We start from the raw sequence: 101,754 nt of genomic DNA on the forward strand, positions 1-101,754 counted from the left end.
CCCAGATCGCGCGCAGCAGGATGATGACCGTCAGCACCGACCGCAATTGCGGCAGGGTCACGTCCCAGAACCGCGCAATCGGGCCAGCGCCATCAATGCGGGCGGCTTCGTACAGGTTTTCGGGAATGGTTTGCAGGCGGGCCAGAACGGCAATCACCACAAAGGGGAAGTATTTCCACGCGCCGACCAAAATCACGCCGATCATTGCATTGGGCATCGAGCCAAGCCAATCCAGCGGCATGTCGATAATGCCCACCTGCATCAGGCCGTGATTCAGCGCGCCGTACAGGTCGTTGAACAGCCAACGCCAAACCAGCACCGCCACCACCGTGGACAGGAAATAGGGAAACAGCACCAGCGAACGCGCCAGCGAGCGGAACCAGATATTCTGATGCAGCAACAGCGCCAGTCCGACACCGAACACGATTTGCAGGCTTAACGTGCCTACGGTCCAGATCAGGGTTGTCAGCAGCGATGACCAGAACACGCCTCCGGTCAGCATCTCTATATAATTGTCTGCTCCGACGAACTCCCCCTCCAATGTCGGGGTGTAGATGGAAAAGACGCTGAGATATATCGCAGCCAGCAGCGGATAGACGATCACGGCGGAGAAGACGACGATGGTCGGCGCGATCAGCAACATGCCGAGCCGTGAATACGAACGCTCCAATGGCGATGGCCCGTTGCGGGGCGGATCGGTGGCGATGGTGGTCATGAAGATTCCTTGGTTCGCGTAAGGTCCGGCGGCGCACCGCCGGACCATCAGGGCAACGGGATCAGCTTTGCGCGATCTCTTCGATCCGGCGGGCCGTATCGCTGAGCACTTCATCGACGTTTTCGTCGTTGAGGATGACACGCTGGACCATTTCCGCGATCACGCCGGAATTCACGACCTCACCCGCGCGGGTGTTCGGCTTGTGCTCCGGGCTTTCCCAGCCAAGGTTGAAACCATCCGCAGCAGCAGCGGACATGATATCGACCTCTGCCTTGTATTTCTGGATGATCGGATCGGCCAGATAGGCGGGATCTTCGGCAATTGTGGACAGCACAGGCAGAACGTGGCCCGGTGCGGCGTGCAATTGCTGGATGTAGCCCTCTGGATCATAGAGGAACGCGGCGAACTGCTTGGTCGCCTCCATGTTGCTGGCTGCCTTGGGGATAAAGACCGACGGGAAGTCGTTAAACGTCCACGGTGCGATATCCGTCGATTTTGTCGGGAACACGTCGCAGGTGATGTGATCGGCGATGGACGGGTTCTGATCCATCACATTGGTCAGCACGCGGCCCGTATAGATGCCGGTTGCCGTCGCACCGGCGACAAAGGCGGTCAGGCTGTCGCCCCAGCTATAGTTGGTCGCACCGGGTGGGCAGTACTGACGCATCGCACCGTAGAATTCCAGCGCGTCACGGGTTTCCTGACTGTCGATTGCGACCTCCAGCTCAGGGCTGAACACCATGCCACCGGCCTGATGGATCGTGCCGATGAAGATCAGCGAGGTCATGGAATTGCGACCATAGGGCAGAGGCGCGCCGTAAATGCCGCCGCCCTGCATCTTGTCCACAGCGGACAGAAGTTCGTCCCACGTACGCGGATTGCGGTCGATGCCCGCCTGCTCCATCAGGTCCGTGCGCAGCCACATGGTGTTCGCAGCGGAGTTACCGATGGATGTACCGGCATACTGTCCGGGGTCGATTTCGTAGATGCGGTTCACGCCATCATAGAACTTCTCCGGCCCGATCATCTCGATCACATCGTTGAACGGCTCAACCAGACCGTTGCTCCAATAGTTGGAGACGGCGAAGCTGGGCAGGTGCGTCACGATGTTCGGCACGTCGCCACTGGCAAAAGCGGCTGCCATTTGGGGGGCGTAACCCTCATCCGACGTACGCTCGAACGCGACGGTGACGTTGGTGTGCAGTGCCTCGAAGTTCGCGATCTGGGTGCGATATGCGGCCAGCTGCTCGGGTGAGGATTGGGGCGACCACCAGCGCAAGGTGATCTGCTCCTGTGCATATAGCCGCCGTGGCATCACTGCCGCTGCGCCTGCTGCTGCCATTCCGGTCAAAACGCTGCGTCTGTTTAGGCCGGTCTTCATTCCAGTAGTTTTGGTCATTTTCGACTCTCCCTGTTTTGTATGTTCGTATAATGAACATATGTTCGCAAGTTTGCGAAGCGGAATTTCAAATCGCAAGCATTTTTTGCAGATCGCACTGTGCGCAATGCACTTTCGTTTGCGCCTTCACGGTGTTAGTTCGGTATGCGCACATCAGATGAAGGCAGAAAATGGCCAAGCCCGTACCCACGACACCCGTTCAGGAAAACAGCGAGACCCGCCTCGGCACCGTGAAGCCGGGTGCCACGGACGATCAGGAGAAGCTGTCAAACCGTGATTTCGTCAGTTCCCTGTCGCGCGGGCTGGAAATTCTAAGCAGTTTCAGCCGCACGTCGCGCAAAATGACCCTGTCCGAGGTGGCCACGGAAACCGGGATGAGCCGCGCAACGGCCCGCCGTTTCCTGCTGACCTTGGTCAAGGAAGGCTATGTCGTCACTGATGGAAAGCTGTTCGATCTGACGCCAAAGGTGCTGGATCTGGGCTTCACCGTCTTGTCGAAGATCGGCATCTGGGATCGCGCCCGCCCCTTTATGGAGCGGCTCTCCGAACAAACGGGCGAATCGTGCACAGCCGCGATCCTCGACGGGTTGGACGTGGTCTATGTTGCCGGTGTTCAGGCGCATAATATTATCAGCGTCGGCATCACCGTGGGCAGCCGTCAGTCCGCCTTTTACACCGCCAATGGTCGCGTTTTGCTGGCCGCCCAGCCCGAGGAAAACTGGGATGGCATCATCGCCAATGCCCGTCTGGTGCCACGAACCCGTCACAGCGTCACCAATCGCGCCGACCTGCGCAAGACGTTAGAGGACGTGCGCAAATCCGGCTGGTCGCTGGTCGATCAGGAACTGGAGGAGGGTCTGTTGTCCATCGCGATTCCGCTGCACTATCGCTCCGGCATTCTGGCAGGCTCCATCAATATTGCCGTGCCATCGGTGCGCGCAACGCCGGAACTGATGGTTGAGGCGTTCCTGCCGAAACTGCAAGAAACGGCAGAGCAAATCCAGCAATCACTGGCGCATTAAGCGCGCCAGCGGGCGGGGGAATAGGGTTCTGGATCAACCGCTTGCGGTAGGCTCAGAACCGCATTCGCGGCCATCCGCCCAACCACAGGGCCCAGCGTATAGCCCGCATCGCCGGGCAAACCTACAAACACACGACCCCCGTCCCTGACGGCCCCGACGGTGGTTTTGCCGTCAACCGGCGTGTTATATCCGGCCCAGGTGCGCAGCACCCGCAACCCCCCGATCCCCGGCGCGATGCGCGCAGCCAGCGCGACATTACCGAGCAGGCTGTCAGGCTTGATCGCGGGCGCGGCACTGTCATCACGGGCAAGATTTGCCTGCCATCCGCCCCCGATCACCACCTGACCGGATCGAAATTGTTTCAGCGTGATGGGCCGTTCGGCATGTTGCACAAGGTGCTGGATCTCATAGGCCCCTGCCTCGGTTATGTTCATATGCAGGGGTTCTGGCGGGGTTTGTATCCGCAGGCCCAAGGGCTGCGCCAACTGTCCTCCCCCCCATGAGGAGGCGATCAGAACGGCCCCTGCGGGATAGTTCTGCGCGCCATGGGCGATGGGGCGCGGGCCGTCGGTGATATGGGTGATCTGGTCCTGAACGAACCGCACACCCCGCGCGGTCAGCGCCTCGCGCATTTTGCGATTGGCGATCAGGGGGTTCAGCTTACCCTCGTTCCGGCACAGCTCCGCACCGACAACATGGGGCGACAGCCACGGGGCCAGACGGTGCAAGGTATCCCGATAGAGGATTTCGACATCCAGACCCTTCTTCTGCTCACGCGCGGCCTTTTGGTGCAGGAAATCGAGCTGCGCAGGCGTATCGGCCAGCATCAGGCCACCCTGCTGCGTCAACTCCACCCCGCCTAGCGCCGCATCCAGCGCCTGCCATTCGGCAACGGCGGACATATAGAGCGGCAGCGAGCTTTCCAGATTATCCGCCAGATGCGGGTTCAGGCGCAGGAACCTGCTTTGCATTTGCACATGTAAGCTGCCCGCATTGGCGTGCGAACCCGCATTGCGCTGCATATCCACAATCGTGACCATCGCACCGGCGTCCGCAGCGACCAGCGCGGCGCATTGGCCGGTAATGCCACCGCCGATGATAAGCAGATCCGGCTCAAGCATCGGGGGTTTGCTCCGCATCCAGCAGGGTTTCGGCGGCGGTAATGGCTGCAATCTCCACCGGCTTGATAGGAATGCGGGGGGCGAAATAGGACAGATCCTCCAGCGGGCGACCCTGACGGCGGGCCATGATACCGGCCACAACGGGGGCGCAATAGCGGCCCTGACAGCGGCCCATGCCGATGCGGGTGGCACGTTTCAAGGCGCCAATATCCAGTGGATCATCGGCCAGTGCAGCGTCCAGCGTCGCCTTGCTGACCTCCTCGCACCGACAGATCAGGGTTTCGGGCGGGGCATCCTCGGGCAGGGGGCGGTCGGCGGCGTAGACCCGCCACAGCGCGTCCTGAAATTTGCCGTGGCGTGCGCGTAGCGATAGATCGGCGGGAGTGGGCTGTGCCTCATCACTGGCGGCGGCGCGGCCTGCGATGCGGCCCTCAACCGCGGCGGCGGGCGCACCGCCCAGACCGCAACAATCCCCGATAGCATAGACCTGCGGGACCGAGGTTTCGCAATCGGGGCTGCGATCCACCCGCAATTGATCGAATTGCGCGTCATAGGACATGCGCGCGCCCAGCAAGCGCAGGATCTCGTTCTGCGGCTGGAACCCGAAATTCAGGCAGACAGCATCCGCCTTCACGGTTTTCAGGGTGCCATTCTGACGATAGGTCACGCGCAGGACATCGCCCGCCTGCTCAATCTGTTCGGGCAGGGTGTCATGGCTGACGCGCACCCCGTTACGGGCGAGTTTTGACAGCAGACCCAAACCCTTAACCGCCAAGGCAGGATCGCGGCGCACCATGTCCAGCGCGGCAACAGGGCGGGACCACGGGGCGGGCGCAGCCTCGGCGAGACACACAACCTCGGCCCCGCCGGAGACCAGCTCCGCCGCGACCTGCGCCACCAGCGGGCCATTGCCGAACAGTGCCACGCGCCGCCCGGGCAAGGTGCGATAGCTGCGCCACAGGGTTTGCGCCGCGCCCACGGTCATCACACCGGGCAGGGTCCAGCCGGGGATTGTGGCGGGGCGCTCATAGGCACCTGTGGCGACGATCAGACGTTCGGGCCGGATTGCATAAACGGCCTCGGGGCTGGTTGCCATAATTTCCGGCCCGTCAAAGGCACCCCAAACCTCCGCCGACTGGATCAGCGTTACACCGGCGGCATAGGCTGCGGTGACCAGATCGCGGCCAGCGCGCTGTTGCGCATCCAGCGGATCACGGGTGGGGTCTGCGTCCTGCTTGAAATACTGCCCGCCTGAAACCTTCCGCTCATCCAGCAGTACGGTTTCGGCACCGCTCTCGGCCGCAGCAATGGCGGCGTTCAGGCCACCGGCACCGCCACCGATCACCAAGACGCGCGGCGTCAGGCGGTGGGGCGTTAGCGTACGATCCTGCGGTTTGGTCAGTGCAGGACGGGCGGATTGGGTTTGCACCTGTAATCCACCAGCGGCGGGCGTCATGCAGGCGCGCTGGTTCGGGCGGCCATCAATGGTAACGAGGCAATCCTGACAGACCCCCATGCCGCAGAAAATGCCACGCGGGGCGTCGCCCTCCGTCTTGCGAAAGGCACGGTGCCCCGCCTGTGTCAGCGCCGCCGCGACGGACGAGGTTTGATCGCAGGTGATGTCCTGCCCGTCAAAGGTGAAGGTGATCTGGCTCATAGCGTATCATCCCGCATGATCGCACGGCGCGCGTCAAGCAACCGTGCAAGGGCCTGTTCGCGCCATGCACGCCGTTTGGGCAATGCGGGTTCGGGCAGGATGGCACGGCGTTCGGCCTCAACCTGTGTCACCAGCTCTGGCGACCAATCGGGACTATGCTCGCCCCGATCACGGCCAATGGCTGCATAGGCCGGACCGAGCCGTTCGGCATGGCCACGCACACCGCCCGCCGTGTTCAGGTCTGCCGTCTCGAACGGGCCAGATAGCGCCCATCGCGGGCCAAGTCCGTCACGCACCAACCGGTCCACGCCGTCCACGTCGATCACGCCCTCGTCCACCAGGCGATATGCCTCACGCAGCAGGGCGGATTGCAGGCGGTTAAAGACAAAGGCAGGCACCTCATGCCCCAATCGCACAGGGTCAAATCCGCCTGCGCGAAACAGCGCCTCGGCCTGATCCATGCTGGCTGGTTCTGTGGCGGGGGCGGGGACCAGCTCCAACACGCGCAGCAGGCTGGGCGGATTGGCGGGATGCGCCACCATGCAGCGGCGTTGATCCTGTGGGTCCGGCACAATCTGCGATATCGGCAGGGCCGAAGACGCCGTGGCGATCACGGTGCCATCGCCGCTGCGCGACAGCAGATCACGGAACAGGGCGCGCTTTGCCTCGACCCGCTCGGGTCCGGCCTCAATGATCAGAGGGGCGTCGATCCGGTCGGGCAGCGCATCGATAGCAGTGATCCCGCCGCGAGGTTCCGCCAATCCTGCCAAGCGCATGGCCTGTCCCTGTCGCGCAATCATATCGGGAATTCCCGCCCGTGCGGCCTGTGCGGGGTCGCAGATCGTCACGGTATAGCCCGATGCGGAAAAGGCCGCCGCGAAACCGCACCCAATGGGGCCCGCGCCCAGGATCAGGACCGTTTGTGCATGGTTCATAGTGCTTGACCCCCTCATGTTCGTTATGTGAACATTTGTACGCAAACATATTGCACGTCAATACCAGTGGGAGAGAAAGCCGATGCTCGACGGCAAAACGATACTTGTGACCGGTGCCTCAAAGGGGATCGGACAGGCCATCGCGCGTGAGGTGGCAGCACAGGGCGCCCGTGTTGTTGCCCATTACGGCAGCGACCGCGCCGGCGCGGAGCAGGCGATGCAGGGCATCCCCGCCGAGCGCGCGATTTTGCTACAGGGCGATCTGGGGCAGGCCGGTGGCGCTGATGCGATGTTCGCACAGGCGGTGGAGCTGACCGGCGGGCTGGACGGATTCGTCAACAATGCCGCGATGATGGAATTTGCCGGTGGCATTGATGACCCCGACGATGAATGGAACGATGTCTGGCAACGCACCTTTCAGGTCAATGTCTTTGCCGCCGCTGAATTGCTGCGCGCGGCCGTGCGCCACATGCGCGAACGCGGTGGTGGAGAGATTGTGGGCATTTCCAGCTGGGCCGCGCAAAAGGGCGTCGGCAATCCGCGCACCATTGCCTATGCCGCGTCCAAGGCGGCGTTCAAGGCCGCCCTGCAAACCGTCGCCACCGGCTATGCCCGCGATAATATCCGCACCTATATCGTCGCACCGGGCGTCGTGGATACCAAGATGAGCCGCGATTTCGCCGAAAGCCAAGGGGGCCGCGCCGTGGTCGAGGATCGTCTGGTGATGGGGGAGTTTGTTCCGCCCTCGGATATCGGGGCGCTTGTCTCGTTCTGCCTGAGCGGTCGGTGCCGTCATTTGAGCGGCGCAACGCTGGACGTGAACGGCGCCAGCTACATTCGCTAAAGCGTGCCCCCCGACCCGCAACAGGTCGGGGGGGTCTTATCAGTAATCGTTTCTGAGGTAGAAGGCGTAATGCTCCGGCAGGATCGAGGCCGGTGCCGGATGCCCCAGCGCCTGCGCCGCAGTAACCGGCCAAACCGGATCACGTAACAGGCCACGGGCCAGCGCGATCAGATCAGCCTTACCCTCGGCCACGGTGTCATTTGCCAGCTTGGGATCGGTAATCATTCCCACGGCCACAGTTGGCAGGCCGGTATCCTGACGAATCCGTGCAGCAAACGGGATCTGGAATCCCGGCTCGACCTTTGCCTCGGTAATGCGCACACCGGCGGGAATACCGCCACCGGACGCATCGAACAGATCGACGCCTTCTTCCTTGAGCCGCGCGGCAAGAACAACCGTATCGTCAAGGGTCAGGCCGCCGCCCTCACCATCCACGCACGAGGCGCGGTAGATCAGCGGCATATCATCGGGCAGAACGGCGCGGATGGCGCGGGCAACCTCGATCGGCAGGCGCATCCGCCCCTCCAGATCACCGCCATATTCATCATCACGCCGGTTCGACCATGGCGACATGAACTGGTGCAACAGATAGCCATGCGCCCCGTGAATCTGGATGCCGTCAAAACCGGCCTCGATTGATCGAGTGGCGGCCGCTGCGAAATCCGCAACGATTTGCGCGATTTCAGGCTGCGTCAGGGCCGATGGCACATGCCAGCCCTCCCGCGCCGCAACGGCGGAGGGGGCAACAGTGGGCCATGGCGGCTCGTCACTGCCCTCAACCAGCGGTCCTGCACCTTCCCAAGGGCGTGCGGTGGATGCCTTCGCGCCTGCATGGTTCAGCTGCACGAATACCGGAATATCCTGCGAGCGGTATAGCGATGTAATCGCGCTCCATGCAGCGACCTGTTCGTCATTATACAGGCCGGGGCAGCCAATGCTGATCCGCCCCTGCGCGCTGATGCCTGTCGCCTCAACCACCGCGGACCCGATGCCGGAGGTCGCATAGCGCCCGTGATGCATCATGTGCCATTCGGTGGGGACACCATCAATGGCCTGATACTGACACATCGGGGCCATCATGATGCGGTTGCGCATCGTCACGCCGCGCAGGGTGAAGGGGGTGAATAGGGGAATATCGCTCATGCGGCTGCACTTTCCAGTTCATCCATCAGGCGGTCAAGGTCGGCCAGAACCTTCTTGAGCTTGGCCGCGCGTTCCTGCCCCTCGGCGCCCAGGGATGCGAAGGTGGTCAGTGGCTGACGCACATCGCCAACGGGATAGCCCTGTTCGGCGGCCAATGCCTTGGAATAGCACTGATGACCATAGGTCGGGTGCCCCTCGGCGATCACATGCTCGATCACGGTGATGTGGCGCTGAATCCGCTTGGCATCCTCGATCCGGCCTGCCTCCAGCAGATCCCAGATGCGGGTAGACGCGCGCGGGATGTAGTTGCCGAACGGGTTCACATAGCCGACAGCGCCCAGAAGGAAGCTTTCCACAATCCGCTCACCGGCAAAGACGTTCATCACGCCCTCGGTTTCCTCGACGATGTCATATACGCGGGCGACGTCCATCGACGCCTCCTTGATATAACGCACGGTATCGAATTCGCGGGTCAGGCGGCCCACCAGCTTTGCCGACATATCGACATTCGAGGTGCACGGGTTGTTATACAACATGATCGGCAGATCGCAGGCGGCGGTGATGGTGTCGTAATAGCCGACAATCTCGTCCTCTGTCGGGGTGTAGTAATAGGGCGGAATAATCATCAGACCCTGCGCGCCGGCGTCCTGTGCCTCACGCGCGTAGCGTGCTGCGGTGGGCGAATAGGCGTTCGAGGCGCCGACCATCACGTCGATGCGACCGTTCACATGGGCGACTGTATCCTCGACAAAGGCCTGACGTTCCGCGTCGGACACGGCCAGAAACTCACCTGTGGTGCCAAGGATGATGATCCCCGGAACGCCTTGGTCGATCTGCCAGTCGATGAATTTGCGATTGGCGGCCAGATCAATGGCGCTGCCATCCGCCGTAAACGGAGTGATGTTGACGGAATGGCTGCCGCGAAATTGCTTCATAGTAGTCTCCTGTGCGCTCACAATTTGGCCCAGCCGTTTTCAGCGAGGATTGCGTGGCTCTTACGAATGTCGCCATCGGGATCGGCGGTTGGATCATTGGCATCGGTGATGATTTCCAGCACCGTCATCTTGTCATAGCCGATATCCTTTAGTGCCTGCATGGCAGGGGCCGGATCGACAATACCGGTGCCGAGCGCGTCATGCTTGAACACATCCGCAGGGCTGTCCGAAATGTGGACGTTCTCGATCAGATCGCCCAGCAGGCGGATCGCATCACCGATATCCTCTTTGATATAGGCGGAGTTGCAGATGTCGAAATTGACGCCGACATTGCCGATCATCTCGCACAGATCCTTGGCGTCCTGCGCGCTGGGGCGGTGGGTGAAGGGGACGTTTTCCAGCAGGATACGCACGCCCGCCTTGGTCGCATGTTCGACCACTTCCTTGGCGGATTCGACAAACCAGTCGTCCAGCCACGGCTTTGGCGGATCAATCAGGCCGCCATAAACGCCGGGGATCATCACGACATAGGGGCAGGACAGTTCGGCGGACAGGTCAATCGTCTCGCGGTAACGGTCAATGGTGTATTGCCGCATCAGGCGGTCGGGGGCGTTGGGGTTGTTGTCGATCAGCGGGTAACAGAACGAGGTGATCTGCGCGCCCTCACCATCCAGCCACGTGCGGTATTCACGGCGCTGATCCGCGCTCAATTCCGCGGGCCAACAATGTGGGGGGAAAATCATCTGCTCGAACTTGGTGTAGCCCATGGCGCGCAGGTGCTGAAGGCTCTCAAGTCCCGTTTTGGAATAGAGATAGGGGAAGGTGCTGGCTGCAACCTGAAAATCGGCCATCGGAAAGCTCCTTGATGGTGAAATGATATGTTCATCATGCGGACAAAAGTTAGTATAACGAACATAAAGCATGGTTCAACGGGGATTTTCCGAATGCGTTACGATCTTGCCATCATCGGCGGCGGGCTGGCCGGTGCCGCCACGGCCTATTACGCGTGCAAGGCAGGCGCGCGCGTTGTGTTGTTGGAACGGCGCGATGTGAATCTGGGGGCGTCCGGCTCTAATGCAGGGTCGATCCACGCGCAAATCCCGTTCGATCCGTTCCGCCATCTGGGCGATGAATGGGCCAAACGGTTTTCCGAGGTGCTGCCGCTATTCTCTGCCTCCATCGAGCTTTGGGCGGGCTTGCAGCAGGAATTGAACGGTGATCTGGGATTCGCGGCCAAGGGCGGGCTGATGGTCGCGGGCTCGGATCACGATTTGCAGGCCCTGCACCGCAAGGCCGCAATCGAGCGGGCACAGGGGTTGCAGATCGACATGTGGGGCGCCGATATGCTGGCCGACCGCGCACCGTTTCTGACCGAAGGCTTTCCGGGGGGCGCCTTTTGCCCGATCGAGGGGAAAGCAGACCCGTTTCGCGTCACCCCGCTCTACTTGAAACGTGCGCGTGAACTGGGTTTGAGCCTGATGCGCAACACGCCGGTGCGCGCGATTACGCCAGACGGGCAGGGCTTCACCCTTGATATAGGTGGTCGCTGGGTTCAGGCGCATAGGGTGGTGAACGCGGCAGGGGCCGATGCGGCGTCCGTGGCACAAATGGTCGGTGCGCATGTGCCGATGGACGCCCACGCGATACAGGTTTCCGTCACTGAAAAACGGCCCGAGCTGCTGCCGTGGCTGCTCTATTTCACATCCGAAAAGCTGACATTAAAGCAGGCCGCCGAGGGGGGATTCCTGATTGGCGGCGGCTGGCCCGCACGGATGCGCGGCGGGCCGGTGGTGGATCACCGCTCCGTCCTGCGCAATCTGGCCCTCGCACAGCGGCTGGTGCCTGCATTGGACGGCGTGCAAATCGTGCGCAGCTGGGCCGCCATCGTCAACGGAACCGCTGATTGGCGGCCGATTCTGGGTGAGGTGCCACAGGTGCCGGGCTTCTTCCTCAATCTGTTTCCGTGGATGGGCTTTACCGCCGGGCCGATCATCTCACGCACGATTGCCGAGCTTGCCTTGGGGCAGCAGCCCTCCGTCGATCTGGCGCCGTTTGCGTTGTGATGTGACGGGGGACTTGCGGAAATCGTGGCTTGCTGCGTAATGTGCGTTATACGAACAATTGTCCGATAACGGAGGATACCATGGCGGATTTGTTGCAACAGGCCATTCTGATCGACGGCACATGGGTGGGGGCCGATGACGGCACCACCATTGACGTAACCGACCCGTCCAACGGTCAGGTCATCGGCACCGTGCCAAATGCCGGTCAGGCGGAAACAGATCGCGCCATCGCCGCCGCCCATGCTGCGTTCCCCGCCTATGCCGCGAAAACCGTGACCGAACGCGCCCAGTTGATGCGCAACCTCGCGGCGCTGATCACAGAAAATGCAGACGAGCTGGCCCGCATCCTGACGCTGGAGCAGGGCAAGCCGCTGGCCGAATCCAAGGGCGAGGTCCTGTCCTCCGCCGCCTATGTCCAATGGTTCGGTGAGGAAATCCGCCGCGCACGGGGCGAGGTGATCCCGTCCCCATGGCCGGGGCGCAAGCTGATGACGACCAAGCATCCGGTGGGTGTCGTTGCCGCGATCACGCCGTGGAACTTCCCGTCCTCGATGCTGGCGCGAAAGCTGGGACCGGCACTGGCCGCGGGCTGTCCGGTTGTGGTCAAACCCGCCACCGCAACGCCGTTTAGCGGCCTCGCATGGGGTGTGCTGTGCGAACGCGCGGGCTTCCCCCCCGGTGTCGTCAACATCCTGACCGGATCGGCCCGCGCCATCGGCGGCGCCATCATGGCCAGCCCAGAGGTGCGCAAAGTGACCTTCACCGGCTCGACCGAGGTCGGGCAGGAGCTGCTGCGCGGTGCGGCGGATACGGTCAAAAAGGTCTCGATGGAACTGGGCGGGAATGCCCCCTTCATCGTGTTTGACGATGCCGATCTGGACCGTGCTGTTGACGGTGCGATGATCGCGAAATTCCGCAATGCGGGTCAGACCTGCATCTGCTCGAACCGGATCTACGTGCAGGCGGGCATCTATGATGCCTTTGTCGAGCGTCTGGCCGAACGCGCCCGCGCGCTGAAGGTCGCACCGGGGATCGAGGACGGGGCGGAGCAAGGCCCGATGGTGGACGCCGCCGCCTTGGCCAAAATCTCGGAGCTGGTGCAGGACGCCGTGGATAAGGGCGGCAATGTGCTGACCGGCGGCGCGCCCCATGAACGCGGCGGCCTGTTCTATGCCCCCACGGTCATCGCCAATGCCACGCCGGAAATGCGCGTCACGCAGGAGGAAATCTTCGGCCCTGTTGCCCCGATCTACAAATTCGAGACCGAGGAAGAAGGTCTGCGTCTGGCCAATGACACGATCTACGGGCTTGCCGCCTATGCCTATACCGGCGATCTGGGGCGGGCCTTCCGCCTGCAAGACGGGTTGGAATATGGCCTGATCGGGATCAACGAGGTGCTGATCGTGACCCCTGAAATCCCGTTCGGCGGGTTGAAGGCATCGGGCATGGGCAAGGAAGGCGGCTGGCAGGGTCTGGATGATTATCTGGAGACAAAATACACCTGCATTGGCGGTTTGTGATGATTGATCTGGGTGGCAAAACTGCCCTGATCACCGGCGGTGCGCGGGGACTGGGCCGCGCCATCGCCGGTACGATGGAACGGGCGGGCGCGCGGATTTGCGTGCTCGACCAACCATCGGTTCTGGCGCAGGCTACGCTGCCCGAAACGTGGCGCACCATCGCGCTGGACCTGACCGCGCCCGATGCGCAGCAGGTCTTGAACGATGCGCTGGTTCAGATCGGCACGCTGGATATCCTGATCGCCAATGCGGGCCGAGTGCCTGATTGGCGGCGAATCGGCGATCTGGACATGGCGGAGTGGGATGCGGTCTTTGCGCTGAACGTGCGCGGCGTCGCGATGATGCTGTCCGCTGCTGCACGATATCTGGCCGCAACCCGTGGCGCGGTTGTGGTTATGGCGTCGATCAACGGCTATCGCGCCCATCCCGATCAGGCGCTGTACACGGCATCAAAACATGCGGTTCTGGGACTGACGCGCGCCGCCGCGCTGGATATGGGGCGCGACGGGGTGCGGGTAAATGCGCTGGCTCCCGGCCCGATCCTGACCGACGCATTGCGCGGCCGCGTGGAGCAGCGCGCCACGGCTGGTGGCCCCAGCGTCGACGCGGCAATCGGGGCAATGCAGGCGGAAACCGCGCTGGGACGATTGGCCAGCGAGGCGGATATCGCCAATGCAGCCTGCTTTCTGGCCAGCCCGCTGGCCGCTGCGATTACCGGCGTGTGCTTACCGGTCGAGGCAGGGCTGACCGGATAATTCCTGCGCGCCCCGAATAGCGCAGATCAGACAACAGACGCATTTTTGCGAATACAATCCTATGCGTAAATGACGGTGTGCCGGTCATGATCCGTAAAAGCGCGACGCTGGAAATACGCCGACTAACTTAGTGTTTCGGCGAGATTTGCAATATTGTTAAAATTTTACGCATGTCGGCATAACTTGACCTTTCGAAGGAGCTAGGTAATCATCTGTTAAATATAAAAATTTGGAGGGTAGACGTGTCTGTTAACCGCATATTGCTGAGTACAGCAGTTGGGTTCGCGTCTATCACCGCGTTCACATCTATTGTCTCCGCCGAAGAAATCACCATCGCAACTGTCAACAATGCTGACATGATTACCATGCAACAGCTTGCTCCGCAGTGGGAGGACGCGACCGGAAACAGCATCAACTGGGTGTTTCTGAGCGAGAACGACCTGCGTGATCGCACAACACAGGACATCGCCGTCAGGGGCGGCGCATTCGACGTGATGTTTATCGGCGCTTACGAGGCTTCGACCTGGGGTGCCTATGGCTGGCTGACGCCGCTAAACGATTTTGCGGATGATGCAGATTACAATCTGGACGACATCTTTCCGCTGGTTCGCAACGGTCTGTCCGCTGATGGCAACCTGTTCGCGGTTCCGCTTTATTCCGAAACCTCGTTCACCTTTTACCGCACCGATCTGTTCGAGGCCGCAGGTATCGAGCCACCGACCGAGCAGATTACATATACCCGTTTCGCCCAGATAGCCGCCGCGCTGCACGACCCGGAAAACGGCGTTTACGGCACGTGCCTGCGCGGCAAAGCAGGCTGGGGCGAGAATATGGCCTTTGTCGGCACCCTCGCAAATGCCTTTGGCGGGCGCTGGCTTGATGAGGACTGGAACCCGCAGCTGGACAGCCCGGAATGGCACAATGCGATCACCTATTATGTGGACCTGTTGAACGCATCCGGCCCTCCCGACTCCTTCACAAATGGTCACCTTGAAAACCGTGCGCTGTTTGCGGATGGCCGCTGCGCAACATGGATCGATGCAACCTCGGCGGCCGGTGCGATCCGCAATCCTGAATTCTCAAGCGTTGCGGATGTAACCGACTTCTTTCAGGCGCCGATGCAGGAAACCTCTAACGGCACAGGCTGGTTCTGGTCATGGGCGCTGGCCATTCCGGAGACCTCGCAGAACAAGGACGTTGCCAAGGATTTCCTGAAATGGGCCACCTCGGTCGAGTATTTCGAGCTGGTCGGTGAAACAGAGGGCTGGGTCGCCGTGCCCAGCGGTGCGCGCCAATCCATCGAGGAAGACCCCCGTCGCCTACAGGCCGCACCCTATGCACCGGCGATTGTGGAGGCGATCCTATCGGTCGACACAACCAACCCGACCCGCGATCCAGTTCCCTATAATGGTATACAGATCGTCCCTATCCCTGAATTCCAGTGTATCGGCAATTATGTTGGCCAACAAATCGCATTGGCACTGGCAGGTCTGCAATCTGTTGAGCAATCGCTGGCAAACAGTCAGAGTTTTGCCGTTCCGATGATGAGGAATGCAGGGTATATTCAGTAGGTATCTGTTAGTCGCGTGACTAGTGCCCTTTGACGGCTCTGAGGGGCAACAACACGTCGTAACGGGGAGACGACTGTTGCACTCGGAACCTTCTTTGCCACTGGTGTTGCGGCGCAAACACTGTCCTCTGCATTTGTGTGCGGTCTGGGCAATGTAGCGGGTGAGGACTGGCTAAAGGCACTGGAAGCTGCAAGGCTGTTTGATGAAGCTAGAAACGGCGTCACGCCGACTTATGCACCCGATCTTTAAAGCTGAAATCAGGCGATAGCAGTCGTTGGGATCGCGTGACGTTGTGTGCCCTGCAGAGGGGGCATGCTTCGTCCGTTTGTCATCCCTGTTTCACTCAATAAAAGCTGGGGAAACCAAGAATTTCTTGCGAGCTTGGGCTTTGCAGCTTCGCGTAGCGTGACCGCTAAATGCGAAGGAAATTCCAAATGGTCAAAAAAAATCTCATCGGCGGCGCGTGGATTGATGCCGCAGACCCTATCGAAAACCGTAACCCAGCGAACCCGCAGGATTTAATTGGTCTTTTTACACGTGGAAATGCGGAAACAGTTGATCTGGCGGTCAGTGCTGCTCGCGATGCATTTCCCGCGTGGTCTGTCGCTTCGCCGCAATTGCGCGCGGATATTTTGGACAAAGCGGGCAATCTGATCCTGGCGCGGAAGGACGAGATCGGGCGGGTTCTGGCGCGTGAGGAAGGCAAAACGCTGGCTGAGGCGGTCGGTGAAACGGTGCGCGCCGGACATGTGTTCAAGTTCTTTGCGGGCGAAGCGTTGCGGATGACGGGCGATGCGATTGCGTCGATCCGGCAGGACGTGGATGTTGATGTCACCCGCGAGCCCTTGGGCGTGGTGGGGTTGATCACTCCGTGGAATTTTCCGATCGCTATTCCGGCATGGAAGACGGCGCCTGCCTTGGCCTTTGGCAATACGGTGGTGTTGAAATGCGCTGAACAGACACCGGCCTCGGCGCATTTGATGGCCGAGATTTTAGACGAGGCAGGGTGCCCGCCGGGCGTGTTCAATCTGGTCATGGGGCCGGGATCGGTGATCGGGTCTGCCTTGGTCGATCATCCCGATGTCGCCGCGATTTCCTTTACCGGATCCGAGGCCGTCGGTCAGCGTATCGCGGAGGGCTGTGCGCGTCGGCGCAAAAAGCTGCAACTGGAGATGGGCGGCAAAAACCCGATGGTGGTGATGGAAGATGCCGATCTGGACATCGCCGTTTCCGCCTGCATTAACGGCGCGTTTTATTCCACAGGGCAGCGGTGCACAGCGTCATCGCGCCTGATTGTGCATCGCGCCATTCATGACGCCTTTGTCGATCGGATGGAGGCCGCGATGTCTGCGCTGATTCTGGGTGATCCGCTGGACCCAAGCACGCAAATCGGGCCGGTTGTGTCCGAGGGGCAGCTGCGCGGGAATTTGGGCTATGTGGACCTGGCGCGCAAAGAGGGGGCGCAGGTGATCGGCGGTGCGCAATTGCAGCGCGCAGGGTTTTTCCAGGCTCCCGCGCTGTTTATCGGCGCCACAAATGACATGCGTAGTAGTCGCGAGGAGATTTTCGGCCCCTGCGCCAGTGTCATCATGGCCGATGATTTCGAGCATGCGGTGCAGCTGTCCAATGATACCCAATTCGGGCTGTCCTCGGGGATCTGCACAGGCTCTCTGAAATATGCCCGCGATTTCAAGCGCCGCTCGGCGGCGGGAATGGTCATGATTAACCTGCCCACTGCGGGCGTCGATTATCACGTGCCATTTGGCGGGCGCAAAGCGTCCTCGATGGGATCGCGTGAGCAAGGGCGATATGCAGTCGATTTCTACACCTCGGTCAAAACGGCCTATTGTTTTGCGGGGTGATCCAATGCGGTTAGAAGATGAGCTGGCGGCGCTGCTGGGCCCCATTGGATGGCAAACCGATGATATGGCGGGCTATCAGTGTGACTGGCTGAAAATGCAGGCGCACGACCCGCTCGGCGTTGCGCGGCCCAAAACCACGCAGCAGGTGGCGCAGGTTGTGACGCTGGCAAACCGTTACGGCGTTTCCATCACGCCGCAGGGGGGCAATACCAGTTTATGTGCCGCAGCCGTGCCCGAAACCGGCGGCCAGATCATTTTGTCGCTGTCGCGGATGAACACGATTGGCGATATCGCGGGGGATGTTGATTGCGTCACGGTGGATGCCGGCGTGGTTCTGGCGTCGCTGCATGATGCGGCTGCGGATCAGGGCCTGATTTTCCCGATACATCTAGGGGCCGAGGGGACTGCGCAGATTGGCGGGTTGATCGCGACCAATGCGGGGGGCAGCCATGCCCTGCGATACGGGATGATGCAGGACCTTGTGCTGGGGTTAGAGGTCGTGCTGCCGGACGGGCAAATCTGGAACGGTTTGCGAAGCGTGCTCAAGGATAATGCAGGCTATCAACTGCGTAAGCTGTTTTGCGGGGCCGAGGGGACATTGGGCATTGTCACCCGTGCGTCGCTGCGGCTGTTTCCTATGCCAAAATCGCGCGCGACTGCGTTACTGGTCGTTGATGACATGGATGCTCTGGTCAATGCGGGGCAATTCCTGCGGCGTGATCTGGGCGAATTCATATCGGCGTTGGAATTCCTGACCGAGGCGGGTCTGGATCTGGCGCTGCATCATTTGCCGGACCTGAAATTCCCGTTAGAGAGCCGCGGCGCGGCCTATGTGTTGATCGAGGTCGAGACGACATCCGGGCATGTCGATCTGCCGGACCTATTGGAAAAGGCGCTGGGGGTGGCCTTTGAGGAAGGGCTGCTGGTGGATGGCGCGATTGCGGCGAATGACGCGCAGCGCGCAACGTTTTGGCGATTGCGTGAGGAGATGCCAGAGGGGCAGCGCCTTGAGGGACCACAAATCAAACATGATATTTCGGTCCCTGTTGCCTGCATTGGCAGCTTTATCACCCGAATGGCCCCGCGGTTGGATGCGATCCTGCCGGGGGTGCGGATAAATCCGTTCGGGCATCTGGGGGATGGCAACATCCACTACAACCTGAGCCCGCCGATTGGGGCGGCTGGTTTTGGCGATCGTAAAGGTGAGCTTTCGCAAACCATCTACCGTGCGGTCGAGGAAATCGGGGGCAGCCTAGCGGCCGAACATGGGCTGGGAAGAAGTAAGGTAAATCATGCGGATACGCTGCGCTGCCCTGTCGAACGCATGGTCATGCGGCAGCTAAAACACGCGCTGGATCCGGCCGTCATTATGAATCCCGGCGTGATCGTGCACGGGTAAGGACCGCAAGTAATACTTTCCTAACTGATGAAATTCTTGCTTTGTTTCGGCGCCTCCCTGCGCCCAAGATTTACCCAGTCAAGAAAAATAAAATCCTCCAAAAATCGAAACCTGACAGGGAAATTTAGATGACAATTTTGCAAAGCTTCAAAACACTTGTGGCTGCAACAGCCGTTGCAACGGCTGCGTTTGCCGGTGTTGCCAACGCGCAAGAGCGAGAGGCCCTGTGGCAGGATGTACAGGAACGCGGAACGCTGCGCGTTGGTGTTGCCGAAGCCCCGCCACTGATGGTCCGTAATCCTGCAACGGGCGAATGGTCCGGCTATTTCATCGACGTCATGGACGGCTTTGCCGCATCTATCGACGTTGAGGTTGATCTGGTCGAGACCACGTGGGGCAACATGGTTGCCGGTCTACAGGCGGGCCGTTGGGACATTTCATCGGCTCTGAACCGCAACCCGCAGCGCGCATTGGCGCTGAACTATTCCATCCCGATCTGGAGCTACGAGATTGGCCTGCTGTACGATGTGAACAACCCGCTAATCACCTCGGACATGACGGCGCTGGAGGATTTCGATGTTGAGGGTATGACGATTGCAGTCATGCAGGGTGCATCTGGCGATCTGGCCATTTCGCCGCAAATCGAGCATGCCCGCCTGCTGCGTCTGGATGGTGCAAACGAGGGTCGTCTGGCGGTTATTTCCAGACGTGCCGATGTGTTTGCAACCGATAGCGATATTCACCGCATCACGGTTGCGCAGAACCCTGACTGGGCAGCGCAAGTCCTGCCAAGCCCCGCGATCTCAAAGCAGGGCATCGCGTTCGGTCTTCGCAACTCGGTTCCGCTTGAGGATATCCAGGTTCTGGACATCTACCTTGAGGAGCAGTTGGCGACCGGTGCTGTGCAGCGCCTATACGAGGCCGCAGCCGCCGCGATGGTCGAGTAATCCAGCTTTTTGTGTCGCCCCGATCGGGGCGGCATTCACAAGCTGGATAAGGACGTTGGCAATGGCATTTGTGGAAATCAATAACCTTATCAAACGATATGGCTCGCTTACGATATTTGACGGGTTTGACCTGACGATGAGTAGCACGGATCGGTTGGTACTTATCGGGCCGTCCGGTTGCGGCAAGTCAACGCTGTTGCGGTGCATGATGGGGTTAGAGGACATCGCAGGCGGCACAATTTCGCTGGGCGGTGACCCCTATATTACCGGGGCAGAGCGCGGGAAAATGACGCTCGACAAGACCGTGCAAAAAGAAGTCGGCATGGTGTTCCAGCATTACACGCTGTTTCCGCACCTTTCGGTTCTGGGCAACCTGTGTCTGGCCCCTATGCGGTCGCGCGGTATGGGAAAGTCGGATGCGCAGGATAAGGCCATGGAGCTTTTGAAACGGTTTGGCCTGGGCGATCGCGCGAAATTCTATCCATCGCAACTATCGGGCGGGCAAAAGCAGCGGGTCGCAATCGCGCGCGCCTTGATGCTGGACCCGAAACTGATGCTGTTTGACGAGGTCACATCCGCGCTGGATCCCGAGCTGGTCAAAGAGGTCGAGCAGACCATGATGGAGCTTGCCGAGGCAGGCATGCCCATGATGATCGTAACCCATGACATGCATTTCGCCCGCAACATCGCGACGCAAGTGGTGTTTCAGGAACGCGGCAAGGTGATCGAGGCCGCAGCGCCCAACGATCTGTTCGGCAACCCCAAACAAGACCGAACCCGCGATTTCCTGAAAAACGTTTTGAACATCGAAGGGTAGGGTCATGAACTACGACTTCAGTTGGTTTCACGTTGAACGCGCATTCCCGACCCTGTTGGAGGGGTTATGGGTCACATTAGAACTGACATTGTGGGCGAATATTATCGGCCTTGTGCTGGGGTTCATTGTGGCCATCGGGATGATGTCCAAGATCAAGGTGATCACATGGCCATTGACCCTGTACATCGAGTTTTTCCGCTGTACGCCGGCATTGATCCAGTTGGTCTGGTTCTTCTTTTGCGTCCCCATCCTGTTTAACGTCTGGTGGAGCGCGCAATTTATGGGGCTGCTGGCGCTGGGGCTAAACCTGGCTGCCTTTAACTCGGAGGCATATCGCGCGGCGATTCAGGCCATTCCCGAATCCCACACAGATGCCAGTACCGCGCTGGGTCTGAATGGTTTGCAGCGTATTTTCTTTGTGATCCTGCCGCAGGCATTGCTGCTGGCCATGCCGGTGCTGATCACCAATGGCATCGGGATTTTCCAGCAATCGGCACTAGTTGCGCTGATTTCGGTCGAGGATCTGATGTATCAGGGGCGCTATCTGTCCTCGCAAACCTTCAGGCCGATTGAAACGTTGACGTTGGTTGCGCTGATGTATTTCGCGGTGTCCTTCCCTGTGTCCCTGACGGTGACCTATCTAGAGCGGCGTACCAAGCGCCTGCTTGCAACATAAGGGCGCGCAGATGGCACTCGATTTTGCATTCCTCCTCGATTTCCGCTGGGTCCTTTTGAAAGGTCTGTGGACGACACTGCAATTCGTCACCTTGGCGTTGGTGATCGGTTTGGTCTGGGGCTTTGTTCTGAGCCTGTTCCGGACCTCGTCCAACTGGGTGATTTACAGTCTAAGCACTATTTACGTCGAGTTTTTCCGTGGCACCCCGGTTCTAATTCAGTTGTTCTGGATTTTCTTCTGCTTGCCGCTGTTTCTAGACGTCAACCTTAGTGATTTTACATCCGTCGTTATTGCGCTGTCGCTATATTCGGGGGCCATCACATCCGAGAGTTTTCGCGCTGCGTTGAAGTCCATCGAGAGCTCGCAGCATGATGCCTGCATCGCATTGGGGCTGCCGCCTACCGTTCGGACGCTGTTTGTGATCCTGCCGCAGGCTGTTTTGCGGGCAATCCCGAACCTGCTGTCTAACGTGGTGTCTTTGTTCAAGGAAAGCGCTCTGGTTTCGGCCGTTGGCATGGCTGACCTGATGTATGTGGGCCAAAATATTGCAAATAACGTGGCCCGCCCGGTCGAGATTTTGACCGCTGTGGCGCTGATTTATTTCGCCATCGGGTTCCCTCTGACCCGCGCTGTTAGCTTCGTCGAGGCGAGGCTTTTGAAAGTAGTAAAGGCATAAAATGAGCATGAAATCCAAACCTCTTGCCATGGTTACTGGTGCAACCAGTGGTATCGGCAAAGCGATCAGCCTGAAGCTGTGCGAAGATGGTTATGACGTTATCGCATTGGGCCGCAGCACGACGATCCTGGCGGAAATGACATCGCATAGCGGTGTGCGCCCGTTGGCGTTGGACCTGACAGACCGTGAGGCGCTGGCCGCCGCGCTGGAAGGTGAAGAAATCGATGTATTGGTCAACAATGCGGGCATTATGCCGCCCATCGGGTCGTTTGATAAAATGGCCCAGTCGGACATCGACACGACATTGGAAGTAAACCTGAGCGCGGCATTGAGCACCACGCGCCTCGTTCTGCCCGGGATGATGGCGCGCGGCCGTGGCCATGTGTTTTTCACGGGCTCAACGGCGGGTCATGCGCCATTCCCCAATATGGCGGTTTACGGCGCGTCCAAGGCCGCAATTGCCAGCTTTGCCGCGGCGCTGCGCTGTGACCTGTCGGGCAGTGGTGTGCGTGTGACCGAAATCGTCGCAGGGCGGGTTGAAACCGCATTGTACCGCGATGCGCTAACCGCGGATGCGCGTGCGGATATGTATTCGGTATTTCAGGCTGTGCAGCCCGAAGATGTAGCCGCGATGCTGGGCACTGTTTTGGCCATGCCTGCAAATGTGGATGTCACAAGATTTGATATTTTACCGACCGCACAATTTGTCGGCGGCGGTGGTTTCGCGAAAGGGAACCGGACATGAAGGATTTATCTGTCGTCATTATTGGTGGGGGGGCCGGACTTGGGCTTCTGATGGCTGATATGGCTGTGGAATATGGTGCCGCTGCTATCGGGATTATCGATATCAATGGCGATGCTGCTGATGGGGCGCTTGCCTCGGCCAAGGCGGCGGGATTGCGCACGGCCTTTGCTGCCTGTGACATTCGCAATGGCGCGGAGGCGCATGCTGCATTTGCCGCTGTCGCGTCGACGCTTGGCCGTGTTGATACGGTGATTAACTCGGCTGCGATCTATCCGCGCAAACCGTTGCTGGAAATTACGGATGCGGATTGGGATGCGTCTAACGCGGTGAACATCAAGGGGACCTATCACATGATGGTCGCCGCCGTGGCGCAGTTCAAGGCGCAAGAAACCGATCATGTTGTTAAGGGCCGGATCGTCAATATCACCTCGGTTGATGCCTTTAAGGCGCACCCGCAAAACGCACATTATGCGGCAACGAAGGCGGCTGTTGTCAGCCTGACGAAAAGCTTTGCGCATGAAGTCGCGCCAAACGGCATTTTAGTGAACTCTGTCGCGCCAGCAGGCATGGCCACGGAACAGGCGCGGGTGTCCGGATTCCTGAACGAACTGGCCGCCGCCAGCCCACTGGGCCGTGGTGGAGAGCCGCGCGAAATGGCCGAATGGGTCATGATGGCTGGCGGTCCGAAGAACACCTATATGACAGGTGAAAACATAATAGTTTCAGGCGGATACATCTATGCGTAAGGGCCTGAAATGATTTATCGGTCACGTTTGAAATCACAATCATGGGCGGGTGAGACGATCGGGATTATCGTCCTTGATTGTCATTATCCCTACATTCCGGGGAATGTGGCAAATGCCACGACCTATGATTTTCCTGTGCGATATGCGGCGGTAAGCGGAGCAACCAGTGACCGGCTGATTTTTGACCGCGATCCCGCCATGCTGGCCCCGTTTATCGAGGCCGCCCAACAGTTGGAGGCCGATGGCGTCAAGGCGATCACCAGCGGTTGCGGATTCATGGCGCTGTTTCAAAAGGAAATCGCGGCGGCTGTCAGTATTCCGGTGTTTTTGTCCAGCCTGCTTCAGGTGCCATTCATCCATCAGATCACTGGCAAAAAGGTCGGCATCATTTCGGCCAGCGGCAAGGATCTGTCGCCTGCTCATTTGGAAAATACAGGCATCAGTGACGCAATCCCGTTGGTCGTTGTGGGGATGGAGGGCAACCGCGCCTTTACCCAAGCGATTTTCGAGGCTGACGGCACGCTGGATGATGACGCGATCCGCGAAGGCGTGGTCGAGGTCGCGCTGAAACTGCAATCAGATCACCCTGATATTGGGGCAATCCTGTTTGAATGCAGTGACTTACCCCCCTATGCCCATGCCGTTCAGGCGGCGACCGGGCTGCCCGTCTTTGATTTCATCACGATGATCAAGCACGTCCACACCACGCTGGCCTGTCGGCCCTATGTCGGGCTGATTTAAGGCGCGAAAAGGGGATCAATTCTTTAGCTTAGAAAGAAATTCTAGGCAGAGACGGGGCGCTAACTCCGCGTAGTTTTAAAGGAACGAACCCCATAATCGGTAGGAAAACATGACACACTCAAACGGTGGAAAACTTCTTGTTCGAAGTCTTATCGGACTGGGCGCCAGCAAGAGCTTTGGAGTTCCGGGGGAAAGCTATCTCGCCGTGCTGGATGCATTGCATGACACCCGGGACGCATTGGATTTTGTCTTGTGCCGGAATGAGGGTGGAGCGGCCTTTATGGCCAGCGCCTATGGCAAGCTGACAGGTAAGCCGGGTTTGTGTTTTGTTACACGCGGCCCCGGTGCCACAAATGCCTCTATCGGCGTGCATACGGCGATGCAGGACAGCTCTCCTATGATCCTGTTTGTGGGTCAGATCGGGACAGGCATTCGGGGCCGCGAGGCGTTTCAGGAAATCGATTACCGTGCCTATTTCGGGTCCGTTGCGAAATGGGTCACGGAAATCGATGATATCGACCGGATCCCCGAAATTCTGGCCCGCGCATGGTCCACGGCCATTAGTGGCCGCCCGGGGCCGGTTGTTATTGCGCTGCCAGAGGACATGTTGACCTCGCTCAGCGATGTTCCCGCATTGACCAAAGCAAGCCCTGTGCACGAGGCCGCCCCGTCGGATGAGGCAATGGCGGGCGCGATTGAGCTGCTGAAAACGGCGCAACGCCCACTGATCCTGATGGGTGGCGGCGGCTGGAACAAGGCGGGGAAAACCGCGATCCAACGCTTTGCCGATGCGTCGGACGTGCCTGTTCTGGCGGCGTTCCGGTATCAGGACCTGTATGACAATTACGCTGAGACATATGTTGGCGATGCAGGCGTCGGGATGACCCCCGCGACAAAGGATTTGATCACGCAGGCCGATGTTATTCTGGCGTTGAATATTCGTTTTGGCGAAATGACGACGGATGAATACCGCCTGTTCGACGCGCCAATTCCCCAGCAGAAGATCATCCATGTGCATGTGTCGGATCGCGAAATCGGCAAGATTTACGTGCCCGAGATCGGCATTCATGCAGGCCCGAACGCATTTTCCGCAAAGCTGGCGCAAAGCCCGATCAGTGGTCCGTGGGCGCAATGGCGTAGCAAGGCGCGTGCCGATTATCTGGCAAGCTTTGACGCGCCAGAGCAGCCCAGCCCGGTGGATATGGTTGCCGTGACCGCGTGGTTGCGGGACCGTTTGCCACAGGATGCGATCCTGACTAACGGGGCCGGAAACTTTACCGTTTGGCCCAACAAGTTTTTCAAGTTCGGCCCCGATCAACACCTGCTTGCGCCACAGTCAGGTGCAATGGGATACGGAGTTCCGGCAGCGATTGCGGCCAAGTCCACTTACCCTGAACGCACGGTTGTCTGCTTTGCCGGGGATGGTGATTTCCAAATGAATTGTCAGGAGTTGGGCACCGCCATGCAGGCAGGCGCGCAGCCGATCATCCTGATCCTGAATAACGGCATTTACGGCACAATCCGCATGCACCAGGAGCGCAATTACCCCGCCCGGGTTTCAGGTACGACACTGGAAAATCCCGACTTTGTCGGTCTGGCCAAATCCTATGGTTTCCATGCGGAACATGTTGCAACAACAGCAGATTTTGCAGCGGCATTTGAACGCGCCTGCGCCTCGACCAGTGGCGCAGTGCTGGAACTGGATATCGCACCCGAGGCGCTGACACCGCGCCAAACCCTGAGCCAGATGCGCACGATTGCCCAAGGGGAACAAAAATGAGCACCACACAGCAAATCCGAGTTGGTGCAGATATCGGTGGGACGTTTACAGACGTCGCCCTTGACCTGCATGGAACCCTTTATTCGACCAAGGTTCTGACCAATTACACCGCGCCCGAACAAGCCATTCTGGACGGTATGCAGGTGGTCACCGAACAGGCGGGCATTGGGTTCGCGGATATTGATATCCTGATCCATGGCACGACGCTGGCCACCAATGCGTTGATTGAGCGGCGCGGCGCGAAAACCGCACTTGTCACGACCGAGGGGTTTCGGGACGTCATCGAAATGCGCACCGAAAACCGGTTCGAGCAATATGACCTGAATCTGGTTCTGCCGACACCGCTGATCCCGCGCAAACACCGGTTCGCGGTTGCCGGTCGTCTGGATGCCAGCGGCGCAGAGCTGTTGCCATTGGACGAGGCGCGGTTGCAGGCATTGGCCGGCCAGATCGCCGCCGAGGGGTTTGAGGCGGTCGCAATCGGCTTCATCCATTCCTATCAAAATGCCGTCCACGAGGAACGCGCCCGCGAAATTCTGACGGCAAAGCTGCCCGGGGTGCCTATCTCGATCAGCGCCGAAGTGTCGCCGCAAATGCGGGAATTCGAGCGGTTCAACACAGTCTGCGCAAACGCCTATGTGCGCCCGCAGATGCAGGATTATCTGACCCGTTTGCAAAGCCGGTTAAAGGAACAGGACGCGCAGTGCCCTGTCTTCATGATCCATTCGGGCGGCGGGTTGATTTCGGTCGAGACCGCGATCGAATTCCCCGTGCGTCTGGTTGAATCCGGTCCCGCAGGCGGCGCGATTTTCGCGGCGGATGTCGCGGCGCGCTTTGGTCTGGACAAGGTTGTTTCCTACGATATGGGCGGGACCACGGCCAAGATTTGCTTGATCGAGGATTTCACGCCGCAAACCGCGCGGACATTCGAGGTCGCGCGGACAACGCGGTTCTGTAAAGGGTCGGGGATGCCGATCTCGATCCCGGTGATTGAGATGATCGAAATCGGGGCAGGCGGCGGGTCAATCGCATGGGTTGACGCAATGGGCCGTATCCAGACAGGCCCTGAATCGGCGGCCTCTGAACCGGGGCCTGCATGCTATCAACGGGGGGGGGACCGCCCTGCGATTACCGATGCCGACGTGGTTCTGGGCAAGATTGATCCAGATAATTTTGCAGGTGGCGCGATTGCCCTGTCAAAACCCGCAGCCGAGCAGGCAATCGCAAAGGATGTCGGCGATAAATTGTCCCTTACACCGCTAGAGGCCGCCTATGGCATCTGCGAAGTGGTCGATGAAAACATGGCCAATGCGGCCCGCGTACATGCCGTTGAACATGGTAAGAACGTTTCGGAAAACGTGATGATTGCCTTTGGCGGTGCTGCCCCGCTGCATGCTGCGCGCCTATGTGAAAAGCTGGGCGTTGATCAGTGCCTCGTGCCGCAGGGGGCTGGCGTGGGGTCCGCAATCGGGTTCCTGAAGGCGCCGTTCGGTTATGAATCGCTGGCGTCACGCCTGGTCGGATTGTCCGATTTTGACGTGGATGGTGTGAACGCCATGCTGGCCGACCTGCGCGAAACGGCTGAGAAGTTCGTGCGCGCCGGAACCGATGCACCGATTAAGCGCGATATCACCGCGTTTATGCGCTACAGGGGGCAGGGTTGGGAAATTCCGGTTTCATTGCCTGACCGCGTTCTGACCCAGGCTGATATTGCATTGATCCGCGATGGGTTTACCGCCAATTACGCGCGCTTTTTCGGTCGTTCGATTGATGGGCTGGACGGGTTGGAGATCGAGATTGTTACCTGGTCGATCAAAGCCTCTGACGAGGTAGCCAAGCAAACGCCGATTTCGGTGCAAACCGCAGGGACGACGATTTGCGCACCCCATATGCGCGACGTGTTTGACCCCGCCAAGGGCGCGCTGGTGCCCAGCGGTATCGTATCGCGGGCCAACCTAAAGCCGGGCGATATGGTTCCGGGGCCTGCGATCATCGTCGAGGATGAAACTTCAACCATTGTGACGTCACCATTTGACGCGGTGATCCAATCCGAGGGCAGCATTTTGCTGACCCGCAAAGGAGTCTGAGCCATGGCAGGACTTGACGAAATTCGCATGCAGGTGATGTGGAATCGATTGATTTCCGTTGTTGAGGAACAGGCGCTGACCCTGTTGCGCACCGCCTTTTCCACCTCGGTCCGCGAGGCAGGTGATCTGTCCGCAGGTGTGTTCAGCCCGGATGGCTTGATGCTGGCACAGGCCGTAACCGGCACGCCGGGCCATGTGAATACGATGGCCGAGGCAGTGCTGCATTTTCTGGCGGAAATCCCCCGTGAGGAAATGTACGAGGGCGATTGCTACGTCACCAATGATCCGTGGAAGGGCACCGGACACCTGCACGACATCACTATGGTTGCGCCGTCGTTCAAGGATGGTCAGCTGGTCGCTTTCTTTGCCTGTACGGCGCATGTCGTTGATATTGGCGGGCGCGGTTTCGGGGCTGACGGGAAATCGGTGTACGAAGAAGGTATCCTGATCCCGATCATGAAATTCGCCGAGCGGGGCGTGGTTAACCGTGATCTGATCAACATCCTGCGCAATAACGTGCGTGAATCCAATCAGGTCGTTGGCGATTTCTATTCTTTGGCAGCCTGTAACGAGGTGGGCCACCGCCGTTTGATCGACATGATGGTCGAGACGGAAATGGCGGATCTGGATGCTTTGGGCACGTTCATTTTCGACCGCTCGCGCGCGGCCACATTGGAGCGTATTGCCGCGCTGCCAGTTGGCGCATGGGACAATGACATGACCGTCGACGGGTATGATACGCCCATCAAACTGGTCGCGAAACTGACCGTGCGTGATGATGAGGTGAACGCGGATTTCACCGGAACAGACGGTGCCAGTAAGTGGGGCATCAACTGCCCGCTGATCTATTCAAAGGCCTATGCCTGCTACGCGATTAAATGCGTCGTGGCACCAGACATCCCCAATAACTCGGCATCCTTGGCGCCGTTCACGGTGACCTCGCCTGAGAATATTCTCAACGCGAAACGGCCTGCTCCGGTGTCGTTGCGGCATGTGATGGGGCATATGGTGCCCGATCTTGTGCTGGGGGCGTTGGCCAAGGCGCTGCCGGGACAGATTATCGCCGAGGGGGCGGCGGCGCTGTGGAATATCCACATCTCGGTCCGGCCACAGGATGGTGTCCAGGGCCGCAGGGCCGAAGTGTTGATGTTTAACTCCGGCGGAACAGGGGCGCGGCCTGCGCTGGACGGGTTGGCGGCAACGGCGTTCCCCTCGGGCGTGCACACCATGCCGATCGAGGCGACAGAGCAGACCGGACCGATCATCGTTTGGCGCAAGGAGCTTCGCCCGGATAGTGGCGGTGCCGGACGCCTGCGCGGTGGACTGGGGCAGGTGATCGAGATTGCCGCCGCACAGGGCCATGAGTTTGATTTCTCCGCGATGTTTGACCGCGTAAACCACCCTGCCCGCGGGCGCGACGGGGGTCAGCAAGGCGCGGCCGGTGTGGTTGAGCTGGATGACGGCACAAAACTGCGCCCCAAAGGATGGCAGCACATTCCAGCGGGTCGCAAACTGGTCCTAAAGGCCCCCGGGGGCGGCGGCTTTGGCCCCGCATCAGAACGCAGCGAAGACGCAATTCAGGCGGATCGCGCCGCAGGATATGTGACAGGAAAACCGACATGAATATTCTCGCGAACCGCATGAAGCTGGTAAAGCCGTCGCCCTCGATGGTGGTATCACAGGCGGCCAAGGCTCTGATTGCGAAGGGCGTTGATGTTGCAGATCTAGGCTTGGGTGAGCCTGATTTCGACACGCCCCGCCACATCATCGATGCGGCCCATCAGGCGGCATTGGCGGGCAATACCCGCTATACCGCCACGGGCGGCGCGGCGGCCACAAAGGACGCGGTGGCCCATAAGTTTCAAACCGAAAACGGGCTGACCTATGCCCATGATGAAATCATCGTCAGCAATGGTGCCAAACAGGTTATTTTCAACGCGCTGATGGCGACATTAGAGGCGGGGGACGAGGTACTGACGGTTGCGCCGTATTTCGTATCCTATCCCGATATGGTGCTGATGCTAGGCGGGTCGCCCATCACGGTGATGACCACGCAGGAGGGCGGTTTCAAGCTGACGCCCGAGGCATTAGAGGCCGCAATCACGCCCAGGACCAAGTGGATAATCCTGAACATGCCCGGCAATCCGGGCGGTGCGGTTTATTCGCAGGCAGAACTGGTCGCGCTTGGCGCAGTTCTGGCGCGGCATCCGCAGGTTCATATTCTGTCGGACGAGATTTACGAGCACATCATTTTCGACGGGCGCGACTTTGTTTCCTTTGGCAAGGCCTGTCCAGATTTGCGCGACCGCACGCTGATCGTGAATGGCGTCAGCAAGGCCTATGCCATGACAGGCTGGCGCATTGGCTATGGCGCCGGTCCAGCCGCCCTGATCAAGGCGATGACAACGGTGCAAAGCCAGTCAACGACCAATGTCTGTTCCATCGCGCAAGCGGCCACCGTTGCCGCATTGACGGGACCACAGGACCACATCAAGACGTTTTGCGAGGCGTTCGAGCGCCGCCGCAATCTGGTGGTCGAGGGGATCGCAGGCATTGCGGGGCTGGTCCTGTCGCCGCCGGATGGGGCCTTTTATGCGTATATCAATTGCGCCGCCATTATCGGCAAAACCACCCCTGATGGCGATGTCATCACGGACGATGCCGCCTTCACAAAGTTCCTTTTAGACCACGCACAGGTCGCGGCTGTTCCGGGTCAGGCCTATGGCCTTTCGCCGTATTTCCGCCTGTCTACTGCCACCTCTGATGAGGTTTTGAGCATCGCAATTTCGCGCATTTCCAACGCTGTTCAACAGCTGAGCTGAGGCCCACATGAAACCCTATAGCCGTATTTTGATCACCGGTGCCGCAGGTCGTCTGGGCACTGAATTGCGCAAAGGCCTAGGCCATCTGGCCGAACATATCCGCCTGTCTGACCGTGTTGCGGTTGAGGATCTGCAACCGAACGAAGAAATGGTTGTCTGCGAATTGGGCGATTACAAGGCCGTCATGGACTTGACCAAGGATGTGGATGCGATTGTCCATTTCGGCGGGGCGCCGCTGGAAACAGATTTCGAAACGATCCTCGATAGCAATATTCGCGGCAGCTATCACATCTATGAGGGGGCGCGCCAGAACGGGGCGCGCCGCGTGATCTATTCCTCGTCGGTTCATGCGATCGGCTATCACGAAATGACCGCCCAGATCGACGCTGATGCGCCTGTGCGCCCTGACAGTTTATATGGCGTGTCCAAAAACTTCGTCGAGAGTTTGGGCCGCCTGTATTGGGACAAGTTCGGGATCGAGAGCCTGTGCCTGCGGATTTTCTCCTCGTTTCCGGAACCGGCTGACCGGCGGATGTTGTGGAGCTGGCTGTCCTTTGCCGATTGCGTTCAATATGTAGAGCGCGGTCTGAGCGCGCCGCGCGTCGGCTATACGATCGGGCACGGATTGTCCGATAACCGCCTGAAACCCGTCGATGATAGCAAGGCGGGCCATATCGGGTTTGTTCCGCGCGACACTGCCGAAGGTTTCCGTGACGCCGTTGAGGCACGCACCGCCCCCGCGGACCCCAAATCGCCCAGCGTTCAATTTATCGGTGGCTGGTTCTGCGAACTGGGTCATCCCGATGATGAGGCAAAGAAATGAACAAGAGCTACGATGTTGTCATCATTGGCGGCGCGGTCATCGGCAGTGCGGTGGCGTATTTCCTGAAAAATAATCCGGATTTTGACGGTAGCGTGCTGATTATCGAAAAGGATCCAACTTTTGCGACGGCGTCTACCTCGCTGAGTTCCAGCGCGATCCGCAATCAGTTTTCCAATCCGGTCAATGTCAAGATCGGCCAGTTCGGTACGCAATTCATCCGTGAATTCGGCGATATCATGGAGGTGGACGGCGAAAAGCCTGAGCTGAACTTCCACGAAGGCGGCTATCTGTTCCTCGCCTCAACCGATGAGCAGGCGCAAATCCTGCGGGAAAACCATGTGGTTCAAAGGGAGCAGGGCGCGGATGTCGTGCTTTGGAATCCTGACCAGATCAAGGAGGCCTTCCCCCATATTAACGTTGAGGACCTGCAACTGGCCAGTTACGGCCAGTCGGGCGAGGGGTGGTTTTCGAATACAGGTCTGATGAACGGATATCGCAAAAAGGCCCGTGCAATGGGCGCTGACTATCTGATCGACACGGTCACCGGCATGACCCGAGAGGGCAATCGCGTCACCAGCGTGACATTGCAAAGCGGTGAGGAAATCGGCTGCGGCACCGTCATCAATGCCAGCGGGCCGCGCGCGGCGGTTACTGCGCGCATGGCCGGGCTGGATATCCCCGTTGAGCCGCGAAAAAGATCGCTGTTCGTCTTTGACTGCGCCCAAACGCCCGAGGGCAGCGCAACGGTAAATGGCGGCAAGCTGCCCTTAATGATCGACCCGTCCGGATCGTTTTGCCGCCCCGAGGGCAGCCTGTTCTTGGCCGGTACAGTGCCAGAGGAAGATCCCGCCGTGGACTGGGATGATTTTGAACCGCGACATGATGAGTTTGAGCGTATCTGGATGGACCTCGCCACGCGGTCATCCAGTTTCGAAGCGATCAAGCTGAAAAACTTCTGGGCGGGCCATTATGCGTTCAACACATTGGACCATAACGTCATTGTCGGTCCGCATACCGAGGTGCGCAACTTCATCTTTGCCAACGGGTTTTCGGGCCATGGATTGCAGCAATCGCCCGCCATCGGTCGTGGTGTGGCGGAGTTGATTACATATGGCGGCTTTCGGACCTTGGATTTATCCCAGTTAGGGTATGAAAGGGTTTTGGCTGGTGAACCCTTCACTGAAAAAGCAGTAATCTGACCCGCTAGAAAGAACCCGATGACCAATAATCGCCTGCGTCTTCCGCCACTTAATGCGCTGAAGGCATTCCATGCTGCGGTGCGCCACGATTCAATCCGTGCCGCCGCTGATGAGCTGTTGGTGACGCCGCAGGCGGTTAGCCAGCAGTTAAAGCTGCTAGAGGATACGTTGCAGGTCGAACTGTTCACGCGCAAGGGGCGGGCGATTGAAAAAACCGAGGCGGCAATCGTTCTGGCCCGCTTTGTCGATGCAGGATTCGAGGAGCTAGCCGAGGGCGTGCGGCGCGTTACAAAGCGTAAGTATAAAAACCGTATCACGCTAAATGTATCGCCCTATTTTGCGACCCGATATTTGCTGCCTCGTATCAATCATTTCCGCGAAAACATGCCGGATAGCGATCTGCGCATGACAACAATGGTTGATACACCGGATTTTGCGCGGGATGACATCGATCTGGCCGTGCAATGGGGATATAACGAATGGAAATCGCTAGATGCGGTTCTATTGCTAAAGGATCACAAGGTTATCACCTGCACCCCCGAAATCGGGGCCAAGATTAAGACACCGCGTGATCTGTTGAATTTCACCCTTTTGCATCCCTTGCTTCAAAACTCGATGTGGAGTGATGCGCTCGCCTTTCTGGGGTTGGGCGATCAGGCTATTTCTAGCGAGATTGCATTTCATGATGCGGCCACGATGCGGCGGGCAACCCTGTCCAGCATGGGTATCGGGTTGGTGTCCCGAATGGACGCGCTGAATGATATTCGGGCCGGTGATCTGGTGGCACCCCTTGGGCTGGATGTATTGAACGATCTGCCCCCCGATAACGTGCCGGGATTTTATCTGGTCCTGCCACGCGGGCATCGGCGTGTAGGCAGTATCTCGAAACTATGTGACTGGATAACCTCTGAAAATTGGGCGGAAGTACCGACATGACAGATCAGACAGCAACCATCATCACGGGTGCGGCCTCGGGTATCGGGGCGGCGCTGGTGCGGCGTTTGGCGAATGGGTCGGCGCAGTTGACCCTGCATACGCGGCATTCGGTTGAGCGGCTTGAGGCTGTGGCCCAAGCCGCCCGTCAGGCAGGCGCGCAGGTGGAAACCGTCACCGGCGATTTGGCCGAGGCAGGAACCGGCGCGGCCATTGTGGCGGCGCACCACGCGCGATTTGGCAGCCTGGATAATCTGGTCGCGAATGCCGGATTCCCGTTGCTGAAATCGCTCGACGAAATGACGGCAAGCGATGTCGCCTATGCATTTGCAGGCAACAGCACCAGTTTTTTCGAGCTGTCACAGCAGGCGCAACCTATGCTTGAGCGTTCAGCCTCTGGCCGGATTGTTGCGTTGGGCAGTTTTACCAGCCACGTATTTCGAACGGATATGCCGCAATTTCCGGCCTCTGCTGCGTCGAAAGGCGCGATTGAGGTCGCGGTGAAGTCGCTGTCACTGGCGCTTGGCGCTGACGGGATCACCGTGAATTGCGTTGTTCCGGGATATATCGAAAAGGATGCGGGCACTGCTGACGGGTTGGATGCGAAAACCTTGGGTGAAATGCTGTCGCGCATTCCTGTTGGTCGCCTTGGTAAGCCCGATGACGTTGCCGGCACGATCGCATTTTTACTGAGCAGGGATGCCAGCTATATCACCGGTCAGGTTCTTCATGTCAGCGGCGGTTTGTAAATAGCGGCATTTTGGTGGAGGCATGTACTCTGCCAGATTGCTGCAATAATACACATTATGTTAACCATTACTCAACTCGGTCGCCCGTATTCGCGCAGTGCCAGAACCGAGGAATAGGTTGATACCGCATAGGGTACGCAGAATGTCAGTGCGATGCGCAGGACCATCGGCAGGTCGACATCCAGAGTGATCAGCCGGTGCCCGTGATTGATGATCGCCAGAATGCTACCCACGATCAGGGCGATGCGGGCGGCGCGTTTTACCACCGGTTTGCTGCGCGCGATTTGCCAGGAATCGGATGGGGCGTGCTGTGTCATGCGGTTGGTCCGGTGATGTGGGGCGCAGGCCGCGACCTGCGCCCCTATGATTACGAGGCTTCGGACAGGAAGCGTTCTGCCTCAAGCGCAGCCATGCAGCCCATTCCGGCGGAGGTGACCGCTTGGCGGAATTTGAAATCCGTCAGGTCGCCCGCTGCGAAAATGCCCGGGATAGAGGTGGCCGTGCTGTCCGGCTTGGTCACGACATAGCCGCCCATATGGGTTTCCAGAACATCCTTGACCAGCTCGTTACTGGGCGCGTGACCGATGGCGATGAAGACGCCCTTGCACGGGATTTCGGTGATGGCACCGGTGGTGACGTGTTTGACGCGGATCCCCTCTACCCCCAGCGGCATGTCGGTGCCGAACACCTCGTCCAAGGCGTGATCCCACACGGTTTCGACCTTGGGGTTTTCCATCAGGCGCTTGGCCAGGATCGCCTCGCAGCGCAATTCGTCGCGGCGGTGAACCAGCGTGACCTTGGACGCAAAATTTGTCAGAAACAGCGCCTCCTCAACGGCAGTATTGCCGCCGCCGACCACGACAACCTCTTGGCCGCGATAGAAAAACCCGTCGCAGGTGGCGCAGGCGGACACGCCGAAGCCCTTGAACTTTTCCTCGGTCGGCAGGCCCAGCCATTTGGCACGCGCGCCGGTGGCCAGAATGACGGCATCGGCGCTGTAGACCGTGCCGCTATCGCTTTGCGCGATAAAGGGGCGTTTGGTCGTGTCGATGCTGGTGATGATATCGCCGATGATCTCCGCGCCCATGGCCCGTGCGTGGGTTTCCATGCGGATCATCAGGTCGGGGCCTTGTACCTCACTATCACCGGGCCAGTTTTCGACCTCGGTTGTGGTGGTTAGCTGGCCGCCCGGTTCAATCCCCTGCACCAGAACAGGTTCCAGCAAGGCGCGGCTGGCATAGACGGCGGCGGTATATCCTGCGGGGCCGGAGCCGATAATCAGAACTTTGGTATGCTTCACTTCGGCCATTGATCTCTCCGATATGGCAACGGGCCCCGCGCGGTGGTGCAGCGGGGCCGGTTCTGGATTATTCGGCGGCTTTTGCGGCGCGCTCTGCTGCGCCCACTGCGGCGAATTTACCGGCGAAGGCCTCGATATCCTCGATCGTGTGGCCCTTGACCGCGTTCCATTGCAGCTTGTTATGCTCCAGCGATTCAAGGTCGGTCCAGAAGCTGTCATTCAGCCGGTTGATCATGTTGAACATCGCGCAAGTCATCGAGATTTCGACGATTTCGGTCTCGGTGAAATTATCGCTCATCGCTTTCCATGCATGGGGATCGCGCTGCGCCTTGTTCAGGGTCATCGCCTCGGTCCAATCAAGGACTGCGCGGTCGCGGGCGCTGAATTTGTCGTTGGTCTTGTAGGAGCCATCGGCGATTGCCTCGATCTCCTCGTCGCTCATGCCCAAACCACGGCCATACATCGAGGTATGGGACATGCAGTAATCGCAGGCATTCAACATCGAGGTCTTGATGCTGGCCAAACCGCGCAGGCGCGCCTCGGTCGTGGCACCCAGACCCGGTTGGCGGACCGACGCGACCAGACCGCCAAACCAGCGGGCGATATAGGGGCTGTGCTTGGCCAGAATGCGTTGCAGATTGGCGGTGCGGCCCAGAAACTGGTCCGATCCCTCGAACACCATTTTGGCGGTTCCTGTGGCGTCCTCGTGGCTTAGTCCGATCAAACGTTGTGACATTATCTTCTCCCTAGGGTTATGCGCCGGTTTGTCCGGCTGTGATTGTGCCGCCCCTGTTTGCGGGGTCGGTCGGTGATTTTGGGTGTTAAACGGCGGGCCAGACGCGGCGTCCGGCATGGGGCCCGCCATAGCTGTGGGTCACGTATTCCAACACGTGACGGCCAGTCCAATTCTCGTCGCGATCAGCGGCGATGAAGCGATGCTCGAAACTGCTATCGCCCTCCGGCATATCCGCGAATTCCCACAGAACGCCATGTTTGGGCCAACCCGCCATGGAGATCATCTTGCGCCCACGGATCATGCCGGGGGTGACGGAAACGCGAGAAAACCGCTCCGCGCGATACCAGCGGGCCAGCTCGATATCGTCATCGGGGCTGTCGGTGTTGTAATTGCCCAATTGCATCGCGGGCGGGGGGCCCATGCCATAGGGGCAGCTGCGTTGCTCGGGCGAGTTAATCACCTGCTCCTCGATAAACACGGCGCTGCGATAGTTCTGGAACGCGGCGGTTTTATCGGCATGTTTCGTGGCTAATGCCTCAACCGCGTTATCGTGGCCGAAAAACACCTCGGGCGAGGTGGAGGCTGTCAGCACCACGTTTTGCCAGCCGGTCGGCACGTTGGGATCCTGCGTGACCTTTTTATTCGGCGCGCCCTCGATATAGGGGCGGTCGGGCAGCTCCACGATATCGTAATGCCCAACCCAGCTAACGCCCGATGCAGATTGCAGTGCGGGCAGATAGGTTTCGTGCATCCACCGCCATGTGTCAGCGCGGGTGGCCGGCTCCAGATCGAACCACTCCGCCTTTAGAACTTCACCCATACTCAGGCTCCTCTACTCAACTACACGGGTCAGATATCGGCGAGGTTCACCGATTGGCCGGTTTCGGCGGACAGGGCGATTGCCTCTAGCACCTGAATATTGTGGACCATTTGCGCATCCGTGAACGGATAGGGCGCGCGGCCCTGCGCGGCGGCGGCAAATGCCTCAAGGTTATAGGTCACGGCGTCCTCCCAATCATGGGTGGCCTGATCCACAGGCTTGCCGGTTTCGCTGGTCAGCACGCGCACAACACCGTCGGGGGTGTCGGGGTGGCTGTCATTCAGGACCTCGACCCATTTCTGGGTGCCGAAAACATGCATGCGGATAAAGTGAGGCGTGTGCAGAACCGCGCTAAAGGTTGCGGTCATGCCTGCCTCGAACGCCATTTGCACCGTCACAACATCACCGGTTTCCCAGCCCAGCGACCGGTCGGCGGTAAAGGCGTGCAGCGCGCGGATCGGGCCAAAGAAGGAGATCAGCAGGTCCGACAAGTGAATGCCCATCGCCGTCATTCCGGCGGCGGGGCTGACTTCCTTGCGCGTGCGCCAGTCATTTGCGGGAACGCCGATCAGCTTATCATGGCTGAAGGCCGCCTCTGCATGCATGACGGTGCCCAGATCGCCAGCCTCTAGCGCTTGTTTCAGCGCGACCATGGCGGGCTCGAAGCGGCGCTCATGCCCGATGCCCAGTTGAACACCGGCATCCTGACAGGCCTGAACCGAGCGACGGGCGCTGTTTGCCGTCAGGCCGAGGGGCTTTTCACAGAACACATGCTTACCCGCGGCGGCGACCTGCGCGATCTGTTCTTCGTGCAAAGTGTTGGGCGTGGTCAGGATAACGGCGTCTACTTCGGCGATTTCCAGCGGCTGTGACAGGTCGCTCCATGCGGTTAGACCCATCTCGGTGATGCCCTGATGGTTATCTGTCACCGGCTCCACGATACCCGCAACGCGCAAAGTCGGGTGACCAACCAAGCGTTTGGCGATGTGTTTGCCCCACCAGCCAAACCCGGCAATTGCCACGGTAAATGTTTGGTTTTTCTCGGTCATATCGGAGGCTCCGTGGTAAAGGCTGGCATATATAGGGATGTCAGGGCCTGTTTTTAGCCCCGTTGCAGCAGCGTAACCTCACCTATTCTATCGGAACAAGCGATGTATTTTGATGTCGTCCTTCAGAAAATCGGATACCCCGCATTGGCCATGGGTATCAGATAATATGATAGAGGATACCATCATTCACCATTACCGATGAAGGCAAATGCACGCCATAGTCAGTAAACACTGATGCGAATCGGCAGCAGTGACGAACCATGCCCCGTACCATCCCAAATTTGATGGCGCCGGGGTTCCTGTAGCGACCTGGGGTAATACCCGGATTGCGTGAAGAATGTGAGGACAACGATCGGTGCACGTAATCGGATGCCAGCAAGGACATCCCGCACCATCGGCGAAAACCCCATACACACGCAGTCAGTGATGATGGATTGGAAGGAGCAAATCTAGCGACCGGAACACGGTCGATCTCACATCGCAGATTCACAACTTACGGCTACGGGAGGAGCTATGTTGTTGTTACAAATGACCAATATCCTTGGGCCGATTATTGCTATTACCGCGATCGGCTATATGTTCGGGCGCTCGTCCATCCGGTTGCACACAGAAACGTTGAGCGTGCTGATCGTTCTGGTTGCCACCCCTGCCCTGATTTTCAGCACGCTGACCTCGTTGGAGGTCTCGCTGGAGGTGCTGGGCATAATGGCCGGTGCGGCCGCGCTGTGCATGGCGGTTTCGGCGGGGCTGGCCGCGCTGGTTCTGACCTGCACCGGACGTTCGATCCGCAGCTTCCTGCCACCGCTGATTTTTCCCAATTCGGGCAATATGGGCCTGCCGCTGGTCATTCTGGCCTTTGGTGAGCAAGGCGCCTTGCTGGGCGTCGCCTATTTCTTTGTTGTCGCGCTGGCGCAGCACTCCATCGGGTTTTCGATCTATGCGGGGTCTGTGCGGTTGCGGGTGCTGTTGCGCCAGCCGCTGTTCTACGCGCTGATCGCGGTGCTGCTGGTGATCGGGTTTTCGATCCCCGTACCGCAGGTGGTGCTGACCACCACGCAAATGCTGGGCGGCATGATGATCCCCGCGATGCTGTTGCTGCTGGGCACGTCACTGGCCTCGCTAAAGGTGGCGGACTTGGCGCCTGCGCTGATCGTTGCCACGGGGCGGCTGCTAATCGGAGTGGTGTCGGCGGTGGTTGCGATCATGCTGCTGGACCTGCGCGGCGTGCCTGCCGGCGTGGTGTTCCTGCTGGCCACCATGCCCGCCGCCATCGTGAATTACATCTTTGCCGAGCGCTTCCAGTTTAACCCCGAGCAGGTCGCAGGCACCGTGGTTGTCTCCACCGTGTTGACGTTTGTCTGCCTGCCGACTTTGGTTTGGGCGGCGCTGGCGATCTCGAAATCCGAGGCTCCCCTCTCAGCCCTATTAACGAGGAGCGGCACATGAGCCCGATCCAGATCTCGCTCGGCGGGTATCAAGGCCCCAATTCCGTACACACCTATGGCGCGCAGGTTTTCTGCGATGCGCTGCACCGGTTGGCGGGGGATGCGGTGCAGGTCTCGTTCCTGCCCGACATCACCACCACGGGCCGCCCTGCCGCGCAATTGCTGCCCCTGACCGAGCAAGGCGAATTCGACGCCTGTTATTTTTCCTCAAGCTATATCGCGCATAAAGTCTCCGCGCTGACGCTGTTTGACCTGCTGTTCGCCGTGCCGGAAAAGGCGACGACATTCGAGTTACTCGACAGCGCACCGGGTGAATTGCTGGCGCGTGAGGTGGCGGAAAATTCCGGCTACATCGCGCTTGGCTATTGGGATAACGGTCTGCGCCACATGACGGCCGCGGATCGGGTTCTGGCCACGCCTGCGGATTGCGACGGGCTGAAGCTGCGCATCCTGCCAAATGAAAACCACCACATGTTGTTCGAGGCACTGGGGTTCCAGCCGCAAGTCATCGACGTCAAGGATGTCGAGGCCGCCGTGAATGGCGGTCAGGTGAACGCGCAGGAAAACCCGCTGACCAACACCTATAATATGGGTCTGTCCAAATCGCAGCGTTTCGTCACGCTGTCAGGGCATCTGATGGGGATCTCGCTGGTTCTGTTCAACCGCAAGACCTTCGAGAGCTGGCCCGCCGACATTCGCCAAATGGTGCAACAGGCCGTGGACGAGGCGACAACCGCCCAACGCGCCCGCGCCGCCGCTGATGAACAGCGCAGCATCGCCGCAATGCAGGCGGACGGCGTGCAGTTTTTCGAACTGACCGCCGACCAACGCGCCGCGTTCAAATCCGCCGTCGCGCCCGAGGTTGCACGGCTGGCCGCAGATCTGAATCCGGAACTGCTGACCCTATTCAATGTTCGGTTGGAGGATGCGTCATGAACGCCCAACCCCAATCCGAATTCACAGACAAAACAGCAGGCGAAAGACCTGTAAAACAACGGAGGGCCCCCATGAATTCGACACGTTTTTCCTTTACCGCCGAAACGTATTCCCTGATCGTGATACTGGTCGCAGCAGTCCTGTCGCTGATCTTTCTGGGATCGCTGGTCGCCACGCCGCGCGCGCTGTTCGGGCAATCCCTGTCCGCTATCGCGCCCAGCCTGTTTCCCGGCATTGTCCTGACGATCCTGTCGGCGCTGTGCATCGCGACGCTGATCCTGTTCAAGGCGGACCCGACCGAGCAGGTCGAGGAGCGTTTGACCGGCCAACAATGGCAGCGGGCCTTTGTCTTTTTCGGCATCATGATCCTGTACGGGCTGACCATGGTTCCGCTGGGCTTTCTGATTTCCACCGCAATTGCGACGACGCTGATCTCCTTGCAAATGGGATCGCGGTCGGTGTTGCAGATTGGCGGAATTTCGCTGGTCGGGCCGGTTCTGCTGTATCTGGCGGCCACGCGCCTATTGGCGGTGTCGCTGCCGGAATTGAACGCGATCGAGGTCGCCTATTCCAGCCTTCTGAACCTGTGATTCCAATGAAACATAATAAATTCAAGACGCTAAGAGGCAATCATGATTGAGCAATTTGCAGAAGGCTTCGGTATGGCCATGCGGCTGGATACCATGGCTATGATGTGTATTGGCCTGTTTGGCGGTATGCTGGTCGGGTCTTTGCCGGGGTTTACCACGTTGATGGCGATGGCGATCCTGCTGCCCATCTCGTTTTTTCTGGAGCCGATTGTCGGCATCCCGTTCCTGCTGGGCATCTATAAGGGCGGTATTTTCGGCGGCAGCGTTCCCGCGATCCTGCTGTCCATGCCCGGAACAGGGGCGGCGGTGGCCACGTCGAGGGACGGCTACAAGCTGACCCAAAAGGGCAAGTCGCGCAAAGCGTTGGATATGGCGCTGTTCTCCTCGGTCTTCGGGGATACGTGCAGCGACATCTTCACCATCATGATGATCTTTCCGATCGCGTTTTTGGTCATGCAATTCGGCCCGCCAGAACTGTTCGCAGTGCTGTTGATGAGCCTTATCATCATCGCGGCAACATCGGCGGCGAACCCGTTGAAAAGCCTGATCATGATGGCACTGGGCCTGTGGCTGTCCTTTATCGGGACGGACCCGCTGGGCGGGGCGGAGCGCTTTACCTTCGGGCTGTTCGACCTGAAATCGGGTATTCCGCTGCTGCCAATGCTGATCGGCCTGTTTGCCCTGCCCGAGGTTGCCTCGGTCGTGATCCGCAATGACAAGGCACGCAAGCTGTCGGCGCTGGTTGGTGAGCGGTTGAGCCTCGGTGAATTCCGCCGCTGCCTGAAAACGATCTGCCGCTCCACTGTGATCGGCACCATGATCGGTATCGTTCCGGGCTTGGGTCAGATCGTTGCCGCCATGATGGGCTACTCCGCGGCCAAGAACGCCTCGGACCACCCCGAAACCTTTGGTGAGGGCGAGATCGAGGGCGTTGCCGCAGCCGAGGCCGCAAATAACGCGGTGAACGGCCCAACCATGGTGCCACTGCTGACGCTGGGCATTCCGGGCGACAACGTAACCGCGATCCTGTTGGGTGCGTTCGTTGCGCAGGGCCTGCGCCCCGGTCCACAATTGTTCGAGGAGCAAGGCGCAACCGTCTTCGCGATCCTCGTGGCAATGGTCATCGCGAACCTGCTGTTCCTCGTCATCGGGTATCTGTCGGTTCCGTTCTTCTCGCGCCTTGTCACGATCAAAACATCGATCCTGATCCCGATGGTCATCATGTTCGCCTTTGCCGGCACCTATGTGTACCGCTCGGACCCTGTTGACCTGCTGATGCTGGTTGCATTCGGCGTGTTCGGGATCATCGCCAAGGCCGCGAAGTTCGATGTGATGCCCCTCGTCATGGGCTTCATCCTCGGCCCATCGATGGAATATGCGTTCGGTCAAACCATGGCGATGTCGAATGGCAACGCGCTGGCCTTCTTCGCAACGGAACGTATTGGCGCGCTGGCCGTGCTGATCGCAGCACCGATTATCGGTGCGCTGCTGTGGCGCCGTCTCTACGGCATTCCACGGACACACTAACGACCGTTGGCGCAGCGGGGTCCGTTGCGCCGACTAAAAAGACTATGAAAATCAACAAGGAGGAGAAAAAAATGTTTTCCAAATTAGTCAAAAAGTCTCTCTCGGTTCTGGCGCTATCCGCCGGTGCGCTGACCCTGACGCTGGCCCCTGCGGCGGCCGAGTTCCCCGAGAAGCCCGTTACGCTGGTTATCCCGCTGGGTGCTGGTGGATCGCACGATCTGAACGCGCGGATCATCACCTCGGTTATCCCGACCTATCTGGAGCAAGCGATGATTGTGCGCCTGACACCAGGTGCTGGCGGCCAGAAGGGTACGCAGGAAGTCGCGAACGCGGATGCGGATGGCTACACGCTGCTGTTCTCGCACAACTACATGGATATGTTGCAGCAATATGTTGACAACCTGCCCTATGACCCGATGGAGGATTTCATCCCGATCGCACGGGTGAACTATGCGCCTGCGTCGATCATCGTGCGCGCTGACAGCCCTTACGAGACATTCGAGGATCTGGTTGAGGATGCACGGGCGCGTCCGGGCGAGCTGAGCATCGGCCATTCCGGCAACTGGGGTGCGTTCTTTGTTCCTGCTGCGCAAATCATGCAGCAACTGGGCCTGAACATGAACCTCGTCCCTTATCAGGGTGGCGGACCCGCTATGCAGGCTCTGCTTTCGGGCGATTCCGATTTCACGATGGCGTTCCCGTCGGCAATCGGCGCGTTGCGTGACGCCGGTGATATCCGCGTTCTGGCCAGCGCTGGCGAAGAGCGTCTCTACGAGGACGTTCCAACATTGGCTGAGGTCGGCGTGACCGGCGATATCGGCTATATGCACCGCTTCATTCTGGCCCCTGCCGGCACGCCGGATGACGTTGTTGCTACATTGTCGGACGCGTTTGAATCCCTGTCCACCGATCCAACATTCGTTCGTCTGATGGGCAGCTTGGGTGAAAGCATCGACCCGATGACCGGTCCTGAATATCAGGAACTGCGTGAGCAGCAGGCCGTCGCCTATGAGGCGCTGGTTGATACGCTGACCTCGCAGTAAGTTCGATTGAAACGAAACGGCCCCGATGTATTTCGGGGCCGTTTTGCCGTTTTACAGCGGCTGCACGCCCAACTCGGCCGCCATGGCAGCCAGCTTTTCACGCAATTGCACGGGCAACGGAATACCATCGCGGGTGCGGGTTTGGGTGACGGAGTGCATACGCTCCCCCGGCAAGCGGATTTCACTGGCACCGGGCAGACGGTCACTGGTTTTCAGCTCCTGCCACACCTTGTCGATATCCGCCTTGAACACATCCGGATCGGCAAATGCCTTGATATCCAATGCGAGGATCATATGACCGGTATTCGTCGTCGAAACAGAATCCGCATTGAAATCAACCACATCACGGCCGAAGGTCGCGCCGTTCAGCACGCCCGCCAAAATACCGAAGATCAGCGACAGCCCGTATCCCTTTGGCCCGCCAATCGGCAGCAGGAACCCCTCGGCGGATTTGGTCGGATCGGTCAGCGGATCACCGTTGCGGTCGATCATCCAACCCTCGGGCATTTGCTGCCCCCGCAGGGCGGCGGTTTTCACTTTGCCATAGGCGGCAACGGTGGTGGCCATATCCAGAACGATCGGCGGATTGTTCGAGGAGGGCAGTGCAACCGCAATCGGGTTTGTGCCCAGCAACAATTCCGTTCCACCCCATGGCGGCATGTGGTTGGCATTGCCCACCGCCATGTAAATCCCGATCATATCTTGCTGCGCGGGCATCATCGCATACAGCGAGGCTGGCCCCGCATGGTTGGAATGCCGCGCCCCGACCCATGCAACACCGGTGGTGCGGGCCTTTTCCATCGCCAATTGCGTGGCATGCTCCATCACCAAATGGCCCATCCCGTTATCACCATCAATCAGCGCGGTTGCGGCGCGGTCTTGCAGAACGGAAAATTCGGGCAGCATATTCATACCGCCATCGCGTATCCGCTTGATATACATCGGCAAACGAAACACGCCGTGACCGTCCTGCCCCATCAAATCCGCGCGCGCCATCAACGCGCCCACCCGATCCGCATCGGGGGCGGGCATTCCGCAGGACGTAAGGCATCGCGCGATAAACCCGCGCAAATCCTGATGAGAAACAGTGGCTGATGGGGACATTGGTCGCTCCTATTTTTAACAAAACGAAAGGTCGAAAACATGACGAATGGAACAGTGGTCCGATACGGTGAGATCCAGCCCTTTGCGCGGGGCGATCTGGTCGAAACACGGCTGATGGTCGGCAAAAACACGGATGCGACCGCGCCCTTTACCACCGGCACGACGGTTTTTCCCGCCAACAGCGCCGCGCCGCTGCATTCGCATAATTGCGCGGAACAGGTCACGATCCTGTCCGGTCAGGCCGAGGCCCTGATCGGTGGTGAACTGATGCAACTGGGCGCGATGGACACCACCTTCGTTCCCGCCAACGTACCGCATTATTTCAAGAATACCGGCGACGGCCCGCTGACCATCCTGTGGATTTACGGCGCGCGCGAGGTCACCAGAACCTTTACTGAAACGGGGGAAACGGTCGCGCATATGTCGCCTCGGGATCAGGTGTAATCGAAAATTCTGGCCTAGGCCCTGCTGGCGCGCCCTCAGAAATTGGTTGACCATTTTTACACGGCGCGTCAGGTTCGAATCTGATCCGAGGATAGACAAAAACCAGTTAAATTAAAAGAAATCCTGTAGATTTCATTTGATTTATCGCAGGCAAAAACAGGTGCGCTATGGATGATCAGGTTTTGATTAGATTGCAAAATTGGGTCACCAATTCAGGATTGGGAGAGGGCGACCGCCTGCCCCCCGAACGCACCCTCTGCACTGAACTGGGCGTCAGCCGCGCCGATCTGCGCAAGGCCTATCTGGTGCTGGAAGCCGACGGCCAACTGACCCGATCCGTCGGGCGCGGCACGTTTTTGGCCAAACCCAAACGCCCCCAACGCGGCGACGGGATGAAACGCACCATTATGTCGTTGGCTGAAACCACCAGCCCGCTAGAGGCGATGAACGCCCGCATGGTGGTGGAGCCGCAAATCGCGCAACTGGCCGCGATGCATGCAACCCCTAAACAATTACAAGAGCTTGCTCGCCTGTCCGACCAAATGCGCGACGCCACCAGTTGGAGCAGATACGAGGAACTGGACCGCGATTTCCACGAAATGATAGCCGAGGCCGCGGGCAATTCCCTGCTGGGCGCGGTGCATAAGATCATCAACCGCGTGCGGCTGGTGGTTGTGTGGCGAAAACTGGACACGACCGACCAACGCCCGCCTGCCACCTATCATTCCTTTGCCGAACATGACGCAATTCTGGCTGCGTTGCAGGCCCGAAACGGCGAACAGGCCTATGCCGCGATGCAGGCCCATCTGGACAGCACGCTGGCCATGATGACCGCGCCGCGCACCGGCGGTTTTCAATAAATCTGTTAGCGCACATCAACTATCCTTGTTGGCGTGCCCGATCAGCAAATTGTAATTTATCTCAAAGATTTACATAAAGCGGGAGAGCATTATGAGGCAAGTTGAAGTGGCCGTTATCGGCACGGGTTGGTGTGGCGGAATGCGCGCTGTTACGCTGTCGAAATCGGCATTGGTCGATCGGCTGCATATCTGCGAAATCAACCCTGAGCGGCTTGCCGAAGTAAAGGCGGAAACCAACCCCGCCACCGCCACGCTGGACTATGACGACATCGTCAAAAACCCTGCGATTGAGGTGGTTTACATCTCGACCACGCCCGAGCCTACGCACTACCCCATCGCCCGCGCCTGCCTGTTGGCGGGCAAGCATGTGCTGCTGGAAAAACCCATCGCCATGGAATTGGGAGAGGCAGACGACCTGATCGCCATTGCCCGCGACAAGGGCGTGAAGTTCACCATCGGCTATTCGCAGCGCTTCAACCCCAAAATCGCCTATGCCAAAAAGTCGATTTCCGAGGGCAAGCTGGGCAATGTCGTTAACGTCATGGTCAGCCGCCACCTGTCGCGCAGCCTGGGCGCGCGCATCGCCAATCGGGTAAAACTGTCGCCCGCCGCGATGGAATCCACCCATGATCTGGACTTCGTTTTCTGGCTGCTGGCCCCCGCAAAACCGGTCAAGGTTTACTCGCAGGGCGCCTATGGCCACATGAAGGAGCTGAACGGCTCGTATGATTGCATGTGGAGCACGGTCACCATGTCCGACGGCACGCTGGTCGTGGTCGGCGGCGGCTGGAACCTGCCGCCCAGCTTCCCGAATTATTGCAGCACCTGGATCGAGATTACCGGCACCGACGGCGCGCTGATCCTCGACGATACGTCCCGCGACAATTGGCTGAACACGGTCAAGGACGCGACGCAGTTCCCCATGTCCACCATGCCGGGTGAGGATGTAGACCACATGTATGCGGGTCAGATGGGTCCGGAAACATTGCATTTTCTGGAATCCGTCTTGCTGGATCGTGAGCCTTTGACCTCGCCCGAGCATGCGCGGATGGTCATGGAAACCTATCTGGCGGCCGATATTTCCGCCGAATGCGGCGACCCGATCACCCTGCCTCTGTCGAACCATTCGCTGGCCATGCTGGCGGATATGAAAGAGGCGCAGTGAGCGCGGCAAAACTGCCCGTCGCCATTGTCGGCCTTGGCCAGATGGGTCAGGGCATCGCCCGCGCGTTGGATCGCGCGGGCCATTTGGTGGTGGCCAGTGACCGCGACCCCGCCCAATTCGCCGCCTGTGATTTCAGCGATGCCGTCACGGATGGCGATGTTCTGCGTACGGCAAAGGTCCTCTTTTTCGTCGTGCCCAGCACCGCCCAGATCGAGGGTTTTCTGGGCGACAGCACGGCGGATGATTGCATTATCGTCGATCTGACCACCTCGAACCCGCAGGCCAGCATCGCGCTGGCGGCAAAACTGAAACCCCGTGGATTTTCCTATGTCGATGCGGCGATGACCGGCGGCGCGGCGGGGGCGGATGCGGGTACGCTGACCCTGATGATGGGTGGCGATCCCGAGGTTATCGCGCAGATCGACGACGTGCTTGATGTAATCTCGTCCCAACGGTTCCGCATGGGCGATATCGGCGCGGGCCACGCGATGAAGCTGGTCCACAATCTGATCCTGCACAGCAGTTTCATGGCGACTTGCGAGGGGCTGTCACTGGCCCAACGCGCCGGTCTGGATGTTGCCGCCGCGACCGAAGTTCTGAACGCGGGAAATGCCCGCAGCTTCGTGACCGAGGTGCGCTTTCCCCGCGATATCCTCAGCGGCACAATGAATGCCCGATCGCGGATTTCGAACCTAGAAAAGGACATGGCACTGGCCCGCGATTTCGCCAGCGATCTGAACGGCCCGGCACCCTATACCGCGATGACGCAGGCGCTGCTGTCCACCGCCTGTGAGCAGGGGGATGCGGCCCGTGATTTCTCATGGTTGTTCGCGATGTTCAGCGACCTTGCCACGAAACAGGAGCCCGCGACATGACCCGACCCATCGGTATTTTCGGCATCGGCCTGATTGGCAACGCCATCGCCATACGCTTGATTTCAAATGGATATCAGGTCAGCGGTTGCGATCCCGACCCTGCACGCGGGGCGGCGCTGGAACAGATGGGCGGCAAAGCATGCGATGCGCAGAGCATCTGGGAAACCGGCTGCGTTTTCTCCTGCGTGTTCGATACGGATCAGTTGGAATCGCTGATCGTGGATGCGCCAGCGATCACTGCCACCCTGATTTCCGTCAGCACGTGCGATCCCGACCGCATGGCCGGTTTGGGGCAGATGGCGGCGGCCAAGGGGATCACGCTGATCGAGGCCCCGATCTCCGGCACCAGCCGCTCGCTCGCCGCGGGCGACGTGCTGCTGATGGTGGCGGGGGACAGGGACGTGGCCCACGATTTGGCCCCCGTTTTTCAGGCCCTGTCCCGCGCCCATATCCATGTTGGCGATCATGGAAACGGCAATCGGGCGAAGCTGGCGATCAACCTTGTTCTGGGCCTGAACCGCGCCGCCTTGGCCGAGGGGATGGTCTTTGCCGAAACACTGGGCATTGCGCCCGATGACTTCCTGAATCTGGCCAAAGCATCGGCTGCCTATTCCTCGGTGATGGATGGCAAGGGCACGCTGATGGCCACCCGCGATTTCACCGCGCAGGGCAGGATCGTGCAATCGCATAAGGATTTCGAGCTGATCGCGGATAAGGCGGCGCAGGCGAACCAAGGGCTGCCTTTCACGCAAACCTATCTCAACATGATGCGCGACGCGCTGGATCATGGTGAGGGCGATCTGGACAATTCCGCCGTTTTACTGCCCATCGCCCGCGCAAAACCGGACTGAGATAGCAAAACGCCCCCGATCAACGGGGGCGTTTGCGTTTATACCGACAGGCGAATGCTGTCGGGCACCGGCAGCGGCGCATTCGGCCCGTCGATGAATTCGACAGTGGCAAAGATCAGCTCCGTCTCGCCGATATTCTCCACCGAATGCACCATCTGATCGCCTGCACCATAGTCGAAATGCTTCGTTTCACCCTGATAATGCACGACATCGCGGATTTCACCGGATGAGAAATAGCCCCGCGCCGGCCCCCCGACCAGCGCGGTCCAGAAATAGCGGTTCACATGGCGATGAAACCGGCACCTCTTGCCCGGGGCGATGCGCAAATGCCAGATGCGCATCGTCTCCGTTTCCGATACCAATTGCGACCCGACGCAACCATTGTTCAGGTCGCCCAGCATCTCCGCATGCAGGCCCTCGGGCCAGTGGGCAAAGGCGGCGGGGTCGTCGTTAATCTCCACATGATCTGGTCCGTGCTGTGCCATCGGTTTTCCTATCTTTTGCGGGGGTTACAGTAGGGATTGTGCGGTCAGATCGGCGCGCAAGGCGGCAACCTGCTCGTCGGAAAGCGGGCGCAAGGGCGGGGCCATTTGCAGCCAGCTCTCATCGCCGCTGCGCAGATATTCCGCCGTTTTCATCGCCGCCATCAGCGGATATTTTCCGGCCATGGCACGCGCATCCGAAACCACCTTCATCGCCGCGTCACGATCTGCACCCTCCGCCGCATTGCGCGCGGTTTGCACCAGATTTGCCGTCACATTGGTCGAGCCGGAGATAATCCCCGCCGATCCAATCGACAGACCATCCCACAGAAACGCCTCGGAAGACGGATAAACGTCGAAATCAGCCTCAACCCCGCCTGTCACCTCGATAAAGGCACGGGATTGCGCAAAATCGCCGCTGCTATCCTTTAGGCCCGCAATGATCGGACCGAATGCTGCGCGCAACCGCAGAACCAGATCGGTGGATAGCGGCGCCTGCGACATTTGCGGGAAGTGGTACAGGTAGATCCGCAGATCATCACTGCCAATTTTCTCAACCAAATTAGCGTAATAGGCGAACAGCCCGTCATCCGGGGCGTTCTTGTAGTAATAGGGCGGCAGGACCAGCACGTTGACGAAACCGGCATCCACCGCCGCCCGTGTCAGCGCCACACAATCGCCCGCCGATGGCGCGCCGGTGCCGAAGATCACGCGATCCCGCTCCACCCCCGCCTTGGCAAAAACCTCGGGCAGGGTCAGACGATCAGCCATCGCGATCGAGGTCCCCTCGCCCGTTGTGCCGGTCGGGGCCACGCCGTCGCAGCCGCCATCTGTTAGCAAATGTTGGCAATACTCCAACAGCTTGGCATGGTCCAAGGACCCGTCCTGCTGAAAGGGTGAAACGGCTGCTGCGTAAATTCCGCGTCGTGCTTTGGTCATGTGATTATCCCCTGAAACCGTTATTTTTTCGCGCCATTTGGCGCATCTGGCCGTGTCGAGACGACAACCTTGATCGCGTCATCGATCCGCTCCTTGGCGTATTTCAGCGCCGTGGGCAGCTCCTCCAACGCGAAGGTATGGGTGTGGACAAGGCTGGCATCGAATCGCTTTTCCGCCATGAACGCCATCGCCCGATGGGTGGCCGAACGCCCCTCGCCCCGAATGCCGTAAAGGTAGATATTGTTCACCGCCAACGCGCCCAGATCGAACGAAACCGCCGATTTCGGAAAGGCCGCGAGGCAGATTCGCCCGCCGCGATTGGTCATATGCACCGATTGATTCACCGTGGTTTCGGTGCCGGCGCAGTCCACAACGTAATCCGCGCCCTTGCCGGTCAGCTCTTTTACCCGCGCAACGACGTCCTCCTCGCGCGCGTTGATGACGTAATCCGCGCCCAATTGACGGCCAATCTCGTTGCGGCTTTCGCGGGTTCCGACCAGAATAACCGGCGACGCGCCGAGCGCCTTCGCAACTGCAACAGCCAGTAAACCGATGGGTCCGGGGCCGATCACGACCACGCTTTCCCCCGCGACCAGACCGCCCAATTCCGTCAGCCCGTACATCGAGGTTCCGGCCGTAACGACCAGCGTCGCCTCCTCATCAGACATGTGGTCGGGCACGCGGATCAGGGTGTTGACGTTGTTCACCGCATATTCGGCAAAGCCGCCATTGGTGGTGAAACCGTTGGCGCGGTGGCCCTTATCCTTGTCGCCGTAGTTCAATCCGTAATTGTGGCACGACGTGTACATGCCCATGCGACAGCGTTTGCACTGCCCGCATCCGGCGTGGATTTCGACGGTCACACGGTCGCCGATCTCGAACTCGTCAACGCCCGGCCCAAGGGCCGCAACGGTGCCCATATATTCGTGGCCGGGGGTAAAATTCTTGTTAAAGGGCGGGCCGCCCTCGATCAGCGCGGGGGTGCCATAGGACAGGATCTCCAGATCCGTCGCACAGATCGCCACCGCGTCGATGCGCACCAGAACCTCTGCCTTACCCGGTACGGGAACCGGCTTTTCCTTGAGCGTTAATTCCTGCGGATCGCCCAGAACCCATGCCCGCATCGTATCGGGCGGGGTCATGTTTTTATCCGCGGTTGCCGTATCTGCCATCGTTCCACCCTGTCACTATTGGTTGACCAATTGTCTTGAATCACAGTCTGCATATTGCGTAGCGCGCTATAAATGCTGTGGCAACATAAATTATTGGCCGTATTTACAGGGCGCTTCTGGTTTCACTCGCACTTATTGGTCAACCAATACCCACCCCCTCACGCCGATTTTCCTTCCCTCATGCGCGCAAAGCCAATAGCAATGAACCAACCGAAACCAACGCAACAGGACCGACGATGATTGATCTGTATACGTGGACCACGCCGAACGGCCGCAAGGTCTCCATCCTGCTCGAAGAACTGGGCGTGCCCTACACGGCCAAGGCAATCGACATCACCAAGGACGAGCAATTCGCCCCCGACTTTCTGAAAATCGCGCCCAATAATCGCATCCCCGCCATTGTCGATCACGACACCGGTATGCACCTGATGGAAACCGGCGCGATCATGATGTATCTCGCCAAAAAATATGATCGCTTTCAGGTAGACGGCGACGAATATTGGCGCATGGTTGAATGGCTGATGTGGCAAATGGGCGGCATGGGTCCGATGCTGGGACAGGTCCACCACTTCGTTAAATATAACGCGGGCAAATCCGAATATGCCGAGCAGCGCTACTCCAAGGAGGCCCGCCGCCTGTACAAGGTTCTGAACACCCGCCTACAGGATCGCGAGTTCATCGTGGGTGAGGGGACCGGCACCTATACCATCGCGGATATGGCGATCTGGCCATGGGTGTCGCGCCATGATTGGCAACAGATCGATCTGGCCGAGTTCCCCAATGTGCGCACATGGTACAACACCATCGCCCAACGTCCCGCAGTGCAGCGTGGCTATCACGTTCCGAAATATGTGACGGATATTCCAACCGCTTGATTTAAAGTTCGCATTCCCTGCGGGGGTCTGAATTCGGGGCGCGGCGATTGCTGCGCCCCTTTGCGTTTTTGGCCGCCGGATGGCTATCAGAAAACCGGATAGAAAGCATAACAAACTATCAATTTCCACACGGGACAGACTGCTGCAATCTGCCCCGCAACCGAGGAGATTGTAATGAAGCTGTCCTTTTTCACGATGCCGATTCACCCGCTGGGAAAACCCTTTTCCAAGAGCCTAGCCGAGGATCGCGAAGCGTTCATTCTGGCGGATAAGCTGGGCTTCGCCGAGGCATATTGCGGCGAACACACGACCGACCAGGCAGAGATCATCACCTCGACCGTCGCGTTTCTGGCCAGCCTGGCATACGAGACGAAAAACATCCGTCTGGGCACCGGCACGGTCAACCTGCCCAATTCCCACCCTGCCCGCGTCGCGGCAGAGGTTGCGATGCTGGATCACATGCTGGAGGGACGCCTGAATTTCGGTATCTCCCCCGGCGGCCTGATGTCCGATGCCGAGGTATTCGGCACGATGGACAAGGACCGCAACGCCATGTTCATCGAATGCATCAACATGGTTCTGGCCATTTGGGCGGGTGAGGCCCCCTATAACCTCAAGGGTGACTTCTTCGAGGTGTCCACCGAACGCACCATGATGCGCGAAATCGGTCAGGGCGACATTATGAAGCCCTATCAGGACCCCCACCCCCCGATCATCGGCACCGTGGTTGCGCCATTCTCCAAGGGCGTCACCGCCATGGCCGCCCGTGGCTGGCAGCCGATTTCCGCGAACTTCCTGCTGCCCAAATGGGCCGCGACCCACTGGCCAAACTACGCCGAGGGCTGCGCACAGGCGGGCAATGTCGCCTCCTACGAGGATTGGCGCGTCGCGAAAAACATCTGCGTGGCCAAGGACGAAAAGACCGCCCGCGCCTATGCCCGCGATCCGGGCAGCCCCTATGTTCTGTATTACAGCCAGTTGTTGACCAAGCTGCGCGCAGGCGGGCGTCTGAACCTGTTCAAAGAGGATCAGAACATGTCCGACGATGATGTGACGCTGGATTACGTCATGGACCGTCTGGTGATCCACGGCGATCCTGAATCCGTGGCGGATCAGGTGCTGGCCCTGCGCGAACAAACCGGCCCGTTCCAGCACCTCGTCTATGCCGGTCATGACTGGGCCGATTACGATCTGGGCCGCGACGGAATGATCCTGATGGCCGAGAAGGTCATGCCGATCCTGAATGAGGCGACCAAGAACGAACCCGCCTATTCCCCGACCTGAATATCCCGCGCCACGGTGCACCGCGCATCGTGGCCCACATCCCCCCTTGCACAGATCAGGAGTCTACTATGACATCCCCAGTTCGTGACGCCGATATTGACCCAAAGGCCTTTCGCCGCGCGCTGGGTAATTTTGCCACTGGCGTAACCATCATCACCGCGCAGGGCGCGGATGGAGAGAAGGTCGGCGTCACCGCCAGCAGCTTCAATTCCCTGTCCATGGACCCGCCGCTGATCCTGTGGAGCAGCATGAAAACCGCGCGCAGCTGCGAGATTTTCGAATCCGCCACGCATTTCGCGGTAAACATTCTGGCCTCGGACCAGATGGACATGTCCAACCACTTTGCCCGTCAGCAGATGGATAAATTTGCGGGGGTCGAGTGGGAGGCCGGCATCGGCGGCGCGCCCCTGTTCCCCAACTGCGCGGGCCGGTTCCAGTGCGAGGCTTACGACAGGCTGGATGGCGGTGATCACTGGATCTATGTCGGACGGGTTGTGGCCTTTGACGATCTTGGCCGCTCGCCGCTCTGCTTCCATCAGGGGTCGTATTCCATGGTGTTCAACCATCCGGGAGCGCCCAAAAAGCCCGCCCCCGAAATGGCGAAATCCCCCCATGCGGACCGGATGGGCAACCACAAATTCTTTCTGATGATCCGCGCGATTCAGGGTTATCAGGATCGCTATCAGCCCAAGTTGCACGCGCTGGACATCAACTTGATCGAGGCACGCGCCCTGCTGGTGATGAACACCACCGTGGGACTGGATGCGGACCAGATGCTGGTGCAACTCAACGCCCCGATGGTCGAGGTGAACGAGGCGCTGCTAAATCTGGAAAACTGCGGCATGATCGCGCAAAGCGGTAACGGCTATATCCTGACCGAAACCGGCGCACAAAAGGCAGATCAGTGTTGGGAACTGGCCGAGGCCCACGCAGATGAATCCTTCAGCCAATTCAGTGACGAGCAGTTGGAAACCTTCACCACCATCCTGCGCCACCTGATCTAGAACCCGAATACGAAAAAGCCCCGCCAGATGATGGCGGGGCTTTTTTTATGCGCGTTTTATGCGCGGGTGGCCTGCCGGATGGCGGCGTCTACTTCCCGCACGCGCATGGCATTATCGGTGGCCAGACTGCCATCCTTGTTCCACAGCGAGTTTTCAAACCCGACCCGCGCCTTGCCCCCTGCCCGTGCGGCATCGGCCAGCGCGTCGGTTTCCTCGACCCCGAACGAACACAGCATCCAGTCAAATGTCGCGCCGCCCTGCGTGCTCATCTCCTCCAGATACTCGGCCAAGGCCGTCTTACCGGTGGAGCCATTGGCATAGGTTCCCTGCACCAGCTGGATCAGGTGGTGATCCCCCGGAATCCGCCCCGCATCAACGCTGTCGCAAAAGCTGCGGACCTCCTGCGGGGAATACAGGATGTGCTGCACGTCCACATCATTGCCCCGCGCCCATTCGTAAAACCCCTGCGCCTCGACCCAATCCGCCGGTTCACGCACCATTTCACGCATCGCAACGGACACATTGGCGGGCTTCAATTCCCGCATCATGGCGCGCTGTTCAGCGGCGGAATAACGGTCGGCGGATTCGGACGTGACTTGCAGGTACATATCCGGCACCGCCTCACGCAGTTGGCACAGAATGGCGCGGTAATGGCCCGCATCAATCTGGTGGCTGCCGTCCTCATCACGGATGTGAACATGGGCACCATCGGCCCCCGCGGCGGCACAGCGAACGGTGATTTCTACGATCTCATCATCGGTTATCGGCAGCATTGCATGGTCCGATTTGCTGCGCCGCGCCCCGTTGGGGGCGACCATCAGGCGGGGTAGCGGTGTCATATACAGCTCCGATCTATCTGAAAACGTTCATAGAAACGCTGCCTGTGCAGCGCATAAAACCGGAAATATTTATTTCGCAGAATGGGGTTCAAATCAATTAATATAAAAGCATACTGTCCAAAAGAAATCCTGATAGGTCGCCATGAAACTGCAACAGCTCCGCTACTTCGTCGCCGTGTACGAGGAAGGCTCGTTTTCCGCCGCCGCCACACGGGTTGGCGCCACGCAATCGGGGCTGTCCATGCATGTCAGCCAGATGGAAAAACGCTATGACGTGCAGCTTTTCATCCGCAGCTCATCCGGCGTCACCCCGACAGAAACCGGAAACTCGCTGTATAAGGAGGCGGTGAAGGTTCTGGCCGTTGTCCGCAACGCCGAGGAAAAGCTGCGCTATCTGTCCAAGGCGGTTGTCGGCCATATCAGCATCGGCCTGATGCCCACCTTTACCCGATCCGTGCTGACAAATGTGCTGCTGCGCTTCTCGCAGGAATATAGCGAGGTGCGCGTCACCATTTCCGAGGCCTATTCAGGCGAGCTGGCCGATGTTGTCTCCGCCGGAAAGCTGGATTTCGCGGTGGTGCCCAGCCTGATCCAGAACAACTTCCTGCTGGGCACGCCGATGGGCCGCGATCAGGAATGCTTTGTCTGCGCGGCGGGCACGCATCTGTCGATGACCGACACGGTCAGCCTGAAGGACTTGCCCCCCCAGCGCATCGTTGTCCCCAGTTGGACCAATACGCGCCGCGCGCGGATCGAGAGCTATCTGGCCGAAAACGGCATCGAAGTGCGCGAGATTCTGGAGATCGACACCATGTATGGCACGCTGGATCTGGTGGCGCGGTCGGACTGGGTTTCGATCCTGCCGGGCATTTTGTGCGTGACCGATCTGGACGGCACCAAACGGCGCGTGCTGCCGCTGGCCGATCCGCCGCTTTACGTGGATTATCTGCGGATCGAGCCACGCTCGAAACCGCTATCGCGCGCCGCGCAGGCCTTTGCCGATATCCTGCAAGAGGAGCTGAATTCGACACTGGAAATCCCCCTGCATTCGGCGCAATAGGGCAATCAGAAAACCTGATAGCATTCAGCGCGTATTATCATTTCTACGGACCCCCTGATCGGGCCTAAGGTCGGATCAAACAGGTTTAGATGAAAGAGACGCCCGATGACCAACCAACCGCTCCACTCCGAAATCAGCGGGCCACAGGGCGCGCCGGTTATCCTGCTTCTCAACAGCTTTGGCGCGACGGGCGAAATGTGGAAACCGCAGCTGGAATTGCTACAGGCCCATTACCGCACGATCACCTTTGATGCGCGGGGCCATGGTCGCAGCCCGACACCCCCCGCGCCCTATTCCTTTGCCGATCTGGTGGCGGATGCGATTGGCGTGCTGGACCATCACGGCGTGGAAAAGGCGCATGTGATGGGGCTGTCCATGGGCGGGATGACGGCGCTGGGAATGGGCATTCATGCCCCTGATCGGGTCGAGAAAATCATCTGCTGCGCCGCCCGCGCCGACGCCCCGCCGCCCTTTGTCCAAAACTGGGTGGACCGTCTGGCCGTGCTGGAATCCGACGGGGTTGAGGGGGTCTGGAACGGCACCGTTGATAAATGGCTCAGCGATGATACGCGCAGCACCCATCCCGACCGTGAGCAGGCCCTGCGCGACGGTTTCCTCAGCACCTCGGATGAGGGCTATCGCGGCGGCGCGGCCGCGCTCAAGGGGTTGGACTACCTCAAGGATCTGGACAAAATCACCTGCCCGACCCTGTTTATCGCGGGCGAAAACGACGTTGCCGCCGCGCCCGACACGATGCGCGCCATGGCGGCCGCCTGCCCCGGATCAGAGTTCACACAGGTCGCAGGCGCACGCCACGTCCTGAACTTCGACCGGCCCGACGGATTCTACCTGTCCATCGCGTCGTTCCTGAAACTGGACGTCGAATAAGCGTTAGTCGAGGTGGAAGACCTCCTCCATCTCGGCCCACCACTCGCCTGATTTTCGGGTCTCGAACGGGTCCTGCATCGGGCCGCACAGCGCCCACCACTCCTGCGTGGTGGGGTCCGCTGCGATGGCCGCATCATCCGCCGCGAAATCGGTGCCACGATATTCGAAATAGCCGAACATCAGATGCTCCGGCTGTTTCAGATAGATCGAGTAATTGGTGATGTTGGACGCGCGCAACCGCGCCAGCACCCCCGACCACACATCGGCATGCAGGCGTTTATATTCGTCCAGATGCTCGGGCTTCAGCCGAATGACCGATCCCATGCGCCGCACTGCAGGGGCCAAATCGATGATCGCGCCGCGCTGGCCGACCACCTGTAGTGCCAGATTATGGGCCAGTTGCAGGGCGCTTTCCTGCGGCTCGCCCCGCGCGATGGCGGCCAGATAGGCGCCGTTGAAACTGTCGCCCGCGCCGGTTGTGTCCACCACCTTTTCCGCCTGCAAATAGGGACCAGCCTGCGGGCCGCTCAACGCAATCGGCCCATCCGCGCCGCATTTCACGGCTCCACTGTGCGCGCCGCCGTCAACCAAGCGAGCGGCGATGGCCTGCGGATCGGCCTGACCAAACAGCACCTGCTCATCCTCGTGCGAGGGCAGCGCGATGTCGGTGATCTGCCAGAAACGGGCAATCTCGCGCCGCGCAACCCCAGCGCTGTCCCACAGATTGGGCCGGTAGTTGGAATCAAAGGCAACGCGCATCCCCGCCGCCCGCCGTGCCTGCAAGGCCAGCCACAAACGATCACGGGCGGGCTGGGTCAGAATGGCAATGGAAATACCCGACAGATAGGCCAGATCGCAGCCCTCAATCGCGGCTAGATGCGAGGCGTTATCCTCGGCAAACATCTGACGCGCGGCGGATTGGTCGCGCCAATAGTGAAAGCTGCGCTCACCCGCCGCATCGTTCTGAATCGCATAAATCCCGATTTGCCGCGCGGGATCGCGGGTGACGTGATCGGTACGAACTCCCTCACGCGCCAGCAAATCCACGGCCCCCTGTGACAGCGTATCCTGCCCGACGGCGCTGACATAATGCACCGCGATGTCATGCCCCTGCGCCAGGCGCGCACAATAGATCGCGGTGTTCAACGTATCGCCGCCAAAGCCAACGCCCAGGCCGGAATTGCCCTGCGAAATCTCGGCCAAGGGCTCACCAATGCACGCAATCTGAACGGTCATTGTGCAACCTCCAACCCGTAAAACCCTATCGCCGTCTGTCCGTAAATCGCCTCCCGCTGCGCCGCTGTAAGCTCCGCAAACAGGGCCTCGGATACGGCCCGCCATTCAGCATAGGACCCGACCAGATCCAGCACCGGCCAATCGCTGCCCCACATGACACGCTCCGCACCAAATGCGCCGACAACGTGGTCCACAACCCCTTGCAAGCCCGCCGCGGACCAGTTCGACCCCGCCTCGTTCGCCAGGCCCGAAACCTTGCACCACAGGTTCGGCAATCCGGCCAGTCGCGCCATGCCTGCCCGCCACGCATCGCCCGCATCAGCCCCGTCCGCGATCACCGGCTTGGCACAATGATCCACCACGATGGGCAGCTCCGGCACTTGCGCAGCAACCTGCGCGATCACGTCCAGATGACGCGGCTGGATCAGGGCATCCAACCGCAACCCGCGCGCGGCCAAGGCGTGCAAATTCTCCATCACCTGCGGCTGCAAAATCCAGTCCGTCGCCTCAGTATCCTGCAACATCGGACGCACGCCCTTGAACCACGGCGATTGCGCCAAGCGGTCCAGCGTGGCGGGCGCATCGGGGTCGGTCAGGTCAACCCAGCCGACAACACCCATGATAAAGCCGTTCTCCTCGGCCAGCCCCAGCATAAACTCCGTCTCCGCCACCGTCGCGGCCGCCTGTACCAGAACCGTGCCGCTGACATGGTGATGGGCCAGCATCGGGGCCAAATCCGCAGGCAGAATATCGTGGCGGATCGGGTCAACGCTATCATCCATCCAGTCATAATCCCCGCGCGCGATCTGCCAGAAATGCTGATGCGCGTCGATTTGCACGGGATGGGTCATGGCGCGGTCCTTTGATTGTTTGCTTGACGCATTTGGTGTTTTGTATAATTAAAAACATATCGAGTAAAGTGCTCCCGCCCGAAAGGACACGACATGACCAGCCCCATCCTGCAATTCGGAACCAGCCGCTTTTTGCAGGCCCATGCCGACCTGTTTCTATCGCAAGCCATGGCGCAGGGGCAGGATGTCGGGCCGATCACCGTGGTGCAAAGCAGCGGCGATGCCACCCGCGCCACGCGGCTGTCAGGACTGGTCGGCGCCTATCCCGTGCGGGTGGAGGGGGTGCAGAACGGCACCGAAATCCGCCAGACGATCACCGTCACCAGCATCGCGCGCACCCTGTCCACGGCGCTGAACTGGGCCGACGTGGTGCAGACCTTTACCAATGATACCAAAATCGTGCTGTCCAATACAGGCGATAGCGGCTTTACCCCGCAACCCGCTGATAGTGCGGACAGTTTCGATCAATCCATGTCCTATCCGGCCAAGCTGACCCTGCTGCTGCGCGCCCGTCTGGCGGCGGGGGGTGCGCCGATTCAGATCATGCCGATGGAGCTGATCGTGGATAATGGCGCGGTCCTGAAACGCCGCGTGCTGGAACTGGCGCAGGGCGACGCCGCGCTGATCCGCTATATCGAGCAGGACGTGATCTGGGTGAACTCACTGGTGGATCGCATCGTGTCGCAACCGCTGGAGCCCGCCGGAGCGGTGGCCGAGCCCTATGCGCTGTGGGCGATCGAGGATCAGCCCCGCCTGACCCTGCCCTGCGTGCACCCCGCGGTGCAGGTGGTGAAATCCCTCGCGCAGATCGAGGCGCTAAAGCTGTTTGTCCTGAACCTCGGCCATACCTATCTGGCGGATAACTGGCTGGCGCAGCAGGGACCAGACAGCATTCTGGTGCGCGACCTGATGGCCGATCCCGATACCGTCGCCGCCCTGCGCACCATGCTGCAAACCGAGGTCCGCCCCGCCTTTGCCGCCGCGGGTCTGGCCACGGAATTCGACGCCTATGTTCCCACCACGCTGGACCGCTTTGCTAATCCGTTTCTGGACCACCGGATTGCGGATATCGCGCAAAACCACCAACAGAAAATCACCCGCCGCATCGCGGCCATGTGCGATTGGGCGGCGGAACAGGGCGATACCAGCCCCAAGCCGACCCTGTCGGCCATCATTGCACGCAACAAGGATTTGACCTGATGAACATTCCAACCAAGCGCGTCGGCAAAACCGATCTGCACGTGACGCATCTGTCGCTGGGCGGCTCGAATATCGGGAACATGGCGCGGCAGGTCACAGATGCCGAGGTTAACGCCGTGATGGATCACGCATGGGCCGCCGGTATTCGCTATTTCGACACGGCCCCGCATTACGGGCGCGGGCTGTCGGAACAACGGATGGGCGCGTATTTTCAGGGCAAGCCCCGCGACCAATACGTCCTGTCCACCAAAGTGGGCCGCGTCCTGTCCCCCGGTACGCAAGTGGCCGAGGCGGACGGCTTCATCTACCCCCTGCCCAACGATGTGCGCTACGACTATTCCGCCGATGGCATCCGCGAGAGTTTCGAGAGCAGTTGCGAACGTCTGGGCACCTCGCATGTCGAGATCGTCTTTGCCCATGATATCGGCGTTTATACCCATGGTGAGCAGGCCAATGCGGGCCATATGGACGCTTTCCTCGGCTCCGGCATCGGCGCGCTGCACGACCTGAAACAATCGGGCCGGATCAAGGCATTCGGGCTGGGCGTGAACGAAAGTCAGGTCTGCATCGACGTGATGAAACACACCCCGCTGGACGTGATCCTGCTGGCCGGTCGCCTGACCCTGCTGGACCGTCAGGCCGAGGAAGGTCTGCTGGACCTATGCGCAGAACAGGGCACATCGCTGGTGCTGGGCGGCATCCTGAATTCGGGCATTCTGGCCACCGGCGCGGTCGAGGGCGCAACCTTTGACTACGCCCCTGCCCCGCAAGACATCATGGATCAGGTCGCCGCACTGGATGCAAAAGCGCAGGCGCTGGACATGACACTGGCACAGGCCGCGATGCAATTCGCGATGCACCATCCGGCGGCGTGCTCCGTCCTGATGGGCACGGGGCGCGTGCGGTCGCTGCAACGCAATCTGGACGCGCTGAACATTCCGCTATCCGATGCCGCGCTGGAATTCGTAACCACCTAACCGGTATGGCTGTTCACCCTCAGCGAGTTCAGCAATGTCTGCTTTGAGGTCATCAAATGGGCCCGCGCTGCATCCACGGCGCGGGTCATATCGCCACTGCGCAGGCCGTCCAGATAGGCCAGATGCTCGTGGATCGCGGCCTCGTTCCGTGTGCGCTCATCCGATTTGTTCCACTGGAAATGATAGTGGAACACCAGCGAGATGATGTTCTGGAATTCCTTGACGAAGCGGTTGGTGACAACCCCGTTGATCGCGGCGTGGAATGCCTCGTCCAATACAGAAAAGTCGTGATAATCGGTGTCGATCCGCTGCAACAACTCGCGGTGATCGGCCTCCAGCTTGTCCAGCTTGGCCCAGATCGGGTGCTGCGGCGGCAGCTCAACCAGATGCCGGACCGAATTCAGCTCCAGCACGGTGCGGAAATCCGACAGCTCCACCGCGTAATCGGGGGTAAAGCCGTTCAGCTCCCACCCGCCACGGGGCCTGCGCGCCACGATGCTGAACCGGCTGAGCGAGGAGAAAAACTCCTGCAAGGTATGGGTCGCGACGCTGAACTCCTTGGCCAGTTGCGCCACGTTCAGCACGGTGCCCGGCGGCACATCCATGCGCAAAACCCAGTCGAGGAACTTGCCCTCCAGCTCCTCGATCGTCAGCAGAACCGGCGGACCCTGCATTTGATCGGCGGGCGTCGGCAGGCGCTGGATCAGTTTCTCACGCCCAGTGCCGGAGATGATTCCCTCGTCAAACAAACGGGCCAGCACGCCGCGCACCACGGTGCGGCTGACATCGAATTGCGCGGCCAATGCGTTTTCCGACGGCATCGCACCGCCAATTCCTGTTTCTTCGCAAAGGGTTAGAATCTCGTTAAACGCTTCGACAAAGCGCGTATTTGTGCGGGCCATGATCTGCGATGCCTTTGCTAGCGCCTGATTTTCAGATGTTTTTTAGGATATGTACAAAAAAATTAAAACCATTTGACGTGCAAATTCGCACGCCGTAATGTTTATTATAATAAAAGACACACCGATCAGCAACTGATCGAACGACAAAACGATCACCCGCTGATCGCTCGGGAGAGGCCCCATGCCGGATACGACAAAAAAACAAAAACTTCGGTTTTTGCCGACAGGATCGGCCCTGCACCGGCTGTCCGCACTGCTGACATTGCTGCTGCTGATCGGCGTGTTCGCCTTTACCAGCCCTGCATTCCTGTCGGTCAATAACGGGCTGACGGTGCTGTTGCAAACCTCGGTTATCGGGCTGCTGGCGATTGGCATGACGATGGTCATCATCACCGGCGGCATTGACCTTAGTGTGGGGTCGGTGCTGGCGCTGTCCGGCGTGATTGCGGGCCTGTTGATCAAGGCGGGCCTGCCCGTCGCGCCCGCCATGGTGATGGGCGTTGTCACGGGCGGCGTTTGCGGCCTGATGAACGGGCTGATTATCACGAAAATGCGGATCACGCCCTTTGTGGCAACGCTGGGCATGATGATGATTGCACGCGGCATTGCCCTGCAACTGACCGGCGCGGCCCCGATCAGCCGTCTGGGCGAGGCATTTGGCTGGCTGGGCAATGGCGCGCTGTTTCGTCTGGTGGAAATGCAGGATAACGGCTTTCCGCGCGTGATTTTCCCCGGCATTCCCTACCCTGCGATCCTGCTGGTGATTATGGCGATCCTTGGCGCCTATCTTTTGCAGCGACGTCAAATCGGGCGGCACATCTTCTCCGTTGGCTCCAACGAGGAAGCCGCCCGCCTGTCCGGCGTGAATGTCGATCGCACCAATATCTGGGCCTATACTGCCTCCGGCGCGCTGGCCGGTCTGGCAGGCATGGTCCTGATGTCGCGCCTTGTTACGGTTCAGCCGAACGAGGGCGTGATGTACGAGCTGGACGCGATTGCGGCCTCGGTTATTGGCGGGGCATCCCTGATGGGCGGCGTCGGCAGTATCTCGGGCAGCATGATCGGCGCGTTCATCATTGGCGTGTTGCGCAACGGCCTGAACATGGCCGGAACCTCCGCCTTTATCCAACAAATAATAATCGGAATCGTCGTTATAGGCGCCGTCTATATCGATCAAATCCGGAACAGAAAATAACCAACGACCATCTTCAAACGGGAGGAAACACCATGAAGAAATCAACGATAACAGCCCTGACAACAGGCATCCTCGTCGCAACTGCTTCCATCGCTACAGCGGGTGAGATTGCGGTCATCGTGAAAACCACGAACTCCAATTTCTGGCAGAACGTAAACAAGGGCGCCTCCGCCGCGATCGAGGGCCACGCAGAGCACACGATGACCTTTAACGGCCCCGCATCGGAATCCGCCATCGCGGATCAGGTCGCACTGGTTGAAAACGCCATCAACCGCGGCGTTGCAGGCATCGTTCTGGCCCCGTCCGACCCCGAGGCACTGGCCCCCGTTGTGCGCCGCGCATTCGAGTCCGGCATCCCCGTCGCGATCATCGACAGCGGTCTGGCCGAGGGCAGCGAGCAATATTACCAGACCTTCCTGTCCACCGATAACTGCGCAGCGGGCGAACAAGCCGCCGCCCTGATGATCGAGGATGCAGGCAGCGAAGGCAAAGTCGCCGTGATGTCCTATGTCGCAGGCGTCGGGTCCGAGCTGGGCCGCGTGGGCTGCTTTGTCGATTATATCGGCGAAAACTCCGACATCGAAATCGTTGGCCCGTTCTACTCGCAATCGCAAATGGCGACGGCGCTGAACCAGACCACCGATATTCTGGCCGCAAATAGCGACCTGATCGGCATTTTCGGCGCGAATGAACCCACAGCAATCGGCATGGGCCGCGCGATCGAGCAGGCAGGCAAGGCTGGCCAGCTGACCGCCATCGGCTTCGACGGCAATGCTGATTTGCAGGACATGGTGACCAGCGGCACATTGCTGGCCACGGCTGTTCAGGGCTCGTTCCAGATGGGTGAGCTGGGCGTGAATGCGATTGCCGACATTCTGGCAGGCAACTCGGTCACAGACTTCATCGACACCGGTGTTGTGATGGTCACGCAAGAGAACATCGACACGCCGGTTGCGCAGAACGTTCTGTACTGATCCGGCCCTGGGCCAGCGCTCTCCCGCTGGCCCATCCAATCCCTGCAAAGAAAGTTTGTCATGTTGGACACCACTCACACGGGCGCGCCGCTGGTTCAGATGCGCGACATTCGCAAGCAATTCGGCGGCGTTCACGCGGTTCAGGGTGTTTCCGTTGATCTGTTCCCCGGCGAGGTGGTCGGCGTGCTGGGTCATAACGGCGCCGGTAAATCCTGCCTGATGCGGATGTTGTCCGGCGCGATGTCGCTGACCAGCGGCGATATCGTGGTCAATGGCACCAAGGTCGAGCTGAAAACCCCGCAGGACGCCCGTAAATACGGGATCGAGACGATCTACCAGACCCTCGCGCTGGCCGATCATCTGGACGCCGCCGCGAACCTGTTTCTGGGGCGCGAGCTGAAAACCCGCTTCGGCAATCTGGACGAAACCCGGATGCATAGCGAGGCCCGCGACGCGCTGGCCCAGCTCAACCCGAATTTCAAAAACCTCAAGGACCCCGTGGCCAGCCTGTCCGGCGGCCAGCGGCAGGTCATCGCCATCGCCCGCGCGATCTATTTTCAGGCCAAAGTGCTGATCATGGATGAACCGACAGCCGCCCTTGGCCCGTCGGAAACCGCGATGGTGGCGGACCTGACGGTCAAGCTAAAGCAGGAGGGCATCGGCATTTTCCTGATCAGCCACGACCTGCACGACGTGTTCGATTTATGTGACCGCGTGATGGTCATGAACAAGGGCTGCAATGTCGGCACCTTCAAGATCGAGGACGTGAACAAGGACGACATTCTAAGCCTGATTATCAAGGGCACCCTGCCCGATGATTGGGAACCACGGGGGCAGAATACATGAGTACCGCAACCATGCAGGCGGGCGTTGTCCGCGAACCGAACCAGTTCGCGATTGAGCAGCGCCCCGCCATTACCGACGTGCCGGATGGCTGGGTCCTGATCGACATTTGCTGCGTGGGCCTGTGCGGCACGGATTACCATATCCTTGAGGGCAAACACCCGTTTCTGGAATATCCACGCACCATCGGGCACGAGCTTAGCGGTCGCGTGGTCAGTGACGGCAATGGCTGGTCGGCGGGCGATCTGGTGGTGGTAAACCCCTATCTGTCCTGCGGAACCTGCCGCGCATGTCAACGGGGAAAGCCGAATTGTTGCTCGAATATCAATGTCTTGGGCGTACACCGCGATGGCGGGCTAACGGCGCAACTGGCCGTGCCTGCGGGCAATCTATACGCCGCTGACGGGTTGACCCCGCGACAGGCCGCAATGGTGGAGTTTCTGGCCATCGGCGCCCATGCGGTGCGCCGTTCGGGCGTCGCGCGCGGCGATACGGTGCTGGTGACCGGCGTTGGCCCCATCGGCATCGGCACGGCGCTGTTTGCACGGCTCTGCGGGGCAAATGTGGCGCTGCTCGACCTCAGCCCCGAACGGTTGCAGGGCGCGGCGGATAAATTCGGCTTCGACCAGTGCTTTACCAATATCGAGGACGCAATCGCCTCGACCAAGGGTGACGGGTTCGACGTGGTTTATGACGCCACCGGATACGGCGCCGCGATCGAGGCAGGCTTCGTCGCCGTCGCCCATGGCGGCACCTATACCTTGGTCAGCGTGGTCAAGGATGTGCTCAGCTTCAGCGACCCCGAATTCCACAAACGCGAAATGCGCCTGATCGGCAGCCGCAACGCGCTAAAGCAAGATTTCGACTGGGTCATGGCCGCCTTCCGCGACGGACAGATCGACGCCGACGCCCTGTGCTCGCGCGTGATTTCGCTGGAGGAGCTGGAGCAATGCTTCGGCGCGCTGGCGGCGGATCGGGCGGAGTTGATCAAGGTGATCGTACAGATTCAGGAATAGCCCATGTCCGCCAAAACCCTGCTGCTGCACCCGAATGATAATGTCGCAATCGCGCTTGGCCCGCTGACCGCCGGTCAGGACATCGCCCGCACAGACGTGCCTGCCTCGCATAAGGTCGCGGTGGCCGATATCGCACAGGGCGCGCATGTGCTGCGCTATGGCCAGATCATCGGTAAGGCAACGCAGCCCATCGAAACCGGCAGCCATGTCCACGATCACAACATGGATATGAGCGGCCACGACGTGGATTACGCCTTCTCCTCCGCCGTGCAGCCCCTGCCCGAGGTTGTGCAGGACCGCACCTTTGACGGCTATCACCGCGCCAACGGGCGGGTCGGCACGCGCAACTATATCGGGGTGCTGACCTCGGTGAACTGCTCCGGATCGGTGGCGCGGTTCATCGCCGAGGAGGCCACCAAATCCGGCCTGCTCGACGCCTATCCCAATGTCGATGGCATCGTGCCCATCGTGCACAGCACCGGCTGCGGCATGTCCAATCGCGGCGACGGCTACGACATCCTGCTGCGCACGCTGGCCGGTTACGCCGCGCATCCCAACTTTGGCGGCATCCTGCTGGTGGGTCTGGGTTGCGAGGTCTTGCAACTGGCCGATCTGGTCAAGGGCCAGCAGATCACCGCCGACGGCCCCCTGCGCTATATGACCATCCAGCAAAGCGGCGGCACGCGGCGCACCATTGATCGCGGGGTGGAACATCTGGCCTCACTGGCCGAATTCGCCAACCGCGCCAGTCGCCAACCGGCCCCGATTTCGGAGCTGGTGCTGGGCATGCAATGCGGCGGGTCCGACGGCTATTCCGGCTTTACGGCGAACCCCGCGCTTGGCGTCGCGTCGGATATGCTGGTGCAGCATGGCGCAACCTCGATCCTGTCCGAAACGTCCGAGATTTACGGGGCCGAGCACCTGCTGACCCGCCGCGCCGTCACCCCCGAAATCGGGCAAGCGCTGGTGGATAAACTGACGTGGTGGGAGGAATATTGCGCCCGCCACGGCTCGAAAATGGACAACAATCCCAGCCCGGGAAACAAGCGGGGCGGGCTGACCACTATCCTCGAAAAATCACTGGGCGCCGTATCCAAAAGCGGTCAGGCCCCCCTGTCCGGCATGTTCGAATATGGCGCACCGCTAACGGCCAAGGGCTTCGTGTTTATGGACAGCCCCGGCTATGACCCCTGCTCCGTCACGGGTCAGGTCGCGTCAGGGGCCACCCTTATCGCCTTTACCACGGGGCGCGGATCGGTGTCGGGCTATATGCCGACGCCCTGTATCAAGCTGGCCTCGAACTCCGATATGTACACACGGATGAGCGACGATATGGACGTAAATTGCGGCGATATCGTTGACGGCGTGTCACTGGCGGATAAGGGCGCGGAAATCTTCGAAACCCTGATAGCCGTGGCCAGCGGTCAGGCGTCGAAGAGCGAGGCGCAGGGCTTTGGCGGCGTTGAATTCGTACCATGGCAAATGGGCGCGGTGCTGTAACCGCGCCCCCAATTGCCGCTTAGAAAAACGCCTGTAGGCCAGTTTGCGCACGGCCCAAAATCAGCGCGTGAACATCATGGGTTCCCTCATAGGTGTTCACCGTTTCCAGATTGACCATGTGACGGATGACCTGAAACTCCTCGGAAATCCCGTTGCCACCATGCATGTCCCGCGCCATGCGGGCGATATCCAGCGCCTTGCCGCAATTGTTGCGTTTGATGAGCGAGATCATCTCCGGCGCGGCATCGCCCATATCGAACAGACGTCCCACTTGCAGCGCGGCATGCAGCCCCAGCGAGATTTCCGTCATCATATCGGCCAGCTTTTTCTGGAACAATTGCGTCTGGGCCAAGGGCTTGCCGAATTGCGTCCGGTCCAACCCGTATTGGCGCGAGGCCTGCCAGCAGAATTCAGCGGAGCCCATCACCCCCCACGCAATGCCGTAGCGGGCGCGGTTCAAACAGCCGAACGGGCCCTTCAACCCTTCGACATTGGGCAGCAGGGCGTCCTCACCCACCTCGACACCGTCCATGACAATCTCACCGGTGGTGGAGGCGCGCAGGCTCAGCTTGCCCTTGATCGCGGGGGCGGACAGACCCTGCATGCCCTTTTCCAGAACGAAGCCCTTGATCTTGCCACCATGGGCTTCGGATTTGGCCCAAACGACGAAGATATCGGCAAAGGGACTGTTCGAGATCCACATCTTCGTGCCGGTGATGCGATAGCCGCCGTCGATTTTCTCGGCGCGCGTGGCCATGGAACTGGGGTCGGAGCCGGAATTCGGCTCGGTCAAACCGAAACACCCGATCAACGAGCCATCGCACAGACCGGGCAGATATTTCTGCTTCTGCGCCTCGGTCCCGTACGCATAGATCGGGTACATCACCAGCGAGGATTGCACCGACATCATCGAGCGATAGCCGCTATCGACGCGCTCAATCTCACGCGCGACCAAGCCATAGGTGACATAGGACGCGCCCAGCCCGCCATATTCCTCGGGGATGGTCACACCTAACAGGCCCGCCTCGCCCATCAGGGGGAACAGTTCGGGGGCCGAAACCTCATCCCGATAGGCATCAATGACGCGCGGCTGCAATTCGGTCTGCGCAAACTGATGGGCCGCATCGCGCAACATACGCTCATCCTCGGACAGGCGTGTTTCCAAACGCAAGGCATCGGGCCAGTCGAATTTGGACAGTTCAGGGGCGATTGTGTCTTTGGGCATCAGGGCTTCCTTTAGCTATGTATTCTGTATCAACGGATGGGCGGCCAGCCCGCACAGCAGGTCCGCGCCATGGCTGCTCAGCGCGTGTTCGGACATGGCCAAACCGGTCAGTTGCAGCGAGACAGGACCAACCGGCGCGCAAATCGCCGCCCGCCCCGTCAGGTTCGCCAGACAGGTTTCCGCCGTCAGCGCCGACAGCACCGGCAGGTTGTCCAACCGCACCCGCCGCTGGCCGATTTTCGGCGGCAATACCGGCAAGGTCGGCGAAAGTAGCGCGTCAAATTCACCTGACAGCGCCTCGAATTGCGCGTTCAGCGCGTCAATCTGCGCGGTCGCAACCTGCCGCTGCGCATCCGTAATCTGCAACGCCGCACGCAAAGCACGGGCGGTGGCCGGGGCCAATTGGTCATGATCGGTGATCTCACGGTAAACGTCCTGCGCCTCGGTCAGGACCTGGATCGCGTGGCATTCGCCTAGCCTGGCACGCTCGGGCAGGGCCACACGGACCGCCTCAACCCCCAGATCGGGCAATGCGGCAATCGCGGCTGCAAAAACATGGCTGGTCACGCGGTCGCGCCGCCAACCGGCACCGTCCACATAGGCAATCCGCCGCGTCGGCACCCTGCGCAATGCAGGCGCGGGCAATAGCAGGCAAACCGCGCGGCTGATAATTTCGGGTTTCGCGGCGATAAAGCCAAAGGAATCCAGCCCCGCCGCCATGGGCCACATACCACTGGCGGAAACGGCCCCGTGGCGCAGCTTCATTCCCCACAGGCGCGTGCACGCCGCAGGAATCCGCACGCTGCCACCGGTATCGGTGCCCAGCCCCAGATCGACCCGTCCCGCGGCCACCATCGCGGCACTGCCGCCCGATGATCCACCAACGACCCGTTCGGGATAGCGCGGGTTCAAAACGCCCGCAGTCGTTACGCCAAACCCGCCCGCATCGGTTGCGGTCATGGCCGACAAACTGGCCCCCGCAGCCAGCAACGCGGCAACGGCCGGTGCGGTTGCGGCACCACGCCTGTCGCGAAACAGGGGATGACCGGCGCTGAACAACGCGCCGGCCACTTCGATATTATCTTTCACCGCCAGACGGATACCGTGCAACGGGCCAGAGCCACCGGCCCTGTGCAGCCGCTCCACGCAGCCATCCAAAGGTGCAAGATTTCTCAACATCAGTTATCGCGCGAACGGTCCATCAGGGTCTTTTCCTGACCACCATCAACCTCGATCATCGTGCCGTTGACGTAGTGCTGGTTGGGCGAGGCAAGGAACACGACCAGATCGGCAACTTCCGTAGGCTCGGCAATCCGGCCCAAGGGGATCGAGTCCGGTGCCAGCTTGTCTGCTTCCTCGTGGCTGATGTTCATGTCACGCGACATCGCATCAACCAGACCGGACCAACGCTCGGTCCGTACGGGGCCGGGGTTTACAGCGGCAAAGCTGATATTGTGCTTGCCGTACTGACCGGTCAGCGATTTCAGCAGGTTCTGGCCCGCAGCATTCGCCGCACCCGGTGCGATTTCCCAATAGGACGGCTTCACACCATCATTGCCGATCAGGTTCACAACACGGCCACCGCCCTGCGAAACCATGTGCGGCAGAACGTGACGCAGGCAACGGACATAGCCCATGAACTTCAACTGTAGCGCCTGTGCCCAGTCTTCCTCGGACAGGGTTTCGATCACGCCGCCCGGTGCGGAACCGGCATTGTTGACCATGATGTCGATATGGCCCAACTCGGCGATTGCCTTCTCGATAAAGGCCTTTGCATCGTCCGCGCTGGTCAGGTCAGCCGTGATGACAACAACCTTGCGGCCTGTTGCTTCGCGGATTTCCTTGGCAGTTTCCTCCAGCGGGCCGGCACGACGGGCGCAGATCGCGACATCAACGCCCTCTTTGGCCAGACCCATTGCGATTGCTTTGCCGATACCTTCGCTGCCGCCGGTAATTGCAGCAGTCTTTCCTGTCAGGTTCAGTTCCATGATTTTTCCCTCTTTCACTGTTGGATTTCGGATGGTGGTAGTTACGGATTGCGCGGTCGGCCTATTGCGACGGCACAAACAGGGCTGCGTGGGTGTCACGCAGTGTTGGTTTCATGATTTTGCTCATGGCATTGCGCGGGATGGTCTGGACCAGAATGCGCTTGGGCGTTTTGTAGGCCGCCAGCGTTTGGCGCAGCGTTTTGATGGCTGCGCGCTCATCCAATGTGGCGCCGACGACCAGCTCAACCGCCGCGACGACAGCCTCGCCAAAATCGGGATGGGGCACGCCGAACACCGCAGCCGCTGCAATTTCAGGCAAGGCCGTCAGCGCGTTTTCAACCTCCGCTGGATAGACATTCAGCCCGCCGGTGATGACCAGATCCTTGGACCGGCCAAGGATACGAACGCAGCCGGTATCGTCGATCTGCGCGATGTCACCGGTGCGAAACCAGCCATCGGCGGTCAGGGCATCCTGCGTTGCGGCCTGATTGTGCCAATACCCTGCGAAAACATGGGGACCGGTGGTTTCCAGCTCTCCGATACCCTGCGCCGCAGCGGTGCCATCCTCGGCCCGAACGCGGACGGAAACATCGGGCAATGGCCACCCGACCCAGCCCAAGCGGTCCGTGGCATCCGGCGGCACGGCAACAACAATCGCCGCCTCGGTGGAGCCATAACGCTCAAGCAACGGCACGCCCGTAACATCCAGAAACCGCTCGGCCAGCGCGATAGGCAGAGCCGAGGAACCGGAGATCGCAAACCGGAACCTATCCCCGATAGATTTCGCCAGATCCGCCTCGGCCAGCAAACGCGCGTAATGCGTTGGCACACCCATCATCAGCGTGGTCCGGGACAGCGCGGCCAGAACCGCCGGCGCCTCGAATTTCTCCAGCATCCGCAGCGCGCCGCCCGATGCCAACATCACGTTGATCGAGGTCAGCAACCCGTGGGCATGGTAAATCGGCAGCGCATGTAACAGCACATCATCGGGGCCTAGCTGCCAGATTTTCGCCAGCGATTGCGCGTTGCCGATCAGGTTGCCATGGGTGATCAACGCACCCTTGGGCTTACCCGTTGTGCCCGAAGTATAGAGCAACGCCGCGCCGTCATGCTGCGCCGGAACGCTGGCCGCTACAGGGGCCAACGCCGGATCGCATAGGTCCAGCAAACTGCCCGCACCCGCCGCAACCGTATGCACCATCGCGCCCTGCACCAGCGGGGCAAACCGGTCAGCCTCCGCCGGATCACAGATGACGAGGGCAGGCTGCGCATCGGCGAGCAAGCTGCCGATCTCCGCATCGGTATAGGCCTCGTTCAACGGATGCAGGATCGCGCCGGCATGCAGGATCGCATGGGCGATCAGAATGCCATCAACGGATTTCGCAACCTTCAGCGTCACCCGATCCCCGACCTGCACACCGCATTTGCGCAGAGCGGCGGAAAACATAGCGATGCGCACATGGGCATCCGCCGTGGTGATAATCGCGCCATCGGGCTGAATGAACAGCGCGCTTTGCGCTGTGCGGCCCTGATAAAGTGCGTCGATAACGTTTCGATATGTCACGCTATTCCCCCTTGAACTCAGGCGAGCGTTTCTCGGCAAAGGCCGCACGCCCCTCGGCGTAATCGGCACTGCGATCGGCTTGTGCGACCATCTCCACCGCCTCGGCTGACGGCTCGTATTGGCCACCGATTTCACGCAGGGCGAATTTGGCCGCGCGGATCGTCAACGGAGCATTCGCCCCGATGCGCGCCGCCATGGCCATCGCCTCATCCCGCGCCGCACCGTCCGCAGCCAGCACCGAAACCGCGCCCAGCTCATAGGCACGGGCGGCAGGCATCCGACCCGCGGAAAACAGAATTTGGCGCGTGGCCACATCGCCAAAAATCCGGCGGAACCGCGAAATACCGCGCGGGTCATATCCCAGACCCAGCTTTGCTGCGGGCACCGCGAAATAGCTGGATTCCTCGGCCACGCGCAGATCACATCCACAGGCCAGCGACGCCCCTGCCCCGATGCAATGCCCTGAAATTGCGGCGATAACCGGCATGGGCAGCGCCTCGACACAGCGCACGGCATGCTCGACCAGATCATCATAATCACCGGCACTATCCGCGCCGCGCGCCTCGGCAAAACCGGTAATATCGGCACCGGCGGAAAACACCGCGCCCGCACCACGGATCACCACACAGGCTATTCCGTCCAGCGCATCGCCCGTGGCAATCCCGACGATCTGCTGCCACATCGCGGCTGAAATCGCGTTGCGCCGCGCAGGTTGGCGCAACACGATCTCGGCTATGGCGCCGTCACACAGCAGATCGACGGAACCGCTCATGCCTCGGGTGCCTCGCGGTGGCACATCCACGAACCCTGTGCGACGGCGGCAAAAACCGCCTCCAGCTCCGCGTTTACAGCGGCAGGCTCCTCGGTTGTGATGGTGTGGCCCGCACGCGGGATCATCGCCAATGCGGCGGTGGGCACTGTGCGTTTCAACAACAGGCTGCCGTCGATACAGGGATGATCCTCGTCGCCCAGAACCACCAGCAGCGGCGGAACGAAGGATTTGAGGTCTTCCTCCATATCCAACAGCGTGGGGCGCATTTTTTGCAGACCCAGCATGGTGTTGATCGACCCCTGGGCCGAATGTTCGGCCAGCATGCCCTCGAATTCGGCAAAGCCACGGGGGTCTTTCGCCTCAAAGGTTTTGCGCATGGGGAACCGCGCATAAACCGCCGCGGCCTCGGTGATGGAGTTCTCGCGGAACAGCTCTGCAATGCTATCGCAGGACTTCGCCGCCTCCTCACGCATGCCGGGGGTCGAACCCCATCCGCAACCAAGCGCGGAAACCGACAGGCACCGATCCGGATAACGCAGACCGATATGCAGCGCAGTATAGGCGCCCATGGAATGCCCGACGATATGGGCCTTTTCGATTTTCAGCTCGTCCAGAATGGCCATGGCATCGGCCAGTGCTGCCTCCTGACTGTACCGCGAAGCCTCCTCCGGCACGTCAGAAGGCAGATAGCCGCGCGCGGCAAAGGTTATGCAGCGATGCGCGCGCGAAAAGTGCCGAACCTGTGGTTCCCACGAGCGGTGGTCGCCCGCAAATTCATGCAGAAAGAGGATCGGCTCCCCCTCCCCGGTTTCCTCGACATATAGACGGCATCCGTCTGGAGCACTGATGGTGGCCATTTTGAAATCCTATCCTCTACGATTTCAACTTGCCTCCATTAATGCTCGTACACAAGCATTTATTTTCTAAAAACCACGACTAATTACAATCGCGGCCAATGTAGCCCCGATACCGGCCCCGAACCACGCCACACGATCCAGGATCTGCAATGTCAGCGGGGCAGATGCCGCCGCAACAGGGCCCTCGACGCGGCCTGTGCGGGCGGCTGCAACGGGGGCGCCGCCCTCTAGCTCCCGCGCAAGCCCCTCAAAGAATGACTCAATATTCGAATCAATGACCCGTTTCATCATGCGCGCACCCAGACTGGCCATCTTTCCGCCCGTCTCGATATCGATGTCGTAAACAACATTTGTTGCCTCGCCATCCTCGGCCAGAGTCACGAAAGCGGACCCTTTGGCAAAGCCTGCGGCCCCGCCACTGCCCGATCCGACGATCTTGCAGCTTTCCGGTTCTTGCTTGTCTTCAAGCGATACTGACCCGCGAAAAACCGCCGAAATCGGCCCGACCTTCAGCGTCACCTCGGCTGTGAAATGGTCCGGCTCCGTTTCGACCAAGGATGTGCACCCCGGAATACACCGCGCCAGAACCGCTGGATCATTCAGCGCGACCCAAACGGCCTGACGGGACGCGCGAACGCGCTGCGTGCCATGAATTTCCATGGGAATTCCTCTCTCTTATAGGTCAGTGGCGGGCTGTGGCGCCGCACCGTGTTGCGCGCGGCGCTCCGTCACGATCAGCACTGCGGCCACTCCGGCCCCTGCTGCGTTCACCGTGATGCTCATCACAACATCCGAGAAATCGATCAGCAGCAGAACACCCGCCACCGCCGAAATCACCCGATGCAAAACGCCCATCCGCCGGATCAAGAACCCGACCGAGGCGCCCGTAATCATCACGATACCGCCCAGCCCCGTCATCACGGCCAGCGCGATTTGCGCAACATTGCCCTGCATCAGCAGGCTGGGCGAAAACACGAACAGGAACGGCACGACAAAGGCGGTCCACCCCAACGCACAGGCCGCAACGGCAGTGCGCATCGGCCCCTCACCGGTCAGCGACGCCGCCGCATATGCGGCCAGCGCGATAGGCGGCGAAATCATCGACAACATGCCGAAATAGAACACGAAGAAATGGGCCGACAGCGGCTCAACCCCACTGCGGATCAAGGCCGGAACCACCAGCGCCGCCAGCAGAACATAAACCCCCGTGGACGGCATCCCCATGCCCAGAATGATGCACAGCAACGCCGCGATCACCAGCAGGGCCAGCAGGCTGGTTGCCCCCAATTCGACCAGTTGGATCGTCAGCGCAAACCCGATGCCGGACACGTTCAGCGCGCCGATAACAACACCGGCGGCGGCACAGATCACCACGATATCCTTGCCCGCCATACCGGCGGAAACAACGGCGCGCCAGATCCCCTTGATCGGCATGCGGTGACCGTTATAGCCCAGCAAAATCCCCACCGCGATTACGACAGCACCGGCATAGGCGACGGCCCGCTCGGGTCGTTCGTTCAGGATGAAAATCGCGCAGAGCAGCACCGCAAAGGGCAATACGAAAAACCAGCCCTTGCGCAGAACAGTGGATTTTTTCAACAGCATGGATGTATCCAGCCCGTGAATACCCTCACGCGCCGCCGTCAGGTCCACACCCACAAAGATCGCGAAATAATAGAACAGCGCAGGAATAACCGCCGCCAGCATGATCGTGCCGTAGGGAACCTGTAGGAACTCCGCCATCAGAAAGGCCGCAGCCCCCATAATCGGCGGTGCCAACTGACCCCCGGTCGATGCGGCGGCCTCAACCGCGCCTGCCTTTAGCCGTGGAAAGCCCGAGCGGATCATCGTCTGGATCGTCACAACCCCCGTCGCCATGACATTCGCCACAGCCGAGCCGGAGATCGACCCGAACAGCATGGACCCCACGACCGAAACCTTGGCCGCGCCCCCGCGATGCCGCCCCATCAGGGCCGTCGCCAGATCGGTGAAAAAGATCGTCCCCCCGGCCGAGGTCAACCAGTTTCCGAACAACACAAACAACGTCACAATGGTAACGGCAATCATCAGCGGTGAACCCAGCAACGCATTCGGGTCCAGCGCCAGATAGATCGCCAACCGGTCCGGCCCGATTTGCTGCGCCGCAATTTCAGGCGGCAACACATAGCCCCAGAACGCATAGATGGTGAAAAACGCCACAACCCCCGTCAGGCCCAGACCCGCGCAACGCCGACACGCCTCCAGCAATAGCAGCAGCAGAACGGCGCATAGAACGACCAGATAGGTGGGTCGATAGGCCATGATAAAGGTGATGGTCTGATAATTATAGGCGAGGTAGCCGACAGTCCCCACACTGGCCGCCGCCGCGATCCAGTCATACCACGGCACGGGCGCGCCCTTTGCCGCCTTGACCGCGCGGGTGGTGATAAACACCAGCGCCATACTGGCGGCTAGAACCGCCGCCAGTACTTGTTCCTTATAAAGCACGAAACCGAATTGTCGCGGCAGGTCGATCGCCTGGGCTAGCGCGGCAAGCGGCACAAATGCTGCAATAATCGCAATCAGCCAATTTGGCCGGTCAACCTGTTCGTTCTCGGTTTCGTGGCTCATAATCTTCAGTCCCACAAATTGCTGGATTCGTAGTACGAGATCGCACCAGTGTGGTACGGGATTTCGTATTCCGGCTTCGCCATCAGCTCCGGTTCAAATCCGGCATACCCGCCGAACCCTTCAACCAGGGCATCCTTGTTTGTCGCCAGAATTTCCGCGATGCGCGCGACCGTCTCATCCGGCACATCCGCGCCAACGGCCAGCATCATGTCATAGGCCATGACCGGCGTGTCCGCGTCGATCCCGACAAACGAGCCTGCCTCCAGCGTGTGAACAAATGCACCGGTCAGATGCTGGTTCATCGCGGTAACCGCTTCAGGCGTGTCAGGCACAGGGATGAATTTCAGCCCGCCCACTGCGGAATCCGACTGGATCACACGGCCACCGCCAATTCCGAAATAGCCCACATCAATGCGGCCCGTATCGAAATCATCCAGACCCGCACCGATGGTTGGAACAGGCACGGCTTCCACATCATCCGTGGTCAACCCGCCGGTCGCCAACAGGGCGCGGATAATGGGGTTGATATAGGGCTGCTGGTTGAACCCGCCGGGCAGACGCAAACCGGCAACATCCTCGATCGAGGCGATGTCGGAATCCTCACGCGCGATCAGACCCACCATGAACGGGTACAGCACGCTGAGCAGACGGATATCCTCGTTTGCCTGCGGGAAGGGCGCCGCACCGGTATAGCCGGACCGCAGAACCGAGAAATTGACGATACCGATATCAATCTCGCCCGTGCCGAACAGCGGCGTATAGGCGGTTGTGCCGCCCATAGGTTGCAGACGCACGGGGATGCCGTTCGCCTCCAGCAATTGCGCCAAGGGCGCGCCCATCGAATAAACGGTGGACCCCTGCCCCGTTACACCCAATGTCAGCGGCTCCTGCGCCTGAGCAACGGATGCTGCGGCAGTCAACGATAATGTAGCGATCAAAGTAGTTGTCAGCTTCTTAAACGAGCTTCTCATTTACTTACTCTCCTTGTTGGACTTGGAATATTCCCTATTCGTGTTTTTGTTTTAGCGATCTCAGGGAATGGAAAAGAACCGCCTTGGATTTTCCTCCGCAATCTTGTGGATCAGCGCATCGTCAAAGCCCGCCTTACGCAGGGATGCCAACGGATCGGTATCACCGGGCGGAAACGGCATATCACTGCCCAGCAGCATCCGGTCCTCACCCACCAATCCGCGCAGGAATTGCAGCGCAGCCGGTTCATGCAGGATCGTGTCATAGAGCAGCCGTGGCAGGTATTCGCTGGGCTTCAACTGTGCGATATCGCCGGTTTTGTTGCGGTCCATCGCCTCATGCACGCGGTCAAAACGACCGATCAGATAGGGCAGATTACCGCCGCCATGGGACAGCAGAACCTCCAGCGTAGGATGCCGGTCCAGCACGCCGTTAAAGATCATCGAGGCGATGCCCAGCGTCGTATCCGTTGTATAGGCGCTGATCTGGTTCAAACCGTATTTACCGGTGCGCGGCTGCGCCTCCGGCACGGCGGGGTGGATAAAGACGGGCGTGGACAGCTCCTCACACGCGGACCACAGCTCACCCAAGGGCAAGTCGCCCAGATTTTCACCCTCAACCGCGCCCGGAACGATCAGACCAACCGCGCCTTCGCTTGCAGCACGGCGCATTTCCTCCGCCGCCAAGGTGCCATCGCGCAACGGAACCGACGCCATCCACGAAAACTGATCGGGGTGGTCGTTGGACAAATCGCACAGGCTGTCATTCAGCACCCGATGCCATTCCAGGTTCTTGTCCACATCCATGCCGTATCCGAAAATATCGGTCCATGTGGACAGCACCTGCCGGTCAACGCCCTGCTGCGCCATGTTGGCCAAACGGCGGTCCAGATCCAGCAGACCGGGAAAGAACGGACGAACCTTCAACCCATGCTCGAAATGGCACGAGCAGGTGGGCGGGCTATCGACAAGCTCGATCCCGAAATCCTTGCCCCGTGCGCGCAGGGCCTCGAACAATCCCGCAGGACAGAAATGTGCGTGAACATCTATAGTCATGTTATTGTTTCCCTTTCTTGGCCGCATGTAGCAGCGTCAGAATCTTTTCCGGATGAAACGGTGTCTGGCAAATTGCATCGCCAGCGGGGCCAATGGCCCGCGCGATGGCATTTCCGACAGCTGCCGCAACAGCAACAATGCCGCCCTCGCCTGCGCCCTTGAAACCGTATGGATTGTGGGGGGACGGGTAATCGCCGGTGGCAACGGCCCGAATATCTGGCACCTCGGTGCTGGTGGGCAGCAGGTAATCAGCGAAGCTGGCCGTCAGCAATTGCCCCATATCGTCATAGACCAGCTCGCCATACAGCGCGTCGCCCAGCCCCTGCACAACGCCGCCAATGGTTTGCCCCTCGACCAAGGCGGGGTTGAGCACGCGGCCTACATCCTCCACCACCCAGTAATCCAGAACCTCGATATCGCCGGTGCCCGGATCAATCGCGACATGGGCGGCATGGGCCCCGAACGAGAACCCCAGCGGCGCCTGCTCATAGCGGCTTTCCACGTCCAGCCCGCCCTGATCGGACAGCATGGCAGAAAGGTCCGATAGGCGAATGCTGCGATCGGACTGGCCCATCACCCTGAACACGCCGTCGCTGTAATCCAGCTCAGCAGGGGCTGCGTTCAAACGACGCCCCGCCTCACCCCGCGCCTGATCCAGCAGCTCGGCGGCAGCTTGGCCCACCGCCGAGCCAGCCATCACGGTCGAGCGGCTGTGGAAACTGCCAACTCCATCGGACAGCAAAGTCGTTGAGGATAGCGCAACGGTAATCCGCTCCGGCGCCATGGACAGGGCATCGGCGCAAATCTGGCGGATCGCGGTTTCAACCCCCTGCCCCATGGAACTGGACCCGGTGCTGACCGTAATCTGACCCGAGGCCGCAACGCTGATCCGCGCATTTTCATATAGGCCACCGCCGCTGCTCTCGTTGAAACAGGCAAGGCCCATGGCGTGCAAACGTCCATCCGAATGCACCTGCGCAGGCGCATCCCAATCACATTCGTCCAGCAATTTGCGAAAGGTCGCGGGGTAATCGCCGCTGTCAAAAACCACCTTCTGCGCATTGGGCAGCAGATCGCCGGTGTCAAAGGGCATCTCCGCCGCGCCCAGCAGGTTTTTCATGCGCAACGCGGCAGGGTCCATCCCCAGCTCATCCGCCAGACAATCCAGCATCCGCTCACGGAAAAAGTTCGCCTCGATCCGCCCCGGTCCCCGATAGGTGCCAACCGGCGTCTTGTTGGTGACCAGTGCCAGCACCTCGCAGGCAAAGGCAGGCACGCGGTACGGACCGGGCAAAAACTGCCCCGCCTTGGCCGGAACAACATTGCCATTGGTCCGAATATAGGCGCCCATATCCGCCCGTACCTGACCCCGCATGCCCAGAATGGTGCCGTCCTTCAGGGCCGCAATCTCCAGCTCGCAATCCACATCGCGGCTGTGATTGGTGGCGGCGAAATGCTCGCGGCGATCCTCGATCCACTTGACCGGACGACCGGTGCGGCGGCTTGCCTCGGCGGCCAGATAATATTCGGGGTACAACTCACCGCGCACGCCGAACCCGCCACCAATATCGGAGGTGATCAGATCGACCTGATCGTTGCGCAGGTTAAACGCCTTGGCCAACTCGGCGCGGTTGAAAAACGTCACCTTGGACGCGCCATGAATGGTCAGCTTGCCCGCCGCAATATCGAACACCGCAATCGTGCCGCGCGTTTCCAGCGGAACCGCCGTGTGACGATGGGACTGGAAGGTCTTTTTCAACGTCACATCAGCACGGGCAAAGGCATCCTCGATATCGCCGCGCCCGATCTGGTACTGCGCGGAGATATTCGTCCCCACCTCAGGCACCATCAGCGCATCACCGGTTGCCGCCAAAGCCTGATCGCGGGTGACAACGGGCGGCAGGGCCTCGATCTCCAGCTCCAGAAATTCCAGCGCATCCTCCGCCGTGCGGCGATCGCGCGCGACGACGACAGCCACCGGCTCACCCACATAACGCACCTTGCCCTGCGCCAAGGGACGCTGCAAAAACGGAACGGAACTTTCCAACGGGATCAATCGCATAGGAATGACCGGCATGTCCTGCGGCCAATCCTCGGCGGTGAAAACATCGATCACACCGGGCACCAGACGTGCGGCGGAACAATCCAGCGCGGTGATGCGGCCATGGGCATCACTGCTGCGCAAAATCGCCATATGCATCATGCCGGGCAGGGCCACATCGTCGATATAACATCCCGCGCCGTCCAGCAGGCGATCATCCTCAACACGGGGCAGCGATTGCCCGATCAGCGAGCCTTGGGCCATCACACCGCCCCCCGCAACCGTTTCGCGGCCTCGATAATCGCGCCGACAATCGGCTGATATCCGGTGCAGCGACACAGATTGCCCGACAGCCAGTCGCGCACCTCCTCCTCGCTAGGATCAGGATTCGCGGCGATCAGATCCACCGCCAGAACCAGAATACCAGGGGTGCAAAACCCGCATTGCAGCGCCCGAAATTTGCGGAAACATTCCTTGAGCGTCACGGCAATCTGCTCCGCCGACAGCCCCTCCAGCGTTTTGACCTCCGCCTCCTCGGCCTGCACGGCCAATGTCAGACAGGCCCGAACCGCCCGCCCGTTCAGCAGGACATTGCACGCCCCGCACACCCCGTGCTCGCATCCCAGATGCAGCGCCGTCAGCCGCAATTCCTGCCGCAACACATCCGCCAGCGATGCCGAAGGCTCCACTGACACCGCGCGCGTGACCCCGTTCACATTCAAACGAATAGCTTGCAGATCGCTCATGCCATGCCTCCCGCGGCGTGAACCGCCCGTTGTAAAAGCTCCGCCGCCAACATGCGCCGATACTCGGCCGAGGCTTGCAGATCGCTATCCGGCTCCAGCAGATCGTCAACCGCATCCCGCGCCTGCAACATCGCATCGGCATCGTTCAGCGGGTGCGATTGCAGGATCTGCTCAACCCCGTGCAACCGAACAGGCCGGTCCGACACGCCAAAGGCAACGACGCGGCACTCACCGCAAATATCCCCGTCCATGTCCGCCCAGAACGCGATCCCCGCCAGCGCGAAATCACCGCGACGGCGGCTATATTCCTGAAACCCGAAGCGCCGAGCCTCCGGCCAATGGGGCAGATCGATATGAGTCAGAATCTCGGCGGATTTCGTCGCCGTCTCGAACAAGCCCTGAAAATACTCGCCCGCCGGAACCACCCGCGCGCCCTGCGGCCCGTGCAGCACCATCTGCGCATCCACCGCCAACATCAGCGCCGGAAACTCCGCCGCCGGATCAGCATGGGACAGGCTGCCACCAATGGTGCCGCGACTGCGAATGGGCAGATGCGCAATGTGCGGCACGGCATGTGCGATCAACGGCTGATGCTGGGCAATCAGGGCGCTGGTCTCGATATCCCGTGTCCGCGTCATCGCCCCGATGCGCAGCCCCTCATCCGTCATGCCAATGCCCGACAGCGCGGCAATCCGGTTCAGATCAACCAGCAGCGTCGGCGTGGCCAGCCGGAAATTCAGCATCGGCATCAGGCTCTGCCCGCCAGCGATAATGCGCGCGTCGCCCTGCGCATTTTGCAGGATCATCACGGCCTCCTCAACACTGCTGGGGGCGACGTGATTGAAACGAACCGGCTTCATAACTGGCCTGCCATGGCGTGCAAATTGGGGCTGCGATGCAACCGGCAACTGCTGACCGTGGGCAGCTCGTAACGACTTAACTGGGTGTGTCTTGCGTTTTGCATAGGTGAAGCATTGGCCGAACTTCACTCGTATGCAAGCATTTATTGTGCAAAAAATGTGACAAGGCTTATCACTGCACAGCGACAGTGCAGCGCAAATGCGCCCTGCTCACATTCTAAGCAAAGTGATTCAGCTATCGTCTGCGGTCAGCTTGTTCAGCAGATGGACCAGCATCATACGCTCGGCCGTATCCAGCTTGGCCAGTGTCGCCTCATTGGCCTGTTTGGCCAGCGGGATCACGCGCTCAACCAAGGCGCGGCCCTCATCCGTCAGGCTGATAATCATGCGACGGCGGTCCACCTCATCACGGGTGCGGGTCAATAGACCGCTGGCCTTTAGCCTGTTCACAACGCCAACGATGCTGGCACTGTCCAGGGCGACACTGCGGCCCAACTGGTTTTGCGAGCAACTGCCCACCAGATACAGACGCGCCAGCGTGGCATATTGTGCCTGCGTCAAACCCGTTTCCATCACGTTGAAAAAGATTTCGGCATGGCGCTGCATCGCCAGTCGCAGGCGAAAGCCGATCTGTGTATCCAGATCATAGTGATGTTCGGGCTGTTCAGAAGAATTCATCATGCAATCACCCTATTGCTCGTATACAATCAATTCAAGATCGAAGAACACTCAAATGACGCAACCCATAGGGGTCAGATTACTCTTGCGTGACCATCAACGAAAACAACGCGTCGCGCCAGCCGTCACTTTGCCGGTCATTGCGCGTCACCAAAACCAGATCACGACTGGGATATAGGTCGCTGACTGTGCGGATCACCATCTGCGCGTCGCAATATCGTTCCACATCCGGTCGCGGCAAAACGGTATAGCCCAGCCCCCGCTTTACGCATTCCAGTGTGCCCTCGATACTGTCCAGGATGATCTGCTGCGGCTGGGCGCTCACCTGTGACAGCGATGCGGAAATCAGCCGCCCGATTCCCGTGCTTGGCCGAAACCGGATGAACGGCAATTGCGCCTCCAATTGCACCTGATCCGCATCGGCATGGGTCGCGGGCAGCGCCATCACCATTTCCTCCGTCGCCAAACGCTGCACGCACAAATGGGCGGGCATTGGATCGACCTGCGTGACGACCGCCGCATCCAGCCGCCCCTCTGCAACAAAATCGGACAGGGTTTCGGACAACCCCGCCGAGAACTGGAAGCTCGCGCCCGCCGCCTCACGCCGCGCGGCCTCCAGAAAGCCGGGCAGAATCCGCACGCTGGCCGTCTGGATAAAACCGATCAGGAACTGCCCGACCAGTTTCTCACCGCGCTGACATAGCGTGGTTACGGTGTCGCGCGCCTCCAGAATCCCGCGCGATTGCAGCGCCACCTGTCGGCCCAGCGGGGTCAGGCGCGGCGGGCGGGACTGGCGGTCGAACAGCTCCACGCCCAGCTCCGCCTCCAACGCCTTCATCTGCATCGACACGGCGGACAGGGTCATGTTGCGGATCTGCGCCACCGCACTGAACGAGGGCACCGTCAGGATTTGCACCAGAGTTTCAAGCGCACGCAGGTTCATCAAATACAATCCATCTGAAGTTGTGATGCAACTCTATTAGATTGGCTTGAATTTATCCACGCCCTACCCTGCCACCTCCCACAGAAAGGCCCCGCCATGGATCACGTCCGCACCACCGACACCTATCGCGCCATCGCCCGTGTGCTGGCCACCCGCTTCGCCCCGCGTGCGGCGGAGTGGGACAAAACGCGGACCTATTGCTGGCCCAATGTGCGTGACCTGACCGATGCGGGCCTGATGGGCATGACCATCCCCAAGGAATTCGGAGGCAAGGGCGCTTCCTTCTTCGATGTCGTCACCGTGGTTGAGGAGATCGCCAAGGCCTGCACCCTCAGCGCGCGCATCGTGGTTGAGGCAAATATGGGCGGCATCAGCGCCGTCATGGCCTATGGCACCAACGCGCAGCGCGCCTTTGCCGCGCCCTTCGTTCTGGCGGGGGACAAGCCTGCGATCTGCATTACCGAGCCCGAGGCAGGCAGCGCCGCAACCCAGATGCGCACCACCGCGCGCCGTGTCGGGAACCGCTATATCCTCAACGGGTACAAGCATTGGATCACGGGTGGCGGCGTTTCGAAACTCTATCTGATCTTTGCGCAAGTGCTGGCGGAGGACGGCACTCCACAGGGCATCACCGGCTTTCTGGTCCACTACGATCCCGCCAATGGCGTCACGCCACGGGGCTTCCGCGTGGTCGGGCGCGAACACACGATGGGCCTGTGCGGCATGCCGGAGGCCGAGCTACGCTTCGACGATCTGCATGTTGATGCGAACATGATGCTGACCCCGCCCTCGGGCCTGCGTCGTGGTTTTGCCGACCTGATGAACGCCTATAACAGTCAGCGCGTCGGCGCGGGCACCATCGCCATGGGCGTCGCCGCTGGCGCATTGGAGCACGCCACCCGCTACCTGAAAACACGCCACCAGTTCGGCCGCCCGATCGCGGAATTTCAGGGCCTGCAATGGATGCTGGCCGATATGGACACCTCGGTCCACGCCTCGCGCCTGATGCTGCACGAGGCCGCGAAATCCCGCGGCCCCACTGGCAGCTCCTTTCCCGATATGATGATGGCCGCACGGGCCAAGGCCTTCGCCGCCGATCACGCGATCAAGGTGGTGGACAATGCCCTGCAAATCTTCGGCGCGCGGGGCTATGGCGACAAGGAACCGCTGGAGCGGATGTACCGCGACGTGCGCATGTTCACCATTGGCGGCGGCACCGCGCAGATCCTGAAAACACAGGTCGCGGGACACCTGCTAGATATAAAAACCCCGCAAACCCGTGATGGATATGCGGGGCGTGGGTAAAATTCCCCGCAGGGAATAGGACAGAGATACTGCCGTATTCCCCACGGGGAACCCTCACTTGGAATCGAGTGTGCGCAGGAAGGACAGCACCGCCTGCTCCATCCGGCTGGCCTCGTAATCCGAGAAGTCCTTGTCCAGCTTCAGCTCAACCCGCCCGTGACTGGCGACCAGCTTTGCCGTGCCCTCGGGCCGCTCAATGCGCAGGGTCGTCTTGCCACGCGGCTTGAGCGCGGGGGTCATGGTGTCCTTGTCCTGCCCACTCGGCGCGGGCTTTTCATCGGCACCGGCGGCGAAACGGCGCAGCACCGACAGTTCCTGCTCCACTGTCCGGTTGGGTAAATCGCGCAGCGCGCGCACGATGGCGCCCTGTACCTCTGGCATCTGCGACATCCGCGTGCGCAGGCTCAGACCCAGCGCGCGGGGGATTTCCTCGGGGTATTCCAGATGATGCTCCAGCATCTCCAGCAGGATGGTAAAGCTCCGAATATAGCTGCGCTTTTGCGCGTTGGACGAGGCATAGAGCACCTTGATCGCTGCATCCACACCGGGCGCGCCGACCTGCGGATCGATGGCATAATCACGGGCCAGCGTCGCCATTTCCGCGAACGAGATATCCTTGCGCACAAGGTTTTCATCCACCATCCGGCGGTACAACATATCCACCCCCTGCCCCGCAGGCGCGATGCCCGCCGGAATGGTGGCATAGCTTTCGTCATCTTGCGACAGCTCGCGGAACGCGGCCAGACGGCGGAAGCCCTGAATCAATTCGTAGCTGCCATCCTCGATCTGCTCGACCTGAATCGGGTTGGACAAACCCACCTCGCGGATCGAGGCCACCAGATCGCGCAAATCCGCATCCGCCTTGGTATGGCGATCGCGGATCAGCTTGCTGGTCTTCACCGCGTCCAACGGGATGCGCGCAACGATCAGGCCCTGCTTTTTCAGCGCCACAAATTCATGGGCCAGCCGGTCATTTTCGGCGCGGATCGCGTCCACCGTATCGGCCCGCGCGGCGCGGCTGCTGCCGGTTTCACGCACGGCCGTTGCCATGGGTCCACGCCGTCCGGCGGGGCCGGTCGGGTCGGAAATGCGGGGCGCGCCCTGCGGTGCGGCGGGTTCGTCCGGCAGGTCGATTTGAAAGGTGCGTCGCTTGCGGCTCATCTCACTCTCCTCTCGCGCGCGCCCTGTCCGAGGGTCGCCGCGCGGTGCGGTGTCTCGGTCGGTCTGGTGCGCGCGGGGATCGCGATGCGCGGCCAGACTGACCTATATTCATTAATATTCCGTGAACTTTCCCCGCAGGGAATAAGTATCACCTACTGACCTATTCCCTGCGGGGAACGGTCACTCAACATCGTCCCAGACCTCGATCAGGTGGTCGCGGAATTCCAGATAGGCCCGATCAAAACTGTCCCGCGCCCGCCGCCAAGTGGCGCGGGTCATATCGCGATAATCGACCTCGTAAATCGAGGACAGGAACCGCCCCGACTGCTCAACCGCGCGGGTCAGCTCAATCGGATGCTCGGTCATACGCTCTCCGAATACCTTGCGGAAGGCATCGAACATGGCGCGGTGCAGCTCGTTCCCCGGCTCGTAGCGCGTCATCAGGAACCGCATGTCGTGAAACGCCTTGGGCAGGTCGAGGTTCCCCGCGGGGAAACCATGGGCCAGATCCTCCAGCGCCTCGGATAACTGCCCGATAAAGGAGGTCGTCGAGTCGTACTCCCAATATCCCGGCCCCGACGGCACCCACAAAACATCCGCCGCGAAGACCGCGTTCATCGACTGGTATCCGATGGCGGGCGGGCAATCGAAGATGATGATGTCGTAGCTGTCCGTCGGCAGCGCATCCAGCCAGCGATCGATGGCGGCAAAGAAGGACCACTCCGGATTGATGTGCCGGTACTGGGCGGAGGCGAATTCAACGAAGGCCGCATTGGCGCAGCTGGGCACGATGTCAATGGTGGGCCACGCCGTCGGCTTGATAAAGTCCGTCACCCGCAGCGACCCCAACCCCATATCGAGGATAGACGAGGGCAGTTCCCTGCGGGGAACACTGCGCCCCGATTCAGCCGCGACGGGGGCGGCGTTCTGCTCGGCGGTCTGACGCTCCAGATCGCGGACCATGATGCCCCAGACGGTGTGATCCTCGCTGACATCGTTCAAGCCCATCGAGTGGCTGAGCGTCGCCTGCGGATCGAAATCCACGGCCAGCACGCGGTAGCCATCCAGCGCGGCGGCATGGGCGAAGTGCAGCGCGACGGTAGACTTGCCCGCGCCCCCCTTGAAGTTGGCGATGGCGGCGCGGATGGCGCGCTTACCCTCGGGGCGGGGGGGCAGCAGAGATTTGCGCCCGATCTTGAGGCGGCGGCGCAGCTCGTTGATCTCCTCCAGAGAGAACCAGCGCTGGCGGCCATCCGCCTCGACATTCCCCGCGGGGAAAGAGGGGTCGGCGGCCAGCTTGCCGCGAAAGGTGTTCTGGTTGATGCCCAGGATCAGCTCCGCCACCTCCCATGAGGAAAAGCGGCGCAGGGTCTTGGTCATCTCGGGTGAGAAGGTCTGCTCGCGGATCCAGCCCTGCATCTTGAGCGAGCGGGCTTGCAGCGTGGCGAGGTCGGTATGGTCAAACATGGGCATTTCCCCAAAACGTAAAATCAGGTTCTTTCGTGAAATACGCCGAATTTGCCAAAGGCGCAATTTCTTTCCATGATCAGAGGACATTCCGTGCGCGGCGCGTTCCCCGCGGGGAAAGGTCAATGCAGCAAGGGCGCGCGGGCATGCAACCGATTCGGAGCGAGCCTAGGGCAGGGGCCTGTATATTGGGGGACATGGTGACGGGATGTGCCACAGATTGGGGGACATCCGGGGCCAAATGGGGGACAGCTTGAATGTCACCCTATACCATTGATACCTGAATCTTCATTCTATTTGAGTTTAGGAAAGAGCGGCGCGTTAACCGATCCTTGACAGAATCGGGTTATCAAACGCTAATCCTTGATGAGCAGTGAAAAGCGTTTCGATGAGAGTCGGCCCGCTTTGTGATCCTCCGCCCATCAAGGCCCCGTCAGGGCCATGTCGCGGATGGCACAAGGTAGAGAGCAGACCCGTGAGGCGCACCGGAAAGCAGGACCGATGCGGGCGAGCGATAGCAAACAGGCATTTACGGGGCAGGGCGCCGCGGAACGCAAATATGATCTTCTGACCGCCTTGGGCGCGTGGGGGATGGCGCAGGGTGGCACGGATGCCATGCTGGCGCTGCGCTTTGCGACCTTGATCACGGCGCGGTATAATTGGCGACGGGATGAGCTAACAACCGGTCAGCGTGAAATTGCAGCATTGTGGTCGGTGGAGCCGCGCACGGTGAAACGCCAAATGGCGCGGCTACGCGAACTGGGCTGGCTGGTTCTGGTCAAACAGGGCGCGCGGGGACGGGTGGCGATTTACCGGATGGATGTGACGGCGATCCTGCATGCGACCCGTGACTGCTTCGCCAATGTAGGGCCGGATTTCGTGGAACGCTTGGCCCGACCTGATAATGGACCTCAGGCGCAAACGCCAAGCGAGGGCAATGTCGTGCGCTTTCCCGGTGTGGCCCAGCAGGACGAACAGGATGCGGGCTGGTCGCGGATTTCCGATCGCTTGCAACGCGCGAACCCGAACAGCCATGCGGCATGGATTGCAGGCTTGGCCGGGCAGGTGGATGGCGAGCGCCTGATCCTGCGCGCCCCCAGCCGGTTCCACGCCCGCCATGTGGCCACCCATCTGCGCGATGCGATTTACAGCATGGCCGCGCTGGACGGCATTGCGCGGGTCAGCATTGAGGGCATCGACCACTGAGGGTTTGCTTTTTTGCGCGATGAGGTGCGCCTAGATTTGTAGACATCTGCCGCGTTCGTTTGCCTTTGTTTGATTTCATAGCCAATCGGCGACAGCATGCCGTTGTTGGTGTGCAAGCGGATCGGGTTGTAAAATATCTCGATGTAATCGAACACTTTCTGGCTTGCTGCGTGGCGTGCCAGATATGTTCTTGTTTTAGAAGCTGGGCAGTAGCACTAACCGGCTGATCAGTACGGGTTGCTTGTCATGATGACAGCATTTGCGGGTGCGCCGCCCTGCTATGTCCCTGATGGGAACTGAGCCGCGCATTTCGATGTGCTCTGGGCCTTCGATGGCCGTCTCTGCCGGTTTTGGATGGATTCATGGAACACGAGGCCAGCGTGAGTTTTGCCGCGGCCCGCGCCAAACTGATCGTGCGGATGAACAGGCTGTAGCGGTCTATTGCTGGGCGCAGACATGCTCGACCACCGCGCGCACCGACGGCTTACGACCATTCACCCGCAGCACCGGCTTCCTGTTCAGTTTGCGCCGATGGATCCCGGTTGAACAACCCGTTGGCGGGGAGCCACGCCTCGTTCTTTTTCGAGACTGCCGCGCTCAGCATTCGCCCGTTTGCGTGGGATGCACTGGTCATGGTGCAACCGGGGATCAATCCCAACCGCCCGTTGATGGCCCGCAGGTATTTGCATTCAAACACCGGTTGCGCGATTTTGGGGTGGTGGCCTGCCATCGGCGCAGTATCGAACCTTGCCGCCGATCTTGAGTGTTCAACCATTGCCGTCTCGCGGTTTGGAGGCAAACCACGAGAGGGGCGCATTGGTGCCCTTGTCAGCCGCCTTGGTAGCTTGCCCCGGCCAGACCTGCGTGGCGGGCACCAGCGAGGCATCCATGATCTGGCCGGAGATTGGCAGGGGGCGTAAGCCGGTCATCTCAAGAATTTGGTCCGTGCAGGAATTGCGTGCGGGGCCAAGTGTTTAAGATTATTGGTAATACTGATGCCTGAACGCTCATGTCGGCCAAGGGGCGATCAGAGGAGAGTTTTTCGCGGGCAGGGGCCAGGCCCTCTGCCAGCGAAGGAAAAACCTACCCCTTCCTGATGTCGGTCCAGGAGCACCCGGACACGATACCCCAGTTGCCCACCGCGTTCGGGCGGCGCCAGCGCGGCTTGTCCATCCTGTTCAGCGCGTCCAAGGCAGCGTCGAAACTGGCATGCTTCTCCTCAGCGCCCTTTGCTCCGACGGTGTAGTGTCCCCTACGGCTCAGATCCGGACTAAATGTGGTGCTGTCCGCAGCGACGGGAACACGGATCGTCCCATTGGTCACATCCAGATTGACAGGGGGCGGCGTCCTGACCGGGGTAGTTGTCGGCGATACGGGGCGCCGGATGGAGGCGGACAGGGAAGCCGGGCCAGTATCCCCATCATCAAGCACGTCATCTTCTGCCGGATTGAACCGGGACGTCATCACGCCCGGCGTGCCGCTCTCTGCCATCAGCACGACCTCTGCCGCGGCGCGGGCGTCTTCTCCGGCATCATGATGCTCGAACTGCAAACCAAGGTGCGTTTTGAGAAAGCCCAACCCGTGCCCGCCATTGCCCTTCAGCTCGGGCCAGGCGCGCCGCGCCACACTGACGCTATCGTGCCAGTCCCAGCTCGGTTCCTGCCGCCCCAGATGCTGACAGGCCGCCCGTACCGCGCTGCGGTCAAAACCCGAATGCTGATAGACCTTGTGGCCCTGCAAGAGCCGGTCCACCGCCGAAATCACAGCACCGATGGTCGGCGCACCCTGAACCATGGCGTTAGTGATGCCGTGCAGGTCGCTGAACTTCCACGTTTCGGTCCGAGGATCGACCAGCGTTACCCACGTTTCGATGCTGTCATCGGGACGTACACAGGCGACCCCGACCTGACAGATGCTGCCCCGGTCGTTATTGGCGGTCTCGACGTCCAGCGCGAAGAAGCGGAATGAACCCTCGGGGAGGGGCGGCAGGTTGGCCTCTCCCAGTACAGGGGGGGTGGTGACCTGTGCCATGGGAGTTTCGCCGAACTGGCGCTGCCGCTGGCGGCCAAGGGCCGCGCGCTCGACGGGCGAAAGCCGCAGCTCGGCGATCAGCTCATCGAGCAGTGCCACGGGTTCGTCGTAGGCCGCCATGCCGCGACGGTTCCACGCTACCATTTCGAGCGGAGCGAGGGCGATCACCTGCGCCTCCAGCGCAGTAATATCGGCGTGATCCGGCAACGCCACCCAAGTGCAGCCGCAATGACGGGCAATGAATTCATTGCGCAGAGACTTTGCGATGTCGCCATCGGTTTTCGTCGCGGGATCGTTCCGCTTCCTCCACATGCGCCCGGTATTGTACATCCGGGAAAAGTAATGGCTGGTGCTTTCGGAGCCGGTGCGGTGGCGCTGATGGATCCGCCTGTAGAACGTCTCGGCCTTTGACGAGGTTGATCCGATATAACGGAAGGTCCCGTTGTGGTCGAACAACCCATAGATACCGCGGGCGTCGCGTGGGGCGGAAAAGGTCGGCTGCGGCTTTGCCCGCTTGAGGTGGTTCAGGATATCGGAGGCGGTCGGAATGGTCATGTCTTGCTTCACTTCTTTTCAATACGCTGCCATGCAACACCGCTGACGATGCCCCAAAGACCCTTTTCATTCGGCCGACGCCAGCGCGGCACGGGCATGGCATTCAGCCTTGCCAGGGCGGCGTGGAAATCGGCGACATCCTCCTCTGCGCCCTTTGCTCCGATCCGATAGAATCCGTTGCGCAGCAGGTCCGGCGTGAACATCGATCCATCCCGCGCAACAGGAACGAAGATCATGTGTTCGGGTGCAACGGCCTCGCCTTCATCCTGCCGTTCGACGGGCGTGTCTGCTTCGTGCCAAATGGAGGCGAGGAACCCCTTCTTCTTCTGCAGCCAGGCGGCTGCGCTCATCGCCTTGATGCCACCGTTGGCGCCGCGCTCCAGCAGACTGTTGGTATCAGACAGCAGGTTGCGCACACGACCCTCGGTGATGCCGCCGAGCACGGCCATCGAGCGCAGATCGACTTCGCCATCTGCGAAATCAACCGCCAAGCGCGATCCGGCGAGATCAGCGATCCGAACCAATGCGTTGTCTCCGTCGTTCAGATGCGCCACGTCACTGCGGGCGGCGAAGGACGTGACATCAGAGACGAGCTTCTGCAGCCACACTCCGCGTTCGTCGTCGGGAATTCCAGCAGGCGTCACACCATAGTGCCCATAAAGAACTGCATACCTGAACCGGGCGGAGACCGGCAGCACATCGAAGAACGCAGACACATCGTCCATTGCGTCGCGCCAGGTTTCAGCGTTGGGATAGCCGATCTCGGCAATGGGCTGCACCAACTGGCGCAAGGGCGCAGCAGACAAGTCGGGCCCCATCAGGTTTTCGATCTGCTCAAGGGACTGCATCGTCAGTTCGTGAAGCCATTGGGCATAGTCCCAGTCATGGTTTCCGTGGAAAAGCTCGTCACATGCAGCGCGGCGGTCTGCGGCGGTCATCACATCATTCATTTCGAGTTCCTTTCAGCGATGCAAGCGGCGGACTTCGCCACGAACATTCATCATGTTGCGAGTGTCGGAAGGGGTGATTGGGGCCGTCACGAACCCGACTTCGAACTGAAGGCGGCAATGCTTGCCCCCTCTTTCGATGCCCAACAGTTCGAAACCTTCGCGGGCACACATCTGCTTGTACTCTCTCATCTGCCTCAATGCCATTTTGAATATTACAATATTATCGTCTTCACGTATTTGATACGGCAGGACGCGCTGCGGGTCAACAGGTAGATTCGATAAATCGTGATTTATGGTTTGTTGTTTGGCGTGGGGCGGGCGCCGCTTGATCTGGAGCGGGTAAGGCTATTCGCAATGGTGTTAAGCTCCCCGCACCTCGATTCTGTGAATCGACAGGGCAGGGGTTCGATTTTTGCTCTGCTATTAACGGTTTTCGAGTGCACTGCTAAATATGATCGAAATGCGCCTTCACGACACCAACGGAAACCGGCTCTACCTCAATGCCGAAGAGCGCGCCGCCTTTCTGACTGTGACGCGGCGCAAGCCTGCCCGTGATCGCACCCTTTGCAAAACGCTGCTCTTCACCGGCTGTCGGCCCGTCTGAGATGCAGGAAATCACGCCGACCAGGGTGGACCTGTCAGGCGGTCCGCAGCCTGAAGACGCACAAGGACGCCTCTGGACGCTTAGCCGCGTCCGCGTCTGGCAGATTGTGAAGGGGATCATGATCAAGGCCGGAATACCTAACGCGCCGCATCGCAGCCCCAAGGGTTTGCGTCATGGGTTCGGGATCAATGCGACGGTGAACGGCATTCCGCTGCACATGCTGCAAAAGTGGATGGGCCATGCTCAACTCAGCACGACGGCGATCTACGCCGACGCCGTGGGCAAGGAAGAGCAGGACATTGCCGCCAGGATGTGGGGGTAGGCATGGACCTGACACACTCGACACCTCCCAGAACGCACGTCGGTTCTACCGTATGAAGATTGTGCCCGGTCTCTTTGGCGACTGGGGGCTTGTCCGTGAGTGGGGCCGGATAGGGCGATGCGAACGGATTGGCTTGCAATGAGGCAGACGCCAAGGACACGCGCTCTGAGCGTACACGGCGAAGGCAAAACGCGGCTATGAATAGCCAGTCAGATACCTGCCAGAACCGAGGAGGTTTCGCCCTGGGGTTCTGGCACATCTAAGCCGTTGATCTCGTAAGGATCGGGGTAGGGGGGACAGAAACGAGTGTTTTTGGAAAGTCACTCGTTTCGGAATAGGGCTCGAAGAGCCAAGTTATGTTAGCTCTACCCCACTAATGAATTGCTGTTTAAGTCCGGAAAGTAAAACGAACTGGATGTGAGAAATGTTGGAGTTCTTCTTGGGCATGGTTGGCAGCCGCCCTATCGAGTGGATCGCGGTTGTATGCGGGATACTGAACGTAAGTCTGATCATCCGACGTTCGATCTGGAATTACCCGTTCGGCTTTGCCGTGGTGACGTTGTATTTTTTCATCTTCTGGGAATATCGGCTCTATAGTGACGCATTGTTACAGGTCTATTTTTTCCTTATTCAGTTCTACGACCTCTATGTCTGGCTAAACGGACGCGCTCACGACGGTCGGGTCATCGTGGCACCTTTGGGAACCGGCATGTTCGCATTGTATCTTGGAGCGGTAATCCCGCCCGATCTTAAAGGGATGCGGACGTAGAATTTTCTCGGCAGGATGAACGAGGAGATTTCGATGAAGAAGACACGTTTTACCGAGGCCCAGATCATGGCCGTACTGCGCCAGATGGAGGGCGGTGTGCCTGCTGCCGAGCTGTGCCGTGAACATGGCATGAGCAGCGCCACGCTGTACAAATGGCGGGCGAAGTATGGCGGGATGGACGCCAGCCTCATCACTAAGATGAAGGCTATGGCCGAGGAGAACCGCCGACTGAAGCGCATGTATGCCGACGTCAGCATGCAGAATGACCTCCTGAAGGAAGCGCTCGGAAAAAAATGATACGGCCAGCTCAGCGCCGAGAGTTGGCCGTGAAAGCGGTGGCGATGAAGGGGGTCAGCATTGCGCTGGCGTGCCGAGCGTTCGACGTTAGTGAGACGTGCTATCGGTACAGCCCCAAGCCGGACGATGAGAACGAGCGGATCGCCGATCTTCTGCTCGGGCTGACGACGGCGAAGAAGACCTGGGACTTTGGCCTGTGCTTTCTGTACCTGCGCAATGTCCAAGGCCATGGCTGGAACCACAAGCGCGTCTACCGGATCGACCGCGAGCTGGAGCTGAACCTGCGGATCAAACCGCGCAAGCGTCTGAAGCGGGAAAAGCCCGAGGCGCTGGTGGTTCCAAAGGCTGCGAATGAGGTCTGGTCCATGGATTTTATGGCAGATCGTCTTGGGGACGGTCGCCAGTTCCGGCTGCTGAATGTCTTGGACGACTTCAACCGTGAAGGGCTGGGTATCGAGGTCGACTTCTCGCTACCCGCGGAACGCGTCGTCAGGGCGCTGAACCAGATCATCGAATGGCGCGGTGCGCCTCGAACCATTCGAGTCGACAACGGCCCGGAATATATCAGCGGCACCCTCATGGAATGGGCCGAAAACGGGACTGTTGCATTAATAGAAGGCTATGATCAATTTTATTGATTTTGAGGTCGGCCATGCCGCGTAAATCCCCATTTAAGCACCACCGGTTTGCACGTCAGATCATCCTTTGCGCTGTTCGGTGGTATCTGCGTTACCCGCTATCATATCAGGATGTGGTTGATCTGCTCGAGGAGCGTGGGATCAACGTGGATCGGTCAACCGTGTATCGCTGGGTGATCAAATTTGGCCCGCAGATTACCAAACGGACAGAGAAACGTCTGCGCCGCGCCAGCGTCGATTGGCACGTACCCTCTCGGCAGATCACTTTGTAATCGCCTGCCGGGTAATAGACGGAGACCTACATCCGTGTTAGCGGTAAGTGGCGTTACTTGTGGCGCGCCGTTGATGCCAATGGCCAGATGATCGATTTTCGCCTGACTACCAAGCGAGATGCAAAGGCGGCAAAAGCCTTTTTTGAATAAGGCGATTGAACGCGTAAGACTACATCGGCCGACGACTATCGTCACAGACAAAGCGCAAAGCTATCGACGTGTCATCCGCGAGATCAATCACCGTTACGATCCACATTTTGACAGCATCCGGCACATCGATCAGAAATGGCGGAACAACCGCATCGAGAGCGATCACGCAGCCATGAAACGGCTACTCGGATATCGGCAGAGCTTCCGGTCCTTGCGATCGGCCAAGGCGACCCTCAGCGGCATCGAGACAATCCGAACCATCAAGCGAGGTTACGTCCATCATAAAATATCAGGCGTCAAAGGTGAGATCGAATTCATCCGCAGACTGTTCGAGAACGCTGCATAACCCAACGCGCGCCCCAGAGTAGATCCACGGTAACAGAATTAACGCAACAGTCCCGATGACATTCGTGAACCGGCGCAGCGATAAGCCAAGTTTGGTGTCCCCTGCCCTTTCGGCCATCCGTCTGGATGCAGAAGTCTATCATGATGCACGGGACGCAGCTCCTGGATGGGACATCTATTTCCTCGAACGGGAGTGGCGGAGCTGGATGGTTGAAATGGAAAGCGATCTACCCCGCAATCCATCGAAGGCGTTTATTGGGTTTTGCCGAAAATGGTTCGAAACTCGCGGGCGACCATAGCATCAATGCAATGATTCATGCTTTACGCGTTGCATGCAAGTAGCAAAGATACCATCCATGCTTGGCAGTAAGCATGCGATGGCATTTTCTCGCTCGCTACCGGTCGTCTTGAACATCGCAAAGGCGATCTTGTCTGGTGTGATCCCCTTCTTGAGAAGACTATGCGCGAGCACGACGCCTGGGTGCAGGTCATCGACAGTTTGGCCTGTTGGGATGATAACCAGATCAGCAGCCTTCGCGATTTCCAATGTTTGTTCTGAGGCATTCATGCTAGCATGATTTTAACCAAAAAATAATATTGAGTCGCAGTATCAATGACATACATCGTAGGCATGGTTTCCCAAAAAGGGGGGCGTCGGGAAATCTACACTCGCACGCCTTATGGCGCGAGAGTTTGGGGCAGGGGCCTTTCAACTAAAATTGCTGATTTAGACACGCAGCAACAGACATGCACCAACTGGGCAGGGCGTCGTGCTGAGAACGGGATCGAGCCAGAAATTCAGGTGCAGAGTTTTGCCACGATTAAAAGTGCGCTCGAAGAAGCTGCGCGATTTGATGCGCTGATCTTGGACGGTAAGCCCAATGCCTCAGAACAAACATTGGAAATCGCGAAGGCTGCTGATCTGGTTATCATCCCAACAGGCCAAACTGTCGATGACCTGCACCCAGGCGTCGTGCTCGCGCATAGTCTTCTCAAGAAGGGGATCACACCAGACAAGATCGCCTTTGCGATGTTCAAGACGACCGGTAGCGAGCGAGAAAATGCCGCTGCACGGGACTACATCACACAGGCTGGCTATATGATCCTCGACGGCGAGGTCAGCGTGTCCACGGCTTATGGGTCAGCCTCCGACCAAGGCAAGGCGATCACAGAGACCTTATTTCGCTCCCTGAATGATCGCGCATCGAAGTTGGCGCAAAGTGTGATCGACCGGATGGTCGAACTGCAAGAAAGGCAGGTGGCATGATGGCGACCAACATTTCAAAGCTGAAGAACTCCAAAGGAGCACCTCCACCCGCTGAAGATACGAGCGATGTGATCGCCACAAACACGCGCGATGACGACAAGGCTCCGACGCGACCTCTTCAAGTCCGTGTGGCTGAAAGCGTCTTCGCAGAGTTTAGCGAACAAGCGGGTAGAGAGTTCGGCTTCACCCATGGCGCGAAAAAACAGCTTTTTCTAAAGATGTGGAAAGCATATAAAGCGCAAAACATGTAAGCATGATTGCATGCAATCATGCTTTTACGTATTTCAGAGAAGATGTCATCACACATTCAAGCGTGGATAAGTGCAATCTACATTTTGCGTTAAGCTGGCTTCCCATGTTCTAATAGTGCTATGAGTTTTCAAACGTTCCCTCAATGTTCGATCCAAGATGCAGGCCGCATGACGACACAGCTTTCGATCCGACCACAATTTGAGGGGTTCTGCCCAATCACCGAAGCTGTCGAGCAATTGGCAAGCGAGTCCAGCCTCGAGGAACGCGGCGCGATCTATACGAAGCGCGAAGTCGTAGATTTCATCCTCGATCTTGTCGGTTACGAGGCTGACAAGCCGCTGACGCGCTATCGCATCCTCGAGCCATCCTTTGGAGATGGAGACTTCATCCATCCAATCGTGGATCGGCTCTTGGCCGCTGCACAGCGCGAGTCCGGTGGATTGACGGTAAAACGTCTTAAGCCTGCGCTACGCGCCGTAGAGCTTCACCATGCGACCTACTTGAAACATCGAGCAAGCTTAGCAGATAAACTGCAAGAGGTCGGTTTCTCAGCTGCGGAGGCCAAAGAGCTTGTGACGGCCTGGCTGATCCAAGGCGACTTCCTGCTCTATGATTTCGACCACAAATTCACGCATGTCGTCGGCAATCCGCCATACATCCGGCAAGAGGTCATCCCGGACATCCTCATGGCTGAATATCGGCTGCGCTATGAGACGATTTTCGACCGGGCAGATATCTATATACCGTTCATCGAAAAATCGTTGAGTGCGCTCGAGCAGAGCGGACGCCTTAGCTTTATCTGCGCGGATCGCTGGATGAAAAATCGGTACGGGCGGAAACTGCGCGAAATGGTCAGCCGGGATTATGCGCTGTCCATCTACGTTGATATGGTGAACACGCCCGCATTTCATAGCGATGTGACGGCGTATCCGGCAATCACCGTAATCGAGCGGTCAAAAGAAAACCGAACCCGCGTCTTTGCCCAGCCGGAGATTGACCGCGATGCGCTGCGGTTATTGAGCCGCGATCTGACGGCCCACGAGCTGAGCAAGAACAGCGTCGTACATGAAATCCGGGATGTCGCCGTAGGGGCAGAACCATGGGTTTTGAGCGGGTTTGACGAGTTGGCCTTGGTCCGGCGGATCGAGGCGAAATTTCCAAAGCTGGAAGCGACGGGTTGTAAGGTCGGGATCGGCGTTGCGACCGGCGCGGACAAAGCTTTTATCGGAGACTTTGAAGGACTCGATGTCGAACCGTCCCGCAAGCTGCCATTGGTCATGACGAAGGACATCCTGACAGGAGAGGTTCAGTGGCAGGGCAGGGGGGTCATCAACCCGTTCGGTGATGACGGCAAGTTGGTGCGCCTCGAGGATTATCCTCGCCTGGCGCAGTATCTCAAAGAGCGGCGCGACGTGATTGCTGGTCGGCACGTCGCGACCAAAGCGCCTGCCAACTGGTATCGAACGATCGATCGAATTCATCCCGCGATCACCGGCCAGGAAAAGCTATTGATCCCCGATATCAAGGGCGATGCAGCCATCGTGTATGAACCTGGAAATCTGTACCCGCACCATAATCTCTACTTCATCACCTCGAGCACCTGGGACGTGCGCGCGCTACAAACGGTCATGAAATCTGGGATCGCGCGGCTGTTCGTCTCGCTCTACTCGACCAAGATGCGCGGGGGCTTCCTGCGCTTTCAGGCCCAATATCTACGCCGCATTTGCCTGCCATCTTGGGACACTGTCAGTGACGAGCTTAGAGCTACGCTCAAGATATTGTCGGAAACTGATGATCTAGTAGCCCGCAACGTGGCCGTAGCAGAGCTCTACGGGCTGTCTTCGGTGGATATGCGGCTTGTCGAGGGGAGTGCAGTGGCATGACACTCGATCTTGCGAACTTCGAAGACCAGGCGCGCCAGGCGGTCAAACTCTTCTGGGGCAACCGCGAAGCCGCGCTCGCGCGGCAAGCAGAGGCCGGGAACGTTGATGCCGGAACCCGAGGGGCGGTGACGGCGGGCAAGAACATGGACGGTTTTCTGATCATCGCCCAAAGCCTTATTGAGGCCAACGGCCTCAAAGACGCACAGATTTGCGTGCAGCAACGTGCTCTGACCCTGCCGGGATTCTATCGTCCTACAAAGCTGTGGGACATGCTGGTGATACATCGCAGCCAGCTCGTCGCCGCGCTCGAATTCAAATCTCAGGTCGGTCCCTCATTCGGCAACAACTTCAACAATCGCTGTGAAGAGGCCATCGGCACCGCCCACGACCTTTGGACGGCCTATAGAGAAGGGGCCTTCGGGGAGGACGCGCCGCGCCCGTTCCTAGGCTGGATCATGCTGCTCGAGGATTGCCCGAAGTCGAACACGCCGGTCTCGGACAAGCAGCCGCATTTCCCGGTCGATCCGGCGTTTCGTCAGGCGTCCTATGCGCAAAGGTACCACATACTCTGCAAGCGCCTGGTACAAGAAGGCCTCTACACGAGCGCAACCTTCCTCGCCTCACCACGCACAGCAGCTGCCGATGGCGCATATCGCCATATCGGCGACCTCACTTCACTTAGAACGTTCGTCACAAAATTTGCGGGTCATATCGCAAGCGTGGCAGCGAGGTAGATTTCATTCATGGCTCTTATTCGTCCGCGCTTTACAGAGTTTCATGACGTTTTCGTACCGCAGGCTGAGCTGGACTTCGCAATCCCGTTTCTAGACGAGGACATACCGCTATACGTCGATCCGTTCCTTTTGTGGCGCTCTCCCGGTCTGCAGGACAAGGGATTGCATCAAGTCATATTGGGGGCATTCAACAATCTTGGAGCTCTCTCAGGATCAGGCAATCAGGAGCAAGCGATTCAACAACTTATCGCTGCGTCGGAATGTGACGAAGTGGGGCTGGGAACGTCGGCAACGAAGAAAGGGACACGGATTGGGCGCGCCAAAGCAGAAGAGGTTCTCAACCTCTTCGAGCGCATACCTTACTATCGAGACCATGGCTTTCGTCACTTTGAGGAAGTCCAGCTCTTTATCGATGGCATTGGCAAAGATCGCATCAGCGACATCGCCTGTAATTTCATCAAGAGCTTCTTGATCGATTGTGGACCTGTCGCGGTTTGATGCCGCTCCTTTGATAGCATTTACTGCAACAAAGGAGACGGACTATGGGACTGAAACGGACGGACGAATTCCGCAA

The 101,754-nt window shown here is 59.7% G+C and carries 99 protein-coding genes and 2 pseudogenes (1 of these 101 cut by a window edge); 57 read left to right on the forward strand and 44 right to left on the reverse strand.

All coding sequences use genetic code 11. The features are described from left to right. Window positions 1-715, reverse strand: partial view of a carbohydrate ABC transporter permease gene (locus CR254_RS13580; RefSeq protein WP_180955998.1) — the 5' portion only. It extends 200 nt beyond the left edge of the window; 715 of the gene's 915 nt are visible here — the first part of the coding sequence; its start codon is at window positions 713-715; its stop codon lies off the left edge, out of view. 61 nt (window positions 716-776) lie between these two features. Continuing rightward, complete coding sequence (locus CR254_RS13585; RefSeq protein ID WP_097930897.1) at window positions 777-2,114, reverse strand: ABC transporter substrate-binding protein; 1,338 nt, start codon at window positions 2,112-2,114, stop codon at window positions 777-779. 170 nt (window positions 2,115-2,284) lie between these two features. Here CR254_RS13585 and CR254_RS13590 point away from each other — a divergent pair, with 170 nt between their 5' ends. Then, the gene (locus CR254_RS13590) at window positions 2,285-3,136 is read left to right on the forward strand and encodes an IclR family transcriptional regulator domain-containing protein (RefSeq protein WP_097930899.1); all 852 of its coding nucleotides are present in this window, start codon (window positions 2,285-2,287) and stop codon (window positions 3,134-3,136) included. On the opposite strand, the gene CR254_RS13595 is transcribed toward CR254_RS13590, so the two are convergent. Genes CR254_RS13595 through CR254_RS13605 form a run of 3 tightly spaced genes read right to left on the reverse strand, consistent with a single transcriptional unit; the run spans window position 3,133 to window position 6,849 of the window. After that, the gene (locus CR254_RS13595; protein ID WP_180955999.1) at window positions 3,133-4,257 is read right to left on the reverse strand and encodes an NAD(P)/FAD-dependent oxidoreductase; all 1,125 of its coding nucleotides are present in this window, start codon (window positions 4,255-4,257) and stop codon (window positions 3,133-3,135) included. The two genes, CR254_RS13590 and CR254_RS13595, sit on opposite strands and share 4 nt — an antisense overlap. Continuing rightward, window positions 4,250-5,914: a 2Fe-2S iron-sulfur cluster-binding protein gene (locus CR254_RS13600; protein WP_097930902.1), complete on the reverse strand. Its 1,665-nt coding sequence runs from the start codon at window positions 5,912-5,914 to the stop codon at window positions 4,250-4,252. The genes CR254_RS13595 and CR254_RS13600 overlap by 8 nt, the downstream gene beginning before the upstream one ends. Further along, window positions 5,911-6,849: a 3-hydroxyacyl-CoA dehydrogenase NAD-binding domain-containing protein gene (locus CR254_RS13605; protein ID WP_180956000.1), complete on the reverse strand. Its 939-nt coding sequence runs from the start codon at window positions 6,847-6,849 to the stop codon at window positions 5,911-5,913. The genes CR254_RS13600 and CR254_RS13605 overlap by 4 nt, the downstream gene beginning before the upstream one ends. Window positions 6,850-6,931: 82 nt before the next feature. Between CR254_RS13605 and CR254_RS13610 the strand changes: the two genes are divergently transcribed. Further along, the gene (locus tag CR254_RS13610; RefSeq protein WP_097930906.1) at window positions 6,932-7,693 is read left to right on the forward strand and encodes an SDR family NAD(P)-dependent oxidoreductase; all 762 of its coding nucleotides are present in this window, start codon (window positions 6,932-6,934) and stop codon (window positions 7,691-7,693) included. A gap of 39 nt (window positions 7,694-7,732) precedes the next feature. Here the strand turns inward: CR254_RS13610 and CR254_RS13615 are convergent, their stop codons facing one another. From CR254_RS13615 to CR254_RS13625, 3 genes are read right to left on the reverse strand one after another with little or no spacing between them, the layout of a single operon-like run. Then, entirely contained in the window at window positions 7,733-8,836 is a 1,104-nt protein-coding gene (locus CR254_RS13615; RefSeq protein ID WP_097930908.1) for an NADH:flavin oxidoreductase/NADH oxidase, read from the reverse strand. Beyond that, a complete protein-coding gene (locus CR254_RS13620; protein WP_097930910.1) occupies window positions 8,833-9,771 on the reverse strand; it encodes a dihydrodipicolinate synthase family protein in 939 nt (312 codons plus the stop codon). Before CR254_RS13620 ends, CR254_RS13615 begins: the two co-directional genes overlap by 4 nt. Window positions 9,772-9,788: 17 nt before the next feature. Then, the gene (locus CR254_RS13625) at window positions 9,789-10,622 is read right to left on the reverse strand and encodes a sugar phosphate isomerase/epimerase family protein (protein WP_180956001.1); all 834 of its coding nucleotides are present in this window, start codon (window positions 10,620-10,622) and stop codon (window positions 9,789-9,791) included. Between the two features lie 93 nt (window positions 10,623-10,715). On the opposite strand from CR254_RS13625, the gene CR254_RS13630 reads away from it, so the two are divergent. From CR254_RS13630 to CR254_RS13730, 21 genes are all read left to right on the forward strand, one after another. Further along, window positions 10,716-11,834, forward strand: a complete 1,119-nt coding sequence (locus tag CR254_RS13630) for an NAD(P)/FAD-dependent oxidoreductase (RefSeq protein WP_180956002.1) — start codon at window positions 10,716-10,718, stop codon at window positions 11,832-11,834. An 80-nt stretch (window positions 11,835-11,914) separates the two neighbouring features. Continuing rightward, window positions 11,915-13,354: an NAD-dependent succinate-semialdehyde dehydrogenase gene (locus CR254_RS13635; protein ID WP_097930913.1), complete on the forward strand. Its 1,440-nt coding sequence runs from the start codon at window positions 11,915-11,917 to the stop codon at window positions 13,352-13,354. Continuing rightward, window positions 13,354-14,109: an SDR family NAD(P)-dependent oxidoreductase gene (locus tag CR254_RS13640; RefSeq protein ID WP_097930915.1), complete on the forward strand. Its 756-nt coding sequence runs from the start codon at window positions 13,354-13,356 to the stop codon at window positions 14,107-14,109. Before CR254_RS13635 ends, CR254_RS13640 begins: the two co-directional genes overlap by 1 nt. A 242-nt stretch (window positions 14,110-14,351) precedes the next feature. After that, complete coding sequence (locus CR254_RS13645; RefSeq protein ID WP_245851645.1) at window positions 14,352-15,680, forward strand: ABC transporter substrate-binding protein; 1,329 nt, start codon at window positions 14,352-14,354, stop codon at window positions 15,678-15,680. 434 nt (window positions 15,681-16,114) lie between these two features. Then, window positions 16,115-17,542 carry an aldehyde dehydrogenase family protein gene (locus CR254_RS13650; protein WP_097930917.1) on the forward strand — a complete coding sequence of 476 codons (1,428 nt, stop codon included), beginning with the start codon at window positions 16,115-16,117 and terminating at the stop codon, window positions 17,540-17,542. 4 nt (window positions 17,543-17,546) lie between these two features. Next, the gene (locus CR254_RS13655; protein ID WP_097930919.1) at window positions 17,547-18,941 is read left to right on the forward strand and encodes an FAD-binding oxidoreductase; all 1,395 of its coding nucleotides are present in this window, start codon (window positions 17,547-17,549) and stop codon (window positions 18,939-18,941) included. Between the two features lie 128 nt (window positions 18,942-19,069). Continuing rightward, the gene (locus CR254_RS13660) at window positions 19,070-19,888 is read left to right on the forward strand and encodes a substrate-binding periplasmic protein (RefSeq protein ID WP_097930920.1); all 819 of its coding nucleotides are present in this window, start codon (window positions 19,070-19,072) and stop codon (window positions 19,886-19,888) included. Window positions 19,889-19,949: 61 nt separating this feature from the next. Then, entirely contained in the window at window positions 19,950-20,705 is a 756-nt protein-coding gene (locus CR254_RS13665; protein ID WP_097930922.1) for an amino acid ABC transporter ATP-binding protein, read from the forward strand. A gap of 4 nt (window positions 20,706-20,709) precedes the next feature. Next, entirely contained in the window at window positions 20,710-21,381 is a 672-nt protein-coding gene (locus CR254_RS13670) for an amino acid ABC transporter permease (RefSeq protein WP_097930924.1), read from the forward strand. Between the two features lie 10 nt (window positions 21,382-21,391). Continuing rightward, window positions 21,392-22,057: an amino acid ABC transporter permease gene (locus CR254_RS13675; RefSeq protein ID WP_097930926.1), complete on the forward strand. Its 666-nt coding sequence runs from the start codon at window positions 21,392-21,394 to the stop codon at window positions 22,055-22,057. Window positions 22,058-22,064: 7 nt separating this feature from the next. Continuing rightward, the gene (locus CR254_RS13680; protein ID WP_097930928.1) at window positions 22,065-22,802 is read left to right on the forward strand and encodes an SDR family oxidoreductase; all 738 of its coding nucleotides are present in this window, start codon (window positions 22,065-22,067) and stop codon (window positions 22,800-22,802) included. Next, window positions 22,799-23,548, forward strand: a complete 750-nt coding sequence (locus tag CR254_RS13685; RefSeq protein WP_097930929.1) for an SDR family NAD(P)-dependent oxidoreductase — start codon at window positions 22,799-22,801, stop codon at window positions 23,546-23,548. Before CR254_RS13680 ends, CR254_RS13685 begins: the two co-directional genes overlap by 4 nt. 9 nt (window positions 23,549-23,557) lie before the next feature. Next, the gene (locus tag CR254_RS13690) at window positions 23,558-24,289 is read left to right on the forward strand and encodes an aspartate/glutamate racemase family protein (protein ID WP_097930931.1); all 732 of its coding nucleotides are present in this window, start codon (window positions 23,558-23,560) and stop codon (window positions 24,287-24,289) included. Window positions 24,290-24,398: 109 nt separating this feature from the next. Beyond that, a complete protein-coding gene (locus tag CR254_RS13695) occupies window positions 24,399-26,069 on the forward strand; it encodes a thiamine pyrophosphate-dependent enzyme (RefSeq protein ID WP_097930933.1) in 1,671 nt (556 codons plus the stop codon). Continuing rightward, entirely contained in the window at window positions 26,066-28,156 is a 2,091-nt protein-coding gene (locus CR254_RS13700; protein WP_097930935.1) for a hydantoinase/oxoprolinase family protein, read from the forward strand. The genes CR254_RS13695 and CR254_RS13700 overlap by 4 nt, the downstream gene beginning before the upstream one ends. Window positions 28,157-28,159: 3 nt before the next feature. Next, the gene (locus CR254_RS13705) at window positions 28,160-29,779 is read left to right on the forward strand and encodes a hydantoinase B/oxoprolinase family protein (protein WP_097930937.1); all 1,620 of its coding nucleotides are present in this window, start codon (window positions 28,160-28,162) and stop codon (window positions 29,777-29,779) included. Beyond that, window positions 29,776-30,978, forward strand: coding sequence for a pyridoxal phosphate-dependent aminotransferase (locus tag CR254_RS13710; protein WP_097930939.1), 1,203 nt, complete (start codon window positions 29,776-29,778; stop codon window positions 30,976-30,978). Before CR254_RS13705 ends, CR254_RS13710 begins: the two co-directional genes overlap by 4 nt. Window positions 30,979-30,985: 7 nt before the next feature. Then, the gene (locus CR254_RS13715; protein WP_097930941.1) at window positions 30,986-31,801 is read left to right on the forward strand and encodes an NAD-dependent epimerase/dehydratase family protein; all 816 of its coding nucleotides are present in this window, start codon (window positions 30,986-30,988) and stop codon (window positions 31,799-31,801) included. Next, entirely contained in the window at window positions 31,798-33,000 is a 1,203-nt protein-coding gene (locus tag CR254_RS13720; protein WP_097930943.1) for an NAD(P)/FAD-dependent oxidoreductase, read from the forward strand. Before CR254_RS13715 ends, CR254_RS13720 begins: the two co-directional genes overlap by 4 nt. Before the next feature lie 18 nt (window positions 33,001-33,018). Then, entirely contained in the window at window positions 33,019-33,936 is a 918-nt protein-coding gene (locus CR254_RS13725) for a LysR substrate-binding domain-containing protein (RefSeq protein WP_097930944.1), read from the forward strand. After that, window positions 33,933-34,682 (forward strand): SDR family NAD(P)-dependent oxidoreductase, encoded by a 750-nt coding sequence (locus CR254_RS13730; RefSeq protein WP_097930946.1) that lies wholly within the window; start codon window positions 33,933-33,935, stop codon window positions 34,680-34,682. The genes CR254_RS13725 and CR254_RS13730 overlap by 4 nt, the downstream gene beginning before the upstream one ends. Window positions 34,683-34,753: 71 nt before the next feature. On the opposite strand, the gene nrtS is transcribed toward CR254_RS13730, so the two are convergent. The 5 genes from nrtS to CR254_RS13755 all read right to left on the reverse strand — a co-directional run bounded on the left by nrtS (window position 34,754) and on the right by CR254_RS13755 (window position 38,587). Then, window positions 34,754-34,999: a nitrate/nitrite transporter NrtS gene (gene nrtS / locus CR254_RS13735; protein ID WP_097930948.1), complete on the reverse strand. Its 246-nt coding sequence runs from the start codon at window positions 34,997-34,999 to the stop codon at window positions 34,754-34,756. Between the two features lie 50 nt (window positions 35,000-35,049). Next, window positions 35,050-35,991: a thioredoxin-disulfide reductase gene (gene trxB / locus CR254_RS13740; protein WP_097930950.1), complete on the reverse strand. Its 942-nt coding sequence runs from the start codon at window positions 35,989-35,991 to the stop codon at window positions 35,050-35,052. Between the two features lie 58 nt (window positions 35,992-36,049). Further along, the gene (locus CR254_RS13745; protein ID WP_180956004.1) at window positions 36,050-36,718 is read right to left on the reverse strand and encodes a carboxymuconolactone decarboxylase family protein; all 669 of its coding nucleotides are present in this window, start codon (window positions 36,716-36,718) and stop codon (window positions 36,050-36,052) included. Window positions 36,719-36,803: 85 nt separating this feature from the next. Further along, the gene (locus CR254_RS13750; protein ID WP_097930954.1) at window positions 36,804-37,538 is read right to left on the reverse strand and encodes a hypothetical protein; all 735 of its coding nucleotides are present in this window, start codon (window positions 37,536-37,538) and stop codon (window positions 36,804-36,806) included. Between the two features lie 29 nt (window positions 37,539-37,567). Continuing rightward, a complete protein-coding gene (locus CR254_RS13755) occupies window positions 37,568-38,587 on the reverse strand; it encodes a Gfo/Idh/MocA family protein (protein ID WP_097930956.1) in 1,020 nt (339 codons plus the stop codon). Between the two features lie 513 nt (window positions 38,588-39,100). On the opposite strand from CR254_RS13755, the gene CR254_RS13760 reads away from it, so the two are divergent. The 5 genes from CR254_RS13760 (at window position 39,101) to CR254_RS13780 (ending at window position 44,128) form a co-directional block, all read left to right on the forward strand. Beyond that, complete coding sequence (locus tag CR254_RS13760) at window positions 39,101-40,033, forward strand: AEC family transporter (RefSeq protein ID WP_097930957.1); 933 nt, start codon at window positions 39,101-39,103, stop codon at window positions 40,031-40,033. After that, the gene (locus CR254_RS13765) at window positions 40,030-40,968 is read left to right on the forward strand and encodes a TRAP transporter substrate-binding protein (protein ID WP_097930959.1); all 939 of its coding nucleotides are present in this window, start codon (window positions 40,030-40,032) and stop codon (window positions 40,966-40,968) included. Before CR254_RS13760 ends, CR254_RS13765 begins: the two co-directional genes overlap by 4 nt. Before the next feature lie 71 nt (window positions 40,969-41,039). Then, window positions 41,040-41,558 (forward strand): tripartite tricarboxylate transporter TctB family protein, encoded by a 519-nt coding sequence (locus CR254_RS13770; protein ID WP_180956005.1) that lies wholly within the window; start codon window positions 41,040-41,042, stop codon window positions 41,556-41,558. A 42-nt stretch (window positions 41,559-41,600) separates the two neighbouring features. Further along, entirely contained in the window at window positions 41,601-43,085 is a 1,485-nt protein-coding gene (locus tag CR254_RS13775) for a tripartite tricarboxylate transporter permease (protein WP_097930963.1), read from the forward strand. Between the two features lie 71 nt (window positions 43,086-43,156). Continuing rightward, entirely contained in the window at window positions 43,157-44,128 is a 972-nt protein-coding gene (locus tag CR254_RS13780; RefSeq protein ID WP_180956006.1) for a Bug family tripartite tricarboxylate transporter substrate binding protein, read from the forward strand. Between the two features lie 51 nt (window positions 44,129-44,179). Here the strand turns inward: CR254_RS13780 and CR254_RS13785 are convergent, their stop codons facing one another. After that, complete coding sequence (locus CR254_RS13785; RefSeq protein WP_097930967.1) at window positions 44,180-45,232, reverse strand: Ldh family oxidoreductase; 1,053 nt, start codon at window positions 45,230-45,232, stop codon at window positions 44,180-44,182. A 39-nt stretch (window positions 45,233-45,271) separates the two neighbouring features. Here CR254_RS13785 and CR254_RS13790 point away from each other — a divergent pair, with 39 nt between their 5' ends. The 5 genes from CR254_RS13790 (at window position 45,272) to CR254_RS13810 (ending at window position 49,427) form a co-directional block, all read left to right on the forward strand. Continuing rightward, the gene (locus tag CR254_RS13790) at window positions 45,272-45,676 is read left to right on the forward strand and encodes a cupin domain-containing protein (RefSeq protein WP_097930969.1); all 405 of its coding nucleotides are present in this window, start codon (window positions 45,272-45,274) and stop codon (window positions 45,674-45,676) included. Window positions 45,677-45,843: 167 nt separating this feature from the next. Then, window positions 45,844-46,536, forward strand: coding sequence for a FadR/GntR family transcriptional regulator (locus tag CR254_RS13795; protein WP_097930971.1), 693 nt, complete (start codon window positions 45,844-45,846; stop codon window positions 46,534-46,536). A 91-nt stretch (window positions 46,537-46,627) separates the two neighbouring features. Then, complete coding sequence (locus CR254_RS13800) at window positions 46,628-47,701, forward strand: Gfo/Idh/MocA family protein (protein ID WP_097931069.1); 1,074 nt, start codon at window positions 46,628-46,630, stop codon at window positions 47,699-47,701. Continuing rightward, entirely contained in the window at window positions 47,698-48,576 is an 879-nt protein-coding gene (locus tag CR254_RS13805; protein ID WP_180956007.1) for an NAD(P)-dependent oxidoreductase, read from the forward strand. Before CR254_RS13800 ends, CR254_RS13805 begins: the two co-directional genes overlap by 4 nt. Continuing rightward, on the forward strand, window positions 48,573-49,427 hold the full coding sequence (locus CR254_RS13810; RefSeq protein WP_180956008.1) for an NAD(P)-dependent oxidoreductase: 855 nt from the start codon (window positions 48,573-48,575) through the stop codon (window positions 49,425-49,427). Before CR254_RS13805 ends, CR254_RS13810 begins: the two co-directional genes overlap by 4 nt. 38 nt (window positions 49,428-49,465) lie before the next feature. Here the strand turns inward: CR254_RS13810 and CR254_RS13815 are convergent, their stop codons facing one another. Genes CR254_RS13815 through CR254_RS13825 form a run of 3 tightly spaced genes read right to left on the reverse strand, consistent with a single transcriptional unit; the run spans window position 49,466 to window position 52,020 of the window. Further along, on the reverse strand, window positions 49,466-49,912 hold the full coding sequence (locus tag CR254_RS13815; RefSeq protein WP_097930976.1) for a cupin domain-containing protein: 447 nt from the start codon (window positions 49,910-49,912) through the stop codon (window positions 49,466-49,468). A 24-nt stretch (window positions 49,913-49,936) separates the two neighbouring features. Then, a complete protein-coding gene (locus CR254_RS13820; protein WP_097930978.1) occupies window positions 49,937-50,848 on the reverse strand; it encodes a dihydrodipicolinate synthase family protein in 912 nt (303 codons plus the stop codon). Window positions 50,849-50,868: 20 nt separating this feature from the next. Next, window positions 50,869-52,020, reverse strand: coding sequence for a zinc-dependent alcohol dehydrogenase (locus tag CR254_RS13825; RefSeq protein ID WP_097930980.1), 1,152 nt, complete (start codon window positions 52,018-52,020; stop codon window positions 50,869-50,871). 236 nt (window positions 52,021-52,256) lie between these two features. Between CR254_RS13825 and CR254_RS13830 the strand changes: the two genes are divergently transcribed. The 3 genes from CR254_RS13830 (at window position 52,257) to CR254_RS13840 (ending at window position 55,183) form a co-directional block, all read left to right on the forward strand. Continuing rightward, the gene (locus CR254_RS13830; RefSeq protein ID WP_097930982.1) at window positions 52,257-52,895 is read left to right on the forward strand and encodes a glutathione S-transferase family protein; all 639 of its coding nucleotides are present in this window, start codon (window positions 52,257-52,259) and stop codon (window positions 52,893-52,895) included. Between the two features lie 174 nt (window positions 52,896-53,069). After that, a complete protein-coding gene (locus CR254_RS13835) occupies window positions 53,070-54,179 on the forward strand; it encodes an LLM class flavin-dependent oxidoreductase (protein WP_097930984.1) in 1,110 nt (369 codons plus the stop codon). A gap of 68 nt (window positions 54,180-54,247) precedes the next feature. Continuing rightward, window positions 54,248-55,183, forward strand: a complete 936-nt coding sequence (locus tag CR254_RS13840; protein WP_097930986.1) for a p-hydroxyphenylacetate 3-hydroxylase reductase component — start codon at window positions 54,248-54,250, stop codon at window positions 55,181-55,183. Between the two features lie 56 nt (window positions 55,184-55,239). On the opposite strand, the gene CR254_RS13845 is transcribed toward CR254_RS13840, so the two are convergent. Next, window positions 55,240-56,022, reverse strand: a complete 783-nt coding sequence (locus CR254_RS13845) for a beta-keto acid cleavage family enzyme (RefSeq protein ID WP_097930987.1) — start codon at window positions 56,020-56,022, stop codon at window positions 55,240-55,242. Window positions 56,023-56,164: 142 nt separating this feature from the next. Between CR254_RS13845 and CR254_RS13850 the strand changes: the two genes are divergently transcribed. Both CR254_RS13850 and CR254_RS13855 read left to right on the forward strand, forming a co-directional pair. Continuing rightward, window positions 56,165-57,082, forward strand: coding sequence for a LysR family transcriptional regulator (locus CR254_RS13850; protein WP_097930989.1), 918 nt, complete (start codon window positions 56,165-56,167; stop codon window positions 57,080-57,082). A gap of 105 nt (window positions 57,083-57,187) precedes the next feature. Beyond that, the gene (locus tag CR254_RS13855) at window positions 57,188-57,970 is read left to right on the forward strand and encodes an alpha/beta fold hydrolase (RefSeq protein WP_097930990.1); all 783 of its coding nucleotides are present in this window, start codon (window positions 57,188-57,190) and stop codon (window positions 57,968-57,970) included. Window positions 57,971-57,973: 3 nt separating this feature from the next. Here CR254_RS13855 and CR254_RS13860 read toward each other — a convergent pair whose 3' ends face one another. Both CR254_RS13860 and CR254_RS13865 read right to left on the reverse strand, forming a co-directional pair. Then, window positions 57,974-59,206 (reverse strand): PfkB family carbohydrate kinase, encoded by a 1,233-nt coding sequence (locus CR254_RS13860; RefSeq protein WP_097930992.1) that lies wholly within the window; start codon window positions 59,204-59,206, stop codon window positions 57,974-57,976. Then, window positions 59,203-60,057: an amidohydrolase family protein gene (locus CR254_RS13865; RefSeq protein ID WP_097930994.1), complete on the reverse strand. Its 855-nt coding sequence runs from the start codon at window positions 60,055-60,057 to the stop codon at window positions 59,203-59,205. Before CR254_RS13865 ends, CR254_RS13860 begins: the two co-directional genes overlap by 4 nt. A 93-nt stretch (window positions 60,058-60,150) precedes the next feature. On the opposite strand from CR254_RS13865, the gene CR254_RS13870 reads away from it, so the two are divergent. After that, window positions 60,151-61,257: a mannitol dehydrogenase family protein gene (locus CR254_RS13870; protein WP_097930996.1), complete on the forward strand. Its 1,107-nt coding sequence runs from the start codon at window positions 60,151-60,153 to the stop codon at window positions 61,255-61,257. After that, the gene (locus CR254_RS13875) at window positions 61,257-62,234 is read left to right on the forward strand and encodes an aldo/keto reductase (protein WP_097930998.1); all 978 of its coding nucleotides are present in this window, start codon (window positions 61,257-61,259) and stop codon (window positions 62,232-62,234) included. Before CR254_RS13870 ends, CR254_RS13875 begins: the two co-directional genes overlap by 1 nt. Here CR254_RS13875 and CR254_RS13880 read toward each other — a convergent pair. Next, entirely contained in the window at window positions 62,231-63,136 is a 906-nt protein-coding gene (locus CR254_RS13880; RefSeq protein WP_097931000.1) for a GntR family transcriptional regulator, read from the reverse strand. The two genes, CR254_RS13875 and CR254_RS13880, sit on opposite strands and share 4 nt — an antisense overlap. Before the next feature lie 181 nt (window positions 63,137-63,317). Here CR254_RS13880 and CR254_RS13885 point away from each other — a divergent pair, with 181 nt between their 5' ends. Genes CR254_RS13885 through CR254_RS13905 form a run of 5 tightly spaced genes read left to right on the forward strand, consistent with a single transcriptional unit; the run spans window position 63,318 to window position 68,664 of the window. Next, window positions 63,318-64,331 (forward strand): ABC transporter permease, encoded by a 1,014-nt coding sequence (locus CR254_RS13885; RefSeq protein ID WP_097931002.1) that lies wholly within the window; start codon window positions 63,318-63,320, stop codon window positions 64,329-64,331. Window positions 64,332-64,363: 32 nt separating this feature from the next. Next, a complete protein-coding gene (locus CR254_RS13890) occupies window positions 64,364-65,305 on the forward strand; it encodes an ABC transporter substrate-binding protein (RefSeq protein WP_097931003.1) in 942 nt (313 codons plus the stop codon). 60 nt (window positions 65,306-65,365) lie between these two features. Further along, window positions 65,366-66,151 (forward strand): ATP-binding cassette domain-containing protein, encoded by a 786-nt coding sequence (locus tag CR254_RS13895; protein ID WP_097931005.1) that lies wholly within the window; start codon window positions 65,366-65,368, stop codon window positions 66,149-66,151. Further along, complete coding sequence (locus CR254_RS13900; RefSeq protein ID WP_097931007.1) at window positions 66,148-67,164, forward strand: zinc-binding alcohol dehydrogenase family protein; 1,017 nt, start codon at window positions 66,148-66,150, stop codon at window positions 67,162-67,164. Before CR254_RS13895 ends, CR254_RS13900 begins: the two co-directional genes overlap by 4 nt. A 3-nt stretch (window positions 67,165-67,167) precedes the next feature. Further along, the gene (locus tag CR254_RS13905) at window positions 67,168-68,664 is read left to right on the forward strand and encodes a UxaA family hydrolase (protein ID WP_097931009.1); all 1,497 of its coding nucleotides are present in this window, start codon (window positions 67,168-67,170) and stop codon (window positions 68,662-68,664) included. 19 nt (window positions 68,665-68,683) lie between these two features. Here the strand turns inward: CR254_RS13905 and CR254_RS13910 are convergent, their stop codons facing one another. The 15 genes from CR254_RS13910 to CR254_RS13980 form a co-directional block, all read right to left on the reverse strand. After that, window positions 68,684-69,889, reverse strand: a complete 1,206-nt coding sequence (locus CR254_RS13910; protein WP_097931011.1) for an acyl-CoA dehydrogenase — start codon at window positions 69,887-69,889, stop codon at window positions 68,684-68,686. Window positions 69,890-69,904: 15 nt separating this feature from the next. After that, complete coding sequence (locus CR254_RS13915; protein ID WP_097931013.1) at window positions 69,905-71,068, reverse strand: amidase family protein; 1,164 nt, start codon at window positions 71,066-71,068, stop codon at window positions 69,905-69,907. Beyond that, the gene (locus CR254_RS13920; protein WP_097931015.1) at window positions 71,068-71,877 is read right to left on the reverse strand and encodes an SDR family NAD(P)-dependent oxidoreductase; all 810 of its coding nucleotides are present in this window, start codon (window positions 71,875-71,877) and stop codon (window positions 71,068-71,070) included. The genes CR254_RS13915 and CR254_RS13920 overlap by 1 nt, the downstream gene beginning before the upstream one ends. Before the next feature lie 61 nt (window positions 71,878-71,938). Then, a complete protein-coding gene (locus tag CR254_RS13925) occupies window positions 71,939-73,441 on the reverse strand; it encodes an AMP-binding protein (RefSeq protein ID WP_180956009.1) in 1,503 nt (500 codons plus the stop codon). 1 nt (window position 73,442) lies between these two features. After that, the gene (locus CR254_RS13930; RefSeq protein ID WP_097931019.1) at window positions 73,443-74,213 is read right to left on the reverse strand and encodes an enoyl-CoA hydratase/isomerase family protein; all 771 of its coding nucleotides are present in this window, start codon (window positions 74,211-74,213) and stop codon (window positions 73,443-73,445) included. Continuing rightward, window positions 74,210-75,070 (reverse strand): alpha/beta fold hydrolase, encoded by an 861-nt coding sequence (locus CR254_RS13935; protein ID WP_097931021.1) that lies wholly within the window; start codon window positions 75,068-75,070, stop codon window positions 74,210-74,212. Before CR254_RS13935 ends, CR254_RS13930 begins: the two co-directional genes overlap by 4 nt. A 66-nt stretch (window positions 75,071-75,136) precedes the next feature. Continuing rightward, window positions 75,137-75,730: an SRPBCC family protein gene (locus tag CR254_RS13940; protein WP_097931023.1), complete on the reverse strand. Its 594-nt coding sequence runs from the start codon at window positions 75,728-75,730 to the stop codon at window positions 75,137-75,139. A gap of 15 nt (window positions 75,731-75,745) precedes the next feature. After that, window positions 75,746-77,680, reverse strand: a complete 1,935-nt coding sequence (locus tag CR254_RS13945) for a TRAP transporter permease (protein ID WP_097931025.1) — start codon at window positions 77,678-77,680, stop codon at window positions 75,746-75,748. A gap of 5 nt (window positions 77,681-77,685) precedes the next feature. After that, entirely contained in the window at window positions 77,686-78,651 is a 966-nt protein-coding gene (locus tag CR254_RS13950) for a TAXI family TRAP transporter solute-binding subunit (RefSeq protein ID WP_097931026.1), read from the reverse strand. A 60-nt stretch (window positions 78,652-78,711) separates the two neighbouring features. After that, on the reverse strand, window positions 78,712-79,704 hold the full coding sequence (locus CR254_RS13955) for an amidohydrolase family protein (RefSeq protein WP_180956010.1): 993 nt from the start codon (window positions 79,702-79,704) through the stop codon (window positions 78,712-78,714). A gap of 1 nt (window position 79,705) precedes the next feature. After that, window positions 79,706-82,009, reverse strand: coding sequence for a xanthine dehydrogenase family protein molybdopterin-binding subunit (locus CR254_RS13960; protein ID WP_097931029.1), 2,304 nt, complete (start codon window positions 82,007-82,009; stop codon window positions 79,706-79,708). Then, on the reverse strand, window positions 82,009-82,491 hold the full coding sequence (locus tag CR254_RS13965) for a (2Fe-2S)-binding protein (protein ID WP_097931031.1): 483 nt from the start codon (window positions 82,489-82,491) through the stop codon (window positions 82,009-82,011). The genes CR254_RS13960 and CR254_RS13965 overlap by 1 nt, the downstream gene beginning before the upstream one ends. Continuing rightward, window positions 82,488-83,351 carry an FAD binding domain-containing protein gene (locus CR254_RS13970; protein ID WP_097931033.1) on the reverse strand — a complete coding sequence of 288 codons (864 nt, stop codon included), beginning with the start codon at window positions 83,349-83,351 and terminating at the stop codon, window positions 82,488-82,490. Before CR254_RS13970 ends, CR254_RS13965 begins: the two co-directional genes overlap by 4 nt. Window positions 83,352-83,582: 231 nt before the next feature. Beyond that, window positions 83,583-84,032 carry a MarR family winged helix-turn-helix transcriptional regulator gene (locus CR254_RS13975; RefSeq protein ID WP_097931035.1) on the reverse strand — a complete coding sequence of 150 codons (450 nt, stop codon included), beginning with the start codon at window positions 84,030-84,032 and terminating at the stop codon, window positions 83,583-83,585. Between the two features lie 76 nt (window positions 84,033-84,108). Further along, complete coding sequence (locus tag CR254_RS13980; RefSeq protein WP_097931037.1) at window positions 84,109-84,972, reverse strand: LysR family transcriptional regulator; 864 nt, start codon at window positions 84,970-84,972, stop codon at window positions 84,109-84,111. 96 nt (window positions 84,973-85,068) lie between these two features. Between CR254_RS13980 and acdA the strand changes: the two genes are divergently transcribed. After that, entirely contained in the window at window positions 85,069-86,277 is a 1,209-nt protein-coding gene (acdA, locus tag CR254_RS13985; RefSeq protein ID WP_097931039.1) for a 3-sulfinopropanoyl-CoA desulfinase, read from the forward strand. Between the two features lie 54 nt (window positions 86,278-86,331). Here acdA and CR254_RS13990 read toward each other — a convergent pair whose 3' ends face one another. Together CR254_RS13990 and CR254_RS13995 are read right to left on the reverse strand one after the other, a co-directional pair. After that, window positions 86,332-87,438, reverse strand: a complete 1,107-nt coding sequence (locus CR254_RS13990) for a ParB/RepB/Spo0J family partition protein (protein WP_097931041.1) — start codon at window positions 87,436-87,438, stop codon at window positions 86,332-86,334. A 180-nt stretch (window positions 87,439-87,618) separates the two neighbouring features. Next, window positions 87,619-88,905, reverse strand: coding sequence for an AAA family ATPase (locus CR254_RS13995; protein ID WP_097931043.1), 1,287 nt, complete (start codon window positions 88,903-88,905; stop codon window positions 87,619-87,621). A 450-nt stretch (window positions 88,906-89,355) separates the two neighbouring features. On the opposite strand from CR254_RS13995, the gene CR254_RS14000 reads away from it, so the two are divergent. After that, a complete protein-coding gene (locus CR254_RS14000) occupies window positions 89,356-90,111 on the forward strand; it encodes a hypothetical protein (protein WP_180956011.1) in 756 nt (251 codons plus the stop codon). On the opposite strand, the gene CR254_RS18380 is transcribed toward CR254_RS14000, so the two are convergent. The 5 genes from CR254_RS18380 to CR254_RS18150 all read right to left on the reverse strand — a co-directional run bounded on the left by CR254_RS18380 (window position 90,051) and on the right by CR254_RS18150 (window position 93,647). Further along, window positions 90,051-90,293 (reverse strand): IS3 family transposase, encoded by a 243-nt coding sequence (locus tag CR254_RS18380; RefSeq protein ID WP_097931047.1) that lies wholly within the window; start codon window positions 90,291-90,293, stop codon window positions 90,051-90,053. The genes CR254_RS14000 and CR254_RS18380 overlap by 61 nt on opposite strands. A gap of 302 nt (window positions 90,294-90,595) precedes the next feature. Further along, entirely contained in the window at window positions 90,596-90,886 is a 291-nt protein-coding gene (locus tag CR254_RS14010) for a hypothetical protein (protein ID WP_145996749.1), read from the reverse strand. Next, entirely contained in the window at window positions 90,879-91,040 is a 162-nt protein-coding gene (locus CR254_RS18085) for a hypothetical protein (protein ID WP_180956013.1), read from the reverse strand. Before CR254_RS18085 ends, CR254_RS14010 begins: the two co-directional genes overlap by 8 nt. A 154-nt stretch (window positions 91,041-91,194) precedes the next feature. Next, a complete protein-coding gene (locus CR254_RS14020; RefSeq protein WP_245851647.1) occupies window positions 91,195-92,697 on the reverse strand; it encodes an exonuclease domain-containing protein in 1,503 nt (500 codons plus the stop codon). A gap of 8 nt (window positions 92,698-92,705) precedes the next feature. Next, window positions 92,706-93,647 carry a hypothetical protein gene (locus tag CR254_RS18150; protein WP_219618015.1) on the reverse strand — a complete coding sequence of 314 codons (942 nt, stop codon included), beginning with the start codon at window positions 93,645-93,647 and terminating at the stop codon, window positions 92,706-92,708. 605 nt (window positions 93,648-94,252) lie between these two features. Between CR254_RS18150 and CR254_RS14035 the strand changes: the two genes are divergently transcribed. The 5 genes and pseudogenes from CR254_RS14035 (at window position 94,253) to CR254_RS18385 (ending at window position 97,045) form a co-directional block, all read left to right on the forward strand. Beyond that, window positions 94,253-94,573, forward strand: a complete 321-nt coding sequence (locus tag CR254_RS14035) for a tyrosine-type recombinase/integrase (protein WP_245851649.1) — start codon at window positions 94,253-94,255, stop codon at window positions 94,571-94,573. Then, window positions 94,491-94,715: a WGR domain-containing protein gene (locus tag CR254_RS18315; RefSeq protein WP_281253005.1), complete on the forward strand. Its 225-nt coding sequence runs from the start codon at window positions 94,491-94,493 to the stop codon at window positions 94,713-94,715. Before CR254_RS14035 ends, CR254_RS18315 begins: the two co-directional genes overlap by 83 nt. Before the next feature lie 282 nt (window positions 94,716-94,997). Continuing rightward, on the forward strand, window positions 94,998-95,342 hold the full coding sequence (pnuC, locus tag CR254_RS14045) for a nicotinamide riboside transporter PnuC (protein WP_219618016.1): 345 nt from the start codon (window positions 94,998-95,000) through the stop codon (window positions 95,340-95,342). Between the two features lie 33 nt (window positions 95,343-95,375). Beyond that, a pseudogene (locus CR254_RS14050) lies at window positions 95,376-96,250 on the forward strand (IS3 family transposase); the annotation flags it as partial. Between the two features lie 41 nt (window positions 96,251-96,291). After that, window positions 96,292-97,045, forward strand: a pseudogene (locus CR254_RS18385) (IS6 family transposase). 300 nt (window positions 97,046-97,345) lie between these two features. Here the strand turns inward: CR254_RS18385 and CR254_RS14065 are convergent. After that, window positions 97,346-97,612: a hypothetical protein gene (locus CR254_RS14065; RefSeq protein WP_180956014.1), complete on the reverse strand. Its 267-nt coding sequence runs from the start codon at window positions 97,610-97,612 to the stop codon at window positions 97,346-97,348. A gap of 45 nt (window positions 97,613-97,657) precedes the next feature. Here CR254_RS14065 and CR254_RS14070 point away from each other — a divergent pair, with 45 nt between their 5' ends. The 5 genes from CR254_RS14070 (at window position 97,658) to CR254_RS14090 (ending at window position 101,678) form a co-directional block, all read left to right on the forward strand. After that, complete coding sequence (locus CR254_RS14070; RefSeq protein WP_245851653.1) at window positions 97,658-98,311, forward strand: ParA family partition ATPase; 654 nt, start codon at window positions 97,658-97,660, stop codon at window positions 98,309-98,311. Continuing rightward, window positions 98,308-98,562, forward strand: coding sequence for a hypothetical protein (locus CR254_RS14075; protein ID WP_097931055.1), 255 nt, complete (start codon window positions 98,308-98,310; stop codon window positions 98,560-98,562). Before CR254_RS14070 ends, CR254_RS14075 begins: the two co-directional genes overlap by 4 nt. Before the next feature lie 168 nt (window positions 98,563-98,730). After that, a complete protein-coding gene (locus tag CR254_RS14080; RefSeq protein ID WP_097931056.1) occupies window positions 98,731-100,446 on the forward strand; it encodes an Eco57I restriction-modification methylase domain-containing protein in 1,716 nt (571 codons plus the stop codon). Continuing rightward, on the forward strand, window positions 100,443-101,180 hold the full coding sequence (locus tag CR254_RS14085; RefSeq protein ID WP_097931058.1) for a PaeR7I family type II restriction endonuclease: 738 nt from the start codon (window positions 100,443-100,445) through the stop codon (window positions 101,178-101,180). The genes CR254_RS14080 and CR254_RS14085 overlap by 4 nt, the downstream gene beginning before the upstream one ends. A 9-nt stretch (window positions 101,181-101,189) precedes the next feature. Beyond that, complete coding sequence (locus CR254_RS14090) at window positions 101,190-101,678, forward strand: DUF8370 family protein (RefSeq protein WP_180956015.1); 489 nt, start codon at window positions 101,190-101,192, stop codon at window positions 101,676-101,678. The last annotated feature ends 76 nt before the right edge of the window (window positions 101,679-101,754 follow it).

The organism is Pontivivens marinum, from assembly GCF_900231835.1.
GTDB lineage: Bacteria > Pseudomonadota > Alphaproteobacteria > Rhodobacterales > Rhodobacteraceae > Pontivivens > Pontivivens marinum.

Bases quoted from the DNA above. Each gene is read 5' to 3' on its own strand.
- CR254_RS13820 (WP_097930978.1), bottom strand. From the start codon at position 50,848: ATGACCAAAGCACGACGCGGAATTTACGCAGCAGCCGTTTCACCCTTT.
- CR254_RS13730 (WP_097930946.1), top strand. From the start codon at position 33,933: ATGACAGATCAGACAGCAACCATCATCACGGGTGCGGCCTCGGGTATC.
- CR254_RS13960 (WP_097931029.1), bottom strand. From the start codon at position 82,009: ATGGCCCAAGGCTCGCTGATCGGGCAATCGCTGCCCCGTGTTGAGGAT.
- trxB (WP_097930950.1), bottom strand. From the start codon at position 35,991: ATGGCCGAAGTGAAGCATACCAAAGTTCTGATTATCGGCTCCGGCCCC.
- CR254_RS14070 (WP_245851653.1), top strand. From the start codon at position 97,658: ATGACATACATCGTAGGCATGGTTTCCCAAAAAGGGGGGCGTCGGGAA.
- CR254_RS18085 (WP_180956013.1), bottom strand. From the start codon at position 91,040: ATGACCGGCTTACGCCCCCTGCCAATCTCCGGCCAGATCATGGATGCC.
- CR254_RS13690 (WP_097930931.1), top strand. From the start codon at position 23,558: ATGATTTATCGGTCACGTTTGAAATCACAATCATGGGCGGGTGAGACG.
- CR254_RS13715 (WP_097930941.1), top strand. From the start codon at position 30,986: ATGAAACCCTATAGCCGTATTTTGATCACCGGTGCCGCAGGTCGTCTG.
- CR254_RS13780 (WP_180956006.1), top strand. From the start codon at position 43,157: ATGTTTTCCAAATTAGTCAAAAAGTCTCTCTCGGTTCTGGCGCTATCC.
- CR254_RS13935 (WP_097931021.1), bottom strand. From the start codon at position 75,070: ATGGCCACCATCAGTGCTCCAGACGGATGCCGTCTATATGTCGAGGAA.
- CR254_RS13965 (WP_097931031.1), bottom strand. From the start codon at position 82,491: ATGAGCGATCTGCAAGCTATTCGTTTGAATGTGAACGGGGTCACGCGC.
- pnuC (WP_219618016.1), top strand. From the start codon at position 94,998: ATGTTGGAGTTCTTCTTGGGCATGGTTGGCAGCCGCCCTATCGAGTGG.
- CR254_RS14085 (WP_097931058.1), top strand. From the start codon at position 100,443: ATGACACTCGATCTTGCGAACTTCGAAGACCAGGCGCGCCAGGCGGTC.
- CR254_RS13765 (WP_097930959.1), top strand. From the start codon at position 40,030: ATGAGCCCGATCCAGATCTCGCTCGGCGGGTATCAAGGCCCCAATTCC.
- CR254_RS13785 (WP_097930967.1), bottom strand. From the start codon at position 45,232: ATGTCCCCATCAGCCACTGTTTCTCATCAGGATTTGCGCGGGTTTATC.
- CR254_RS13655 (WP_097930919.1), top strand. From the start codon at position 17,547: ATGCGGTTAGAAGATGAGCTGGCGGCGCTGCTGGGCCCCATTGGATGG.
- CR254_RS13625 (WP_180956001.1), bottom strand. From the start codon at position 10,622: ATGGCCGATTTTCAGGTTGCAGCCAGCACCTTCCCCTATCTCTATTCC.
- CR254_RS13685 (WP_097930929.1), top strand. From the start codon at position 22,799: ATGAAGGATTTATCTGTCGTCATTATTGGTGGGGGGGCCGGACTTGGG.
- CR254_RS13670 (WP_097930924.1), top strand. From the start codon at position 20,710: ATGAACTACGACTTCAGTTGGTTTCACGTTGAACGCGCATTCCCGACC.
- CR254_RS13620 (WP_097930910.1), bottom strand. From the start codon at position 9,771: ATGAAGCAATTTCGCGGCAGCCATTCCGTCAACATCACTCCGTTTACG.
- CR254_RS13790 (WP_097930969.1), top strand. From the start codon at position 45,272: ATGACGAATGGAACAGTGGTCCGATACGGTGAGATCCAGCCCTTTGCG.
- CR254_RS13650 (WP_097930917.1), top strand. From the start codon at position 16,115: ATGGTCAAAAAAAATCTCATCGGCGGCGCGTGGATTGATGCCGCAGAC.
- CR254_RS13845 (WP_097930987.1), bottom strand. From the start codon at position 56,022: ATGACACCGCTACCCCGCCTGATGGTCGCCCCCAACGGGGCGCGGCGC.
- CR254_RS13640 (WP_097930915.1), top strand. From the start codon at position 13,354: ATGATTGATCTGGGTGGCAAAACTGCCCTGATCACCGGCGGTGCGCGG.
- CR254_RS13950 (WP_097931026.1), bottom strand. From the start codon at position 78,651: ATGAGAAGCTCGTTTAAGAAGCTGACAACTACTTTGATCGCTACATTA.
- CR254_RS14000 (WP_180956011.1), top strand. From the start codon at position 89,356: ATGGCACAAGGTAGAGAGCAGACCCGTGAGGCGCACCGGAAAGCAGGA.
- CR254_RS13930 (WP_097931019.1), bottom strand. From the start codon at position 74,213: ATGAGCGGTTCCGTCGATCTGCTGTGTGACGGCGCCATAGCCGAGATC.
- CR254_RS13750 (WP_097930954.1), bottom strand. From the start codon at position 37,538: ATGGGTGAAGTTCTAAAGGCGGAGTGGTTCGATCTGGAGCCGGCCACC.
- CR254_RS13870 (WP_097930996.1), top strand. From the start codon at position 60,151: ATGACCAGCCCCATCCTGCAATTCGGAACCAGCCGCTTTTTGCAGGCC.
- CR254_RS13755 (WP_097930956.1), bottom strand. From the start codon at position 38,587: ATGACCGAGAAAAACCAAACATTTACCGTGGCAATTGCCGGGTTTGGC.
- nrtS (WP_097930948.1), bottom strand. From the start codon at position 34,999: ATGACACAGCACGCCCCATCCGATTCCTGGCAAATCGCGCGCAGCAAA.
- CR254_RS13890 (WP_097931003.1), top strand. From the start codon at position 64,364: ATGAAGAAATCAACGATAACAGCCCTGACAACAGGCATCCTCGTCGCA.
- CR254_RS14020 (WP_245851647.1), bottom strand. From the start codon at position 92,697: ATGACCATTCCGACCGCCTCCGATATCCTGAACCACCTCAAGCGGGCA.
- CR254_RS13770 (WP_180956005.1), top strand. From the start codon at position 41,040: ATGAATTCGACACGTTTTTCCTTTACCGCCGAAACGTATTCCCTGATC.
- CR254_RS13725 (WP_097930944.1), top strand. From the start codon at position 33,019: ATGACCAATAATCGCCTGCGTCTTCCGCCACTTAATGCGCTGAAGGCA.
- CR254_RS13895 (WP_097931005.1), top strand. From the start codon at position 65,366: ATGTTGGACACCACTCACACGGGCGCGCCGCTGGTTCAGATGCGCGAC.
- CR254_RS13815 (WP_097930976.1), bottom strand. From the start codon at position 49,912: ATGGCACAGCACGGACCAGATCATGTGGAGATTAACGACGACCCCGCC.
- CR254_RS13595 (WP_180955999.1), bottom strand. From the start codon at position 4,257: ATGCTTGAGCCGGATCTGCTTATCATCGGCGGTGGCATTACCGGCCAA.
- CR254_RS13800 (WP_097931069.1), top strand. From the start codon at position 46,628: ATGAGGCAAGTTGAAGTGGCCGTTATCGGCACGGGTTGGTGTGGCGGA.
- CR254_RS18150 (WP_219618015.1), bottom strand. From the start codon at position 93,647: ATGAATGATGTGATGACCGCCGCAGACCGCCGCGCTGCATGTGACGAG.
- CR254_RS13615 (WP_097930908.1), bottom strand. From the start codon at position 8,836: ATGAGCGATATTCCCCTATTCACCCCCTTCACCCTGCGCGGCGTGACG.
- CR254_RS13995 (WP_097931043.1), bottom strand. From the start codon at position 88,905: ATGTTTGACCATACCGACCTCGCCACGCTGCAAGCCCGCTCGCTCAAG.
- CR254_RS13900 (WP_097931007.1), top strand. From the start codon at position 66,148: ATGAGTACCGCAACCATGCAGGCGGGCGTTGTCCGCGAACCGAACCAG.
- CR254_RS13990 (WP_097931041.1), bottom strand. From the start codon at position 87,438: ATGAGCCGCAAGCGACGCACCTTTCAAATCGACCTGCCGGACGAACCC.
- CR254_RS13940 (WP_097931023.1), bottom strand. From the start codon at position 75,730: ATGGAAATTCATGGCACGCAGCGCGTTCGCGCGTCCCGTCAGGCCGTT.
- CR254_RS13905 (WP_097931009.1), top strand. From the start codon at position 67,168: ATGTCCGCCAAAACCCTGCTGCTGCACCCGAATGATAATGTCGCAATC.
- CR254_RS13745 (WP_180956004.1), bottom strand. From the start codon at position 36,718: ATGTCACAACGTTTGATCGGACTAAGCCACGAGGACGCCACAGGAACC.
- CR254_RS13605 (WP_180956000.1), bottom strand. From the start codon at position 6,849: ATGAACCATGCACAAACGGTCCTGATCCTGGGCGCGGGCCCCATTGGG.
- CR254_RS13850 (WP_097930989.1), top strand. From the start codon at position 56,165: ATGAAACTGCAACAGCTCCGCTACTTCGTCGCCGTGTACGAGGAAGGC.
- CR254_RS13700 (WP_097930935.1), top strand. From the start codon at position 26,066: ATGAGCACCACACAGCAAATCCGAGTTGGTGCAGATATCGGTGGGACG.
- CR254_RS13710 (WP_097930939.1), top strand. From the start codon at position 29,776: ATGAATATTCTCGCGAACCGCATGAAGCTGGTAAAGCCGTCGCCCTCG.
- CR254_RS13860 (WP_097930992.1), bottom strand. From the start codon at position 59,206: ATGACCGTTCAGATTGCGTGCATTGGTGAGCCCTTGGCCGAGATTTCG.
- CR254_RS13660 (WP_097930920.1), top strand. From the start codon at position 19,070: ATGACAATTTTGCAAAGCTTCAAAACACTTGTGGCTGCAACAGCCGTT.
- CR254_RS13885 (WP_097931002.1), top strand. From the start codon at position 63,318: ATGCCGGATACGACAAAAAAACAAAAACTTCGGTTTTTGCCGACAGGA.
- CR254_RS13635 (WP_097930913.1), top strand. From the start codon at position 11,915: ATGGCGGATTTGTTGCAACAGGCCATTCTGATCGACGGCACATGGGTG.
- CR254_RS13825 (WP_097930980.1), bottom strand. From the start codon at position 52,020: ATGGCAGATACGGCAACCGCGGATAAAAACATGACCCCGCCCGATACG.
- CR254_RS13705 (WP_097930937.1), top strand. From the start codon at position 28,160: ATGGCAGGACTTGACGAAATTCGCATGCAGGTGATGTGGAATCGATTG.
- CR254_RS14090 (WP_180956015.1), top strand. From the start codon at position 101,190: ATGGCTCTTATTCGTCCGCGCTTTACAGAGTTTCATGACGTTTTCGTA.
- CR254_RS14035 (WP_245851649.1), top strand. From the start codon at position 94,253: ATGCAGGAAATCACGCCGACCAGGGTGGACCTGTCAGGCGGTCCGCAG.
- CR254_RS13600 (WP_097930902.1), bottom strand. From the start codon at position 5,914: ATGAGCCAGATCACCTTCACCTTTGACGGGCAGGACATCACCTGCGAT.
- CR254_RS13855 (WP_097930990.1), top strand. From the start codon at position 57,188: ATGACCAACCAACCGCTCCACTCCGAAATCAGCGGGCCACAGGGCGCG.
- CR254_RS13795 (WP_097930971.1), top strand. From the start codon at position 45,844: ATGGATGATCAGGTTTTGATTAGATTGCAAAATTGGGTCACCAATTCA.
- CR254_RS14010 (WP_145996749.1), bottom strand. From the start codon at position 90,886: ATGGTTGAACACTCAAGATCGGCGGCAAGGTTCGATACTGCGCCGATG.
- CR254_RS13875 (WP_097930998.1), top strand. From the start codon at position 61,257: ATGAACATTCCAACCAAGCGCGTCGGCAAAACCGATCTGCACGTGACG.
- CR254_RS13975 (WP_097931035.1), bottom strand. From the start codon at position 84,032: ATGATGAATTCTTCTGAACAGCCCGAACATCACTATGATCTGGATACA.
- CR254_RS13720 (WP_097930943.1), top strand. From the start codon at position 31,798: ATGAACAAGAGCTACGATGTTGTCATCATTGGCGGCGCGGTCATCGGC.
- CR254_RS13680 (WP_097930928.1), top strand. From the start codon at position 22,065: ATGAAATCCAAACCTCTTGCCATGGTTACTGGTGCAACCAGTGGTATC.
- CR254_RS13980 (WP_097931037.1), bottom strand. From the start codon at position 84,972: ATGAACCTGCGTGCGCTTGAAACTCTGGTGCAAATCCTGACGGTGCCC.
- CR254_RS13810 (WP_180956008.1), top strand. From the start codon at position 48,573: ATGACCCGACCCATCGGTATTTTCGGCATCGGCCTGATTGGCAACGCC.
- CR254_RS14080 (WP_097931056.1), top strand. From the start codon at position 98,731: ATGACGACACAGCTTTCGATCCGACCACAATTTGAGGGGTTCTGCCCA.
- CR254_RS13920 (WP_097931015.1), bottom strand. From the start codon at position 71,877: ATGGAACTGAACCTGACAGGAAAGACTGCTGCAATTACCGGCGGCAGC.
- CR254_RS13835 (WP_097930984.1), top strand. From the start codon at position 53,070: ATGAAGCTGTCCTTTTTCACGATGCCGATTCACCCGCTGGGAAAACCC.
- CR254_RS13910 (WP_097931011.1), bottom strand. From the start codon at position 69,889: ATGCCCAAAGACACAATCGCCCCTGAACTGTCCAAATTCGACTGGCCC.
- CR254_RS18315 (WP_281253005.1), top strand. From the start codon at position 94,491: ATGCTCAACTCAGCACGACGGCGATCTACGCCGACGCCGTGGGCAAGG.
- CR254_RS13915 (WP_097931013.1), bottom strand. From the start codon at position 71,068: ATGTTGAGAAATCTTGCACCTTTGGATGGCTGCGTGGAGCGGCTGCAC.
- CR254_RS13630 (WP_180956002.1), top strand. From the start codon at position 10,716: ATGCGTTACGATCTTGCCATCATCGGCGGCGGGCTGGCCGGTGCCGCC.
- CR254_RS13880 (WP_097931000.1), bottom strand. From the start codon at position 63,136: ATGGCCCGCACAAATACGCGCTTTGTCGAAGCGTTTAACGAGATTCTA.
- CR254_RS13775 (WP_097930963.1), top strand. From the start codon at position 41,601: ATGATTGAGCAATTTGCAGAAGGCTTCGGTATGGCCATGCGGCTGGAT.
- CR254_RS13610 (WP_097930906.1), top strand. From the start codon at position 6,932: ATGCTCGACGGCAAAACGATACTTGTGACCGGTGCCTCAAAGGGGATC.
- CR254_RS13865 (WP_097930994.1), bottom strand. From the start codon at position 60,057: ATGACCCATCCCGTGCAAATCGACGCGCATCAGCATTTCTGGCAGATC.
- CR254_RS13945 (WP_097931025.1), bottom strand. From the start codon at position 77,680: ATGAGCCACGAAACCGAGAACGAACAGGTTGACCGGCCAAATTGGCTG.
- CR254_RS14075 (WP_097931055.1), top strand. From the start codon at position 98,308: ATGATGGCGACCAACATTTCAAAGCTGAAGAACTCCAAAGGAGCACCT.
- CR254_RS14065 (WP_180956014.1), bottom strand. From the start codon at position 97,612: ATGAATGCCTCAGAACAAACATTGGAAATCGCGAAGGCTGCTGATCTG.
- CR254_RS13830 (WP_097930982.1), top strand. From the start codon at position 52,257: ATGATTGATCTGTATACGTGGACCACGCCGAACGGCCGCAAGGTCTCC.
- CR254_RS13590 (WP_097930899.1), top strand. From the start codon at position 2,285: ATGGCCAAGCCCGTACCCACGACACCCGTTCAGGAAAACAGCGAGACC.
- CR254_RS13585 (WP_097930897.1), bottom strand. From the start codon at position 2,114: ATGACCAAAACTACTGGAATGAAGACCGGCCTAAACAGACGCAGCGTT.
- CR254_RS13970 (WP_097931033.1), bottom strand. From the start codon at position 83,351: ATGAAGCCGGTTCGTTTCAATCACGTCGCCCCCAGCAGTGTTGAGGAG.
- CR254_RS13675 (WP_097930926.1), top strand. From the start codon at position 21,392: ATGGCACTCGATTTTGCATTCCTCCTCGATTTCCGCTGGGTCCTTTTG.
- CR254_RS13665 (WP_097930922.1), top strand. From the start codon at position 19,950: ATGGCATTTGTGGAAATCAATAACCTTATCAAACGATATGGCTCGCTT.
- CR254_RS13760 (WP_097930957.1), top strand. From the start codon at position 39,101: ATGTTGTTGTTACAAATGACCAATATCCTTGGGCCGATTATTGCTATT.
- CR254_RS13840 (WP_097930986.1), top strand. From the start codon at position 54,248: ATGACATCCCCAGTTCGTGACGCCGATATTGACCCAAAGGCCTTTCGC.
- acdA (WP_097931039.1), top strand. From the start codon at position 85,069: ATGGATCACGTCCGCACCACCGACACCTATCGCGCCATCGCCCGTGTG.
- CR254_RS13955 (WP_180956010.1), bottom strand. From the start codon at position 79,704: ATGACTATAGATGTTCACGCACATTTCTGTCCTGCGGGATTGTTCGAG.
- CR254_RS13695 (WP_097930933.1), top strand. From the start codon at position 24,399: ATGACACACTCAAACGGTGGAAAACTTCTTGTTCGAAGTCTTATCGGA.